Annotated in this window: 117 protein-coding genes, 1 other RNA gene and 1 riboswitch (2 of these 119 only partly in view); of the genes, 54 read left to right on the top strand and 64 right to left on the bottom strand. The window is 69.7% G+C overall.

What is annotated here, in order from left to right:
- From cls to BLT25_RS19140, 4 genes are all read left to right on the top strand, one after another.
- A protein-coding gene (gene cls, locus BLT25_RS19155) for a cardiolipin synthase (protein WP_256328681.1) crosses the window boundary here: on the top strand, positions 1 to 756 show its 3' portion. Its footprint begins 717 nt before the window's first position; the window shows 756 of its 1,473 coding nt (coding positions 718-1,473); its start codon lies beyond the left edge, outside the window; its stop codon occupies positions 754 to 756.
- Between the two features lie 71 nt (positions 757 to 827).
- Entirely contained in the window at positions 828 to 2,090 is a 1,263-nt protein-coding gene (locus BLT25_RS19150; protein WP_091049243.1) for a hypothetical protein, read from the top strand.
- A 42-nt stretch (positions 2,091 to 2,132) separates the two neighbouring features.
- Positions 2,133 to 2,612, top strand: a complete 480-nt coding sequence (locus BLT25_RS19145) for a thioredoxin family protein (RefSeq protein ID WP_091049240.1) — start codon at positions 2,133 to 2,135, stop codon at positions 2,610 to 2,612.
- The gene (locus BLT25_RS19140) at positions 2,609 to 3,325 is read left to right on the top strand and encodes a cytochrome c biogenesis CcdA family protein (RefSeq protein WP_091049238.1); all 717 of its coding nucleotides are present in this window, start codon (positions 2,609 to 2,611) and stop codon (positions 3,323 to 3,325) included. Before BLT25_RS19145 ends, BLT25_RS19140 begins: the two co-directional genes overlap by 4 nt.
- On the opposite strand, the gene BLT25_RS19135 is transcribed toward BLT25_RS19140, so the two are convergent.
- The 6 genes from BLT25_RS19135 to BLT25_RS19110 form a co-directional block, all read right to left on the bottom strand.
- On the bottom strand, positions 3,309 to 4,097 hold the full coding sequence (locus BLT25_RS19135) for a 2-phosphosulfolactate phosphatase (RefSeq protein WP_091049236.1): 789 nt from the start codon (positions 4,095 to 4,097) through the stop codon (positions 3,309 to 3,311). The two genes, BLT25_RS19140 and BLT25_RS19135, sit on opposite strands and share 17 nt — an antisense overlap.
- A gap of 171 nt (positions 4,098 to 4,268) precedes the next feature.
- A complete protein-coding gene (gene rdgB / locus BLT25_RS19130; RefSeq protein ID WP_091049233.1) occupies positions 4,269 to 4,883 on the bottom strand; it encodes an RdgB/HAM1 family non-canonical purine NTP pyrophosphatase in 615 nt (204 codons plus the stop codon).
- Positions 4,873 to 5,580: a ribonuclease PH gene (rph, locus tag BLT25_RS19125; protein WP_008358602.1), complete on the bottom strand. Its 708-nt coding sequence runs from the start codon at positions 5,578 to 5,580 to the stop codon at positions 4,873 to 4,875. The genes rdgB and rph overlap by 11 nt, the downstream gene beginning before the upstream one ends.
- A gap of 9 nt (positions 5,581 to 5,589) precedes the next feature.
- Complete coding sequence (locus tag BLT25_RS19120) at positions 5,590 to 6,366, bottom strand: SGNH/GDSL hydrolase family protein (protein WP_091049231.1); 777 nt, start codon at positions 6,364 to 6,366, stop codon at positions 5,590 to 5,592.
- A gap of 73 nt (positions 6,367 to 6,439) precedes the next feature.
- Positions 6,440 to 7,276 (bottom strand): hypothetical protein, encoded by an 837-nt coding sequence (locus BLT25_RS19115; protein WP_091049228.1) that lies wholly within the window; start codon positions 7,274 to 7,276, stop codon positions 6,440 to 6,442.
- Positions 7,273 to 8,202, bottom strand: a complete 930-nt coding sequence (locus BLT25_RS19110) for an ABC transporter ATP-binding protein (RefSeq protein ID WP_176884058.1) — start codon at positions 8,200 to 8,202, stop codon at positions 7,273 to 7,275. Before BLT25_RS19110 ends, BLT25_RS19115 begins: the two co-directional genes overlap by 4 nt.
- A gap of 133 nt (positions 8,203 to 8,335) precedes the next feature.
- On the opposite strand from BLT25_RS19110, the gene BLT25_RS19105 reads away from it, so the two are divergent.
- On the top strand, positions 8,336 to 9,496 hold the full coding sequence (locus tag BLT25_RS19105; protein WP_256328680.1) for a sensor histidine kinase: 1,161 nt from the start codon (positions 8,336 to 8,338) through the stop codon (positions 9,494 to 9,496).
- Positions 9,493 to 10,179 (top strand): response regulator, encoded by a 687-nt coding sequence (locus tag BLT25_RS19100; RefSeq protein WP_091050057.1) that lies wholly within the window; start codon positions 9,493 to 9,495, stop codon positions 10,177 to 10,179. The genes BLT25_RS19105 and BLT25_RS19100 overlap by 4 nt, the downstream gene beginning before the upstream one ends.
- A 24-nt stretch (positions 10,180 to 10,203) precedes the next feature.
- Here the strand turns inward: BLT25_RS19100 and BLT25_RS19095 are convergent, their stop codons facing one another.
- Positions 10,204 to 10,974, bottom strand: coding sequence for an MBL fold metallo-hydrolase (locus BLT25_RS19095; protein ID WP_256328679.1), 771 nt, complete (start codon positions 10,972 to 10,974; stop codon positions 10,204 to 10,206).
- Entirely contained in the window at positions 10,971 to 11,828 is an 858-nt protein-coding gene (gene murI / locus BLT25_RS19090; RefSeq protein WP_091049222.1) for a glutamate racemase, read from the bottom strand. Before murI ends, BLT25_RS19095 begins: the two co-directional genes overlap by 4 nt.
- A gap of 118 nt (positions 11,829 to 11,946) precedes the next feature.
- Between murI and BLT25_RS19085 the strand changes: the two genes are divergently transcribed.
- The 4 genes from BLT25_RS19085 to BLT25_RS19070 all read left to right on the top strand — a co-directional run bounded on the left by BLT25_RS19085 (position 11,947) and on the right by BLT25_RS19070 (position 15,657).
- Positions 11,947 to 12,945, top strand: coding sequence for an alkaline phosphatase family protein (locus BLT25_RS19085; protein WP_091049219.1), 999 nt, complete (start codon positions 11,947 to 11,949; stop codon positions 12,943 to 12,945).
- Between the two features lie 42 nt (positions 12,946 to 12,987).
- Positions 12,988 to 14,007, top strand: coding sequence for an alkaline phosphatase family protein (locus BLT25_RS19080; protein ID WP_176884053.1), 1,020 nt, complete (start codon positions 12,988 to 12,990; stop codon positions 14,005 to 14,007).
- Positions 14,008 to 14,082: 75 nt separating this feature from the next.
- The gene (locus tag BLT25_RS19075) at positions 14,083 to 15,300 is read left to right on the top strand and encodes an FAD-dependent oxidoreductase (protein ID WP_218131418.1); all 1,218 of its coding nucleotides are present in this window, start codon (positions 14,083 to 14,085) and stop codon (positions 15,298 to 15,300) included.
- Between the two features lie 60 nt (positions 15,301 to 15,360).
- Positions 15,361 to 15,657: a hypothetical protein gene (locus BLT25_RS19070; RefSeq protein WP_091049215.1), complete on the top strand. Its 297-nt coding sequence runs from the start codon at positions 15,361 to 15,363 to the stop codon at positions 15,655 to 15,657.
- A gap of 26 nt (positions 15,658 to 15,683) precedes the next feature.
- On the opposite strand, the gene BLT25_RS19065 is transcribed toward BLT25_RS19070, so the two are convergent.
- Positions 15,684 to 16,631, bottom strand: coding sequence for a PLP-dependent cysteine synthase family protein (locus BLT25_RS19065; RefSeq protein WP_091049212.1), 948 nt, complete (start codon positions 16,629 to 16,631; stop codon positions 15,684 to 15,686).
- 90 nt (positions 16,632 to 16,721) lie between these two features.
- Between BLT25_RS19065 and BLT25_RS30490 the strand changes: the two genes are divergently transcribed.
- The 5 genes from BLT25_RS30490 (at position 16,722) to BLT25_RS19045 (ending at position 20,336) form a co-directional block, all read left to right on the top strand.
- Positions 16,722 to 17,168, top strand: coding sequence for an ATP-binding cassette domain-containing protein (locus BLT25_RS30490; protein ID WP_256328678.1), 447 nt, complete (start codon positions 16,722 to 16,724; stop codon positions 17,166 to 17,168).
- Complete coding sequence (locus BLT25_RS30485) at positions 17,072 to 17,665, top strand: AAA family ATPase (protein WP_256328711.1); 594 nt, start codon at positions 17,072 to 17,074, stop codon at positions 17,663 to 17,665. Before BLT25_RS30490 ends, BLT25_RS30485 begins: the two co-directional genes overlap by 97 nt.
- Entirely contained in the window at positions 17,662 to 18,405 is a 744-nt protein-coding gene (locus BLT25_RS19055; protein ID WP_091049210.1) for an ABC transporter permease, read from the top strand. The genes BLT25_RS30485 and BLT25_RS19055 overlap by 4 nt, the downstream gene beginning before the upstream one ends.
- Before the next feature lie 13 nt (positions 18,406 to 18,418).
- Entirely contained in the window at positions 18,419 to 19,633 is a 1,215-nt protein-coding gene (locus BLT25_RS19050; RefSeq protein WP_091049207.1) for a sensor histidine kinase, read from the top strand.
- A 79-nt stretch (positions 19,634 to 19,712) separates the two neighbouring features.
- The gene (locus BLT25_RS19045) at positions 19,713 to 20,336 is read left to right on the top strand and encodes a response regulator (protein ID WP_091049205.1); all 624 of its coding nucleotides are present in this window, start codon (positions 19,713 to 19,715) and stop codon (positions 20,334 to 20,336) included.
- 218 nt (positions 20,337 to 20,554) lie between these two features.
- Here BLT25_RS19045 and BLT25_RS19040 read toward each other — a convergent pair whose 3' ends face one another.
- From BLT25_RS19040 to BLT25_RS19030, 3 genes are all read right to left on the bottom strand, one after another.
- Complete coding sequence (locus tag BLT25_RS19040) at positions 20,555 to 20,830, bottom strand: MoaD family protein (protein ID WP_008358635.1); 276 nt, start codon at positions 20,828 to 20,830, stop codon at positions 20,555 to 20,557.
- A gap of 32 nt (positions 20,831 to 20,862) precedes the next feature.
- The gene (locus BLT25_RS19035) at positions 20,863 to 21,291 is read right to left on the bottom strand and encodes a M67 family metallopeptidase (RefSeq protein WP_091049202.1); all 429 of its coding nucleotides are present in this window, start codon (positions 21,289 to 21,291) and stop codon (positions 20,863 to 20,865) included.
- 82 nt (positions 21,292 to 21,373) lie between these two features.
- Positions 21,374 to 23,206, bottom strand: a complete 1,833-nt coding sequence (locus tag BLT25_RS19030) for an ABC transporter ATP-binding protein (protein ID WP_091049199.1) — start codon at positions 23,204 to 23,206, stop codon at positions 21,374 to 21,376.
- Between the two features lie 73 nt (positions 23,207 to 23,279).
- Here BLT25_RS19030 and BLT25_RS19025 point away from each other — a divergent pair, with 73 nt between their 5' ends.
- Positions 23,280 to 23,702 carry a MarR family winged helix-turn-helix transcriptional regulator gene (locus BLT25_RS19025; protein WP_091049196.1) on the top strand — a complete coding sequence of 141 codons (423 nt, stop codon included), beginning with the start codon at positions 23,280 to 23,282 and terminating at the stop codon, positions 23,700 to 23,702.
- Positions 23,703 to 23,712: 10 nt separating this feature from the next.
- On the opposite strand, the gene BLT25_RS19020 is transcribed toward BLT25_RS19025, so the two are convergent.
- Together BLT25_RS19020 and clpS are read right to left on the bottom strand one after the other, a co-directional pair.
- A complete protein-coding gene (locus BLT25_RS19020) occupies positions 23,713 to 24,303 on the bottom strand; it encodes a DUF2017 domain-containing protein (RefSeq protein WP_091049194.1) in 591 nt (196 codons plus the stop codon).
- The gene (gene clpS, locus BLT25_RS19015) at positions 24,303 to 24,596 is read right to left on the bottom strand and encodes an ATP-dependent Clp protease adapter ClpS (RefSeq protein WP_091049192.1); all 294 of its coding nucleotides are present in this window, start codon (positions 24,594 to 24,596) and stop codon (positions 24,303 to 24,305) included. The genes BLT25_RS19020 and clpS overlap by 1 nt, the downstream gene beginning before the upstream one ends.
- Positions 24,597 to 24,705: 109 nt before the next feature.
- Between clpS and BLT25_RS19010 the strand changes: the two genes are divergently transcribed.
- Genes BLT25_RS19010 through BLT25_RS19000 form a run of 3 tightly spaced genes read left to right on the top strand, consistent with a single transcriptional unit; the run spans position 24,706 to position 27,907 of the window.
- A complete protein-coding gene (locus BLT25_RS19010; protein WP_091049190.1) occupies positions 24,706 to 26,010 on the top strand; it encodes a nicotinate phosphoribosyltransferase in 1,305 nt (434 codons plus the stop codon).
- 21 nt (positions 26,011 to 26,031) lie between these two features.
- Entirely contained in the window at positions 26,032 to 26,607 is a 576-nt protein-coding gene (locus tag BLT25_RS19005) for a nicotinamidase (protein WP_091049187.1), read from the top strand.
- 55 nt (positions 26,608 to 26,662) lie between these two features.
- Positions 26,663 to 27,907 (top strand): MFS transporter, encoded by a 1,245-nt coding sequence (locus BLT25_RS19000; protein ID WP_091049185.1) that lies wholly within the window; start codon positions 26,663 to 26,665, stop codon positions 27,905 to 27,907.
- A gap of 10 nt (positions 27,908 to 27,917) precedes the next feature.
- Here BLT25_RS19000 and BLT25_RS18995 read toward each other — a convergent pair whose 3' ends face one another.
- Positions 27,918 to 28,520, bottom strand: a complete 603-nt coding sequence (locus BLT25_RS18995) for a TetR/AcrR family transcriptional regulator (RefSeq protein WP_091049183.1) — start codon at positions 28,518 to 28,520, stop codon at positions 27,918 to 27,920.
- A gap of 59 nt (positions 28,521 to 28,579) precedes the next feature.
- On the opposite strand from BLT25_RS18995, the gene BLT25_RS18990 reads away from it, so the two are divergent.
- Together BLT25_RS18990 and BLT25_RS18985 are read left to right on the top strand one after the other, a co-directional pair.
- Entirely contained in the window at positions 28,580 to 29,518 is a 939-nt protein-coding gene (locus BLT25_RS18990; RefSeq protein ID WP_091049180.1) for a patatin-like phospholipase family protein, read from the top strand.
- Positions 29,515 to 31,011, top strand: coding sequence for a flavin-containing monooxygenase (locus BLT25_RS18985; protein WP_091049178.1), 1,497 nt, complete (start codon positions 29,515 to 29,517; stop codon positions 31,009 to 31,011). The genes BLT25_RS18990 and BLT25_RS18985 overlap by 4 nt, the downstream gene beginning before the upstream one ends.
- Before the next feature lie 22 nt (positions 31,012 to 31,033).
- On the opposite strand, the gene BLT25_RS18980 is transcribed toward BLT25_RS18985, so the two are convergent.
- A complete protein-coding gene (locus BLT25_RS18980) occupies positions 31,034 to 31,573 on the bottom strand; it encodes a DUF1697 domain-containing protein (protein ID WP_091049175.1) in 540 nt (179 codons plus the stop codon).
- A gap of 58 nt (positions 31,574 to 31,631) precedes the next feature.
- Here BLT25_RS18980 and BLT25_RS18975 point away from each other — a divergent pair, with 58 nt between their 5' ends.
- Positions 31,632 to 32,075, top strand: coding sequence for a MarR family winged helix-turn-helix transcriptional regulator (locus tag BLT25_RS18975; protein ID WP_091049174.1), 444 nt, complete (start codon positions 31,632 to 31,634; stop codon positions 32,073 to 32,075).
- Positions 32,076 to 32,077: 2 nt separating this feature from the next.
- Here the strand turns inward: BLT25_RS18975 and BLT25_RS18970 are convergent, their stop codons facing one another.
- The 5 genes from BLT25_RS18970 to BLT25_RS18950 all read right to left on the bottom strand — a co-directional run bounded on the left by BLT25_RS18970 (position 32,078) and on the right by BLT25_RS18950 (position 36,169).
- Positions 32,078 to 32,812: a copper homeostasis protein CutC gene (locus BLT25_RS18970; protein ID WP_091049171.1), complete on the bottom strand. Its 735-nt coding sequence runs from the start codon at positions 32,810 to 32,812 to the stop codon at positions 32,078 to 32,080.
- A gap of 28 nt (positions 32,813 to 32,840) precedes the next feature.
- Positions 32,841 to 34,622, bottom strand: coding sequence for a DEAD/DEAH box helicase (locus tag BLT25_RS18965; RefSeq protein WP_091049170.1), 1,782 nt, complete (start codon positions 34,620 to 34,622; stop codon positions 32,841 to 32,843).
- The gene (locus BLT25_RS18960) at positions 34,619 to 34,897 is read right to left on the bottom strand and encodes a DUF3039 domain-containing protein (protein WP_091049166.1); all 279 of its coding nucleotides are present in this window, start codon (positions 34,895 to 34,897) and stop codon (positions 34,619 to 34,621) included. Before BLT25_RS18960 ends, BLT25_RS18965 begins: the two co-directional genes overlap by 4 nt.
- A gap of 21 nt (positions 34,898 to 34,918) precedes the next feature.
- Positions 34,919 to 35,485, bottom strand: a complete 567-nt coding sequence (locus tag BLT25_RS18955; RefSeq protein WP_091049163.1) for a YqgE/AlgH family protein — start codon at positions 35,483 to 35,485, stop codon at positions 34,919 to 34,921.
- Between the two features lie 153 nt (positions 35,486 to 35,638).
- On the bottom strand, positions 35,639 to 36,169 hold the full coding sequence (locus BLT25_RS18950; RefSeq protein ID WP_091049160.1) for a hypothetical protein: 531 nt from the start codon (positions 36,167 to 36,169) through the stop codon (positions 35,639 to 35,641).
- A gap of 125 nt (positions 36,170 to 36,294) precedes the next feature.
- Between BLT25_RS18950 and BLT25_RS18945 the strand changes: the two genes are divergently transcribed.
- Positions 36,295 to 36,984, top strand: coding sequence for a TetR/AcrR family transcriptional regulator (locus BLT25_RS18945; protein WP_256328676.1), 690 nt, complete (start codon positions 36,295 to 36,297; stop codon positions 36,982 to 36,984).
- A 9-nt stretch (positions 36,985 to 36,993) separates the two neighbouring features.
- Here the strand turns inward: BLT25_RS18945 and BLT25_RS18940 are convergent, their stop codons facing one another.
- From BLT25_RS18940 to ftsE, 14 genes are all read right to left on the bottom strand, one after another.
- Positions 36,994 to 38,034 carry a DUF3048 domain-containing protein gene (locus tag BLT25_RS18940; protein WP_176884051.1) on the bottom strand — a complete coding sequence of 347 codons (1,041 nt, stop codon included), beginning with the start codon at positions 38,032 to 38,034 and terminating at the stop codon, positions 36,994 to 36,996.
- 98 nt (positions 38,035 to 38,132) lie between these two features.
- The gene (locus BLT25_RS18935; protein WP_091049154.1) at positions 38,133 to 38,900 is read right to left on the bottom strand and encodes an SDR family NAD(P)-dependent oxidoreductase; all 768 of its coding nucleotides are present in this window, start codon (positions 38,898 to 38,900) and stop codon (positions 38,133 to 38,135) included.
- Positions 38,901 to 39,007: 107 nt separating this feature from the next.
- Positions 39,008 to 40,177, bottom strand: a complete 1,170-nt coding sequence (locus BLT25_RS18930; protein WP_091049152.1) for a glycerophosphodiester phosphodiesterase — start codon at positions 40,175 to 40,177, stop codon at positions 39,008 to 39,010.
- Between the two features lie 76 nt (positions 40,178 to 40,253).
- Complete coding sequence (locus BLT25_RS18925) at positions 40,254 to 41,165, bottom strand: glycerophosphodiester phosphodiesterase (RefSeq protein WP_091049150.1); 912 nt, start codon at positions 41,163 to 41,165, stop codon at positions 40,254 to 40,256.
- 229 nt (positions 41,166 to 41,394) lie between these two features.
- Positions 41,395 to 41,772 (bottom strand): hypothetical protein, encoded by a 378-nt coding sequence (locus BLT25_RS18920; RefSeq protein ID WP_143033792.1) that lies wholly within the window; start codon positions 41,770 to 41,772, stop codon positions 41,395 to 41,397.
- Positions 41,773 to 41,984: 212 nt separating this feature from the next.
- On the bottom strand, positions 41,985 to 42,392 hold the full coding sequence (locus tag BLT25_RS18915) for an HIT family protein (RefSeq protein WP_091049145.1): 408 nt from the start codon (positions 42,390 to 42,392) through the stop codon (positions 41,985 to 41,987).
- The gene (locus tag BLT25_RS18910; protein WP_091049143.1) at positions 42,389 to 43,216 is read right to left on the bottom strand and encodes a hypothetical protein; all 828 of its coding nucleotides are present in this window, start codon (positions 43,214 to 43,216) and stop codon (positions 42,389 to 42,391) included. The genes BLT25_RS18915 and BLT25_RS18910 overlap by 4 nt, the downstream gene beginning before the upstream one ends.
- Positions 43,217 to 43,253: 37 nt before the next feature.
- Entirely contained in the window at positions 43,254 to 44,135 is an 882-nt protein-coding gene (locus BLT25_RS18905; RefSeq protein WP_176884048.1) for a phenylalanine 4-monooxygenase, read from the bottom strand.
- 508 nt (positions 44,136 to 44,643) lie between these two features.
- Positions 44,644 to 45,015, bottom strand: a transfer-messenger RNA (tmRNA) gene (ssrA, locus tag BLT25_RS18900).
- A 73-nt stretch (positions 45,016 to 45,088) separates the two neighbouring features.
- Entirely contained in the window at positions 45,089 to 45,568 is a 480-nt protein-coding gene (gene smpB / locus BLT25_RS18895; RefSeq protein WP_091049138.1) for an SsrA-binding protein SmpB, read from the bottom strand.
- 53 nt (positions 45,569 to 45,621) lie between these two features.
- Positions 45,622 to 46,893 carry a M23 family metallopeptidase gene (locus BLT25_RS18890; protein ID WP_091049136.1) on the bottom strand — a complete coding sequence of 424 codons (1,272 nt, stop codon included), beginning with the start codon at positions 46,891 to 46,893 and terminating at the stop codon, positions 45,622 to 45,624.
- 103 nt (positions 46,894 to 46,996) lie between these two features.
- Entirely contained in the window at positions 46,997 to 48,262 is a 1,266-nt protein-coding gene (locus BLT25_RS18885) for a murein hydrolase activator EnvC family protein (RefSeq protein WP_091049133.1), read from the bottom strand.
- Between the two features lie 24 nt (positions 48,263 to 48,286).
- Positions 48,287 to 49,195: a permease-like cell division protein FtsX gene (gene ftsX / locus BLT25_RS18880; RefSeq protein WP_091049131.1), complete on the bottom strand. Its 909-nt coding sequence runs from the start codon at positions 49,193 to 49,195 to the stop codon at positions 48,287 to 48,289.
- A 61-nt stretch (positions 49,196 to 49,256) separates the two neighbouring features.
- Entirely contained in the window at positions 49,257 to 49,946 is a 690-nt protein-coding gene (gene ftsE, locus BLT25_RS18875; RefSeq protein ID WP_008358693.1) for a cell division ATP-binding protein FtsE, read from the bottom strand.
- A gap of 74 nt (positions 49,947 to 50,020) precedes the next feature.
- Here ftsE and BLT25_RS18870 point away from each other — a divergent pair, with 74 nt between their 5' ends.
- Entirely contained in the window at positions 50,021 to 50,638 is a 618-nt protein-coding gene (locus BLT25_RS18870) for a hypothetical protein (RefSeq protein ID WP_091049129.1), read from the top strand.
- A 67-nt stretch (positions 50,639 to 50,705) separates the two neighbouring features.
- Here the strand turns inward: BLT25_RS18870 and BLT25_RS18865 are convergent, their stop codons facing one another.
- The 7 genes from BLT25_RS18865 to BLT25_RS18835 all read right to left on the bottom strand — a co-directional run bounded on the left by BLT25_RS18865 (position 50,706) and on the right by BLT25_RS18835 (position 56,966).
- The gene (locus tag BLT25_RS18865) at positions 50,706 to 51,491 is read right to left on the bottom strand and encodes an alpha/beta fold hydrolase (RefSeq protein ID WP_176884046.1); all 786 of its coding nucleotides are present in this window, start codon (positions 51,489 to 51,491) and stop codon (positions 50,706 to 50,708) included.
- 4 nt (positions 51,492 to 51,495) lie between these two features.
- Positions 51,496 to 52,614, bottom strand: a complete 1,119-nt coding sequence (prfB, locus tag BLT25_RS18860; protein ID WP_091049124.1) for a peptide chain release factor 2 — start codon at positions 52,612 to 52,614, stop codon at positions 51,496 to 51,498.
- Positions 52,615 to 52,768: 154 nt separating this feature from the next.
- Entirely contained in the window at positions 52,769 to 53,572 is an 804-nt protein-coding gene (locus tag BLT25_RS18855) for a C40 family peptidase (protein WP_176884044.1), read from the bottom strand.
- Positions 53,573 to 53,577: 5 nt separating this feature from the next.
- A riboswitch (cyclic di-AMP (ydaO/yuaA leader) is annotated at positions 53,578 to 53,750 on the bottom strand.
- A 213-nt stretch (positions 53,751 to 53,963) separates the two neighbouring features.
- Positions 53,964 to 54,644, bottom strand: coding sequence for a response regulator transcription factor (locus BLT25_RS18850; protein WP_176884042.1), 681 nt, complete (start codon positions 54,642 to 54,644; stop codon positions 53,964 to 53,966).
- A gap of 14 nt (positions 54,645 to 54,658) precedes the next feature.
- Complete coding sequence (ligD, locus tag BLT25_RS18845; RefSeq protein ID WP_091049120.1) at positions 54,659 to 55,576, bottom strand: non-homologous end-joining DNA ligase; 918 nt, start codon at positions 55,574 to 55,576, stop codon at positions 54,659 to 54,661.
- Complete coding sequence (locus BLT25_RS18840) at positions 55,576 to 56,544, bottom strand: ATP-dependent DNA ligase (RefSeq protein ID WP_091049117.1); 969 nt, start codon at positions 56,542 to 56,544, stop codon at positions 55,576 to 55,578. Before BLT25_RS18840 ends, ligD begins: the two co-directional genes overlap by 1 nt.
- A gap of 53 nt (positions 56,545 to 56,597) precedes the next feature.
- Positions 56,598 to 56,966, bottom strand: a complete 369-nt coding sequence (locus tag BLT25_RS18835) for a hypothetical protein (protein ID WP_091049115.1) — start codon at positions 56,964 to 56,966, stop codon at positions 56,598 to 56,600.
- Between the two features lie 222 nt (positions 56,967 to 57,188).
- Between BLT25_RS18835 and BLT25_RS18830 the strand changes: the two genes are divergently transcribed.
- From BLT25_RS18830 to kynA, 7 genes are all read left to right on the top strand, one after another.
- Entirely contained in the window at positions 57,189 to 58,031 is an 843-nt protein-coding gene (locus tag BLT25_RS18830) for a non-homologous end joining protein Ku (RefSeq protein WP_091049112.1), read from the top strand.
- Between the two features lie 111 nt (positions 58,032 to 58,142).
- Entirely contained in the window at positions 58,143 to 58,502 is a 360-nt protein-coding gene (locus tag BLT25_RS18825) for a YciI family protein (protein WP_091049109.1), read from the top strand.
- The gene (locus BLT25_RS18820; protein ID WP_091049106.1) at positions 58,499 to 59,773 is read left to right on the top strand and encodes an RNA polymerase sigma factor; all 1,275 of its coding nucleotides are present in this window, start codon (positions 58,499 to 58,501) and stop codon (positions 59,771 to 59,773) included. The genes BLT25_RS18825 and BLT25_RS18820 overlap by 4 nt, the downstream gene beginning before the upstream one ends.
- 30 nt (positions 59,774 to 59,803) lie before the next feature.
- Positions 59,804 to 60,619 (top strand): alpha/beta fold hydrolase, encoded by an 816-nt coding sequence (locus tag BLT25_RS18815; RefSeq protein ID WP_091049103.1) that lies wholly within the window; start codon positions 59,804 to 59,806, stop codon positions 60,617 to 60,619.
- Positions 60,620 to 60,778: 159 nt separating this feature from the next.
- A complete protein-coding gene (gene kynB, locus BLT25_RS18810; protein ID WP_091049101.1) occupies positions 60,779 to 61,426 on the top strand; it encodes an arylformamidase in 648 nt (215 codons plus the stop codon).
- Positions 61,423 to 62,691 (top strand): kynureninase, encoded by a 1,269-nt coding sequence (gene kynU, locus BLT25_RS18805; RefSeq protein WP_091049099.1) that lies wholly within the window; start codon positions 61,423 to 61,425, stop codon positions 62,689 to 62,691. Before kynB ends, kynU begins: the two co-directional genes overlap by 4 nt.
- Positions 62,688 to 63,488, top strand: a complete 801-nt coding sequence (gene kynA / locus BLT25_RS18800; protein WP_091049096.1) for a tryptophan 2,3-dioxygenase — start codon at positions 62,688 to 62,690, stop codon at positions 63,486 to 63,488. Before kynU ends, kynA begins: the two co-directional genes overlap by 4 nt.
- A gap of 105 nt (positions 63,489 to 63,593) precedes the next feature.
- On the opposite strand, the gene BLT25_RS18795 is transcribed toward kynA, so the two are convergent.
- The 3 genes from BLT25_RS18795 to BLT25_RS18785 form a co-directional block, all read right to left on the bottom strand.
- On the bottom strand, positions 63,594 to 64,514 hold the full coding sequence (locus BLT25_RS18795; protein ID WP_091049094.1) for a methylenetetrahydrofolate reductase: 921 nt from the start codon (positions 64,512 to 64,514) through the stop codon (positions 63,594 to 63,596).
- Between the two features lie 68 nt (positions 64,515 to 64,582).
- Complete coding sequence (locus BLT25_RS18790) at positions 64,583 to 65,485, bottom strand: HpcH/HpaI aldolase/citrate lyase family protein (protein WP_218131417.1); 903 nt, start codon at positions 65,483 to 65,485, stop codon at positions 64,583 to 64,585.
- 118 nt (positions 65,486 to 65,603) lie between these two features.
- Positions 65,604 to 66,179: an ArsR/SmtB family transcription factor gene (locus tag BLT25_RS18785; RefSeq protein WP_091049091.1), complete on the bottom strand. Its 576-nt coding sequence runs from the start codon at positions 66,177 to 66,179 to the stop codon at positions 65,604 to 65,606.
- An 82-nt stretch (positions 66,180 to 66,261) separates the two neighbouring features.
- Between BLT25_RS18785 and BLT25_RS18780 the strand changes: the two genes are divergently transcribed.
- On the top strand, positions 66,262 to 67,563 hold the full coding sequence (locus tag BLT25_RS18780) for an MFS transporter (protein WP_091049088.1): 1,302 nt from the start codon (positions 66,262 to 66,264) through the stop codon (positions 67,561 to 67,563).
- A gap of 56 nt (positions 67,564 to 67,619) precedes the next feature.
- Positions 67,620 to 69,671 carry an MSCRAMM family protein gene (locus tag BLT25_RS18775; protein WP_091049086.1) on the top strand — a complete coding sequence of 684 codons (2,052 nt, stop codon included), beginning with the start codon at positions 67,620 to 67,622 and terminating at the stop codon, positions 69,669 to 69,671.
- Here the strand turns inward: BLT25_RS18775 and BLT25_RS18770 are convergent.
- Positions 69,631 to 73,581 (bottom strand): NAD-glutamate dehydrogenase, encoded by a 3,951-nt coding sequence (locus BLT25_RS18770; RefSeq protein WP_256328675.1) that lies wholly within the window; start codon positions 73,579 to 73,581, stop codon positions 69,631 to 69,633. The two genes, BLT25_RS18775 and BLT25_RS18770, sit on opposite strands and share 41 nt — an antisense overlap.
- A gap of 185 nt (positions 73,582 to 73,766) precedes the next feature.
- On the opposite strand from BLT25_RS18770, the gene BLT25_RS18765 reads away from it, so the two are divergent.
- From BLT25_RS18765 to BLT25_RS18755, 3 genes are all read left to right on the top strand, one after another.
- Positions 73,767 to 74,249 (top strand): DUF2505 domain-containing protein, encoded by a 483-nt coding sequence (locus BLT25_RS18765; protein ID WP_091049081.1) that lies wholly within the window; start codon positions 73,767 to 73,769, stop codon positions 74,247 to 74,249.
- A gap of 42 nt (positions 74,250 to 74,291) precedes the next feature.
- Positions 74,292 to 74,768: a DUF2505 domain-containing protein gene (locus tag BLT25_RS18760; RefSeq protein ID WP_091049078.1), complete on the top strand. Its 477-nt coding sequence runs from the start codon at positions 74,292 to 74,294 to the stop codon at positions 74,766 to 74,768.
- A gap of 125 nt (positions 74,769 to 74,893) precedes the next feature.
- A complete protein-coding gene (locus BLT25_RS18755) occupies positions 74,894 to 76,492 on the top strand; it encodes a lysyl oxidase family protein (protein ID WP_091049075.1) in 1,599 nt (532 codons plus the stop codon).
- 1 nt (position 76,493) lies between these two features.
- On the opposite strand, the gene BLT25_RS18750 is transcribed toward BLT25_RS18755, so the two are convergent.
- Both BLT25_RS18750 and BLT25_RS18745 read right to left on the bottom strand, forming a co-directional pair.
- The gene (locus tag BLT25_RS18750; protein WP_091049074.1) at positions 76,494 to 76,838 is read right to left on the bottom strand and encodes a DUF6912 family protein; all 345 of its coding nucleotides are present in this window, start codon (positions 76,836 to 76,838) and stop codon (positions 76,494 to 76,496) included.
- A 14-nt stretch (positions 76,839 to 76,852) separates the two neighbouring features.
- Entirely contained in the window at positions 76,853 to 78,280 is a 1,428-nt protein-coding gene (locus tag BLT25_RS18745) for a wax ester/triacylglycerol synthase family O-acyltransferase (protein ID WP_091049071.1), read from the bottom strand.
- Positions 78,281 to 78,386: 106 nt separating this feature from the next.
- On the opposite strand from BLT25_RS18745, the gene BLT25_RS18740 reads away from it, so the two are divergent.
- The 3 genes from BLT25_RS18740 to BLT25_RS18730 all read left to right on the top strand — a co-directional run bounded on the left by BLT25_RS18740 (position 78,387) and on the right by BLT25_RS18730 (position 80,483).
- Positions 78,387 to 78,761 (top strand): hypothetical protein, encoded by a 375-nt coding sequence (locus BLT25_RS18740; protein ID WP_091049068.1) that lies wholly within the window; start codon positions 78,387 to 78,389, stop codon positions 78,759 to 78,761.
- The gene (locus BLT25_RS18735; RefSeq protein ID WP_256328674.1) at positions 78,758 to 80,101 is read left to right on the top strand and encodes a hypothetical protein; all 1,344 of its coding nucleotides are present in this window, start codon (positions 78,758 to 78,760) and stop codon (positions 80,099 to 80,101) included. Before BLT25_RS18740 ends, BLT25_RS18735 begins: the two co-directional genes overlap by 4 nt.
- A gap of 121 nt (positions 80,102 to 80,222) precedes the next feature.
- Positions 80,223 to 80,483 carry a helix-turn-helix domain-containing protein gene (locus BLT25_RS18730; protein WP_091049065.1) on the top strand — a complete coding sequence of 87 codons (261 nt, stop codon included), beginning with the start codon at positions 80,223 to 80,225 and terminating at the stop codon, positions 80,481 to 80,483.
- Positions 80,484 to 80,583: 100 nt separating this feature from the next.
- Here the strand turns inward: BLT25_RS18730 and BLT25_RS18725 are convergent, their stop codons facing one another.
- The 3 genes from BLT25_RS18725 to sigE all read right to left on the bottom strand — a co-directional run bounded on the left by BLT25_RS18725 (position 80,584) and on the right by sigE (position 83,106).
- Positions 80,584 to 81,975 (bottom strand): S1C family serine protease, encoded by a 1,392-nt coding sequence (locus BLT25_RS18725; protein ID WP_176884040.1) that lies wholly within the window; start codon positions 81,973 to 81,975, stop codon positions 80,584 to 80,586.
- A gap of 70 nt (positions 81,976 to 82,045) precedes the next feature.
- Positions 82,046 to 82,513: an anti-sigma factor gene (locus BLT25_RS18720; protein WP_091049060.1), complete on the bottom strand. Its 468-nt coding sequence runs from the start codon at positions 82,511 to 82,513 to the stop codon at positions 82,046 to 82,048.
- The gene (gene sigE / locus BLT25_RS18715) at positions 82,510 to 83,106 is read right to left on the bottom strand and encodes an RNA polymerase sigma factor SigE (RefSeq protein ID WP_218131415.1); all 597 of its coding nucleotides are present in this window, start codon (positions 83,104 to 83,106) and stop codon (positions 82,510 to 82,512) included. Before sigE ends, BLT25_RS18720 begins: the two co-directional genes overlap by 4 nt.
- 178 nt (positions 83,107 to 83,284) lie before the next feature.
- On the opposite strand from sigE, the gene BLT25_RS18710 reads away from it, so the two are divergent.
- Positions 83,285 to 83,920, top strand: coding sequence for an O-methyltransferase (locus BLT25_RS18710; RefSeq protein ID WP_091049056.1), 636 nt, complete (start codon positions 83,285 to 83,287; stop codon positions 83,918 to 83,920).
- 90 nt (positions 83,921 to 84,010) lie between these two features.
- On the opposite strand, the gene BLT25_RS18705 is transcribed toward BLT25_RS18710, so the two are convergent.
- The 6 genes from BLT25_RS18705 to dapE form a co-directional block, all read right to left on the bottom strand.
- Positions 84,011 to 85,549, bottom strand: a complete 1,539-nt coding sequence (locus tag BLT25_RS18705; RefSeq protein ID WP_091049054.1) for a leucyl aminopeptidase — start codon at positions 85,547 to 85,549, stop codon at positions 84,011 to 84,013.
- Positions 85,550 to 85,723 (bottom strand): DUF3117 domain-containing protein, encoded by a 174-nt coding sequence (locus BLT25_RS18700; RefSeq protein WP_008358749.1) that lies wholly within the window; start codon positions 85,721 to 85,723, stop codon positions 85,550 to 85,552.
- Positions 85,724 to 85,869: 146 nt separating this feature from the next.
- The gene (locus tag BLT25_RS18695) at positions 85,870 to 87,666 is read right to left on the bottom strand and encodes a hypothetical protein (RefSeq protein WP_091049051.1); all 1,797 of its coding nucleotides are present in this window, start codon (positions 87,664 to 87,666) and stop codon (positions 85,870 to 85,872) included.
- A 15-nt stretch (positions 87,667 to 87,681) separates the two neighbouring features.
- Positions 87,682 to 88,032, bottom strand: coding sequence for a DivIVA domain-containing protein (locus BLT25_RS18690; RefSeq protein WP_256328673.1), 351 nt, complete (start codon positions 88,030 to 88,032; stop codon positions 87,682 to 87,684).
- The gene (locus BLT25_RS18685) at positions 88,025 to 88,744 is read right to left on the bottom strand and encodes an LOG family protein (protein ID WP_091049046.1); all 720 of its coding nucleotides are present in this window, start codon (positions 88,742 to 88,744) and stop codon (positions 88,025 to 88,027) included. Before BLT25_RS18685 ends, BLT25_RS18690 begins: the two co-directional genes overlap by 8 nt.
- On the bottom strand, positions 88,741 to 89,826 hold the full coding sequence (gene dapE, locus BLT25_RS18680) for a succinyl-diaminopimelate desuccinylase (protein WP_091049044.1): 1,086 nt from the start codon (positions 89,824 to 89,826) through the stop codon (positions 88,741 to 88,743). The genes BLT25_RS18685 and dapE overlap by 4 nt, the downstream gene beginning before the upstream one ends.
- Positions 89,827 to 89,929: 103 nt before the next feature.
- Between dapE and BLT25_RS18675 the strand changes: the two genes are divergently transcribed.
- From BLT25_RS18675 to BLT25_RS18655, 5 genes are all read left to right on the top strand, one after another.
- On the top strand, positions 89,930 to 90,991 hold the full coding sequence (locus BLT25_RS18675) for a homoserine O-acetyltransferase MetX (protein WP_091050041.1): 1,062 nt from the start codon (positions 89,930 to 89,932) through the stop codon (positions 90,989 to 90,991).
- Positions 90,988 to 92,280: an O-acetylhomoserine aminocarboxypropyltransferase/cysteine synthase family protein gene (locus BLT25_RS18670; RefSeq protein ID WP_091049041.1), complete on the top strand. Its 1,293-nt coding sequence runs from the start codon at positions 90,988 to 90,990 to the stop codon at positions 92,278 to 92,280. Before BLT25_RS18675 ends, BLT25_RS18670 begins: the two co-directional genes overlap by 4 nt.
- Entirely contained in the window at positions 92,280 to 92,774 is a 495-nt protein-coding gene (locus BLT25_RS18665) for a CoA-binding protein (RefSeq protein WP_091049038.1), read from the top strand. Before BLT25_RS18670 ends, BLT25_RS18665 begins: the two co-directional genes overlap by 1 nt.
- Before the next feature lie 62 nt (positions 92,775 to 92,836).
- On the top strand, positions 92,837 to 93,391 hold the full coding sequence (locus tag BLT25_RS18660; protein ID WP_091049037.1) for an OsmC family protein: 555 nt from the start codon (positions 92,837 to 92,839) through the stop codon (positions 93,389 to 93,391).
- Positions 93,388 to 94,641 (top strand): NAD(P)-binding domain-containing protein, encoded by a 1,254-nt coding sequence (locus BLT25_RS18655; RefSeq protein ID WP_091049034.1) that lies wholly within the window; start codon positions 93,388 to 93,390, stop codon positions 94,639 to 94,641. The genes BLT25_RS18660 and BLT25_RS18655 overlap by 4 nt, the downstream gene beginning before the upstream one ends.
- A 160-nt stretch (positions 94,642 to 94,801) precedes the next feature.
- On the opposite strand, the gene BLT25_RS18650 is transcribed toward BLT25_RS18655, so the two are convergent.
- A complete protein-coding gene (locus BLT25_RS18650; RefSeq protein WP_256328672.1) occupies positions 94,802 to 95,563 on the bottom strand; it encodes a TetR/AcrR family transcriptional regulator in 762 nt (253 codons plus the stop codon).
- A 108-nt stretch (positions 95,564 to 95,671) separates the two neighbouring features.
- Here BLT25_RS18650 and BLT25_RS18645 point away from each other — a divergent pair, with 108 nt between their 5' ends.
- Genes BLT25_RS18645 through BLT25_RS18635 form a run of 3 tightly spaced genes read left to right on the top strand, consistent with a single transcriptional unit; the run spans position 95,672 to position 97,892 of the window.
- Positions 95,672 to 96,154, top strand: a complete 483-nt coding sequence (locus BLT25_RS18645) for a nitroreductase/quinone reductase family protein (RefSeq protein WP_091049031.1) — start codon at positions 95,672 to 95,674, stop codon at positions 96,152 to 96,154.
- Entirely contained in the window at positions 96,151 to 97,107 is a 957-nt protein-coding gene (locus BLT25_RS18640) for an ATP-binding cassette domain-containing protein (RefSeq protein ID WP_091049028.1), read from the top strand. The genes BLT25_RS18645 and BLT25_RS18640 overlap by 4 nt, the downstream gene beginning before the upstream one ends.
- Positions 97,104 to 97,892, top strand: coding sequence for an ABC transporter permease (locus tag BLT25_RS18635; RefSeq protein WP_091049027.1), 789 nt, complete (start codon positions 97,104 to 97,106; stop codon positions 97,890 to 97,892). Before BLT25_RS18640 ends, BLT25_RS18635 begins: the two co-directional genes overlap by 4 nt.
- Positions 97,893 to 97,954: 62 nt before the next feature.
- Here BLT25_RS18635 and BLT25_RS18630 read toward each other — a convergent pair whose 3' ends face one another.
- On the bottom strand, positions 97,955 to 98,431 hold the full coding sequence (locus BLT25_RS18630; RefSeq protein ID WP_091049024.1) for an aromatic ring-opening dioxygenase LigA: 477 nt from the start codon (positions 98,429 to 98,431) through the stop codon (positions 97,955 to 97,957).
- Between the two features lie 173 nt (positions 98,432 to 98,604).
- Here BLT25_RS18630 and BLT25_RS18625 point away from each other — a divergent pair, with 173 nt between their 5' ends.
- Entirely contained in the window at positions 98,605 to 99,081 is a 477-nt protein-coding gene (locus BLT25_RS18625; protein WP_091049023.1) for a DUF6069 family protein, read from the top strand.
- A 14-nt stretch (positions 99,082 to 99,095) separates the two neighbouring features.
- On the opposite strand, the gene BLT25_RS18620 is transcribed toward BLT25_RS18625, so the two are convergent.
- The 4 genes from BLT25_RS18620 to BLT25_RS18605 all read right to left on the bottom strand — a co-directional run bounded on the left by BLT25_RS18620 (position 99,096) and on the right by BLT25_RS18605 (position 104,920).
- Positions 99,096 to 99,776: a class I SAM-dependent methyltransferase gene (locus BLT25_RS18620; RefSeq protein ID WP_218131414.1), complete on the bottom strand. Its 681-nt coding sequence runs from the start codon at positions 99,774 to 99,776 to the stop codon at positions 99,096 to 99,098.
- A gap of 65 nt (positions 99,777 to 99,841) precedes the next feature.
- Positions 99,842 to 100,882, bottom strand: a complete 1,041-nt coding sequence (locus BLT25_RS18615) for a hypothetical protein (RefSeq protein ID WP_176884038.1) — start codon at positions 100,880 to 100,882, stop codon at positions 99,842 to 99,844.
- A gap of 116 nt (positions 100,883 to 100,998) precedes the next feature.
- Positions 100,999 to 104,229 carry an isoleucine--tRNA ligase gene (ileS, locus tag BLT25_RS18610; protein ID WP_091049018.1) on the bottom strand — a complete coding sequence of 1,077 codons (3,231 nt, stop codon included), beginning with the start codon at positions 104,227 to 104,229 and terminating at the stop codon, positions 100,999 to 101,001.
- Between the two features lie 244 nt (positions 104,230 to 104,473).
- On the bottom strand, positions 104,474 to 104,920 hold the full coding sequence (locus tag BLT25_RS18605; protein WP_091049014.1) for a GNAT family N-acetyltransferase: 447 nt from the start codon (positions 104,918 to 104,920) through the stop codon (positions 104,474 to 104,476).
- A gap of 37 nt (positions 104,921 to 104,957) precedes the next feature.
- Here BLT25_RS18605 and BLT25_RS18600 point away from each other — a divergent pair, with 37 nt between their 5' ends.
- The 4 genes from BLT25_RS18600 to BLT25_RS18585 all read left to right on the top strand — a co-directional run bounded on the left by BLT25_RS18600 (position 104,958) and on the right by BLT25_RS18585 (position 108,829).
- Positions 104,958 to 105,728 carry an enoyl-CoA hydratase/isomerase family protein gene (locus BLT25_RS18600; protein ID WP_091049011.1) on the top strand — a complete coding sequence of 257 codons (771 nt, stop codon included), beginning with the start codon at positions 104,958 to 104,960 and terminating at the stop codon, positions 105,726 to 105,728.
- Between the two features lie 54 nt (positions 105,729 to 105,782).
- The gene (locus tag BLT25_RS18595) at positions 105,783 to 106,358 is read left to right on the top strand and encodes a DinB family protein (RefSeq protein ID WP_091049009.1); all 576 of its coding nucleotides are present in this window, start codon (positions 105,783 to 105,785) and stop codon (positions 106,356 to 106,358) included.
- An 87-nt stretch (positions 106,359 to 106,445) separates the two neighbouring features.
- Positions 106,446 to 108,632 (top strand): carbon starvation CstA family protein, encoded by a 2,187-nt coding sequence (locus BLT25_RS18590; protein WP_176884036.1) that lies wholly within the window; start codon positions 106,446 to 106,448, stop codon positions 108,630 to 108,632.
- Positions 108,632 to 108,829 carry a YbdD/YjiX family protein gene (locus BLT25_RS18585; RefSeq protein WP_091049006.1) on the top strand — a complete coding sequence of 66 codons (198 nt, stop codon included), beginning with the start codon at positions 108,632 to 108,634 and terminating at the stop codon, positions 108,827 to 108,829. Before BLT25_RS18590 ends, BLT25_RS18585 begins: the two co-directional genes overlap by 1 nt.
- 13 nt (positions 108,830 to 108,842) lie before the next feature.
- On the opposite strand, the gene BLT25_RS18580 is transcribed toward BLT25_RS18585, so the two are convergent.
- A complete protein-coding gene (locus BLT25_RS18580; RefSeq protein ID WP_091049004.1) occupies positions 108,843 to 109,133 on the bottom strand; it encodes a hypothetical protein in 291 nt (96 codons plus the stop codon).
- A gap of 68 nt (positions 109,134 to 109,201) precedes the next feature.
- On the opposite strand from BLT25_RS18580, the gene dapD reads away from it, so the two are divergent.
- Positions 109,202 to 109,206 carry the 5' portion of a 2,3,4,5-tetrahydropyridine-2,6-dicarboxylate N-succinyltransferase gene (dapD, locus tag BLT25_RS18575; protein WP_091049002.1) on the top strand. 925 nt of this gene lie beyond the right edge of the window, so the window shows 5 of its 930 coding nt (coding positions 1-5); it begins with the start codon at positions 109,202 to 109,204; the stop codon falls past the right edge of the window.

Raw genomic sequence — 109,206 nt, 5'->3', positions numbered from 1 at the left:
AACCTCATCGAGCCCGGCTACAACAAGCCGAAGAACCACAAGGCGGGCCGCGAGTGGGTCGAGCTGACCGCTCTGATCGAAGGTCCGCTGGTCTCGGCGCTCAACGTCATGTTCGCCAGCGACTGGGACACCGAGACCGGCGAGCTGCTCAGATCCGAGCTCGCCGTCTCCGCGTCGGTGGCGACGGCCGGCTCGCGGGTCGGCGACGTCACCGGCCAGATCGTGCCGAGCGGGCCCGGCATCGACGCCGAGAACAACCTGCGCGCCTTCACCTCGCTGATCTACGCGGCCAAGGAGCGGATCTCGATCACCAGCCCCTACTTCGTGCCCGACGAGTCGCTCCTCTACGCCGTCACGACCGCCGCCCAGCGCGGCGTCGCGGTGGAGCTTTTCGTCAGCGAGGGCAAGGACCAGTTCATGGTCTACCACGCCCAGCGCTCCTACTACGAGGCGCTGCTCCGGGCCGGGGTCCGGATCTACCTCTACCCCAAGCCCGCGGTCCTGCACGCCAAGCACTTCAGCATCGATGACGAGGTCGCCGTGCTCGGCTCGAGCAACATGGACATGCGTTCCTTCGCCCTCAACTACGAGGTCTCGCTGATGCTCTTCGACGGCGACCCGGTCACCCAGATGCGGAAGGTCGAGGACAGCTACCGGGCCATGTCGCGAGAGCTGCTGCTCGAGGAGTGGCTCGCCCGGCCGAAGGTCGCGGCGTACGTCGACAACGTGCTGCGCCTCACCGCCGCCCTCCAGTGAGCCCGAGGAGCACGGCGACTCCCGCGAAGAATTCGGCGGCGGGTTCGGCGGCGGCTCCCTAGACTCCCGCCGTGGACCTTCGAGCACGCGCTGCGACGCTCGCGGTCCTGGCCTTCCTGGGCTTCGTCGCCGCCGGCTGCGCGGATCTTCCCGGGAGCGCCGGGCCTTCCCCAGCACCGTCGCATCCTCCGTACGACCCCACCCCGGCCGACTTCGAGGCGGTCGAGGACCTGCTCGCCGAGCGCGCGACGGCGGCCCTGCAGGGCGACGAGGCGGCCTTCCTCGCCACCGTCGACCCCCGCGACGACAAGCTCGTCGACCAGCAGCAGACGATCTTCACCAACCTCCAGCAGCTTCCGCTGAAGTCGCTCGCCTACCGGGTGAAGACCCTCGACCGCACCCCGGACGAGGTCCGCAACGACGGGGCCCTCTTCGCTCCGCAGGTCACCGAGGTGGCCCAGCTCGAGGAGGCCCACCGGGCACCGGTCGCCAACGCGACGGACATGACCTTCGTACGCCACGACGGTGGCTGGGTGATCGGACGGGACCGCGCCGCACCCGAAGACAGGTACAGCCGGCCGTGGTTCGGCGGGCCGGTCTCGGTCGCGACCGGACGGTCGGTCGTCGTGGTCACCGAGCGCGACGGGCCGACCGTTGCCGCCGAACTGTTGGACCGGGTCGACACCGCCCGCGCCGACATCAAGGCGGCCCTCGCCTCCGTCTGGACCGGCGAGAAGAACGAGACGCCGCTGCTCGTCGACGCGACGTACAACGGCCAGCCACCCGCGGACAGCTTCAGCGACGACAACGGCGCCGCCGCGGTGACCTACTGGGTCGACGCGATCGGGCCCATGTCAGGTTTCGCCGGAGCCGTCGTCAAGGACAACCCGGTCGCGAACAACCGGCTGGCCACCGACGAACACACGCTTCGTCACGAGCTGACCCATGTCTACGGCCCGGCGGTGGTGCCGACCTGGGTGAGCGAGGGACTCGCCGAGTATCTCGCGGGCTGCAAGGCCAACATCTGTGGCGAGGACGAGCAGCGCGACGTCCTGTTGGAGCACGAGCGAGCCATTCCGTACGACGTCGAGTGGGGCGATGAAGGGTCGATCGACTATGCCATCTCCCATGCGGCGGTCTCGTGGCTGATCGACGAGAACGGTGGCCTCGAGAAGTTCATCGCGTTCTGCAACGACTTCTATCTCCACCTGCCGAGCAACTCCGGGGACCTTCACGACGGCACCGGCAAGGCTCTGAAGGCGTCGTACGGCCTCTCCGAGAAGCAGCTGATCAACGGCACCTGGTCGTGGCTCGAGGATCTTCCTGTGAACTGACCCGAACCCATCCTTCACCGAAAGTGCTCCGAACCCAGACACGTGAACTCTCGAATCATCGCCGCACTCGCGCTGCTCTGCCTCGTCGTTGCCGGATGTGGCAGCGCTGGCACGGACGCCGCCGACACCGCAGCCCCGCCGGACTCCTCGATGTCTGCGAGCGTGTCGGCGAGCAGCGCGGCCGAGACGCCCATGGACGAATCCGCCTGCGCAGGCCGCTACGTCGACTACTCCGAGACGGCCGTCGCCGAGGAGTGCTACACCGACACGATCCTCTTCTTCCACGCATCGTGGTGCCCGGAGTGCCGTGCGTTCGAGAAGGCGATCGAGAACGGGACCGTGCCGAAGAAGGCCCAGATCCTGAAGGTCGACTACGACTCGGCCACGGACCTGCGGAAGAAGTACGAGGTGACCATCCAGTCCACCTTCGTACGCGTCGATACGACCGGCGAGCGGGTCAAACTGTGGTCGGGCTACGGCCAGGACAAATCGGTCGACGCCATCCTCGAGAACACCCGGTGACCCTGCTGCTCGCGTCGTTCCTCGCCGGCGCGCTCTCGGTGCTCGCCCCGTGCGTGGTGGCGTTCGTGCCGGCCGTGTTCTCCCGCGGGACCGGCGAGCGCCGGCCGTGGGTGGCGGTGGCCGCGCTCGGCGTCTCCGTCATCGTGTTCAGCGTCGTGCTCAAGTCCACGACCCTGCTGATCGACGTCCCACCACGGTTCTGGAGCCTCGTCTCCGGCTTCATCGTGGCACTCTTCGGCGTCGTTATGATCTGGCCACGGCTGTGGGACGCGGTGGCCTTCCGCCTCGGGCTCGGATCGCGCGCCCAGGAGCGTCTGGCCCGGGCGAGCACCCGTCGCGGGATCGGCGGCGACATCCTCCTGGGCGCGAGCATGGGTCCGGTCTTCAGCGCCTGCAGCCCGACGTACGCCCTGATCGTGGCAGTCATCCTGCCCGCCGAGCCGCTGCGCGGGCTCGGCTACCTGCTCGCGTACGTCGCGGGCCTGACGCTCCTGCTGGCCGCAGTCATGGCGGGCGGACGGGCGCTGATCGCCCGGCTCAGGTGGGCGATCGACCCCGAGGGCGCGTTCCACAAGGTGCTCGGCGTCGTCCTCGTGCTCATCGGCGTCGCGATCGCGACCGGGCTCGACAAGACCCTGCTCACCCTGCTCGTGGAGCAGGGGCTCTTCGACTGGCAGATCGGTCTGGAGGGCCGGCTCAGCGCGGATCGGTGAGCCCGTCCGTGGCCGCCCGGAACGACCGGCCGCAAAGGAGCGGCACCACCGACGAGCCGTCCATCTCGGAGGCGACCTCGACGTCGTCGGCGTAGCCCTTCGCGGTCAGCTCCCGGCCACCGGCGCAGGCGTGGAGCGCATCCGGGAGATCGGCCGCGCGGAAGGCGTCGCGTGCCATCGCGGCCTCGGGTGAGAGATCGCCCGCGAAGCCGGCGCAGTCGAGAGCGGCCAGGACCGCCCCGGCACCCCAGAGGTCCTCGACCGCGGGGCGGAGCGTGCCGTCCGGCCACCGCTCCCCCGACGCGATGAAGGCGACGCTCGCACCCTCGGCGCAGCGAGGAGCCAGCCACTCGGCGACCGCGGCGCGGTTGCGGAGCGACGCGCCGAGGACCGTGGCGCCGCCGTCAGCGAGCAGGGTGCTGATCGTCGAGCCGTTGGGTGAGGGCAGCACGAGACGACGGACTCCCTCGGCCCGGTGCAGCGACGCGGGCGAGAGCGAGGGCCGGCCCGGGACCGCGTCCTGACGTTGCACCGCGAGAACGGCGCCGTGCTCACGTGCGTACGCCTCCGCGCGGTCGTCCCGCCACCGGAACGGGAGCACCTCGATCCCGCGCTCGACCGCGACCGTCAGCGTCGTGGTGAACGAGAGCACGTCCACCACGACGGCGATGTCCACCGGCCCGACCGCCTTCGCGCCCACCGGCCCCCACTCGAGCCGGACTCGATAGGCGTGCTGCCGGTGCTGCTGGTCGAAGTCGGGCTGACAGTTCACGAGCCGTGAGTGTAGAAGTCAGCCAGACGTTGGATGGCTTCCGCCTTGGTCATCGCCCGTACCTCCGCCTCGGGGATACGCGCCTCCTGGATCAGGACCCGGAGCACTCCCATCGGGATCGCCTCGCGCGGCTCCGGCACCTGGCTGCGCGAGGGGAGAGCCCGCGGCGGCTCAGGCCAGCAGCTTGGCCATCTGCGGCGCGATCTCGCGCAGGGCGCGACCGCGGTGGGAGATGGCGTCCTTCTCCTCGATCGACAGCTCCGCAGACGTACGTCCGTCCTCGGTGTCGACCGCGACGAACAGGACGTCGTAGCCGAACCCGCCGTCACCGCGGACCTCGCGGATGATCCGGCCGTCCATGCGGCCCTCGACCACGATCTCGCCACCGTCCCAGACAAAGGCGATCGCACAGGCGAAGTGGGCGCCGCGGCGCTCGTCGGGGACGTCGGAGAGCTGAGCCAGGAGAAGCTCGTTGTTGCGCTGGTCCGACTTGGGCGGGCCACCCCAGCGTGCCGAGAGCACCCCGGGCATACCGTTGAGCGCGTCGACGCAGAGCCCCGAGTCGTCGGCGACGGTCGGCAGGCCGGTGGCCTTGAACCCGGCCCTGGCCTTGATCAGCGCATTGCCCTCGAAGTCAGGCGCGTCCTCCACCGGCTCGTCGTAGTGGGCGACGTCGTCGAGGCCGACGACCGAGACCCCGGGCACCAGCGGCGAGAGGATCCGGAACATCTCCTCCAGCTTCTTGGCGTTGCGCGAGGCGACGTGGACCTTCGGCTCAGCCGGCAAGTGCGGCCTCCTGCAGCTTGGTCAGGTCGGCGCAGCCCTTCTCGCCCAGCGCCAGCAGGGCGTCGAGCTCGGCGCGATCGAAGGCGACGCCCTCGGCGGTGCCCTGGACCTCGACGAACTTGCCCTCGCCGGTCATCACGATGTTCATGTCGGTCTCGGCGCGCACGTCCTCCTCGTAGGGGAGGTCGAGGCGCGGCACACCGTCGATGATCCCGACCGAGATCGCCGCGACGGAGCCGGTCAGCGCCTTGGAGACACCCAGCGAGGCGACCGCGTCGGCCAGCGCGACGTAGGCGCCGGTGATGGCAGCCGTGCGGGTGCCGCCGTCGGCCTGCAGTACGTCGCAGTCGATGTTGATGGTGTTCTCGCCGAGCGCCTTGTAGTCGATGACGGCGCGCAGCGAGCGCCCGACCAGTCGGGAGATCTCGTGCGTACGTCCGCCGATCTTGCCCTTCACCGACTCGCGGGAGGAGCGCTCGTGGGTGGAGGCGGGGAGCATGGCGTACTCCGCCGTCACCCAGCCCAGTCCGGAGCCCTTGCGCCAGCGCGGCACGCCCTCGGAGGCCGAGGCGGCGCACAGGACCCGGGTCTTGCCGAACTCGATGAGGACGGAACCGGCCGCGTGGTCGAGCCAGTTGCGGGTGATCTTGATGGGGCGCAGCTCGTCGTCGGCGCGCCCGTCAGCTCGTGTGGTCACGAGACCACCCTATGCAACCGGCGTCCGCTCCGGTCGAGCCGGTCGCGCCCAGGCCCGGCGCACCACCCAGGGCACCAGATCCCGCGCCCGCCGCCCCATCCACGGCACTCCCTCGCCGGCCATCCAGGCCAGGTCCTGCCGCCAGGTGGTCGGCAACCCGCCGGCCGGCTCCAGCGAAGGAGGCTCGAAGGTGAGGCCGTACGTCACCAGCTGCTCGCCGAGCTCGCGGGCGAGCCGGCGGTGGCCGAGCTCGGACGGATGCAGCCGGTCGGTGGACCAGTACATCCGCTCGTAGACGTCCGGAACGGCCCCGAAGTCGATCCGCAGCCCGCCGTAGGTCTTGTACGCCTCGTCCCACACCGCGTTGAGGTCGCCCGTACGCCGCTGCAGCGACCTCCGCATCCACCCCGGCAGCGGCCACAGCAGCGAGTGGTCGTGGAAGCGCGGCGTCATCAGCAGCGCACCCTCGCCGGAGAGCGCCTCCGCGCACGTCATCACGTCCTGGCGCAGCCGTACCGGATCCCAGCCGGAGCGCATCAGGTCGTTGAGACCGACGATCAGCGAGGCCAGATCCGGCCGGTGCGCGACCGCGTCGGCCAACTGGCTCTCCACGACGACGGCAGCGGTGCCGCCGATGCTCGCGGTGTTGCAGAACGAGACGTCGTACGTCGTTCCCAGAGCCTCGGCGAGGAGCCGGGCCCATCCTCGCCATCCTGTCGGGACAGGGTCGCCGAGGCCAACGGTGGCGCTGTCGCCCAGCGCCGCATAACGCAGGTAGTTGCCCACGGCTCACAACGGTGACGGGGGTGGGTGCCGAAGCACCCACCCCCGCGTGTCGTGTCGCGAACAGTCCGATGAACTACTTCAGCTCGGACTTGAGGACCCGCATCGTGCCGAGCACCAGCGGCAGCCCGACCCACAGCGCTATCGAGGTGGCCAGTCGGGCGATCCCGAGCGCTCCGTCCTCGACGGCGACTCCGGCCGCCTGCATCTCGTTGCCGGCGATGAAGGGCATCATCGCGACCTGCATCGAGATCCACGGGAAGACGTCCTGCGCCCAGTCGAAGATGAAGTAGAGGGCGCTGAAGACGGACGCCTCCAGGATCAGCGTGTAGCCGTAGTAGATGACCAGGGCGGCCGGGGTGTTGAGCAGCAGCATCGCGAACCCGAAGCCCATGAGCAGGTAGAGGATCTGCGTCGCCAGGGTCCAAGCGAGCGCCTCACCGGTCACGTTCCAGCTCGGGTCCGATCCAGCGATCGCCGCTCCCGCCACCGTCCCGATCGCACCGATGCCGACCGCGATGGCCATGGTCACGATGCCGAGGACGAAGACCGCGAGGAGCTTCGCGAAGACGACCTTGAGCCGGCTGGGCTCGAGGGTGAAGGTGACCATGTGGGTGCGCTGGCCCCACTCCTGGGTCACGATCATGATCGCCAGCACCGGCACCAGGAGCGAGACCGGGAACGAGAGGGCGCTCATCCAGGTCGATGCGTCCAGCGCGGACATGTCGGACAGCGCCGTGACGAGCAGGATGATGCCCGCGACCAGGGCGATGAGGCCACCGGTGATCATCAGCATGACCCGGCCGGCGCGCGTGTCGGTCATCTTGCGCCACTCGACCATCACCAGGCGCCCGAACGGCACCTTGGTGGCCGTGGGCAGCGGGGTCGACGGCGCTACGGATACGGCGCTCATGCGGAGGCTCCTTCGGGGTGGGCCGGCGCGATGGCCTCGCGCTGGGTCTCGGCGGTGAGCTGCAGGAAGATGTCCTCGAGCCCGGCGCCGCCGTCACGCAGGTCGGTGAGCACGACGCTCGCCTCCAGGGCCGCCTTGCCGACCTCGGCCGGTGCGGCGGAGACGCGCATGCCGGTGCCGATCGGCTCGACGCTGTAGCCCTTGGCCTTGAGCGCGACGGTGAGCGCCTCGTTGTCCAGCGCGGTGACCAGCGACTGGCCGACGGTGCCCTGGCTGGAGAGGATCTCGTCCTTGGTGCCCTCGGCCACGATGCGGCCGTTGCCGATGAGGATCAGCTCGTCGGCGATCTGCTCGACCTCGTGCAGCAGGTGGGAGGAGAGCAGGACGGTGCCGCCGCGGTCGGCGTACTCCTTCAGCAGGCCACGCATCCAGCGGATACCGGCCGGGTCGAGGCCGTTGGCCGGCTCGTCCAGGATCAGCACCTTGGGGTCACCGATCAGCGCGTGCGCGATGCCGAGGCGCTGCTTCATGCCCAGGGAGTAGTTCTTGATCCGGCGCTTGGCCTCCGACGGCGTCAGCGAGACCAGCTCGAGCATCTCGTCGACGCGCGACGTGGGCAGGCCCATCGTCATCGCGGCGAGCGTGAGCACCTCGCGGCCGGTGCGGCCGTCGTGCTGGGCGCTGGCGTCGAGCAGGACGCCGACGTGGCGGCCGGGATTGGGGAGGTCGGCATAGAGGCTGCCGTTGATCGTTGCCCGACCCTTGGTGGGGTTGGTCAGTCCGACCATGATGCGCATGGAGGTCGACTTGCCCGCGCCGTTCGGGCCGAGGAAGCCGGTGACTTTGCCGGCCTCGGCGGTGAACGACACGTCGTCGACCGCGGTGAAGGTCCCATAGACCCTCGTCAGTCCTTCGACTTTGATCATGGCGTACATCCTGCCGTGCCTCCGGCGCAGACTGCATCGGACATACGGATGACCCTCAACCCGACGAAAGTATGGGGCCGGGCGCGACCGCGGGATCCTGTGTCCCCGACCTCGGTTGACTAGCGTGTACGCCGTGCAGCAACCGTCGCCTGAGGCCTATCAGCCACGCCTGAGTCTGTGGGGGCACGTGTGGCGGTATCTCCTCGCGCTGGGGATCAGCGCCGTCGGCCTGGTCTCCAGCACCGACGGCTGGCCGGAATGGCGCTTCGCACTCGATCTCGGCCTCGGCGTCCTCTCCATGGTCCTGGTCTTCTGGCGCCGCCGCTGGCCGGTGGCGATCGCCACCTTCACCACGGTCGCCGGGGCGTTCTCGATCCTGTCCGCCGGAGCGTCCACCCTTGCACTGGTCTCCCTGGCGACCCGGCGCCGTTGGCGCGAGATCATCCCGATCTCCCTGCTCAACTTCGCCGCGGGCATGTTCTGGTTCGCGGTGATGGAGACCACCACCGCGGAGGAGATCCCGGGCATCCCGTTGTGGGGATTCAACCTCGGCGCCAACGTGGTGATCGTCGCCGCGATGGTCGCCTGGGGCATGTACATCGGCTCGCGACGCGAGCTGATCGCCACGCTCCGGCTCCGCGCCGAGACCGCCGAGGCCGAGCAGGCGCTGCGCGTCTCCCAGGCCCGCGAGACCGAGCGCCGGCGGATCGCCCGCGAGATGCACGACGTGCTCGCCCACCGCATCTCCCACATCTCCATGCAGGCCGGCGCGCTCGCCTACCGCGAGGACCTCTCCGCCGACCAGGTCCGGGGCGAGGTCGGCACCATCCGCGACGGCGCCCACCGGGCGCTCGACGACCTGCGGACCGTCCTCGGCGTGCTGCGCGGCAACGGTGAGGATCCCGAGACCGCGCCCCAGCCGACGTACGCCGACCTCGGTCGCCTCGTCGAGGAGGCCCGCACTGGCGGCATGAACATCACCTTCGAGGACGACGTCGAGGGCTCGCCGCCTGAGGCGGTCGGGCGGTCGATCTACCGGGTCGTGCAGGAGGGCATCACCAACGCGCGCAAGCATGCGCCGGGGGCGGCCCTGCAGGTGTCCTTGCAGGGCTCGGAGGAGCACGGGATCGACCTGTTGCTGCGCAACCGGCTCGGCTTCGACTCCAACACACCCGGCGCCGGGCTGGGCCTGATCGGGCTCACCGAGCGCGTCGATCTCGCGGGCGGACGGCTCGCGCACCGAACGGAAAAGGATGTCTTCATTCTCGAAGCATGGCTACCGTGGGGCCAGTGAGCAGCCCAGGGACCAGCCCAGAGACTCCGGTCAAGATCAAGGTGGGGATCGTCGACGACGACCCGCTGGTACGTTCGGCCCTCGGGCTGATGCTCGGCGGTCAGGCCGACATCGAGGTCGTCGGCGAGGCGACCGACGGCCAGGAGGCGCTCGCTCTGGTGCGTACCTCCGCGCCTGACGTGGTGCTGATGGACATCCGGATGCCCCGGATCAACGGCCTCGAGGCCACCCGGCGGGTGCTCACCGAGTCCCCGTCGCCGAGGGTCATCGTGCTGACCACGTTCGGTGCCGACGAGTACGTCGTGGACGCTCTCGCCGCCGGCGCCGACGGGTTCCTGCTCAAGGACACGCCGCCGCCCGAGATCGTTGCGGCGATCCGCGCGGTCGCCTCGGGCGAGCCGATCCTCTCCCCCAAGGCCACCCGCACCCTGATCACCCGGCTCCGCGCCGAGCCGACCGGCGAGCGCGCCGCTGCCGCCGGCCGCCGGCTCGAGGAGCTCACCGAGCGCGAGCACGAGGTCGCTCTCGCCGTCGGTCGCGGGCTGAGCAACGCCGAGATCGCCAAGGAGCTCTACCTCTCGATCCCCACCGTCAAGGCGCACGTGTCTCGCCTCTTCGACAAGCTCGGCGCCACCAACCGGGTTCAGATCGCGATCACCGTCCACGACGCCGGGCTGGTCTGAGCGCTCCCCCGCTGGTCGAGCGACTCAGACCGTGTAGACAGCTCCTGTCGCCGCCAGCTCGGTCGGCCCGTCGTACGCCGAGCGCGCTTCGCGGAGGGCGTCGGCGGAGTCGTGCCAGGGCGGGACGTGGGTGACGACGAGCTTCTTCACATGGGCCTTGGTGGCGTACTCGCCCGCGTGGACGCCGGTGATGTGCACCCCGGGCGGGTTCTCGACGCCGTCGCGGAAGGCGGCCTCGCAGACGAACAGGTCGGCGTCGGTGGCGATGTCGAGCAGCGCCTCGGTCTCGGCGGTGTCGCCGCTGTAGGCGATGACCTTGCCGTGGGCCTCGATCCGGAGCCCGTACGCATCGACCGGGTGCTCCACGGCCGTCGGAATGATCCGGAAGGGACCGAGATGGATCGGCCCGGTGTAGGTCGAGAACGCGAACTCCTCGCGCATCCCGGGGCGCTTGGGCAGGTCGTAGGCCTTCGCCAGGCGCCGGCCGGTGCCCTTGGGGCCGTAGACGGGGATCGGCGGCTGCGGGCCGGTCGGGTGCCACTTGCGGAGCACGTAGTAGGAGGTCATGTCGACGCAGTGGTCGGCGTGCAGGTGCGAGAGCAGGACCGCGTCGATCAGCAGCGGGTCGATGTAGCGCTGCAGGACCCCGAGCGCGCCGTTGCCCATGTCGAGGACGATCCGCCACGTACGTCCGGCATCGTCGTCGGCCTCGACGAGATAGCAGGAGGCGGGGCTGTCGGGCCCCGGATAGGAGCCGGAACATCCGATGACGGTCAGCCGCATCCCGGAGGTCATCCCATCCCCCCGGCGAACTGCTGGGCGGCGGCGAGCTCCGGGCCGAGGAAGCGGGCGCCGATCGCCTTGAACTCGGCGGGGTTGCCGGTGGTCAGGAACGTGTACGTCGGCTCCCCACCCTCGCGCATCAGGTCGTGCTCGGCCAGGACGCGGTAGACGTCCTTCGCCGACTCCTCGGCACTGCTGACCAGCGTCACGTTGTCGCCCATCACATAGGAGATCACACCAGTCAGGAGCGGGTAGTGGGTGCACCCGAGGATCAGCGTGTCGACCCCGGCACTGGTCAGCGGGTCCAGATACTCGTGCGCGGCGGCCAGGAGATCGTCGCCGCCGGTGATGCCGGCCTCGACGAACGGGACGAACTGCGGGCACGCCCGGGTGTGCAGCTCCACGTGCGGTGCGGCGGCGAAGGCGTCGTCGTAGGCCATCGACTCGGCCGTCGCACGGGTGCAGATGACCCCGATACGGCCGGTGCGCGACGCCGCGACGGCGCGGCGGGTCGCCGGCAGGATGACCTCGACGACGGGCAGCGGCCGGTAGCGCTCCCGGGCGTCGCGCAGCATCGCGGCCGAGGCCGAGTTGCACGCGATGACCAGCGCCTTCACACCCTGCGCGACGAGATGGTCGAGGCACTCCAAGGCGTACTCGCGCACCTCGGCGATCGGCTTGGGGCCGTAGGGGGCGCGGGCGGTGTCGCCGACGTACAGGATCGACTCGTGGGCGAGCTGGTCGATCACCGAGCGCGCCACGGTGAGACCACCGAAGCCCGAGTCGAAGATCCCGATCGGGGCGTCGCGATCGGGCTGGGCTGAACCCAGGGGCGAGGTCGAACCCAGCGGCGAGACGGACTGCACGATCGTCAAGGCTAGGCCCAAACACCGCCACTTCGCAGTGCTGGGGGTCACTCGAGACATACCCGAGATCCATCTCACGTTCATGAGCAGCGCACGAAACTGTTGTTAACGTCCGGTTATGACGATTTCTCGACGGTCGCTGGTGCTGGTGGTCATGATCGCCCTGCTGGGCGTCACGTTCGCGGTCGTCGAGCTGCCCGGGCGGCCCGCGCAGGCGGCGACGGCGAAGCGGGTGCTGGCGATCTCCGTCGACGGCCTGAGCGTGACCGCGATCGACAGGCTGGGTCCCAAGAGGCTGCCCAACATCTACCGGCTGATGCGTGGCGGCGCCTCGACCCGCGAGGCCCGCAGCGAGTACGAGCAGAACGTCACCCTGCCCAACCACACCTCGATGGTCACCAGCCGCCGGATCACCCGGGCCACCCACGGCCACGGGGTCACCTGGAACACCGACCGGTCGTGGATGACGGTGCAGAAGGCCGCCGGACACCCGGTCTCGTCGGTCTTCAGCCAGGTCGAGCGGACCGGCCGGAGCAGCGCCCTGTTCGCCTCGAAGTCGAAGTTCGGCCTCTTCGACCGCTCCTGGCCCTCGATCGACCGGTTCGTGGTCGACGGCGACGCCGACCTGGCCGCCCGGGCCGCCCGCGACCTGGCGAGCAAGAAGCGCGCCTTCACCTTCGTCCACCTCGGCTCCCCCGACCACTACGGCCACCGCGACGGCGGGATGAGCGCGGCCTACCGCGCCTCGGTGATCCGCACCGACGCCCGCATCGGTCGGCTGCTGAAGGCGATCGACTCCTCGACGACGCTGAAGCGGTCGACGTACGTCGTCCTCACCGCCGACCACGGCTTCAAGGCCGGGGCGAAGGACCACAGCGCGCACGTCTACGCCAACTACCGGATCCCGTTCGTCGTGTGGGGCCCCGGGGTCGCCCGCGGTGCCTCGCTCTATCGCCTCAACCCTGACTTCCGGGCGCCGGGGACGAGCCGGCCGACGTACGCCGGGAAGCAGCCGATCCGCAACGGCGACCTCGGCAACCTGGCCCTCGACCTGCTCGGCCTGGGTCCCATCCCCGGCAGCACGTTGAACTCAACTCAGTCACTAGACATTCGCTGAGCGTTCGCCCGGGGCGCCATCGGGTTCACTTAGGGTGTGCCGGTGCGTCGCCTCTTCCCTCTCCTCTCCGTCGGGATCTTCCTCGTCGTCGTGCTCGTCGTGGCCCTCACCGCGCTCCCGGACCGGGACGGCGAAGGCAGCAGGCGCGCGGAGCGTACGGCCACCCAGGTCGACCGGAAGGTGCTCGCGATCTCGATCGACGGGCTCAACCCGGATGCGTTGACGACGCTGGGGCCGGGGAGGACGCCCAACATCCACCGGCTGATCGACGAGGGCGCCTCGACGCTCAACGCCCGCACCGCCTACGAGAAGAACATCACCCTGCCCAACCACACCGGCATGGTCACCAGCGACCCGATCGACGCCGACGAGGGCGGCCACGGCGTCACCTGGAACGTCGGCGACCCGACCAGGTCCATCGCGAAGGACGAGGACTCGGTGTTCACCGTCGCCCACGAGGCCGGGCTCAGCACCGGGGTGTTCGTGACGAAGCAGAAGTTCGAGCTGTGGCAGCGGACCTGGGAGGACGACATCGACCTCTATGTGCCGATCGACGACCACGCCGAGCTGGTGCCGGAGGCGGTGAAGGACCTCGCCGACGAGCAGCGGGACCTCACCTTCGTACATCTGTCCCTGCCCGACGTCGCCGGTCACGAGTTCGGCGGGATGTCGCCGGAGTATCTGGATGCCGTCGAGGAGTCCGACGCCCAGGTCGGCGAGTTCCTCGACGTCGTCGACGCCGATCCCGGGTTGGCGAAGGAGCTCGACGTCATCCTCACCGCCGACCACGGCTTCAAGCCGGGCATCACCAACCACTCCGAGAAGGTCTACGAGAACTACCGGATCCCGTTCATCGTCTGGGGGCCGGACGCCGGCGCCGGCACGGACCTCTACGAGCTCAACGCCGATGACTACCGCGACCCCGGCAAGGGGCGCCCCGACTACGAAGGCCCTCGGCCCGTACGCAACGCCGACCTCGGCAACCTGGCCCTGGATCTCCTCGGCCTCGGACCCATCGGGACCAGCGACATCGGCAAGGACCAGACGCTCGACGTCAAATGACGTTTGCCTTAACCGTCCACGAGCACACACGCCCCTGAGGTACGTTTCGAACGTAACCTCCCCAAGGAGCGTGCGATGTCAGTCACCCGGATGGCTCGGGCAGCTTTACGCAGGGATCGTCGTACCCGACGGGTCACGATCATCGGCGCCGGCATCGGTGGCCTGACTCTCGCCATCGAGCTGCGCCGCCGGGGTGTCGAGGTCGAGGTGTACGAGGCCGCGACCGATCCGCGCCCGACCGGCGACGCCGTGCTGCTACCGGCCAACGCGACCAGGCTCCTGGAGCGCATCGGACTCGAGCCGCGCCTCGGCGAGGCGGCGGCGACCGTGAACGGCTGGGTCTGGCGCGACGGCCACACCGGCGCCACGATCGGCCGGGTGCTCTCCGCCGCGGAGTACGCCAACCGCGCCGGGGCGCCCTGCTACGGCATCGGTCACGCCGACCTGCACGCGCTTCTGAGCGAGACGTTCGGCACCGAAGGGCTCCACCTCGGCCACCGTCTGGTCGAGCTCACCGACTCCGACGACGGCCCCGTGACCTTGGAGTTCGCCTGCGGCGAGTCGGTCGAGGCCGACCTGGTCATCGGCGCCGACGGCGCCGGATCGATGCTGCGTGAGCACGTCGTCGGCTACGACGACGCCCAGTTCTCCGGCTGCATCGCCTGGCGAGGGATCGTCCCGCGCTCGCAGCTCACCCTGCTCCCCGATCCTGGCCGGGTGCAGGTGTGGACAGGTGCCGACCGTCACCTGATGCATCATCCGGTCGGCGACGGTGACCACGCGTTCCTGCTGGTCAAGCGGCAGCTCGGGCCCTGGGCAGCGGACTCGTGGTCCTGGCCGGCCGACCCGGACGAGCACGTCCATGCGTACACCGGCTGGCATCCAGCCGTGGTCCAGATGATCTCCGCGGCACCGTGCTCGGAGCACTGGGGCCTCTTCCACCGTCCGCCCCTGGCCACCTGGTCGCGCGGCCGGGTCACGTTGCTCGGCGATGCCGCTCACCTGATGGTTCCCCACCACGGCCAGGGTGCCGCCCAGGCGATCGAGGACGCGGTCGTCCTCGCCGACTGCCTCGCCACCGACGACGACACGGACCGTGCCCGCACGACCTACGAGGTACGCCGCCGCGACCGCACCCGCCGGATCCAGATCGCCTCGCTGGCCGCCGCCGACGTCCTCCACCTCCCCGAAGGTCCCCGCGCGCAGGCCCGCAACAAGCGTCTCGGGTCAGGCGATGCCTACGACCGTCATCTCGCCTGGATCCACGACCACGACGTGGCCGAGGTCCCGTAACCTCCGCGACCGCTGCCGCGTTGCCTAAGCGTGAGAGCCTTCCTCGGACGAAAAGGCTTCATGGCGCTCAGCATCTGGATGATGTATGCGGCAGCCGTCGCTGTCGCGTTGGCCCAGCTCGGCTCCGCCCCCGCCGACCGCCCGCTCGCTCCTGGCAGCCCCGCCGCGCTCATCCAGAAGCACGACTGCTGGAGCGCCGAGGCCCCGCGCGACATGACCGGCAGACTCCCCGCCCACGCCATCGTCGCCACCGGCCCCGCCCCGCGCTACGTCGACGCCAACCTCACCGGCAAGGCCCTCGACCAGGTCTTCACCGGCGAGGACCACGGCCTCGTCGTCTACGCCTTCTGCCGCTGACGCCCGCCGCCGGTGGTCGGGGCGGGTCAGGCCCAGAGCTGGCCCTCGAGGCCTTCCTCGGCCTCGTCGATGGTGCCTTCGTACGCCCCGGTGGAGAGGTACTTCCAGCCACCGTCGGCCACGACGAAGGCGATGTCGGCCTTCTCGCCGGCCTTGAGGGACTTGGCGGCCTGGGCGAGGGCGGCGTGGAGGATGGCGCCGGTGGAGATGCCGGCGAAGATGCCTTCCAACTCCAACAGCTCACGGACCCGGCGGACCGCGTCGCGCGGACCCACCGAGAAGCGGGCGTCGATGAGGGAGGCATCGTAGAGCTCGGGGACGAAGCCCTCGTCGAGGTTGCGCAGGCCGTAGACGAGCTCGCCGTAGCGAGGTTCGGCGGCGACGATGCGTACCTCCGGCTTGGCGGAGCGGAAGTAGCGGCCGACGCCCATCAGCGTCCCGGTCGTGCCGAGCCCGGCGACGAAGTGGGTGATCGCGGGGAGGTCGGCGAGGAGCTCGGGGCCGGTGCCCTCCTCGTGCGCGAGGGCGTTGGAGGCGTTGCCGTACTGGTAGAGCATCACCCAGTCGGGGTGCTCGGCGGCGAGGCGCTTGGCGACGCGGACGGCCTCGTTGGAGCCGCCGGCGGCGGGCGAGGAGACGATCTCGGCGCCCCACATCCGCAGCAGCTGGCGCCGCTCCTCGGAGGTGTTCTCGGGCATCACGCACACGATCCGGTAGCCCTTGAGCTTGGCCGCCATGGCCAGCGAGATCCCGGTGTTGCCGGAGGTCGGCTCCAGGATCGTGCAGCCCGGGCGGAGCCTGCCGTCCTTCTCGGCCTCCTCGACCATGCGAAGAGCCGGGCGGTCCTTGATCGAGCCGGTGGGGTTCCGGTCCTCGAGCTTGGCCCACAGACGTACGTCGGGAGAGGGCGAGAGGCGGGGAAGCCCCACCAACGGGGTGCCCCCGACCGACGCCAGCAGGTTGTCGTAGCGCATGGGGTCCATCGTCGCATCAACCGATCGACTGATGCCCACTCGCGCCGATCGCCCGATCCGTGAGATCGCGTCACCGACCAGGCTGAAGGTATGCATCAGGAGCGAGAACCAGCGGTCGTCGTGGACGGCCTGCGCAAGACCTATGGCGAGAAGGTGGCGGTCGACGAGATCAGCCTTCGCGTCGAGACCGGCGAGATCTTCGGCATCCTCGGGCCCAACGGGGCGGGCAAGAGCACGACGGTCGAGTCGATCGCCGGTCTGCGGGTGGGCGACAAGGGCCGGATCCGGGTCCACGGGATCGACCCGTGGACCGACCGCGCCGCAGTGACGGAGGTGCTCGGCGTACAGCTCCAGGAGGCGAAGCTGCAGCGCGGATCACCGTCCAGGAAGCCCTGGAGCTGTGGAGCGCCATCCACCCCGACCCCGAGCCGTGGGCGCCGCTGGCCGAGCGGCTCGGTCTCGGGGCCAATCTGCGGCAGCGGTTCGAGAACCTCTCCGGCGGACAGCAGCAGCGGCTCTCGATCGCGCTTGCGCTGATCGGCCGGCCGCGGGTCGTCGTGCTCGACGAGCTCACCACCGGCCTGGACCCACGGGCGCGTCGCGAGGTGTGGGACCTGGTGCGCGACGTACGCGACCGGGGTGTGACCGTCCTGCTGGTCACCCACTCGATGGAGGAGGCGCAGACCCTCTGCGACCGGATCGCCATCGTCGACGCCGGCCGGATCCGGGCGCTGGACACCCCGGCGGGGCTCATCGACTCCGCCTCCGCGGCCACGATCACCACCTTCGAGACCTCGGTCGCGATCGACCTGGCTGCCCTGCGCGAGCTCGACGGCGTCACCGCCGCGCGCAGCGAGAACGGCACCGTCACCGTCGAAGGCGCCGAAGGAGTCGCGCTCGCGGTCGTCGAGGCGCTGCGTACGCAGGGCGTGGCCCCGCAGCGGCTCCGGGTCGCCGCCGGGAGCCTCGACGCCGCCTACCTCGACCTCACCGACACCTCGCCCGAGACCGACGCCATGGAGGCACTCCGATGACCAGCCCGACCGTCGCCGTGATCCGTACGGAGTCCCGGCTCTTCGCCCGCGAGCGGCTCTCGCTCTTCTGGATCGTCCTGTTCCCGAGCCTGCTGCTGGGGGTGCTCGGGCTCATCCCGAGCTTCCGGGAGAGCAGCACCGACCTCGGCGGCCGGAGCCTGATCGACATCTACGTCCCGGTCACCGTGCTGCTCTCGATGATCATGGCGGCGATCATGACGATGCCGCCGACGCTGACCGGCTACCGCGAGAGCGGGGTCCTGCGGCGACTCGGGACCACGCCGGCCCGCCCCGCCTCGATCCTGCTCGGCCAGGTGCTGGTGCACGCCGTCGCGGTCGCGGCCTCCTCGGTGATCGTGATCGTGTTCGGCCGGGTGGCGTTCGGGACCCCGCTCCCGGAGTCGATCGTCGGATACGTCGTCGCGTACGTCCTGGCGCTGGCCGTCTCGCTCGGGATCGGAGCCGCGATCACCGCGGTCTCCCCCAACGCGAAGACCGGGCAGGTGGTGGGGATGGTGGTCTTCTTCCCGTCGATGTTCACCGCGGGGGTCTACTTCCCGGTCGAGGCCCTCGGCGGCACCGCTCGCGACATCATCTCGTTCACGCCCTACGGCGCGGCCTCCAACGCGCTCAACGACGCCGCCGGCGGCGCCTTCCCGCACCTGGTGGATCTGGCGGTGATGGGCGGCTGGGCGGTCGGGCTGTACCTGATTGCCGTGCGCGCCTTCCGCTGGGAATGAGAAGGTCCTTCCTGTGACGTCGGCCGTCGAGCGCGAGCAGCGCTGGGAGCGCAACCTCAAGGTGCTGCCGTTCGTGCTGCTCACGCTCGCCACGGCGATCTGCGTCGCGACCTTCCCCGAGGTCGGGCCCCAGTCGCGCGGCGCGCGCGTGATCTTCGGGATCCTCGTGGCGGCGACCGCGGTGTGGACGTGGCGATGGATGTACGTCTACGGCCGCCCCCATCCGGTCGGCTACATCGGCCGCACGGCGCTGACCGCGGTGCTGACCGCGATGCACCCGCTGTTCTGCATCTTCGGCTGGATCGGGTTCCTGGACGCCTTCGACTCCTTCCGCGGTCGATGGCGATGGGTGGCGATGGCGGCAACCGCAGCGATCATGGCGATGGGTCAGACGGGTGGTCCGCCGCCGTACGACAACCCATGGCAGAGCCTGCTGCTGCCGCTGCTGTTCGTGCTCAACTTCGGTCTGGCCTCCCTGATGGGCCGCTACAGCGAGCACCTCGACGCCGTCAGCCGGGAGCGCGCCGCGACGATCGGGCGGCTGGAGGAGGCACTCGCCGAGAACGCCCGGCTCCAGGAGGAGCTCCTCGCCCAGTCGCGCTCGGCCGGTGTCCGCGACGAGCGCGAGCGTCTCGCCCGCGAGATCCACGACACCATCGCCCAGTCCCTGGCCGGGGTCGTGGCCCAGCTCCAGGCCGCCGAGGGCTCCGCGGACGCCCAGGACGTACGCCGCCGGGTGGCCCGGGCCACCGAGATGGCCCGCACTGCGCTGGTCGAGGCCCGGCGCTCCGTGCAGGACCTGAGCCCCGCCGAGCTGGCCGAGGCAGGACTCGCCGATGCGCTGGCGGCGCTGGTCGCGGCCTGGCGCGACGACCACGGGGCCGAGGCTTCGTTCGTCGTCGTCGGCGATGCCGTCGCCCTGCACTCCGAGGTCGAGGCGACCCTGTTGCGGATCGCCCAGGAGGCCCTCGCCAACGTCGCCAAGCACGCCTGTGCGCAACGGGTCGGCGTCACGCTCACCTTCGACGCGGCCGAGGTCATCCTCGACGTACGCGACGACGGCTCCGGCTTCGACCCCACCGCTCCGGTCCGCGGCAGCTCCTTCGGCCTGGGCGTCATGCGCGACCGCGCCCGGCGCCTGACCGGCAGCTTCACCGTCGAGTCCGCCCCCGGCGACGGCACCGCCGTCTCCGCGCGCATCCCCGCCCTCCCCCGAGGACCCGCCTGATGCCGAGACGTCACTTACGGAGATCGAGACGTCAGTTGTGCAGATCGAGACGTCAGTTCCGACGAACCGAGGAGGCCGCATGATCCGGATCGTGGTCGCCGACGACCATCCAGTCGTACGCGACGGAGTGGCCGGAGCGCTGCAGACCGAGTCGGACTTCGACGTCGTCGGCCAGGCCGGCGACGGGGCCCAGGCGCTCGCTCTGGTGGATTCACTGGCGCCGGACGTACTCGTCCTCGACCTGCGGATGCCCGGCACGGGCGGGGTCGAGGTGATCGAGCGGCTCCGCGCACAGGAGTCCGGGGTCGGCGTACTCGTGCTGACCACCTTCGACACCGACTCCGACGTCGTCGCGGCCATCGAAGCCGGAGCCACGGGCTATCTCCTCAAGGACGCACCGACCGCCGACCTGGTCGCGGCGGTCCGCGCGACCGCGGCGGGCGAGACCGTCCTCTCCCCCGCGGTCGCGACCCGGCTCGCCTCGAGGCTGCGATCCCCCGGCCCGACGGCGCAGCTCAGCCCCCGCGAGCGCGAGGTGCTCACCCTGGTCGCCCGCGGCACCACCAACCGCGCGATCGCGGCGTCGCTCTTCGTCAGCGAGGCGACGGTCAAGACCCACCTGGGCCACATCTTCGACAAGCTCGGGGTCACAGACAGAGCAGCCGCGGTCGCACGAGCGTACGACCGCGGCATTCTGGGCTGAACAACTGCCGGATGCTGACCCAGATAACTCGGTCTGGGGTCACTTCCCTCGCGGAACTCCGCGAAGGGAGTGCGCGCCGACCGAGGTAACTCGGTGGGCGCTCGCCGGCCCGCCCCGGGATGCTGACCGAGATAACTCGGCGAACGGGCGCTTCCCTCGCGGAACTCCACGAAGCAAGTGAGTGTTCACCGAGTTACCTCGGTGAACATCCGCACAGCTCAGCAGCCGCCGGCGACGGCGGGGAGGACGACGACCTGGTCGCCGTCCTTGAGCTCGGCGTCGAGGCCGCCGATGAAGCGTACGTCCTCGTCGTTGATGTAGACGTTGACGAAGCGGCGCAGGTCGCCGTTGTCGATGAGGCGCTCCTTGATGCCGGAGTGGTTCGCCTCGAGGTCGTCGATGAGCGCGCTCAGGGTCTTGCCCTCGGCGCTGACTGCCTTCTCACCGGCGGTGTAGGTGCGGAGGATGGTCGGGATCTTGACCTCGATGGCCATGGGTTCGTTCTCCTAGATGTAGGTGGTGCGCGTCACGACAACGTCGCGACGATGCTGATTTCTTCCTCGGTGACGTTGCCGTCGACGATCCGGTAGGACCGGAACTCGACCGGGCCGGCATCCGGCCCGTGCTCGCGGGTGCTGACCAGCACGTAGTGAGCGTTCGGCTCCATCGCGAGGCCGATGTCGGTGCGCGAGGGGTAGGCCTCCGTCGCCGTGTGGGAGTGGTAGACCACCACCGGCTCCTCGTCGTTGGCGTCCATCTCCTTGTAGAGCTGGAGCAGATCGGTCGAGTCGAACTCGTAGAAGGTCGGCGAGCCGGCGGCGTTGATCATCTCGATGAACCGCTCGGGCCGATCCGAGCCCTCAGGCCCGGCGACGATCCCGCACGCCTCGTCGGGATGGTCGCGCTTCGCGTGGGCGACGATCGCGTCGTACGTCGCCTGGTCGATGGTCAGCACAGGATCAGCCTAGGCGGACCCGAACCTGATCCTGAACGTGACCGGCCCTCGGACTCCGGCCTACCACCGCCCGCCGACCGTGCTAGGCGGCCGCGGTCAGGCCGCCGCGTACGAGGTCGGCGTAGGCACCGCCCCGAAGCAGCAGCTCCTCGTGGGTGCCGACCTCGATGACCCGGCCGTGGTCGAGCACCGCGATCTGGTCGGCGTCGCGGACGGTGGAGAGGCGGTGGGCGATGGTGATCGTCGTACGCCCCTCGGCCAGGCGGTCCAGGGCCGCCTGGACCTCGCGCTCGGTGGTGTTGTCGAGCGCGGAGGTGGCCTCGTCGAGCACGAGCACGCGCGGGTCGCGCAGCAGCGTGCGAGCGATCGCCAGCCGCTGCTGCTCACCGCCGGAGAAACGGTGGCCGCGGGAGCCGACGAGCGTGTCGTAACCGTCGGGGAGCCCGACGATCAGGTCGTGGATCCGGGCTGCGCGAGCAGCTTCCTCGATCTCGGCGTCGCTCGCGTCGGGGCGCGCGTGGCGCAGGTTGTCGCGAACGCTCGCGTGGAGCAGGTAGGTCTCCTGGGTGACCATGCCGACGTTGGCGGCCAGGTCGGCGAGGGTCAGGTCGCGCAGGTCGACCCCGTCGAGCAGCACCCGGCCGGTGGTCGGGTCGTGCAGTCGCGCGACCATCCCCGCCAGCGTCGACTTGCCCGATCCGGTGGCCCCGACCAGGGCCAGCGAGCCGCCCGCGGGCACCCGCAGCGAGATCTGTTCGAGGACGGGCTGATCGCCGTCGTAGGAGAACCCGACGTCGTCGAGGACGACCTCGCCGCGAGCCCCGCCCAGCGGCACCGGGGAGACCGGGTCGTCGATCTCGACCGGCAGGTCGAGGTACTCGAAGATCCGCGAGAAGAGCGCCAGCGAGGAGGTGACGTCGACCCCGACGTTGAGCAGCCCCATCAGCGGCCGGAAGAGCGAGCCCTGCAGCGATACGAAGGCGACCAGCGTCCCGATGGTCAACGCACCGGAGGTCGCCGGGAAACCCGCGGCGAGGTAGAGCGCGGCCGGCACCACGGCGAAGACCACCTGCATGGTCGCCATCCGCCACCTCCCGGCGAGCTGGCTGCGTACCTCCAGACCGACGAGGTCGTGGGAGGTCTGCTCGAAACGGGAGGCCAGGGCCGGCGCGGCACCGAGGGTCTTGGTCAGCAGGATGCCGCTGACCGAGAGCCCCTCCTCGACCTGCACGTGCAGGTCGGCCATCTTCGCCTGACGCTGCGTCGTGACCGCGTAGCGCATCTGTGCCACCTTGCGGGTGGTCCACACCGCCGGCGGCAGCACCACCAGCGAGATCAGCGCGAGCCGCCAGTTGAGCGCCATCATCGCGACCACGGTGCCGGCCACGACCGTGACGTTGGCCGCGATCGAGGTCGCGGTGGAGGTGACCACCGACTGCATCGAGCCGATGTCGTTGACCATCCGCGACTGCACCTCGCCACCCCGCGTGCGGGTGAAGAAGTCGAGCGACTGGCGCTGCAGGTGCCCGAAGAGGTCGGTACGCAGCCGGTGCATGACCCGCTGGCCGATCTCGGTCGAGATGAGCGTCTGAGCCACCCCGAGGGCTGCGGAGGCGATGGCGACGAGCACCATCGCGGCGACGCAGAGCAGGAGCAGCGTGGTGTCGCCCTCGGGCAGGGCGGTGTCGATGACGTGCTTGACCAGGAACGGCTGGGCCAGCCCGATCACCGAGCTGACCACGATCAGCGCCACGACGAGAAGCAGGCGCCCGCGGTAGGGCGCGAAGAGCCGCGCGATCCGCCGCAGCGAGACCGGCTGGGCCTCGAGCTGGGCGCGGTCGGCGCGCTTGGAGCGGGGATCACGGCCGGAGCGGCCGGACTCACCGGAAGACTTGTACGGGTGCGGGTCACTCATCCGAACACCTCGATCCTATTTACTGAGGTTGACTCACAATGAGGCTAACGCACGATGGGTTAGGGTTATTCCTGTGGACGAGACCGCCGACCTGCTGATGGCGGCAGCACGCACCCTTCGCCGCCGCTTCGGCGAGGCGACCGCCCGTTGGGGGATCACCCCCTCGCAGAGCCGAGCCCTGCGGATCGTGCTCGCCGCCGACGAGCCGATACGGCTCTCGGCCCTCGCCGAGCGACTCCGCATCGTCCCGAGGTCGGCCACCGAGGTCGTCGACGGCCTCGAGGGCCACGGCCTGGTCGCACGCCGGCCCGATCCGGCCGACCGCCGGGCGGTCTGCGTGGTCGCGACCGAGGAGGGCGTACGCCTGGGACGGCTGATCGAGGATGCCCGTCAGCAGGCCGCCGACGAGCTCCTGCGGCCCCTGCCGGAGGAGGACCGGGCGACGCTCACTCGCATCCTGGTCACCCTGCTGGACGGTCGTACGGCCGGACGCTAGGGCGCGTCGGTCAGGACGCCGCCCACAGCGCCTCGACCATGGTCTCCTGCAGGATCCCGACCCACTGGTAGATCCCGTAGACCTGGCCGGCGGGGTCGTCGTCGGGCAGCGAGTCCCAGAAGTCCTCGTCGCCCTCCTCGACCCCGAGGCGGGTCGCGAGCGCGAGCCGGATGTCGGTGAAGGAGCGCATCCACGCCTCGGCGTCGGGGATCGGGAGCTCGACGTCGATGACCAGCCCGTCCTCGTCGAGCTCGGGCGGGAGCCCGGCCTCCTCGAGGGAGTCGATGATCGTGGATGCGGCCCGCGCCTTGCCGTCGCGCAGCCCGCCCTCGGTGAACCGCCGAAACTCCCCGGCGGCCTCCTCGTCGTTGCCGTAGGCGGAGGGGAAGAGCCGCTTCAGCACCGGGTCCTCGGGCTCGGTCGTCGGTCCCGAGAAGTCGAGCAGCGCCTCGAGGGGGTCATCGCTCTCGGCCGGGGCGGCGACCTCGTTGCGCAACAGCTCGACGAGCTGCGAGGCCAGCGAACGGAGCAGGTCGGCCTCGAACCCGGAGAAGGTCGCGATGATCTGCTTGCTGCGGCGGTGGTAGCTGAACCCGCCCATCAATCCTGCTTCTCCAGGGTCGCCCACAGCCCGTATTCGTGCATCGCCTGAACGTCGCGCTCCATCTCCTCGCGACTGCCCGCGGAGACCGCCGACTTGCCGTCGTTGTGCACCTCCATCATCAGCTTCTCCGACTTCTTCTTGGAGTAGCCGAAGTACTTCTGGAAGACGAAGGTGACGTACGACATCAGGTTGACCGGGTCGTTCCAGACGATGGTCACCCACGGGGTCGCGGGCGCTACGAGGTCGTCGACCTCGGGCTCGTCGAGCTCCACGGGGCTTGGCGCGCTCATGTCGCCGCCTCCGTAGCGCAGGCGCAAGAGTACGGACCCGGCGACATGAGGACCTTGATGGTCGCTCGCTTGCGCTCGCTCATGCGGTCCATCGTGCCACGATGTGCCCGTGGACTCGACAGCGGACTCGACCGCGCTCCTGACAGATCACTACGAGCTGACCATGCTCCAGGCCGCCCTGAAGGCGGGCACCGCGGAGCGCCGTGCCGTCTTCGAGCTGTTCCCCCGGCGCCTGGCCGGCGGGCGGCGCTACGGCGTGGTGGCCGGCGTCGGCCGGGCGCTCGACGCCCTCGAAGCCTTCCACTTCGACTCCGAGCAGCTGGCGATCCTGGAGGGCGTCGTCGACGGCCCGACCCTGGAGTGGTTGGCCGGTTACCGCTTCACCGGCGACATCTGGGGGTACGCCGAGGGCGAGACCTTCTTCCCGCAGTCGCCCCTGCTCGTGGTGGAGGCCAGCTTCGCCGAGGCGGTCGTCCTGGAGACGGTGCTCCTCTCGATCTACAACCACGACTCGGCCATCGCCACCGCGGCCTCCCGGATGACGATGGCGGCCGGTGAGCGCCCGTGTATCGAGATGGGCTCGCGTCGCACCCACGAGGCGGCCGCGATCGCCGCCGCCCGAGCGGCCTACGTCGCCGGCTTCACCGCCACCTCCAACCTCGCCGCCCGCGCCCGCTTCGGCGTGCCCACGACCGGCACCTCCGCACACGCCTTCACCCTCCTGCACGACACCGAGGAGCAGGCCTTCCAGGCCCAGGTCGCCTCCCTCGGACGGGGCACCACGCTGCTGGTGGACACCTACGACATCGCCGAGGCGGTGGCCAAGGCCGTCGAGATCGCCGGTCCCGAGCTCGGTGCGGTGCGGATCGACTCCGGTGACCTGGGGCTCCTCGCCCATGACGTACGCCGCCAGCTGGACGACCTCGGCGCGACCGAGACGAAGATCATCGTCACCAGCGACCTGGACGAGTACGCCATCGCCGGCCTCGCGGCCGCCCCGGTCGACGGCTACGGCGTCGGTACCCAGCTGGTCACCGGCTCCGGCCACCCGACCGCCGGGTTCGTGTACAAGCTGGTCGCCCGCGAGGGCGCCTCCGGCGACCTGGAGCCGGTCGCCAAGAAGAGCGCCTCCAAGGCGTCGATCGGCGGCCGGAAGTACGCCCTGCGCCGCCGCAACCGCAAGGCCACAGGAATAGACACGGCGGACGCCGAGGTGATCGGCATCGGCACCGCACCCGAGGGCGACGGCAACGACCGTCCGCTCCTGACCCAGCTGGTCCACAAGGGCGAGGTCGTAGGCCGCGAGCCCCTCGACGCCGCGCGCGACCGCCACCGGGCCTCGGTCGCCGAGCTCCCGGTCATCGCCCACTCGCTCCTGAAGGGCGACCCCGCGATCCCCACGCTCTTCCAGTAGAGCCGGTCTAGGCTGACGACCATGACGCGTGCACTGATCGTGGTCGACGTACAGAACGACTTCTGCGAGGGCGGGTCCCTGCCGGTCGACGGCGGGGCCCGGGTGGCCTACGACATCGGTCAGCTGCTGCGGGAGCGGGCGGCGAGCAAGGAGCCGGAGCAGACGTACGGGCTGGTCGTGGCGACCAAGGACCACCACATCGACCCGGGCGACCACTTCGGCAACCCACCGGACTACGTCGACTCCTGGCCGGCGCACTGCATCGTCGGCACCGACGGCGAGGCCTTCCACCCCAACCTCGACCCGGTCACCTTCGACGAGATCTTCCGCAAGGGTGAGTACGCAGCCGCCTACTCCGGCTTCGAGGGCGCGGCCACCGGCGGCGCCACCCTGATCGACTGGCTCCGGGCCCACGGTGTGGAGGAGGTCGACGTGTGCGGGCTGGCGACCGACTACTGCGTACGTGCCACCGCGCTCGACGCCCGAGCCGCCGGTCTCCGCACCACGCTGCTCGCCGACCTGGCCGCCGGCGTGGCTCCGGCGAGCACCTCGGCCGCCATCGAGGAGATGCGCTCGGCCGGTGTAACGGTCTCGTGACAGAATTGGGAATTTTCGGCAGATAGAAATAACCCGACGGTCTATTCTCTCTCGAATGGCTCGGATCTCGGCGACAGCCCCACTTCACGAACCCCACTTCCGCTGGTTCTTCGCTTCTCGATCGATCAATCTGGTGGGCAACTTCATGGCGCCCGTCGCCCTGGCCTTCGCGGTCATGGAGGTCAGTGACGCGCCGATCGCGATCGGCGCCGTCCTTGCCGCCCGCACCATCCCGATGATCATCTTCATGCTCATCGGCGGCGTGCTCGCCGACCGGATGGGCCGAGCCCGGATCCTGTTCGCCTCCAACCTGGTCTCGGGGCTGAGCCAGGCTGTCGTGGCCGTCCTCGTCATCACCGGTGTCGCCGAGCTGTGGCACCTGATCGCACTCTCCGCGCTCAACGGCATCGTCTCCGCCGCCGGCCTGCCCGCCCAGCAGGGGATCATCCCGCTCGTGGTGCCTCGCACCATGCTGCAGGAAGCCAACGTGCTGTTGTCGCTGACCCGGGCGGTCGTCGCGGTCGCCGGTCCCGGCACCGCCGGCCTGCTCGTCCTCACCGTCGGCGCGGGCTGGGCGCTCGCGCTCGACGCCGCCACCTGGATCATCGCGGCGCTGCTGTTGCTGCCGGTCAAGCTCAGCGGCGCGGTCGGCAAGGCCTCACTCATCGGCGATCTGCGCACGGGGTGGGACTACTTCCGCTCGACGAGCTGGCTGTGGCTCTGCGTCGGCGCCGCGACCATGCTCAACGCGCTCTACGAGGGCGGGCTGCTCACGCTCGGCCCGCAGCGGGCCGAGGGCTCGGCGCTGGGCGCCGGCGGCTGGGGCCTGATCCTGACCTTCCAGGGGATCGGCGTGCTCGCCGCGACCCTCGTACTGATGAAGGTCCGGCTCGAACGGCCGCTGTTCTACGGCATGATCGGCATGGCCCTGTTCGGGCTGCCGATCGCCGCTCTCGGCTTCTCCACCGAGCTCGCCGTACTCCTCCCCGCAGCCGCCCTCTCCGGTGCCGGGATCCAGGTCTTCAGCCTCGGCTGGCAGCTGTCGATGCAGGAGAACGTCCCCGCCGATCTGCTCTCCCGAGCGTCTTCCTACGACCAGCTCGGCACCTACATCGCCATCCCCGTCGGACAGCTGGCCATGGGGCCGCTGGCCGCTGCGTACGGGATCGAGAACATGCTCGCGATCGCCGGCATCGCCTACGTGGTGATCTCCCTCGCCACGCTGCTGAGCCCCGCCGTACGCCACCTGAACCGGGTCTCCTTCCCGGCCCCGGAGCGCAACGGCGCCCCGGCCCACTAGGTCTCGCGCACTACGACGCAGGCGTCGCGCTCTCCAGGAGCGACCGCAGCAGGTCGACCAGGCTGGTGACCGAGAGATCGGGGTCGAACGCACGCTGGACGCCGAGCCCGATGCCGAGGGAGAGCAGCTGGACAGCGGCGTCCTCGGCCGGTGAGGCGAGGCTCAGGCCGAGGTCGGCGGCCTGCTGCTCGATGAGCCCGGCGATGGCCGCGGTGAGCTCACGGCGCCGGCCGGCGAGCTGCTGACTCACCCCCGGGACGCGGCGGGTGCTGGTCGCGAACTCGACCTCGAGCGCGGTCCAGCCGACGTCGCCGATGTTGGCCTCGGCCCACGCCGCGAAGGCGTCGATCCGGCCCTCGACGGTGTCGACGCCGCTGACGGCGTCGGCCAGGGACTCTGCCCGCTCCCGGTGGATCACGTCGAGCACGGCGAGACCGAGCTCGTGCTTGGTGGAGAAGTTCGAGTAGACCGCGCCCTTCGAGAAGCCCGCCGTGGTGGCGACCTTGTCGAGCGAGGTCACGTTGTAGCCGTCCGAGATGAACAGCCGGTGCGCGGTCGCGACGAGCCGCTCGCGCGTCTGCGCGTGCGACTCCTTGCGCGTGATCCGGCCCACGGGCCAGATCTTACCAGTTCGGGCTACCGCCGGTATTCAAATACCGTTAGTATCCGAATATGGCTCGACGACGCGCACTCGCCATCGGCTGCGGCGGCACTCTCGGCTTCGCCTGGACGGCCGTGGCCCTCCGCGTCCTGGAGGAAGCGCTGGACTGGGACGTCCGCACGGCCGATGTCCTCGTCGGCACCTCCGCGGGCTCGGAGATCGTCGCGGCCCTCGGGTCCGGCCGTACGCCGCAGCACCTCCTCGACGCGCTCGACGAGGCACCGGGCGCCGACCCGGTCCTGGCGGCCCACGTCGCCGTCCATCCCGGCGCGGCGCCACCGGTGCCGGCACCCTCGCTGCCCGCGCTCGGTCTGGTACGTCCCGGCCTCTCCCGCCGCTCGCCCTACAGCGCACTGGCCGGCCTGCTCCCCCGCGGCCGCGGCGACGCCACCTGGCTGCGGGCGTACGGCGACGCGCTGGCCGGACCCGACGGCTGGGTCGACCACCCCGCGACCTGGCTGGTCGCGGCGGACGCGGCCACCGGCACCCGGGTGGCGTTCGGCTCCGCGGACGCCCCCTCGGCCACCCTGGGCGCGGCGAGCGCGGCTTCCTGGGCGATCCCCGGCTGGTTCCCGCCGGTCGAGATCGCGGGCCGCCGCTACGTAGACGGCGGTGCGGTCTCCTCCGTCTCGGCCGACCTCCTCCTCGGCCAGGCGGTCGACGAGGTCGTCGTGGTCGCCCCGATGACCACCGAGGGCGGGGTTCCCGCCCGTGGCCTCGACCGGATCGAGCGCCTGCTGCGCTCCCAGATGACCGCCGTGCTCGACCGCGAGGTCGCGCGGCTCCGGGACGCCGGCATCCGCGTCGTCCGGGTCGAGCCCGGGCCTGCGGAGCTGGCCGCGATGGGCCCCAACTTCATGGATCTCGGCCGCCGCGAGGCCACCCTCGCCGCAGCCCGCCGACACCTCCCCGGCCGCGTCGCGGCCGCACTCGAAGGAGCAATCGCATGAGCAACCATCATGAGGTCGTCGTCATCGGCGCCGGCATCTCCGGCATCGCGGCCGCGATCAAGCTGCGCGAGGCGGGCGTCGAGGACGTCGTCATCCTCGAGAAGGCCGACACCTACGGTGGCACCTGGCGGGCCAACACCTATCCGGGGTGCGCCTGCGACGTACCGTCCAACCTCTACTCGTTCTCGTTCGCGCCCAACAGCGACTGGTCGCGGGTCTACGGCAACCAGCCGGAGATCCTCGCCTACATCGACGGCGTGGCCCGGGAGCGCGGCCTCGAGGACATCACCCGGTTCGGGGTCGAGGTCCGAGGCGCGGCCTGGGAGGCGGAGAGCGCGACGTGGCTGCTCGACACGAGCGACGGCGAGGTCACCACGCGCTTCCTCGTCGCGGCCGCCGGCCCCTGGAACGAGCCGAAGATCCCGGACCTGCCCGGCCTTGCCGACTTCCCCGGCGAGGTCTGGCACTCGGCCCGGTGGAACCACGACCTCGACCTCGATGGCAAGCGGGTGGCCGTGATCGGCACCGGGGCGTCGGCGGTCCAGTTCGTACCCGAGGTCCAGAAGCAGGTCGCCGGCCTGCACCTCTTCCAGCGCACCGCCCACTGGGTGCTGCCCAAGGTCGACCATCCGGTGCCGGACGCGGAGAAGTGGGTCAAGCACAACGTGCCCTTCTTCGAGAAGGCGCTCGGTGCGGTCGAGTACGCCGCCATGGAGGCCGTCGGCATCGCCTTCCGTCGCCCGCAGCCACTGATGCGGGGCCTGCAGCAGGTCGGCCGCGCCTATCTGCGCGCCGCGGTCCGGGACAGGGAGCTACGGGCGAAGCTGACGCCCGACTACCTGCTCGGCTGCAAGCGGATCCTGTTCTCGAACAGCTACCTCCAGTCGCTGACGAAGCCCAACGTCGAGGTGCACGCCACCGGCGTCGAGCGGGTCGAGGGCGCGCGCGTGATCGGCTCCGACGGAAGCGCGGCGGAGGTCGACGCGATCATCCTCGGCACCGGCTTCCACATCCTCGACATGCCGGTCGCCGACCTGATCCGTGGCTCCGACGGCCGCACGCTCGCAGAGCACTGGGCCGGCTCCCCCGAGGCCTACCAGGGCACCTCGGTCACCGGCTTCCCGAACGCGTTCGTGGTGCTCGGCCCGAGTCTCGGCACCGGTCACGGCTCTGCCTTCGCCGTCGCCGAGTCACAGGTGGCGATGATCACCGAGGCCATCACGACCGCCCGCGCCCAGGGCTGGGCGAATCTCGACGTCAGTCCGCGGGCCCAGGCCGCGTACGTCGAGGACGTACAGGCCGCACTCGCCGGCACCGCCTACAGCGGCGCGTCCTGCCACAGCTACTTCATCGACGCCAACGGCCGCAACAGCTTCTCCTGGCCGCGGTCCACCGGCGAGCTGGTCCGCCGGATCAGCCGCTTCGACCCGGCTGACTTCGAGATCACTCGCCATTCGGTGGTCGAGCCTGCCGCGACCGAGGTTCCCGCCTGATCGCATCGAGGCGCAGTAGGCCTCATGCCCACTTGTCGGCGAGCGTGCGGATCACGTTGATGTTGCGGTTGGTGCTGATGGCGATGTGGCGCTCGACCACGGCGTTGGTGATCTTCGTCTGCTGGAAGCTCTCGGTGAGCAGGTGCACGGCGCGGCCGATGACGTAGACCCGCTCGCCCTCCCCCGCCCGGGCGACCAGCGCGTCCCGGGAGCCAGAGTCGGTGAGCTCCTTGCACAGGAAGACGAACTGCTTGCCCTCGTGCCCCATCCCCACCGCGGCGGCGTCGTTGGCGATCACCTTCAGCTCGGCAGGCGTCACGCAGATCGTCGGCACCTCGAAGAAGCGGTCGGCCGCGAAGGCCTCCTCCAAGATCGCCTCCATCTCGGCCCGGTCGCCGACCGGGTGGTCGAAACGTACGTTGCCCGTGTTGATGTAGGTCTCGACATCGGTCCCGCCCGCCCTCACCACGGCGGCGGAGATCGCCTGTTTCGGGAATTTCCGGTTCGCGCCGAGGTTGATGGCGCGCAGGAACGCGATCCAGGTGTGCCGTTCCGTAGTCATTCTCAGATAGTCTCCACCCGTTCACCGCGCCGCAACCCCCAACTCTGGATTCCGATCGATGCCTTCACAGCAGCTGCTTCCCTCGGAAGCGACACTGGACCTCTCCAGCGACCTCGTCGTCTACGCGGCGCGCCTCATGCGGCTGGTCCGCCGAGAGCTCGACCTTCCGGCCAGCGTCCGGGTCCTCACGATCCTCGACGCCATCGGCCCGCTCGGCATCACCGACCTGGCCCGCGCCGACGGCTGCTCGCAGCCGACGATGTCGGCCCAGATCGCCCAGCTGGTGGAGACCGGCCTGGTCAGCAAGGAGCCCAACCCCGCCGACGCCCGCGCGAGCCTGGTGACGCTGACCGACGCCGGCCGCGCCGACCTCGCCGACGTACGCGAGCGCATCTCCCACCTCATCGCCGAGCGGCTGGAGTCGCGTCACCGCACCCAGGCCGATCTGGAGAGCGCCGTGGCGGTGCTGCGCGACCTCGTCGAGGGCGACTCCCCCGCCTAGGTTCACCCTGCCAACGCCGCTGCCGCGGCGGCGACCACATCAGGATCGGTCACCCAGTGACCACCGTCGTCGGCGACTCCCAGCGCCACCCGGCCGCTGGTGAGGACCCGTCGCTTGGCGGAGAGATGTACGCCCTCGACACCGAGCGCCGCGAGCGCTCTGATCGCCTCGACGCTCACGCCCCCTCCGGCAAGTACGTCAGGTCCGCCGACCGCGACCATCTCGGCGATCGTCGCGGCACCCGCGGCGGCGGCCGGCGCGCCTCCCGAGGTCAGCACCCGGTCGACCACGCCGTCCAGTGCCCGGATCGCCGCGACCGGGTCCGCGCTGAGGTCGATCGCCCGGTGGAACGTCACCGTCGCCCCGTACGCAGCGGCAGCGTCCGCCAACTCCCGGACCAGCTCCAGGTCGGGCTCCCCGTGCGGAGTGAGCGCGCCGATCACGATCCCGTCGGCTCCTGCCTCCAGCACCGTCTCGGCCTCGCGGCCCAGAAGGAAGCGCTCCTCGGCGGAGTAGCCGAACCCGCCCGGCCGAGGCCGGACGAGCACATGCACGCCCTGCCAGCCGTCACCGGCGTCGACGCCGCCGACCTCGTCGAGGACTCCCTCGACCAGCCCCTGCGACGGGGTCACCCCACCGACCTCGAGGGCGGAGCAGAGCTCGACCCGGGTCGCTCCGGCCGCACGCGCGACGAGCGCGCCAGCCACCGACGTCACGGCGATCTCGAGCGCTGTCATCGTCTCTCCCACCCGCGACAGTGTGCCCTCAGGCCGAGCCCTTTGCGGCCCAGTCGCGCAGGGTGTCGATGCGGGCCTTGAGCTGATCGGCGTTGGCGACCGCGGCCGGCGGGCCACCGCACTCCTTGCGGAGCCGGTTGTGGGTGACGCCGTGGGGCGCCTTGGTGCGGTGGTGCCAGGCGGCGACCAGCCCGTTGAGCTCACGGCGGAGCACGGCGAGCTGCTCGTGGGCGGCGACCGCGGCGACCGGCTCGTCGGCGGCTACCGGGGCGGAGGCGGACTTCTGCTTGCGCGCCCGGTCGCTCTGCCGCTGCTGAAGGACGGTGCGCATCTGGTCGGCGTCGAGCAGCCCCGGGATGCCGAGGAAGTCCATCTCCTCCTCCGAGCCGACGTGCACCTCCCCGGAGTGGCCGAACTCGCCACCGTCGAAGAGCACCCGGTCGAAGCGCGCCTCCGACCCCATGGCCTCCCAGGCTCCCAGCTCCTCCTCGGAGGCGCCCTCCTCGGCGTTGGCCGCGGCCATCAGCGCATCCTCGGCGGCGAAGATGTCGTCCTCGCTGGTGACCTTCTTGCCGAGCACGTGGTCGCGCTGCAGCTCCAGCTCGGAGGCGAAGCCCAACAGGTTGGGGACCGAGGGCAGGAAGACGGAGGCGGTCTCGCCCCGCGTACGAGCACGTACGAAGCGCCCCACCGCCTGCGCGAAGAAGAGCGGCGTCGAGGTGGTGGTCGCGTAGACCCCGACCGCGAGCCGGGGCACATCGACGCCCTCGGAGACCATCCGGACCGCGACCATCCAGCGGTCCTCGGACTCGGAGAACTTGGCGATCTTCTTCGAGCCGGCCTTCTCGTCCGAGAGCACCACGGTGGCACTCTGCCCCGTGATCTCGCGCAGCGTCTTGGCGTAGGAGCGCGCCGAGTCCTGGTCGGTCGCGATGACCAGGCCGCCCGCGTCCGGGACGTGGCGCCGCACCTCGGTCAGGCGCTTGTCGGCTGCTGCCAGCACCGACGGGATCCACGATCCGGCCGGGTCGAGCGCGGTCCGCAGCGCCTGCGAGGTCAGGTCCTTGGTCAGCGGCTCGCCGAGGTGGGCGGCGATCTCGTCGCCGGCCCGGGTGCGCCACTGCATCTGTCCCGAGTAGGCCATGAACAGCACCGGCCGGACGACGTGGTCGCGCAGCGCCTCGGCGTAGCCGTAGGTGTAGTCGGCCGCCGAGCGCGGGATGCCGTCCTCGCCCGGTGCGTAGGTGACGAACGGGATCGGGTTGGTGTCGGAGCGGAACGGCGTGCCGGTCAGCGCCAGCCGGCGCGCAGCCGGCTCGAAGGCCTCCCGGACGCCCTCGCCCCACGAGAGCGCGTCGCCGGCGTGGTGGACCTCGTCGAGGATCACCAGCGTCTTGAACCGCTCGGTGCGGATCCGCATCGCGAGCGGGTTGACCGCGACACCCGCGTACGTCACCGCGATCCCGACGTAGTCGGCCGAGGTCTTGCCCTGGCCCGCCGAGTATGTCGGGTCGATCGGGATCCCTGCCCTCGCGGCCGCCTCGGCCCACTGGACCTTGAGGTGCTCGGTGGGCGCGACGATGGTGATCCGGTCGACCAGGCGCCGCCCGAGGAGCTCGGCGGCGACGGTCAGCGCGAAGGTCGTCTTCCCGGCGCCGGGAGTAGCGACGGCGAGGTAGTCACGGGGCTGTTCGGACAGATACTTGGACAGCGCCTCCTGCTGCCAAGCACGCAGCTTGGGCGCAGTGCCCCACGCGGCCTTGTTGGGCCACGCGGGTGTGAGGGCGCCGGGAAGCTCGGCGCTACTCACTCGTCGTCGCCCTCGCCACCGCCTGGCGGCATCCCCTCGAAGATCTCCTTGCAGTCGGGGCAGACCGGGAACTTGGACCCGTCGCGGCTCGGCACCCACACCTTGCCGCACAGCGCGACCACGGGCGTGCCCATGACCATCGCCTCGGTCAGCTTGTCCTTCTCCACGTAGTGGGAGTAGCGGTCGTGGTCACCCTCCTCGGTGGGGACATCCTGCTCGCGGATGTCCTCCCGTTCCTTGACGGCTTCTTTCGTGCCGAATCCCAGGATGCCCATGCCGCCCAGTCTACTGGTCCTCTAGTTGAGTTCCGGATCGGGCGGTCGCGTGGCGTGGAAGGCCAGCTCACCGGGCTGACGACGGAGCACCGCTGCCCACATCGAGCTCACGTCGTCGAGGAAGGAGTCGTACGGCTCGCTGTCGACGACGTACCAGGACCCCTCCTCCACCTCGCCCTGGAGCTGGGCGGCGCCCCAGCCCGCGTATCCGGCGAAGATGCGCAGCCGCGCCAAGGTGCCGTCGACCAGCTCGACGGGCGTGTCGAGGTCGAGCAGCCCGAGGCGCCCGACGACGGGCCTGAAGCCCAGAGGTGGGTCGTCGGAGTCGACCAGGAGCGCGACCGCGATCGCGGCGTCCTTGCTCACCGGGCCGCCCTGGAAGAGGACGTCGGGATCGGCGACGGAGGTCGCCCACGGGTGCAGCACCTCGGCGACCGGCACGGGCGAGGGACGGTTCAGCACCACGCCCAGCGCACCGTCGTCGTTGACCTCGATCAAGAGCACGACGGTGTCGACGAAGTTGGGGTCGCGAAGCTCCGGGGTGGCTACCAGCAGCCGCCCGGCGCGTACGTCCTTCTGCTCCGTCATGACGCCATGATCGCATCACCTGGGTCACGTCAGCCGCAACAAGAAACCAACAAAGCCCGCCGATCGGATCGAGACGGGAAAAGGACCCGGGGCCGGCACTTAGGGAGGTGCGGAGGGAGTCCGCGGAGGGAGCGCACCGGCACCCGGGCCTGGTCAGGCTGCCGAGCGGACCGCTCGGAGCATGTCGACGAGGCCGGCGAAGGGCCCACGCTCGGCGACCTCGACTGCCGGTACGTACTCGGCACGGGCACGCGCCTCGATCATCGAGCCGAGACGGACGCACTCGGCGTCGGCGAACGCGCCGCGGCCGGCCATGACCGCGAGGGTCAGGTGCTCCTTGGCCTGCGACTTGGCCAGCGCGGTGGCCATCGCGTCGTCGACGGGCAGGGCGTGGTAGCGGTCGAGGACCGTGCGGATGCCGGGCAGGTCGTCGGCGGCGCCGTGCCAGGCCCGGACGACGGCGTCCTCGAGGTCCATCGGCTGGGTGGCGAGCTCGGACTCGATGCGGCCGGACAGGCGGGTGTGCCAGCGCAGCTGCAGGGCGGCGAGCAGGTCGAGCTCGTCAGTGAAGGTCTCGGTGACGCCGGGGAGATCCATGGGCAGCAGGCCGTCGCGACGCTCGTCGATGACGGCGACCACGCCGCGGAGGATCTCTCCGCGCTTGTGATGGCTGGTCCAGCTCATTTGTCGGCTCCTTGCGGAAGGTGAGCACTCACATACTGTGAGTACGTACCTATAGTACGGGACATACCGACAGTATGGCCAACACCTGGGACGGTGATTCCGGACACGGCCGTTAGAGTGGACGGGTGGCAAAGTCGTCCGTGAGCAAGCTCGTCCCCAAGGTTCCTCCGCTTCCGTCGGTGCCGGGGATGTCACGGAGGCAGCAGTTCTCCGCCTCGACCAAGAAGACGCTTGTCGAGGTCGCCGAGAGGCTCTTCACCGAGCACGGCTACGCGAGCACCTCACTGGACGCCATCGTGGCCGGGGCCGAGGTCACCAAGGGCGCGCTCTACCACCACTTCAGCGGCAAGCAGGCGCTCTACGAGGTCGTCTTCGAGAAGGTCGAGGCCGCCACCGCGCAGAGCATCGACGCCGCCATGCGCGAGTCGAAGGACCCCTGGGAGCAGGCCCGGGCCGGGCTGCGTACGTTCCTGGAGGCCGTCCAGCAGCCCACCTACCGCCGCATCGTCGTGCAGGAGGGGCCTGCGGTCCTGGGCTACCAGCGCTACCGCGAGCAGGAGGAGCGCTCCACGTTCACCGTCGTCGAGGACATCGTCGCCGCCGTCCTGCGGGCCGGCGACCGGAACGTCGACGACGAGATGGTCGCGACCTTCGCCCGGCTCTTCTTCGGGGCGATGTCGGCGGCCGGCGAGTCCGTCACCGAGGCCAGCGACCCCGAGGACGCGGCCGAGCGCATCGAGCTGGCCGTGACCTACCTGCTGACCGGGGTGCAGACCCTGGCCAAGCAGGGCGTCAAGGTCGAGGACATGCGCTGAGCCGTCCGGCTACTTGACGGTGACGCCGCCGGGCTCGACCTGGCCGTTGCCCTCCGGGATCAGGTCCAGCCAGACCTTGCCCGGCGGGATCTCGATCGCGGCACCGCTGGCGTCGCTGAACGTCACCGCACCCTTCTCGCCCTTCTTCACCCAGGTCGCCTCGACGATCTGGCCGGCGCGCATGATCCACGCCTTGCCCCGGCCGGTGAAGTGGGAGACCGGGACGATCGCGCCGCCCGGGTCCTTGTAGGGGGCGATGGTGGTCTTGGTCTGCGCGACCACGACGGTGTCGGCGAGGAACTGGCCGCTCTTGGACATGTAGTTGTTCTGCAGGCGGTACTTGCCGCCCCTGAAGACCCAGTTGTCCGTGCGCGCCGGGGAGAACTTCACGTCCACGGCCTTGGCGGGCTTGCCGCCGGCCAGCGTGGTGGTCGCGTCGCCCCAGGGCATGAAGTCACCGGGCCGCTTGGCCTTGCCGTCCTTCGCGGCGGCCTTGCCGGCCTTGGCGACCTTGCCGACCACGCTGTGCAGGAAGTCGTGGGGCTTGCTGGTGTCGCGTACGACGTAGGGGGTCTCCATGTCGATCCAGGAGATGTTGTGCTTCTTCAGCTGCGCGAACGTGTAGGGAGCCGCGCCGCTGGTCATGATCTTGGCGCCGATCGGCGCGGCGATCCCGGCGTCGGTGGCCCGCATCGAGCGGACCGGCCCCGCCTCCTTCGGAAGCTGGGAGTAGTACGCGACGGCCAACCGGGTCACGCCACCCTCGACCAGCTCCTGGACGACCATGTCGGCCTTGGCGAGACCGTACTGCGGGTCGCTGGCCGAGGTGTTGTCGATCTTGACGATGTAGGCGGGGTGCTTGCGCGCAGCGGTCTGCCCCTCGGGGAGCTCGACGCCCGTCAGCGGCTCGTGGTCGGGCTCAGCGGGCGCGGACGGCGACGGCTTCGCGTCCGTCGGCTCCTCCGTGGAGCCACAGCCGGTCAGGACCAGACCCGCGGCGGCCAGCGTCGCCGCTGCTCGCAGGAGGAACCCCGGGCGGGACGTACGCATCATCGATCTCCATCTGCATCGGCTCAATACCAAGACGAGTGGTAGACGGTAATCGTTGCGCCCAACGAGGCCGCGCCCGGGGTTCTTCCTCGAAGGACTCAGGCGACCGTGGCGCCGCCGTCGACATAGAGGGTCTGGCCGGTGATGTAGGAGGACTCGTCGCTGGCCAGGAAGGCGGCAGCGGCGGCGATGTCGGCGGGCTCGCCGACGCGCTTGACCGGGTTGGCGTCGGCCGAGAGCCTGCGGAACTCGTCGACGTCGAGCCCGAGGCGGGCCGCGGTCTGGTCGGTCATCTCGGTGGCGATGAACCCCGGCGCGATCGCGTTCACGTTGACGCCGAACGGGCCCAGCTCGAGCGCGAGGGTGCGGGTGAAGCCCTGCACGCCGGCCTTGGCCGCGGAGTAGTTGGCCTGACCGCGGTTGCCGGTCGCCGAGGTGGAGGAGACGTTGATGATCTTGCCGTACTTCTGCTTCACGAAGACGCTCTGCGCGGCCTTCGACATCAGGAAGTGGCCCTTGAGGTGGACGTTCATGACCAGGTCCCAGTCGTCCTCGGTCATCTTGAAGAGCAGGTTGTCGCGGGTGATGCCGGCGTTGTTCATCAAGATGTGCAGGCCGCCGAGCTCCTCGACGACGCGGGCGACCGCGGCCTCGGTGTCCTCGGCCTTGGCGACGTTGGCGCCGATGCCGACCGACTTGGCGCCCTCGGCCAGCGGAAGCTTGGCGGCGGCCTCAGCGGCGGCCGCCTCGTCGAGGTCGATGATCGCGACCGAGGCACCCTCCTCGGCGAAACGCGTGGCGACTCCGAAACCGATCCCTCGCGCTGCCCCGGTGATGACTGCGACGCGTCCGTCGAAACGACCCATGACTCAAACTCCTTTGGTTGTGACCGGGCCCACGAACACGTGCGGCCCCCGCCGACAATAGCGAGGGCCGTACGTCATGTCGCGAGGTGTCTACTGATTGGTAGGTTCTACCGATTCGCCAGCCAGGCGTCGCGCGCGGCGACGCCCAGGTCGGGGTGGTCGGTGAAGAACGCGTCGACACCGGCGTCGAGGTAGGCGCCGACCTCGCAGGCGAGGTCACCGATCGCGATCGGGTCGGTGCCCTTGCGGCACTCGACCGGGAGGTTCTTGTTCTCGGCGCGCATGGTCCAGATGACGGTCGGCAGCCCGACGCGTTCGGCCCGGCGGCCGAGGTCGGTGGGCTCGCCGAGCGTGTTGTCGGCGTTGCGCGGGATGAAGTAGTACTTGTAGGGCGCCACCTGGTCGGCGTACTTCTTGATGCTGCGCAGGCCCTTGTCGGTGACCAGGTAGTCGTTGGTCACGCCGGTCCCGGCAACCACCTGGTCGTAGGGAGCACCGCCGAAGTCGACCAGCTGCACCAGCTTGGTGTCGACCATGCGGTTGAGGTCCTTGAGGTTGCTGACCTCGAAGGACTGGATGACCGCGGCGGCGCGCTTGCCGCCGAGGCCGTGGCGCTTGAGGCTCTTCGCGAGCGGTTCCTCCAGGGAGAGACCGATGGAGTCGAAGTACGTCGGGTGCTTGGTCTCCGGGGCGACACCGATGGTGCGGCCGGTCTCGGCCTCCTTCCTCTCGACCAGCCTGAGGACCTCCTCGAAGGTCGGGACCTGGAAGAGGCCGTCGTAGGCGGTGTTCGCCGGGCGGTCGCCCGGGATCCGCTCCTTGGCGCGCAGCGTCTTCAGCTCGGCGAGGGTGAAGTCCTCGGTGAACCAGCCGGTCAGCGCTTTGCCGTCGATGGTCTTGGTGGTCTTCCGGCCCGCGAACTCGGGGTGGGCGGCGACGTCGGTCGTGCCGGAGATCTCGTTCTCGTGGCGGGCGACGAGCACTCCGTCCTTGGTCGAGACCACGTCGGGCTCGATGAAGTCGGCGCCCTGCTTGATCGCCAGGTCGTACGCCGCCAGGGTGTGCTCGGGACGGTAGCCCGAGGCACCGCGGTGTCCGAAGACGAGCGGGTCGGCGTGCTTGTGCTTGGCCGCCTCGGCCGCCTTGGCCGCCTGGGCGGAGGTCGTGGTGGTGGCCGTCGCGGAGTCGGGGTGCGAGACCAGAACGGTCCCGGCGGCGAGCGCCGCGGCGGCGGCCAGCGCGAGAGTACGCATACATGTGGGGTTCAGCGTGGTCATGCCCCGATCCCACCGGCCCCGAGAGTCTCCGGGGCCGGTGTGCGGTGAACGTGGCGTGACGATCTGCCGAAGCGCCTCAGGCGGCATCAGCCAAGTCTAGGGAAAAGGTGCGCCGCCCACCGATGACTTCGCGCAGCACGTCCGGGTTGTTGGTGATGATGCCGTCGACACCGCGGTCCAGCACCGCGCCCATGGTCTCCGCGTCGTCGACCGTCCAGGAGTGGATGTGCATGCCGAGCGCGTGCACCCGGGCGACGTAGCCGGCGTCGAAGGAGCCGAAGTGCGGGTTGATCTGGTCGGCCCAGGTGAAGCTGTCCAGGTCGGCGTAGGCCGGGGTACCGAGCAGGCCGACCGGCATCTCGGGCTGGACGCGCTTGTAGGTCTTCATCGAGTCGAAGTCGAAGCTCTGCACCCCGAGCCTCCCGGCACGGACCGCGGAGCGTACGTAGCCGGGAAACGAGTCGAACTCGGCCGCGACCTGCTTCTCGATGCCCGGGTAGAGCTCGGGCGACTTCAGCTCCATCAGGATCCCGGACCGCGTCGGCCGCACCAGCCGGACCATCTCCTTCAGCGTCGGCACCTTCTCGCCGGCGTACTCCCGGCTGAACCACGAGCCTGCGTCCAGCGTCCTGATCTCGGCGAGGGTGAAGTCTCGGACGTTCCACGGCGAGCGGCCGGGGAAGCGCTGCTCGACGTCGGTGGTGCGCGCCAAGGTGGTGTCGTGCATCAGCACGAGCTCGCCGTCCTCGGTGGCCTGCACGTCCGACTCGATCCAGTCGGCTCGCTGCTCGATGCCGAGGGCGAAGGCGGCGAGGGTGTTCTCCGGGGCGTACGCGCTCGCGCCGCGGTGGGCGGTGATCGTGATGTTCTTGGCCCGGTGGGCCTCGACGGCGTTGACCGCCACCGGAACGATCATCGTGCCTGCGGCCAGCGCCACGCCGGCCAGTGCAGAGGTGAAGGTCTTGGACGCGACGGACGACAGCGACATTGCGCACTCCCGAGATCAGTGGATGACGACTGACCTCGAGTGAATCGACCTCCGCCGACATCACCCCGACCCCTCGATGGCCGAAGCCGTACGCCTCGGTGAACTCGGTTCGGTGCCCGCCGCTCGGCATCGACCTCGCCGCCCGCTATGACGGAGGGTCCGACCTTGTGAATGCTTCACAAGGTCGGACCCTCCGTCATAGCGGGTGATCTCAGCGGCGGCCCACCAGTCACTGCATGTAGCGCGCGATCGGATGGGTCCAGTCTGCAGTGCAGTAGTAGGTCTGCAGGGCGTACCCGCGGCCGATGTCCAGATCCGCGGCCAACTGGCTGAGTCGCCGGTCGTCGTAGGAGGTCTTCCCCTCGTCCTCGATCGGCCGCCAGAACACCTGGAGATGCCCGTCCGCCGTATGGTCGTCCGCTTCGATCCCGAGCGTCGGACACCACATCATCTGAGGCAGGTCGACGCCGGGCGGGTGCGGAAGGGACGGAGCATCGCGCAGATACACCTGGACACCCGCGATGAGCGGGAGCGGGTCCGGGCCGTCCTGGTCGAGTGCATGGTCGCCGGGACACAGCGGCCAAGGCTCATCGGCAGGCCACAGCATCGGCCCGCCGACCGAGCTCTCGAGCACAGTCGGGCCGCCGGGGCGCGGATGCAGCCTGGCCGCATCTCAAGCCAGCCCAACGATCCGGGGATCGATGTCCGCGAACGCCACCGGACGCGGGTTGGTGGTCAGCCCAGGCACGTCGATCTCCTCCGATGGTCGGGCACGGGTCGCGGCGCGCGATCGTCCCACAACCTCACCGCCCACACCAGTCAGCCAAGGACCGCGCGCAACCGGTCGGCGTACTCCTTCTGCTCACCCTCGCCGTACTTGTGGCGGGGCCAGAAGAAGCCCTTGAGGCCGTCGCCGCGGGTGCGGGGGACGACGTGCAGGTGCAGGTGGGGGACGGACTGGCTGACCACGTTGTTGACCGCCACGAAGCTGCCCTGGGCACCGAGCCCGTCCACGACCGCGGCGGCCAGGTGCTGGGCGTTCACGACGAAGCGTCCGTGCAGGTCAGGAGGGAGATCGAGCAGGGTATCCAGATGCTGCCTGGGCACCATCAGGATGTGGCCCTTCTGCACCGGGCGATGGTCGAGGAAGGCCAGGAAGCCCTCGTCCTCGAAGACCACCTCCGCCGCCACGTCGCCGGCGACGACGTCACAAAAGACGCAGTTCACGACTCATCTCCCCACGACAGCGTCGCGATCACGAGGTCGACGGTCGGCAGCGCCAGGTCGGCGAGGTCGGGGTGTGGGAACGAGTAGATCAGCCGCGACTCGTAGAGCCGGTCGGGCGAGGCCACCCACCGCTCCCCCACCGTCGTGGTCTCGGCCTGCAGCGGGTGCCGCACCATGCCGAACGGAGCCGGCCGGCTCAGCGCGACCGCCAGCCCGGCCGGGCGCCGTCCGACTCGCTGCATCCAGTAGGCCAGGAACGCCGCGTTCTGCTGGGCGGCCGCGTCCTTGGCGGCAGCCATCCACCGTGTCCAGTCGGGCTGCTCGACCCTGGACCGCTGCACCTTCGGAAGGACCTTGGCGGCCAGGTCGGCGAGCTGGTAGTCGCGTACGTCCTCGTCGGACATGTCGACGACGTACCACTCCTGCGCCTTCGGCAGCCGCAGGTCGACGTGCGGCTTGGGGCCGAGCGTCTTGAGCACGTCCTTGATGCCCGCCCGGTACCGGTTCGGCCCGGCCGGGTCGAAGGTGACGTACGCGATCTCCTCGATGTTGGCGGTGAGGAACTCACGCAGCGCGTCGGCGTTGCGCAGCTGCGCGCGCCGGCGGGTGTCCTCGGCGAGGAAGGTCTCCAGCGCCTCCTGGGAGGAGAAGAGCATCGCCTCGTACGGTGGCCGGTTGCCGCGATCCCCGGGAAAGACCCTGATCCGGGCCTCGTCGAGCTGGGGAACGACAACCTGCCCCGTACGCAGCGCGGCTCCGACCGCGTCGGCGTCGGCGGCGGCGAGCGCCACCTCCAGCGCGCGGTTGCGGTAGCCGTCGTCCATCTTCCGAGGCTAACGCCTCGGACCGGGCCGAATCGGCCTAGACGGCGCCGAGACGCTGTGGCGTGTCGTCGTCGCAGGTCGCGAAGAAGTTTCCGACCTCGTCGACCATGTGGCTGAACGACTCCGCGGCGAAGAGCACCGGCTGGTAGTGGGTGATGTCGTAGTCGACCGTCGCCATCTGGGCGAAGTCGATCGGCCGCACCTCGACCTCGTGCATCTCCTCGATCTCGCCGTAGGAGGAGAGCAGCCCGGCACCGTAAGCCTTGATGTCACCGTCCTCGTGGAGCACGCCGAACTCGATCGTGAACCAGAAGACGTCGGCCACGACCTGGAGCGCCTCCCTGGTCTCGACGCGACGCGCGGCGGCGCCGGCGAGGCGCTTGACCTCGGCGACCTGAGGGTCGGCGAGGAGGTTCCCGTGGCCGATCACCTCGTGGATGATGTCGGGCTCAGGGGTGTAGAGCGGCACGGCGTGGTGACGCAGATACTGCGTCGAGTGGAACTGCCCGTCGGCCAGGCTCCCGTAGAACTCCTCCAGCGGGACGATCCCTGCGGCCGGGACGTACTCGAACCCGGTCAGCGGCTTCAGGCCGGCGCTGACCTCGTCGAGCTGTGGCACCCGGTCCTGCGGGAGGTTGAGGGCCTCCACGGCCGCGATGAAGTTGCGGCAGGCGTACTTCGCGTGCAGCGGTGCGATCTCGCGGCACACCGTGCGCCAGATCTCGTTCTCCGTCTCGGTGTAGTCGATCCGGGGCACCGTCTCCCCCGGCTTCCAACCCAGCGCCGCGGCAGCGATCTCGCTCCGACGTGCCCGGTAGTCCTGGTCTGCGAACCCGGGGTGGTTGTCCCCCAGATGCACCTCGACCTGCCCATCCTCGCCCACGGTGACGGGTGAGTAGAGCTGTCCTTCCTCGAACATCCTTACCTCCATGTGACGTACGCCTCACAACCCTATCGCGCACGCAAGAGAAGTCATCTCGCGAGGGAGATGAACAACAGGAAGTCTTCCGTCCTCGGTCAGCTGATGCCGTTACCGGGTCTCGTGAGCAACCACCGTGCATTTTCCCGCCATGGCGGGAAACTGGGGGCTGCCCCTCGCTCCCAACGCGTCACTTCCCCGCCATGGCGGGAACCTGCCTCGGCACCCGCCGCCAGCGATACGGACCCAAGGGAGCGAGACCACCGCATCCCCCTAGGAGCCTCAGTCACACCCAGCATGACCAGCCCTCCTAGGGGTGCGCGCGACATCCCCCGCGCCGCACAGGCACCAGCCACGTACGCCTATTCCCCACCAGGACGCGGCACACACCAGCGGCGAACACGGACAAAGGGGTGCGGGTGGCGAAGCCCCCGCCTCCGCGCGAAGCGCGGACAAATGACGAGAGCGACGTGGCTCGCGTTTCCGCGAGCACACGTCGCCCTCGATCGAGTGGAGCTGCGGGGAATCGAACCCCGGTCCTCGAGCGCCGTGCCAGGTCTTCTCCGGGTGCAGTCTGTGGGTGGCGTTCTCTCATCCCCGGGGCTCGACGCAGACACGTCCCCGACAGGCTCAGCCGACTAGATGTCCCTCATGCCCCGTCGGCATGTGCATGAGGTGGAGTCTTCTAGATGACGCCTGGGTCCGAGCCGAAGACGGATACTCGGTCAGACGCTTCGATCACCGCGTCAGGCGGCGAGAGCGAAGGAACTGCGCTTAGCGTTGGCAGTTATTGGTTTCCAGCGATCGTTTACGAGATGACGCTGGCTCCTCGACCCGCTTCCCCTGGGAGCAACGTCCCAAGTCGAAACCGATCAGCCCCTTTTGAATTGTCAATGCCCGTGGTGCAGGCAGTAAGAGAACACTACAGCCCCAGGCGGGCATTCCCCACTCGGTTATCCGGTCATGCCCTTGAGCTTGCGACCGACCTCGACCTCGGCCTCCCGCTTGGCCGTACGCTCGGCGATGGTGTTGCGCTTGTCCCACGACTTCTTGCCCTTGGCGACGCCGATCTCGACCTTGGCGCGACCGTTGAGGAAGTAGAGGGCGAGGGGGACGACGGTGAGGCCCTTCTCGGAGACCTTGCGCTCGATCTTGTCGATCTCGGCGCGGTGCAGGAGCAGCTTGCGCTTGCGGCGGGCGGCGTGGTTGGTCCAGGTGCCGTTGAGGTATTCGGGGATGTGGATCCCGTGGATCCAGGCCTCGCCACGGTCGATGTCGACGAAGCCGTCGACCAGGGAGGCGCGACCCTCACGCAGCGACTTCACCTCGGTGCCCTGCAGGACCATGCCGGCCTCGTAGGTGTCCTCGATGTGGTAGTCGTGTCGCGCCTTCTTGTTCTGCGCGATCATCTTGCGCCCCTGCTCCTTCGCCATTCCACCATTCTCTCAGGCGCACGGTCATGACCGCGAAACGTTTAGCGCCCGAGTCACAGACCCAGCAGAGGCATCGGGTCGATGATCTCGCCGTCCTTCAGGATCATGAAGTGCAGATGGCACCCGGTGGACCAGCCGGTGGTGCCGGCGAGCCCGATGACGTCGCCACGTGCGACGGTGTCGTCGACCTCGCTGCGGTAGGCCGAGAGGTGGTTGTAGATGGCCGTGTAGGAGTGCCCGTTGATCTTGCCCAGGAAGAGGTGCAGACGGTTCCCGTACGCGTCGTTCCACTCCTGCGCGATGACCGTGCCCGACTCGGCGGCCAGCAGCGGCGTGCCACAGGGGGCGTGCAGGTCGACGCCGTCGTGCAGCTTGTACTCACCCGTGGTCGGGTGGGTCCGCATCCCGTAGGGCGAGGTCACGTAGGAGTCGGCGACCGGCATCTCCAGCATGCCGACGAGCGTGTCGACGGTCCGGTTCTGGGCGCCCTCGGCGAGCGCGGCGATCTTCTCCTCGATCGCCGCGTCCTGCTTCTCCAGCTCGGCGAGGACCTTGCGGTCCTCCTCCGCCAGGGCGGCAGCCTTCTTCTTCGCGGCGGCGGTCCGGGTCACGAGCGCGGCGATCTCGTCGCGGGCCTCGGTCGCACGGGCCCGGAGACGCTTGACCTCCGCGACCTTCTGGGCGGCGGTCCGCTCGGTCGCCGCGACGGCGGCGGTGGCCCTGCGCTGGCCGCGCTCGCGACGGGCGACCAGCCGCTCCCCGGCCTCGAGCCGCTCCAGGGTGCTGGCCTTCGAGGAGGTCACCGCGTCGGTGTAGTTGCGCCGTCGCATGAGCTCCTCCAGCGTCGCTCCCTCGAGCAGCGCCGAGAACTCCTCCAGCCGTGGGTCACCGACGGCGGTGAACTCCTCCAGGATCGTGTCGCGCAGGTCCTCTCGCGACTCGGTCGCCCGCTTCCGGGCGGTCCGGAGATCCGTACGCGCCGCCTCGAGCACCGCCCGCTGCCGCTCCAGGGACGCCTCGGCACGTCGGTGCGCGCGGGCGGCGGCCCGCAGGCGTACGTCGGTCTTCTCGAGCCGATTCCGGGCGCCGGCCAGCTTCTTCTGGGCGGTGGCGAGGGTGGCGGTGGCTCGCTGCAGGGCGTCGCTGGAGTGCTCGACGGCGTTCTCGGCCGCCTCCTTCTCCTTCTCGATCTGCTCCTGCTGGTCCTCGAGCGAGTCGTCGGCTCGGGCGAGCGGGGTGATCAGGGTCCCGGCGAGCACGCAGCCGATGAGCAGCGCGAGGAAGGGACGGCTCAGACGGGTGGCGCCGAGTCGCGCGGGGTGCAACGGATTGCCTCCGGTGGCAGTGGGGGATGACCGGACGAGCAGGAGACGATACCCCCACGGGCTCCCGCGTCAACCCGGCAGGGCGACTCGACCGACGCCGAGATCAGCCCAGCAGCGGTGCCGGGTCGACCGGAGTGCCGTCACGCAGGATCGTGAAGTGCAGGTGGCAGCCCGTGGACCAGCCGGTGGTCCCGGCGTACGCCACGGTCTCACCGCGCCCGACGGATCCCGAGGTCCTCGCGTAGCTCGAGATGTGGTTGTAGACGGCGGTGTAGGAGTGCCCGTTGACCTTGCCGAGATAGAGGTGCAGGCGGTTTCCCCACACGCTGGAGTACGAGGTCGAGATGATCTGCCCCGAGTCGACCGCGAGCAGCGGGCGGCCACAGGGCGCGTGGAAGTCGGTGCCGTTGTGCAGCGAGACGTAGCCGTAGATCGGGTGCTTGCGGATGCCGTAGGGCGAGGTGACGTAGGTGTCGGTCACCGGCGGCCCGAAGAGCCCGCCGACCGAGCCGACGTTGCGGTCGGTGCCGGAGCCTGCCGAGGCGAGCGACCGGATCTTCGTACGCAGCGCCGACTCCTGGGCCTCGAGCTCGCGCAGCTCGGCGGCGTCCGCGGCCCTGGCCGACTCGGCCGACCGCTTCGCGGTGGCTGCCTGGGCGGCCAGCGTGGACATCTCGGCGTGGGCGGCGGCGGCCTGGTCGCGGAGCGAGTCGACCTCGGCGACCAGCTCCCGGGCCTTCTTCTCCTTGGCGGCGATCGCGTCGGTCGCCTCCTGCACCTCGCCCTCGCGGACGACGAGCATCGTCTCGGTCGCCTCCATCCGCTGGAGGGTGGCGTCCTGGCCCGCGGAGGCCGCGTCGACGTACGTCTGCTGGCGCATCAGGTCCTCGAGGGAGCCTCCGGAGAGCAGGGCCGCCGCCTGGGCGAGCCGCGGGTCTCCCCCGGTGAACCGGGTCAGGATCGCGTCGCGCATCTCCTCGCGCTGCGCCTTCACCTCGGCCTTGCCCGCGGCGAGCTCCCGCTTCGCCTCGGCGAGCAGCAGCTTCTGCTCGGCGAGCTCGGCCTCGAGCTCGGCGTGGGCCGCCTGCGCCTCGGCGAGCCTGGTGTTGAGCTCGTCGAGACGGGTCTGGGCCTGGTCGAGTCTCTTCTGCGCCGCGGCGTACGCCGCCGACGCCTTGCGCAGGCCGGCGCTGGAGTGCTCCAGATCCTCGGCCGCGGCCTTCTGGTCCTGCTGGACCTCACGCTGCTCCTGCTCGAGGCGGTCCTTCTCGTCGGCGGAGGAGGGAAGGGTGGGCGAGAGCAGCACGGCAGCCACCACGGCGCAGCTGAGCGCAGCGGCAAGCGAACCGGCACGGGGGAAGACGTGCACGGCTCTGACGGTAGGGGATCCGGGTCAGACCTTGATGTATTTGCGGGTGAGCAGGAGTGTCGGGACGAGCGTGAGCAGGATGCCGAGGATCGCGACGATCGCGAAGGAGCTGAAGAACTCCTCCCAGCCGACCCACTGGGTCACCGCGGTCGAGGAGAGCCGCTGCTCGACGCCGAAGTACATCACCGCGGCCAGCGCGATCCCGGACAGCCCGATCCCGACCAGGGCCACCACGAGCGACTCCAGGAGGAACGGCAGCGCGATGTAGAGGGTCGAGGCACCCACCAGTCGCATGATCCCGATCTCACGACGGCGGGCGAAGGCCGCCAGCCGAATGGTGTTGGCGACCAGCAGCAGCGCCGCGATCACCAGCACGATCGCGCCGACCAGTGCCGCGCTCTGCAGCCCGTCGACGGCGGCGAGGATGGGCCCGGTGACCTCGTGGACGTCGCCGACGTGGTCGATGCCGTCCAGGCCGGCGACCGCCTCGATGATCTCGGCGGAGTGGTGCGGGTCGGTCATCGTGACCCAGTAGGACTCCCACATGTCGCTGGACTTCACCACCGGGTCGGGACCGCTGACGCCTTCGACGTCGAGAGCCTGCAGCCGCTCGTAGGCCTGCTCCTGGCTCTCCTCCTCGATCTTGTCGACGTACCTGTTGTCGTCGAGGGCGTCGGTGATGACCTTCTTCTGGCTGTCGTCGACGGCCCCGGCGCACTGCGGGTTGCGGTCGTTGGCGCCGTTGCACATGTAGAAGGTGATCTGCAGCTCGTCGCCCCAGACCTCCTCGGTCAGCTGGGCCTGCTCACGCAGCAGCAGGCCGACGCCGGCGAGGGTGAGCGAGACGAGCAGGGTCAGGGCCACCGCGACGTGCATCGACAGGTTGCGGCGTAGCCCCTGGCGAAGCTCGGTGAATACATAGCGCAGCTGCATGGCGGGTCGAGGAACCTTTTCTGGGTTGTAGAACCTGGTCGAAGGTGAGGGGGTCCGGGGCTCAGAACTGAGCGCCGTAGCCGCCCTGGACCTGGTCGCGTACGAGGTGGCCGTGCTCGAGCTCGATGACGCGCTTGCGCATCTGGTCGACCATCTGGACGTCGTGGGTCGCCATCACGATCGTGGTGCCGGACCGGTTGATCCGGTCGAGCAGGCGCATGATGCCGACGGTGTTGCCGGGGTCGAGGTTACCGGTCGGCTCGTCGGCGATCAGGATCATCGGCCGGTTGATGAACGCGCGGGCGACGGCCACCCGCTGCTGCTCACCGCCGGAGAGCTCGTCGGGCATCCGGTCGCCCTTGCCGTCGAGACCGACCAGCTCGAGCGTCTCCGGGACGCGCTCCCGGATCTCGCGGTTGGAGTGACCGGTGACCTGCATCGCGAACGCGACGTTCTCGGCGACGTTCTTGTTGGCCAGGAGGCGGAAGTCCTGGAAGATCGTGCCGACCTGGCGGCGCAGCCGCGGCACCTTCCAGCCGGCGAGCCGGTTGATCTCCTTGCCGGCGACGTAGACCCGGCCGGTGGTCGGGCGCTGCTCACGCAGCATCAGCTTGAGCGCCGTCGACTTCCCCGAGCCCGATTGGCCCACGAGGAAGACGAACTCCCCCTTCTGGATGTCGATCGAAAGGCTGTTGAGGGCGGGTCGCGCCTGCCCTGGGTAGGCCTTGCTGACCTTCTCGAAGCGGATCACCGCACCGAGGGTAGTGCAACGGTGGTGGGCTCAGCACTTCGGCTCGGAGATACCTGCCCCTGTACTCTGACGGCGTGCGCTCTGCAGTCCGGATCCTCATCGGTGCCGTAGTCCTCACCGCGGTCGCGGTCGGGGTCGGCGTACTCACCCTGAAAGACGACGAGCCCGAGGTCGCCGAGGTGAAGGGCGATCTCAGCACCGCGGACACCACCACGATGCAGGTACGCCGCGGCGCGTTCTGCGACCGCGTCCCGGCCGAGGACGCGACCGAGGCCCTCGGCGGCACTGCCGCCGAGAAGAAGGCCTACGGCGACGGCGACCAGACCGCCATCTCGGGCGAGGTCAACGACGTCTCCCAGGAGTACGGCTGCATCTGGACCGGGCCGGAGGGCTCGGCCACCTCGGCCCGGGCCTGGGTCTTCGCCCCGCCGGTCACCCTGGACTGGGCCACACAGATGACCAAGAGCGTGCCCAAGGGCTGCAAGGCCGCGTCGACCCCTGCGTACGGGAAACCGTCGGTCGCCCTCACCTGCACCGACGCGAAGAAGCAGACGAAGGTGGTCTACAGCGGCCTCTTCGGCGATGCCTGGCTCTCCTGCGAGCTCACCGGCAAGGCCGGTGAGGCGCCCGCGACGGTCCAGAAGCGCGCCTCCCGCTGGTGCCTGGTGACCGCCACCGCAGCCTCCGCCTGAGAAGCATTTGCATCAGCCCAAAGTCGAGTGCTTTAATCGACTTAGTCGCTCGGGTCGGGTAGGCACCTCACCGGGCGGCGCGCGCCGCCGCGGGCACTGAGTCAGAGCAGAGCCGGTCGGCGAGAGCGGGTGGGGTCCTTAGGGATGGGGATCCCACCCGCGACGCGAGCCAGGCCAGGACGGTGTCGGCGAACTCGGCGGGCTGGTTGCGATGCACGAAGTGACCGACGTCGAAATGGACGAGGTCTGCCGCAGGGATCCGCTGGGCGACCTTCTCCAGGTCCGACTGCGGGATGTGGCTGTTGCCGCCACCGGCCACGATCAGGGTCGGCATCGGCAGCAGCTCGAGCTGCTCCCACATCCACGCGTCGTACATCGTCGCCTCGACCAGCAGGGACGCGATGCACTCCCAGTCGTGGGGCATCGGCCTGGCTGCGCGCCCGGGCGACCTGCGCTCGCGCGGCGCGGGTGGCACCACGTCCTCGATGATCAGCCGGGAGACCAGGTCGGGGCGGTGCATCGCGACCAGGAGGGCGACGTTGCCGCCGGTCGAGTGCCCGACGACCACGGCGCCCGAGATCCCGAGCGCGTCCATCGCCGCGATGACGTCGTCAGCGATGAGCCGGTGGGAGTACTCCGCGGCCCAGTCCGAGTCCCCGTGCCCACGCATGTCGAAGGCATGCACCCGGTGATCGACCGCGAACGGCGGCACCACACCCTGCCACCTCTTCGCACTGCCTCCGAGCTCGTGCAACAGCACCATCGGCACCCCGTCCTCGGGGCCGTAGGCGTCATAGACGTACGCCGCCCCGCGGCCCGGGAGTGGAAGCCTGGTGCGCGTCAGCGCAACCATCAGGTCAGTTCTGTTCGGCCTTCTCGGCGCCACGGCGCCACCGGATGCCGGCCTCGAGGAACCCGTCGATGTCGCCATCGAAGACCGCCTGCGGGTTGCCGACCTCGAAGGTCGTACGCAGGTCCTTGACGATCTGGTAGGGGTTGAGGACGTAGTTGCGCATCTGGTCGCCCCAGGAGGCGGCGACGTCGCCCTTGAGCTCCTTGAGGTGCGCCTCCTCCTCGGCCTTCTTCAGCGCGAGCAGCTTGGCCTTGAGGACGATCATGGCGGCGGCCTTGTTCTGCAGCTGCGACTTCTCGTTCTGGCAGGAGACCACGGTGCCGGTGGGGATGTGGGTCAGCCGGACCGCCGAGTCGGTGGTGTTGACCGACTGGCCACCGGGGCCCGAGGAACGGTAGACGTCGACCTTGATGTCGTTCTCGTCGAGCTCGATCTCGTCGGTCTGCTCCAGCACGGGCACGACCTCGACCGCGGCGAAGGAGGTCTGGCGGCGACCCTGGTTGTCGAACGGGCTGATCCGCACCAGGCGGTGGGTGCCGGCCTCGACCGAGAGAGTGCCGTAGGCGTAGGGAGCGTGGATCGCGAAGGTGGCGGACTTGATCCCGGCCTCCTCGGCGTAGGAGGTGTCGAAGACCTCCACCGGGTATTTGTTGCGCTCGGCCCAGCGGACGTACATCCGCATCAGCATCTCGGCGAAGTCCGCGGCGTCGACGCCACCGGCGCCGGAGCGGATCGTGACCAGGGCCTCGCGGGCGTCGTACTCCCCCGAGAGCAGGGTGCGGATCTCCAGGCTCTCGACAGCCTTCTTCACCCGGCCCAGCTCGGCCTCGGACTCGGCGAGCGAGTCGGCGTCGCCCTCCTCCTGGGCCATCTCGACCATCAGGCCGAGGTCTTCGATGCGGGTGTTGAGCTCGGTGAACTTGTTGAGCTCGCCCTGCAGCAGGGAGAGACGGCCGGTGACGCGGGTGGCGTTGTCCTGATCGTCCCAGAGGTCGGGCGCGGCGACCTGCTCGCCGAGGTCGGCGATCTCCTTGCGCATCGCGTCCAGGTCCAGCACCTGGCCGATGGTCTGCATCGTTGCCTGGAGCTGCTTGATCTCGGTGTCGAATTCGGGGCCTGCCACGTCTTACAGGTTACTTGACGCGTGGTGCTGCACCGATTCGCCGGCCCCACATATGCGCTCGCCCTCCGGCATGGGGAACCGGAGGGCGAGCGCCAGGGGGATGTGTGGGGGTGTGCCCGCCGAAACGGGCCCCGAGACGGGGAGGGGGAAGGGGTCAGGCCTGGTGGGTCGAGCCGGCGAACCAGCCGTCCCAGGCAGCCTCCTCGCGAACGCTGGCGCCCGGCTTGGGGGCGTGCAGCATGATCGCCTGGCCGTTCTCCCAGCGCAGGAAGATACCCACGTGGTAGACGGGGCTGCCCCAGAACATCAGGTCGCCGCGCTGGATCTGGTCGTTCGGGACCGTCGGCAGCGAAGCGGCCTGGTCCCGCGAGACCCGGGGAAGCTCGATGCCGGCGGCGCTGAAGGCGTACTGCGTCAGGCCGGAGCAGTCGAACGAGCTCGGACCGGTGGCACCCCAGACGTACGGGTCGCCGATCTGCTCGCTGGCGACGCTGATCGCCCGATCGATCTTGCCCTGCCGGCTGGCGGCGTAGGCCTTCGCCTCAGCCTCGGCCTTCTTCTTCGCCTCGGCGGCCTTCTTGGCGGCGATCGCTGCCTTGCGCTTCGCCTCGGCGGCCTTGCGGGCGGCCTCGGCCTTGCGCTCCTGCACCTCGACAGCCCTCTCGAGCTGCTTGATGTCGGTGAGCATCGCCGTGGGGGTGGCCGAGGCCTCCAGGGTCGGAGCCTCCACCACCTTGGCCGGCTCGACGGTGGTGGTCTCGTGGGAGACCGGGGCGGCGTTGGCGGCGGGCACCGCCACCAGGGCACCGGCGGCGATGCCGCTGGCGAGGGTGACACGACCGACGAACTTGCCGTGGGCTCTGAGGGATCCTGCGATCGTCCGGGCGATCGAGACGTTCGGCGACCGGAACGGCCGGGGCGCGCCTCGATGGGCAGGATGAGATACGGACTTGGACATGCGTGAGTTCCTTCCCACGCCTGCGAGGTGAGCTGTCGGGTTCGGGCTAGAAGGTTGCCCGGCCATCCTGCGATGGCTTCACCCCAAGCGACCGTCCGAGTTAGTCGCGTGGAACTTGGGTCCCCCGCTCCTGTCCCATACGTACTGCTGAGTGTGAGGGTAAAGGGGGTTCAGTAGTCGGGGCCGGCGTCCGGAGGGACAGGATTCGGCGTGTACCGGGGCCGGTCGTGCGTTGTGCACAGCCCAACCAAGGTGACATGCCAACCAAGCCGGATCAAAGCCCGAACGGCCGAATCTCGAGCACAACTCCCGTATTCACGCGTGACTTTGCCGTCGTTTGTGAAACATCTCACGCACTGAACACGCGTGTGACGCCGTGTCGAACTTGCGTTTACTCCGCTGCTTCGAGCCGGAAACCGACGCCGCGGACCGCGACGACCTTCTCCTGCACACCGGCCGCCTCGAGCTTCTGACGCAGGCGCCCGACGGTGACGTCGAGCGTCTTGGTCGAGCCGTACCAGTTCTCGTCCCAGACCTCGGCCATCAGCCGGTCGCGGGAGACGACCTTGTCGCGGGAGGCGGCCAGGACGGCCAGGAGCGCGAACTCCTTGCCGGTCAGGGTCACCTCACGCTCACCGGCGTAGACCCGGTGGGCAGCCACGTCGATGCGCAGGGCGTCGTCGTCGGCGCCGGGCTCGACCGGACCCGAGCGGCGCAGGAGGGCGCGGACCCGCGCCTGGAGGACGGCCAGCGCGAACGGCTTGGCCAGGTAGTCGTCGGCACCGGCGTCGAGACCGACGACCAGGTCGATCTCGGCGTCGCGGGCGGTCAGGATCATGATCCCGCCCTCGTAGCCGTTGTCGCGCGCGGCCTTGCAGACCTCGAGCCCGTCCATGTCCGGGAGGCCCAGGTCGAGCAGCACCAGCTCGGCGTCGTACGGAGGCGCCAGCAGCTCCAGCGCCTTCTTGCCGGAGTCGACCCAGGTGACGTCATAACCCTCACGCTGGAGCGTGCGCACCAGGGGAGCAGCGATGTCCTCTTGGTCTTCTACGACAAGCACGGAGTTCGACATGAAGAGAACAATAGTTACAGCCCCGTAGGGCTTGTGAAGAGATCCCCCCTTTCAGATAAGCGCGTGATCACATTGTTAGGTCCGAGCTGGTCGATACCGAGCGGATCCTCGGCCCCCTCCGTGACCTCGTGCCAGGTCACCGGGGCCGCGACCGTGGGGATCTCCTTGCCCCGCAGCGAGTAGGGACAGATCGTCGTCTTCGATCCCGAGTTCTGCGACCAGTCCAGGAAAACCTTGCCTGACCTGCGACTCTTGGTCATCGTCGCGGTCACCTTGCTCGGGTGGGCCTTCTGAAGGTCCTCGGCGATCTCCTTGGCCAGCGCCGTGGCGACCTCCGGTTCGACGGGTTCCGGCAGGGCGGCGTACAGGTGCAGACCCTTGCTCCCGCTGAGCACCGGCGTCGCGGCGAGGTCACGGGCACCCAGCGCCTCGCGCACCAGCAGCGCCACCTCGCAGCACTCCTGCAGGCCGGCGGGCTCGCCCGGGTCGAGGTCGATCACGATCCGGTTCGCACCGGCCGGGGTGCCGTCCTCGGCCACCGTCCACTGATGGACGTGCAGCTCCAGCGCGGAGAGGTTCGCGGCCCAGGTGAGTGCGGCGAGGCTGTCCAGGATCGGAAAGGTGAGTGTTCCCTCCTTGTGGTCCGCGGTTCGAGAGCCTGTGGTCGGCACGGTGACGGTGCGTACCCAGCTGGGCGTGCCGGCCGGTGCGTTCTTTTCGAAGAACGACATGTCGCCGATGCCGTGCGGCCAGCGGATCCTCGTCACGGCGCGGTCCTGGAGCTGCGAGAGCAGCGCCGGCGCGACCTGGGCGTAGTAGTTGAGCACCTCGCCCTTCGTCATGCCCGTGCGCGGATAGAGCACCTTGCTGAGGCTGGTCAGGGTCAGCACCCGGCCGTCGACCTCGACGCGTACCTCTTCTCGTTCGACCATCACAGATCCTCCGGCTCGATGTCCTCGCGAATGCCGATGAAGCTCGGCTGCCGCAGCCGGCCCTTGTAGCTCGCCGCCGCGACGGCGCTGCCGTGGGTCTCCACCTCGACGACGAGGAGCGGCTCGACCCAGTGGGTTCCCTTGGCGTCCACGGCCGGCACTCCCCCGTCAGGGTCGACATCGGGCCCGGCAAACGGGCTTCGTCCGGTCTCGCGGAGCAGCCCCCCGAGTCGCTGCGCCCGCTTGCCGGTGATGCCGCTGCCGACTCGCCCCCGGTAGATCAGCCCGTCGGGTGTCGGCTGACCGACGAGCACTGCGCCCAGACGCTCGGTCCCACCCTCGGTGCCCACCTCCGGCCGCCAGCCGCCGACCACGAGCGAGGCCCGGTAGCGATGGGGCAGCTTCACCCACTCCTTGCTCCGCTCACCGGGCCGGTAGCGACTGGTGCGCCGCTTCGAGACGATCCCCTCCAGCCCCTGGTCGCGGGTGACGTCGTGGAGCATCCGGCCGTCGTCGTACGTCGGAGGCACCTGCCAGCTCGCCAGCTCACCGCTCTCGTGGAGACCCTCCAGGATCTGGCGCCGTTCGGTCCACGGCTTCTCGATGAGCACCTGTCCGTCGAGACGGAGAAGGTCGAAGACCATGTACGTCGCCGGGATCCGTTCCGCGAACCGCGCCGCCCGGCGGACGTCGCGGTTGTGCATCCGGTCCATCAGCACCCGGAAGTCGGGCAGGCCGGCGTCGTTGAGCGCGATCACCTCGCCGTCGACGACGATGTCGCGGGTCGGCCCGGTCGCGATCTCGGGCCAGGCGGGGGTGGCGTCGTTGCCGTTGCGCGTGGCGAGCCGGGTCTGCGTACGTCCTTGCTCCGATTCTCCGACGAGTCGGATGCCGTCCCACTTGACCTCGTGGACCCACTCCTCCCCCGGCGGAACGTGGGTGCCAGGGGTGGCGAGCATGGGGCGCATGCGTCCATCTTGCCTCCACCGAGGCGTTGTGCCGGGCAGATCCGGCTCGCTCCTCACGGCCAGTCGACGTCCACCCTGCACGCCTTCCGGGCATGCGGCAGGGTCAGCACCGCACCGTACTCCCACCCTTCGGTGGTCAGCTCGAGACGTACCTGATCGTCACCCGATCCTCTGGCCAGAACGGCTTCCATTCGGCTGGGCACGTACTCATCGCCCTCGATGAGTCCCTCCGACTCGACCCGCCACCGGTCCGACCAGGGCTCGAGGTCCTTCATCACCTGCTGCTCCACGGCCGGGTCGACCGAGTACACCCTCGGAGCGATCTCCCAGGAGATCGCGACCGCGATCCCGACCATCATGGCGACGAAGGCGAGGAGCGACCCGATACCGATGAGCCAGATGGTCCGAGCACGGAGCTCCATGGACGGTCTCCTTCTACAAGCCGACGCTGAACGCGAGAGAGGCGAGATTCGCACACATGTGCCGAAATGACGGCCCTTATCGGGAATCGACAGGTCAGATTCAGACATGTGCACGGTTCATGCAGATCGGCGTCACGGGTCTGTCGCGGGCGAATGGGGTACCGGTATCGGAGAATCCGACAGATACTGGGGACGTTGTTGCCGTTGCGGAGGGAGTTCAGCATGCGGGCGATCTGGAAGGGCGCGGTGTCGTTCGGGCTGGTCAGCGTGCCTGTGAAGCTCTATTCGGCGACGGAGTCCCACGACGTCTCCTTCCGTCAGGTGCACCAGTCCGACGGTGGCCGGATCCGCTATCAGCGGATCTGCTCGATCGACGGCGAGGAGGTGCCCTACTCCGAGATCGCGAAGGGCTATGAGACCGAGGACGGCGAGATGGTCGTGCTCACCGACGACGACTTCGCCAACCTGCCGACGACATCCTCGCGCGAGATCGCGGTGGAGAAGTTCGTGCCGAGCGACCAGATCGACCCGATGCTCTTCGAGAAGAGCTACTACCTGGAGCCGGAGAACACCGGGGTCAAGCCCTACGCGCTGCTGCGCCAGGCGCTGCTCGATGCCGACCGGGTGGCGCTGGTGACCGTCGCGCTGCGGCAGCGCACCACGGTCGCGGCGCTGCGGGTGCGGCCGACCGACAACGGTGACGTGATCGTGCTGCAGACGATGATGTGGCCCGACGAGATCCGGGTGCCCGACTTCAAGGTCGAGGCCGGCGAGATCAAGGACTCCGAGATCAAGATGGCCAACATGCTCGTCGAGACGCTCGCGGGCGACTTCCATCCCGAGGAGTTCTCCGACGACTACGCCGATGCCGTCGAGGAGATGGTGAAGGCCAAGATCGAGGGCGGCGAGGTCGAGCGGACCCCCACCTCCACCAAGACCTCGGGCGAGGTCGTCGACCTGCTCGCAGCCCTGCAGCGCTCGGTCGCCGCGGCCAAGAAGTCGCGCGGCGAGGAGGTCCCCGAGGAGGCCGAGGAGAAGAAGACCAAGAAGTCGAAGGCGTCCTAGGGCGACACGTACCGAAATCTCTGGTGCAGGCGTGTCGAAAGCGGCAGGCTCTCCTCGACGCGTAGGCGACGACGCGCAACGGACGCGACGCCGACACGCAAGGAGACGCAGATGCGCTACATGATGTTCGTGAAGATGGCCCCCGAGGCCGGGCCGCCGCCGGCCGCGCTGATCGAGGCGGTGGAGGCCGAGATCAAGCAGCAGTACGCCGACGGCATCCTGCTCGATGCCGACGGGCTCGGTCCCGCGGTGGAGATCCGGCTGACCGCCGGAGAGGTGACCCACGTGGACGGGCCTTTCGCGGAGGCCAAGGAGGTCGCCGGTGGGTTCTCGCTCTTCGAGGTCCGCTCGACCGACGAGGCCATCGAGCTCGGCCGCCGGATGATCCAGCTCCACGAGGAGCTCTGGCCGGGGCAGGACGTGGCGGTGGAGATGCGGCCGCTGTTCGGTCCGCCGACCCCTGCTGAATGAGCTCTCCCACCGAGGACGCGATCGTCGCGGTCTGGCGCAACGAGTCCGTACGCCTTCTCGCCGGCCTGGCGCGGATGACGCACGACCTCGACCTGGCCGAGGACCTCGCCCAGGATGCCCTCGTCGCGGCCCTGGAGCAGTGGCCGCACGAGGGCATCCCTCGCAACCCCGGCGCCTGGTTGATGTCGATCGCGAAGCGGCGCGCGATCGACGGGTTCCGCCGTGACGACGTGCTGCGCCGCAAGGTCGCCCTGCTGGGCCACGAACTGGAGGAGGGTGAGATGCCTGACCTGGCTGCCGCGGTCGATCACATCGAGGACGATGTGCTGCGGCTGATGTTCCTCTCCTGCCATCCGGTGCTGGCTCCCGACTCCCGCACCGTGCTGACGCTGCGGCTGGTGGGCGGTCTGACGACCGCCGAGATCGCCCGGGCCTACTTCGCCAAGGAGTCGGCCGTCGGCCAGCGGATCTCACGGGCGAAGCGCACCCTGGCGGAGGTCGGGGCCTCGTTCGAGCTGCCGGTGGGTGCGGAGCGGGCGGCTCGTCTGCGCGATGTGATGCAGACGATCTACCTGGTCTTCAACGAGGGCTACGCGGCGACGTCGGGACCGTCGTGGACCCGGCCCGAGCTGTGCCTGGAGGGGATGCGGCTGGCCCGCATGCTGGCCGCGCACGCCCCGGGCGATCCCGACGCGCAGGCGCTGCAGGGGCTGCTGGAGATCCAGGGGTCGCGGCTCGCGGCACGGGCCGACGCCGAGGGTCACCCGGTGCTGCTCGAGGACCAGGACCGGACCCGCTGGGACCAACTGCTGCTGCGGCGCGGCCTGGCCGCGGTCGACCGGGCGACAGCGCTCGCCTCCGCCGGCACCCCCGGCGGGAGCTATCTGGTGCAGGCGATGATCGCCGCGTGCCACGGCCGCGCCCGGCGGGCCGAGGAGACCGACTGGGCCGAGATCGCGCGCCTCTACGACATGCTCGCGACCGGCGTCCCGGGTCCCGTCATCGAGGTCAACCGGGCGGTGGCGCACGGGCGTGCCTTCGGTCCCGAGGCCGGGCTGGCCATCCTGGCGGCACTCCCCGAGGGAGCCCTTCCTGGGTCGCATCTGCCTGCCGGCGTACGTGGTGACCTGCTGCACCGCGCCGGGCGGCACCTCGAGGCCGCGGCGGCGTTCGACGAGGCGGCCTCGTTGACCACCAACGTCGGGGAACAGGAGCTTCTCGAGAGACGTGCGGCCGCGTGTCGAAGCGACGAGGTCTCGTCCGACGGGTAAGTATCAACCGGATCTTTCGAGGAGTGAACCATGACCACAACCACCACCTCCGCCGACGGCACCACGATCGCCTACGACGTCGTCGGCACCGGCCCGGCGCTCGTCCTGGTCGACGGGGCCATGTGCTACCGCGGCTTCGGGCCGTCGAAGGAGCTGGCCGACGCGTTCTCGGACCGGTTCACCGTCTACCGCTACGACCGTCGCGGCCGCGGCGACAGCAACATCGCCAAGCCGGCGGCCGCGGGCACCATGGAGGCGGTCGAGCAGGAGGTCGCCGACCTGGGCGCGGTGATCGAGGCGGCCGGCGGGCACGCCCAACTGCTGGGCCTGAGCTCCGGCGCGTTCCTCGCTCTGGAGGCCGCGCGGGCCGGGCTGCCGATCGACAAGATCGTCGCCTACGAGGCGCCGCTCATCCTCGACGACACCCACCGCCCCAACGACGCCGACCTGGCGCAGCAGGTCGAGGCCCTGGTGGAGAAGGGCAAGCGGGCCGCCGCGGTCGAGCGGTTCATGCGCGTGGTCGGCATGCCGCTGGTCGCGGTCAAGATCATGCGTCTCACCCCGGCTTTCAAGAAGCTCACCCCGATCGCCCACACGCTCGTCTACGACCTGGGCATGTGCGTGCCGTTCCAGCAGGGTCTGCCCCTGCCGGGCGGCTACTTCAAGAACGTGTCGGTGCCCGTGCTGTCGGTGGCGGGCAGCAAGAGCCCGACCTACATGACCAATGCCCAGCAGGCCATCGCCAAGGCCGTTCCCGAGGGCCGCTACGTCGTCCTCGACGGGCAGGACCACATGGTCAAGGCGTCGGCGTTGGCCCCGGTGGCGGCGGAGTTCTTCACCGCCTGAAGCGCCGAGTCGGCTCGTCCTCACCAACTCCCGCGCCGAGTCGGCTCGTCATGACGAGCCGACTCGGCGGGATGATCGGTCACGATGCGCCGACTCGGCGGGATGATCGGTCACGACTCGCCGAGTCGACGGAAAATCGGGTCGTCTAGGCTGCGGAACATGGCGCAACTGTGGGACATCTCACCACCCGTTCACGTCGACTCGCCGGTCTTTCCCGGCGACCACGCGACCGAGGTCGACTGGACGTTCCGGATCGGCCCCGGGTGCCCGGTCAACGTCGCCGAGATCTCGGTCTCGGCGCATGTCGGCGCACACGCGGACGCCCCGCTGCACTTCACCGACGGCGGCACGTCGGCCGGGGAGATGCCGCTGGAGCCGTTCCTCGGTCCGTGCCGTGTGGTCGACGTGTCGGGGGTGCGTCCGCTGGTCACCGTCGACGACATCGGCGACATCGACCTCACCGACCTTCCGTCGCGCGTGCTGTTCCGGACGTACGCCTCCCAGCCGACGACCTGGGACGACTCGTTCTGTGCGCTGGACCCCGCGCTGATCGACCTGCTCGCCGCCCACGGGGTGCGGCTGGTCGGCACCGACGCGGCCAGCCTGGATCCGTCCTCCTCCAAGGATCTGCCAGCCCACTTCGCGACCCATCGTCATGACGTACGCATCCTGGAGAACCTGCTGCTCGACGAAGTGCCCGCGGGCGACTACGAGCTGATCGCGCTCCCCCTCAAGCTCACCACCGCCGACGCCGCGCCCGTGCGGGCCGTGCTCAGGGCGATCACCACCCAGGAAGGTGCCGAATGAACCGCGACGACGCTGTCGCACTCGATCAGGCCGACCCGCTCGCTCCGCTGCGGGACCTCTTCGACCTGCCCGAGAAGACGATCTACCTCGACGGCAACTCGCTCGGCGCGCTCCCCCGCGCCACCGCCGGACGGGTGGCCGAGGTGGTCACCCAGGAGTGGGGTCAGGGGCTGATCGAGTCCTGGAACACCGCCTCCTGGATCACCCTCCCCCAGCGCGTCGGCGACAAGATCGCCCGGCTCGTCGGCGCAGGTGACGGCGAGGTCGTGGTCGCCGACTCGACCTCCCTCAACGTCTACAAGGTGCTCGCCTCGGCGCTCTCGATCGCGGCCGTCGACTCACCCGAGCGCCGGGTCGTGGTCAGCGAGCGCAGCAACTTCCCGACCGACCTCTACATCGCCTCCTCGCTGTGCCGCGAGCGTGGCTACGAGCTGGTGCTGGTCGACTCGCCCGACGAGATCGAGGGGCTGCTCGACCGGACCGCGGTGCTGATGCTGACCGAGGTCAACTACCGCACCGGCTACCTGCACTCGATGGCCTCGGTGACAGCAGCCGCCCACGAGCACGGTGTGCTCGCGGTCTGGGACCTGTGCCACTCGGCCGGCGCGGTGCCGGTCGACCTCCGTGGCGCCGATGCCGACTTCGCGATCGGCTGCGGCTACAAGTTCCTCAACGGCGGCCCCGGCTCGCCCGCCTTCCTGTGGGTCAACCCCCGCCACGTCGACCGCTTCGAGCAGCCGCTGTCGGGCTGGATGGGCCACGCGGCACCCTTCGAGATGTCGCCGGGCTACCGGCCCGCGGAGGGGGTCTCGCGCTACCTGTCCGGCACCCCCGCCGTCATCGGCATCTCCGCCCTGGAGTGCGGGGTCGACACGCTGCTGGCCGCCGAGGCGTACGGCGGTCTCGAGGCGCTCCGGGAGAAGTCGCTGGCTCTGACCCGGCTCTTCGCCGACCTCGTCGCCTCTCGGCTTCCCGGCTTCACGATCGAGTCCCCGCTGGACGACGCGCAGCGCGGCAGCCAGCTCTCGCTGAGCATCGGCGAAGGTGCGTACGCGATCGTGCAGGCGCTCATCGAGCGCGGAGTGGTCGGCGACTTCCGAGCCGGGCCCAAGGATTCAACACAGCCCGACATCCTGCGCTTCGGCGTCACCCCGCTCTACACCCGCTACGTCGACGTCTGGGATGCCGTCGACCACCTGGTCTCGGTGATGGACAACGACGAATGGCGCGACGAGCGCTTCTGGACCCGAGGAGCAGTCACATGAGCAGCACGCAGGACCTTCCGATGGACTACTCCGACTACCTCCACCTGCCGGAGGTGCTCGGCGCGCAGCACCCGCTCTCGGGCGACCACAACGAGATGCTCTTCATCGTGCAGCACCAGGCGATGGAGCTGTGGATGAAGCTCGCGCTGCACGAGCTGACCGAGGCGCAGCGACTCCTCGCCGAGGACGCGGTACGCCCGGCGTTCAAGGGGCTGGCCCGGGTCTCAAGGATCATGGAGCAGCTCGTGCACGCCTGGGACGTCCTCTCGACGCTGACCCCGACCGAGTACGACAAGTTCCGCCCCTACCTGGCCACCGGCTCGGGCTTCCAGTCGTGGCAGTACCGCTGCATCGAGTTCGCGCTCGGCAACAAGGCCGCCTACACGCTCCGCGTGCACGAGGGACGGCCGCACGAGCAGGACGTGCTGGCGGCGTACGGTCGGCCCTCGCTCTACGACGAGTCGCTACGACTGCTGGCCCGGCGCGGCTTCGACATCCCGGCCGACCATCTCGACAGGGACTGGAAGCACGAGTACGCCGCCTCCGACGCCGTCGAGGCGGCCTGGGGCGAGGTCTACCGCGACCCGGAGAAGCACTGGGACCTCTACGAGCTCGGCGAGGAGCTCACCGACCTGGAGACCGCCTTCCGGGTCTGGCGGTTCCGGCACGTGACCACCGTCGAGCGGATCATCGGGTTCAAGGTCGGCACCGGCGGGACCAGCGGTGTCTCCTACCTGCGCAAGCAGCTCGACATCATCCTGTTCCCGGAGCTGTGGGGGATGCGTACGGGGCTGTAGCGGTCCCTTCGTCAAGGTATGCAGGTCAAGGAACACATCCCTCGCGGAGTTCCGCACGGGATGTGTTCCTTCGTCTGCATACCTTGATGGAGGAACACGCCGACCTCAGCGCGCGAGCTTCCCCCGGAGCCGCTCGGCGAGACGTACGGACGCCTCGATCTCGACCTTGCGGATCGAGACCGACTCGATGTTGATGCCGAACGGCACCCCGAGCTGGCGGCAGAAGGACATCAGCTCGATGGCCGTCGCCTCGGCCTGCTCGAGCGAGGCGTCGAGGGTGTCGGTGGCGTGGCGCAGCTCGTTCTCGATCCAGCGCGGTACGTCGACGCCGAGCCAGCGGAGGAACTCGAGGGTCTTCATCGAGCCGCACACGGAGAAGGTGAACACGATCGGGACCGGCGCCAGGCCGCGGGTCTCGCACTCGTAGCGGTAGTCGGAGACGAGGTTCTTGGCGGCGTTGACGTCGTAGACGACCTGGGTGACGAAGTAGGAGCAGCCGGCCTCCTGCTTGGCGATCAGCCGCAGGTGCTCGTCGCCTTTGGCCGTGTGGCGCTCGGGGATCGCGACAGCGCCTAGGAGCAGCTCGGGGTTGGTCTGGTTCCGGATCTCCTGGGCGCGGCGCAGGCTGGTGGCGACGCGCTTCTCACCCGAGGAGGCACCGACGAAGACCGAGAGCGCCTTGGCCGGGTCCTGGGTCTTGACCCAGTCGCGCAGCGTCGGCTCGTCGTACTTGCCGGTGGCCCGGTAGACGACGGCCGGCACGTCGAGACCGGCGAGGTTGCGCTCGAGGAAGTCGGCGGGGTCGAGGGTGCGTACGAACGGGAACGGCCGCTCCTCGGGGTTGCGGTCGGACTCGTCGTCGATGTCGTAGAGGATCAGCCCGTCGACATCGAGGGGCCGGATCCGCTCGAGCGTGATCTCCGCGATCTGCTGCACCCGCTCGGGCGCCGTCGTCACTCTCGGCGGGGTGACGGCGAAAAGCAGAATCTCACCGGCCCGGTCATTGATGCGCTGCTGCAGATCCACGGCCTCAACGCTAGCCGAGTACGTGGGGACCCGGCGCGTGCGTCCAATCACACGCCGGGTCGGCGTCGTCAGTAGACGCTGGGCCCCGAGACCGGGTCGCCGTATGTGTCCGGCTTGATCTTGAACAGCTCGGCACGACGCTTGATCGTCTCGGCACGAGCCAGGCGCGGCTTGTCGCTGCCGTCGCGGATCACGCGGCCGCCCTCCTCGAACTTGTGCAGGAAGTCGTAGGCCCAGGTCACGTCCGACGGGGACGGGCTGAACGACTCGTTGATCACCGCGGGCTGCTCGAGGTCGAGGCAGAGCTTGCCGGTCATGCCCATCGAGACGCCGTCGGCGCCCTGCTCGCGGAGCAGCGGGTGGCTGCTGCCGACCGTCGGGCCGTCGATGGGGCCGGGCAGGTTGCCGATCCGCGAGCCGAGGACGAGCTTGGTCCGCGGGTAGGCCATGGCGAGCGGGTCGTTCTCCGCACCCGTGTCGCGGCGGTAGTCACCGGAGCCGAAGGCGAGCCGGTAGGCGCCCCGGGCGCGCGCGATCGTCGCGGCGTCCTCGATCCCGAGCGCCGACTCGAGCAGCGGGATCACCGGGGTCGAGCCGCCGAGCCGCTGGAAGGTGTCGGTCACCTGGTCGGGCGACTCGGTCTTCGCGAGCATCACCCCGGCGAGCGTCTCGATCCCGGCCAGCGCCGCGAGGTCCTCGCTCCAGTCCTCGGTGGTCCAGTCGTTGATGCGTACCCACGCCCGGCCGCCGCCCTTGAGCCAGCTGGTCACGTTCTCGCGCGCCTGCGACTTGAGCGAGGTGTCGATCGCGTCCTCCATGTCGAGGATGATCTGGTCGGCTCGGCTCAGCTGGGCGTCGTCGAAGATCTCGGTACGCATCGCGGAGACCAGCAGCCATGACCTGGCGTTGTGCCCCTCGACTCGGTTGGCTTCGCGCACCTCGCGCTTCTCGGCGATCTGGCTCGTGCTCATCGTTCGTCTATCTCCCTACTGGCGTCCTGGGCTGGGCGCGATTTGGACGGTAAACCAACGCGCGGGTGACTCGCGAGTAGGGAGCCTGCGGGCCGAGGGTGTTGAGACGTAACCCACATCAGACCGGATCATGCTCGCCGGCCAGGTCCGGCATCGGCTGGATGAGCTGGTAGACGGAGTAGAGATCCAGGTCGTCGTCGGACCGACGTCCGGCGTCTCGGTAGCGGGCGACGACCTCGTTCAGGTCTCGCCGCAGCTGGTCGGCATCGTCCTTGGTCAGCCGCAGTGACGTCTCGGAGACGATCCGCTTGGCTGGATCCTCGCCCTCCCCGGGAAGCTGAAACGCCTGGTCGACCAGGTGATGGCCCCAGGCGACGGAGCTGCGCTGGAACACCGTGTAGGCGGCCTCGCCACCGGGCTGTTCGACGATCTCCCTGGGATTGAGGGTGATGTCGTCGTCGACGAGCTTCCAGACGCGGTCGCGCTTGTCGCGGCCCGCATCCGGGGCGACCTCGACCAAGCCGTACTTGGCCAGCTGTCGCAGGTGGAAGCTCGCCTGGTTGGCGGGGATGCCCGTGCGCTTCGCGATGTCCGCGGCCCGCAGGGAGCCGGCTGCCGACAGCTCGTGCAGCACGCGGTTGCGCGTCGGATGGGCGATCGCCCGCAGGATCCGCGGATCGTCGTACGTGGCCATGACCCCACCCTAGCCGAATCCCGCACGACTTAGTGCGCAAGAACTATTGCGCAATATATGTTGCGCACTCTACGGTGCGGGTATGCCCTCCTACCGTGAGCTCGCCCGCAACCACGACTTCACCGCTCTCTGGATCGGCGCCACCGTCGCCGAGCTCGGGACCCGGGTGAGCCTCTTCGCGATGCCCCTGGTCGCCTACGCGATGACCGGATCGGCGTTCTGGGCGGCCACGGCGGAGGCCGCCCATCTCGTCGGCATGGTCGGCATGCTGCTGCCCGCCGGGGTGATCGCCGACCGGCGCAACCGGCTGCGGATCATGCGGCTCGCCCACGGGTCAGGAGCGGTGCTGTACGCCTCGCTCGCGCTCGCCGGGCTGCTCGGGTCGCTCACCCTCCCCCACCTGCTCCTTGTCGCCCTGCTCACCGGAGTGCTCAACGGGCTCTTCGTCCCCGCCGAGAACTCGGCGATCAGATCGGTGGTCAGAGCCGAGGACCTACCCACGGCGCTCTCCCAGCAGCAGGCGCGTCAGCACATCGCGGGCCTGCTCGGCGGGCCGCTGGGCGGCGTACTCCTCGGGTTCTCCCGATGGGCACCGTTCGCCGGGAACGCGATCGCGTACGCCGCCGGCTGGCTGCTGCTCGCCCGGGTCCGCGCCGACCTCTCGGCGCCCGCGATCGACGAGCAGGGCTCTCGGGGCAAGCCGCTGGCCGACCTGCTCGCGGGGCTGAGCTACAGCTGGCGACAGCCGTTCCTGCGTACGCTGCTCTTCTTCAGTCCCGCCGCCAACCTGGCCATCAACGCCCTCTTCTTCCTCGCCCTGTTGCGGCTGGTCGAGGCCGGGTTCCCGGCGTGGCAGATCGGGCTGGCGGAGGCGGCGATCGGCGGCTGCGGCATCCTCGGGGCCATCGCCGCGCCCTGGCTGATCGACCGCCTGCCGACCGGCCGGCTGACGATCCTCGTCGCCTGGAGCTTCGTGCCGCTCTCGATCCCGCTGGCCTTCTGGACGCATCCCGCGGTCATGGCCCTGGCCGCGTCGGTGGGGCTCTTCCTGAACCCGGCGGGCAACGCCGGGATCGCCGCCTACCGGATGGCGACCACGCCGCAGGAGCTGATCGGCCGGGTCCAGGCGGCCGCGCAGTTCGTGGCGATGCTCTCGATCCCGCTCGCGCCCGCCCTGGCCGGGGCACTGCTCGCCGTCACCGATGGCGCCACCGCCGTGCTGGTGGTGACGGCGATGACCGCCGCAGCGGCCCTGATCCCGACCCTCGCTCGGTCGGTCCGGTCGATCCCGCGTCCCGCGAGCTGGCAGCACCACCACGCGAACGAGGACAACCCTCACCACACCAGCGATTCAGAGCACAAAAGCGGGATGTTGCTCGGATAGTCTTCCTGAGTCCCCCAACGCAATGTTTGCTGCTCGGAAGCAAAGGATCCCCTCCCATGTTGACTAGGGCCTGCTTGGCGTTGGCACTCCTGGCCGGAGCGTTCGTCATGGTGCTGTCCCCCGGACCGGCTCACGCCATGACCGACTCGTGGTCCGAGTGGGCGCCCGTCTCCGGGACGTCGAACGACTACTCCACGACGATGACCCAGCGGTCGGCGGGCTTCCCGGCGGCCCAGATGGCCAGCGACTCGCGGGCCAACGTCGCCCTCCCCAGCGGCGCCAGCACGTTCCTCGACGCCACGACGCCGCCGGGTGCCAAGTACGGCTCGAGCCGAGGGTCGGCCTACATCAACCTGCGTCCGAAGGCCGACACCCCGAGCGGCGCCTCGACCACCACGTACGCCTTCGAGAACCCGACGCCCGACACCGGCTGGGCGTTCGTGCTCGGCGACATCGACTCCGACCAGGTCCAGGTCCAGGCGACCGACGAGAGCGGCGCAGACGTTCCGGCCGCGGAGATCTCCTCGTGGTTCCAGGGCTCGTTCAACTATGCCGGCGGCGCCGACCAGCCCACCTGGAACCCGGCCACCTCGACGCTGACCGGCAACCCCACCGCCACCGACACCAACGGCGCCACCGGCTGGTTCGAGCCCGACATCCGGCTGACCAGCCTGACCTTCGTCTTCACCCGTCGCGCCGGCTTCCCGGTCTACCAGACCTGGTTCGTCAGCCGCGCGCGGCCGATCGGCGGCACCGTCGCCGACGTGTCGACCTCCGGATCGTGCCCGGTCGAGGGCTCGGTACTCACCCTCGTCTCGCCGTCCGGCGAGACGCTGGCGACCACGAGCCCGGCCCCCGACGGCAGCTACTCCTTCGGCGAGTTCGCGACCCAGGACGGCTACACCGTCCGGCTGAGCCACCCCGACGGCTGCGTGACGGTCGGGCAGACCGAGGCGGCCGTCAGCAACCGCGGCAACGACGAGGATCCCCCCTCGCGGGCCGACTTCGAGGTCCGCCAGGTGATCCCGCACGTGATCAGCGGCACCGTACGCGACGACGCGGGTGCGCCGGTGCCGGGCGCGACCGTGACCCTCACCCGGCCCGACGGGTCCACCGCGACCACGACGACCGAGGCGGACGGCAGCTACCTCTTCGACGACAACACGGTCGGTACGGGCTACTCGGTGACCCTCACGGTCCCCGACGGCTACACCCCGGGCCCCGACGGCACGACCCGCACCGACATCACCGTCATCGACAGCCCGGTCACCGACCAGGACTTCGTGGTGAACCAGCTGGCCAGCGTCTCCGGCACCGTGACCGGCGGCGGCAAGGGTCTCGGCGGCGTCCAGGTGCGCCTGATCCCCACCGATGGCGGGGACCCGATCACGACCGTCACCGACGGTGACGGCAACTACCTGCTCGACGGGGTGCCGCCGGGCGACTACACCGCCGAGATCGACGCACCTGAGGGCTACACGGGCGCCACGACGCGACCCGTGACCGTGGCCACGGGCGACGTGACCGGGGTCGACTTCGACCTCACCCGCCCCGGCGCGATCGGCGGGCGGGTCACCGACGCCTCGAGCGGCGACCCGGTCGCCGGTGTCACCGTCACCATCGAGGGTCCCGACGGTCCGGTCAACGCCACCACCGACGCGGCGGGCGGCTACTTCGTCGAAGGCCTCCCGCCGGGCGACTACACCGTCACCGTCACAGCTCCCGAGGGAACGCAGGTCGTGGGCGAGACGTCGCGTACGGTCACGATCACCTCGGCCGGCGAGATCGAGGGCGGCCAGGACTTCCGGATCGACGAGGTCGCCTCGCCGAGCCCGACCCCGGACCCGACCCCGACGCCGACCCCGGACCCGACGCCAACCCCCGATCCGACTCCGGCGCCGGAACCCACCGACGTGCCGACCCCGGGCGGAGACGAGAATCCGCCGGCGGCCCCGAACCCGGGACCGCCGACGGATATCTCACCTCAGAGCTCGCTGCCCGATACCGGCGGCCCGACGTGGGTGTTCGCCGCGCTCGGCATCTCGCTCCTGCTCGCCGGCACGGTGCTCACCGTGACAGCGCGTCGCGCGTCCCGAATGCGAGGTTGACCTCCTCGTTGACCACCGACGTCGCCCAGATCTCCCACCGCAGCGGGTGATCCAGGATGGCCTCGGGGAACCGCTCGCGGATCGCGGTCGGGAAGTACGCCACCAGGCGCTTCGTCATCTCGGGATCCGCGGCGGGGTCGGGGACTCCCTCGGCGACCAGCTCGCGCCGGCGCTCGATCTTGGTCCAGGCGAGCACGACGGCGAGCTCGGGGGCGGTGAGCCCCTCCCCCGCCTCCAGGCGACGCGCGACCTCGGTCGCGGAGGGCAGGCCCTCCACGTCGCGGTCGAGCAGCCCGGCCGTGACCCACTCCGCGATCTGAGCCTCGTGAGCCTCCAGGAGCTGCGGGGCCGAGGCCACCGCGCGGGTCAGGGTCACGTTGTGGGCCTCGTTGTCGGCCAGCACCAGCGCGGCGACCTCGTCGGTCATCTCCTCGAGGAGCTCGTCACGCGCGGCCAGCGTCAGCGAGCCCGCACGTACCTCTCGTTCCAGCAGGATCTTGAGGTTGACCTCGTGGTCGGAGGTGTCGACACCGGCGGAGTTGTCGATCGCGTCGGTGTTGATCAGCCCACCCTTGCGGGCGAACTCGACGCGGCCGGCCTGGGTGATCCCCAGGTTGCCGCCCTCACCGACGACCCGCACCCGCAGCTCGGCGGCGTCCACCCGGACCCCGTCGTTGGCGTGGTCACCGGCGTCGGCGTCGGTCTCGCCGGACGCCTTGACGTACGTCCCGATCCCGCCGTTCCACAGCAGGTCGACCGGGGCGCGCAGGATCGCGCTGATCAGCTCCTGGGGAGTGAGCCGCTTGACGTCGGTCGCCAGACCGAGCGCCTGCCGCACCTCGGGGCTGATCGGCACCCACTTCAGCTGCCGCGACCACACGCCGCCGCCCGCCGAGATCAGTGAGGCGTCGTAGGACTCCCAGGTCGACCGGGGCATCTCGAAGAGCCGCTTGCGCTCCTGGAATCCCACCGTCGCGTCGGGCGTGGGGTCGATGAAGACGTGCCGGTGGTCGAAGGCGGCCACGAGCCGGATGCGGTCCGAGCGCAGCATGCCGTTGCCGAAGACGTCACCGGACATGTCCCCGACGCCGACCGCGGTGATCTCGTCGGTCTGCGGGTCGATGCCGAGTCGCTTGAAGTGGTGCTGCACCGAGACCCAGGCGCCACGCGAGGTGATGCCCATGGCCTTGTGGTCATAGCCCGCCGAGCCGCCGGAGGCGAACGCGTCGCCGAGCCAGAAGTCGTACTCCGCCGCGACCGAGTTGGCCAGGTCGGAGAACGTCGCGGTGCCCTTGTCGGCGGCGACGACGAGGTAGGAGTCGTCACCGTCGTGGCGCACGACGTCGGCCGGCGGCACGATCTCGCCGTCCACCCGGTTGTCGGTGACGTCGAGGAGACCACGCAGGAACGTGACGTAGGCGTCCGGACCGGCCACGCCCTTGGGGACGAAGCCGCCCTTCGCGCCGCCCGGCACGATCACGGTGTTCTTGACCTGCTGCGCCTTCGCCAGCCCCAGCACCTCGGTGCGGAAGTCGTCGCGCCGGTCGCTCCATCGCAACCCGCCACGGGCCACGGCGTCGAAGCGCAGGTGCACGCCCTCGACGTCGGGCGAGTAGACGAAGATCTCGTACGCCGGTCGCGGCAGCGGCAGGTCGGGCAGCTGCTGCGGGTCGAACTTGAAGGCGAGATAGCCCCGATTGCGGTAGTAGTTCGTCCGCGTCGTCGCCTGGATCGTGGTGACGTAGCTGCGCAGGATCCGGTCCTGGTCCAGGCTCGCCACGTCGTCGAGGGCCTCGATGATCGCCTCGGCCCGCTTGGCCTCGTCACGCGCGGTGAGCGAGGGGTCGAAACGGGTCTCGAACAGCTCCACGATCTGCCGGGCGATGCCCGGGTTGGTGCACAGCGCGTTGCCGATCGAGAAGAACGAGTTCGGGGTGCCGGCCTGGCGCAGGTAGCGGCCGTAGGCACGCAGCATGGAGACCTGACCGTGGTCGAGACCGGCAAGCACCAGCGCGTTCAGCCCGTCGATCTCGCTGCGACCGGACCACGCCTGGTGCAGGGCGGCGACCAGCTGGGTGGGCGCGCCGACCGGGGTGCCGGCGTAGGCGAGGCCGAAGTCGTAGATGAACCACTCCTCCGAGCCCGAGGTGCCGACGCCCTCGATGTCGTAGGGCCGCTCGTCGGTGACCTCGAAGCCGAACGAGGACAGGATCGGGAGCATCAGGGACAGCGAGAGCGGTCCGCCGGTGCGGTAGATCTTGATCCGGAACCCGCCGGCACTCTCCGGGTCCTTGTAGAAGGAGAAGTCGACCGCCTCGCCCTGGTGCGAGAGCATCTCGAGCCGGGTCAGGTCGGCGGCGCCGGTGTCGGCGTCGAAGTCCTCCTTGTAGGCCTCCGGGAAGGCGTCGAGCACGTGCGAGAGCCGCGCCGCGCCGTCCTCGCCGGCGTGGGCGATGACCGCGCTGACGAGGTCGTCGCGCCAGCTCCGCGCGGCCTTGCGCAGCCGCGACTCGAGGCTGTCGACCAGCCCCGGGGTGTCCAGGGCCTTCCCCAGCGACTCGGTGGTGCCATGGACCACGAAGTGCACCCGGGCGGTGGTCGACTCGCTGATGCGTACGGTGAACTCCAGGTCGGTGCCACCGAGGACGTCGAGCAGCACCTTCGAGAACCGCTCGCGGACCGTCGTGTTGTAGCGGTCACGCGGCAGCGAGACGAGCACCGAGACGTAGCGGCCGTACGTGTCGGGCCGGACGGCCACCCTCAGGATGCGACGCTCGATGGCTCCCAGCGCGGCCTCGGCGAGGTCCATCAGCTCCTCGGTGGAGGCGTGGAAGAGCTCCTCGCGCGGGTAGGACTCCATCGCGTCGAGCATCGCCTTGCCGGTGTGGCTGCGGGCGTCGTAGCCGGTGTGGTCGAGGACCGCGGCGACCTTGCCGCGTACGACCGGGATCCGGGTCACCGACTGCCGGGCCGCCTTCGTGGTGAAGAGGCCGAGGAAACGGTGCTCGCCGATCACCTCGCCGGCGCCGTTGAAGATCTTGATGCCGACGTGGTCGAGGTAGGCGGGCTCACCGACGGTCGAGCGGGAGTTGGCCTTGGCCAGGACGAGCATGACCTTGTCGCGCGCGTGGGCGGCGACCTTGGGCGGCATCTTGCCGTGGTCGGCGGCCTGCGGCGGGTCGGCACGCAGGATGCCCAGGCCGGTGCCGGAGCGACCGCGCAGGTAGTCGCCGTCGAGGCGATACTCGCGGTAGCCGGTCAGCAGGAAGTGGTCCTCTGCCAGCCAGGCCAGCAGCTCGGCGGCCTCGGCGGCCTCCTCGCGCGGCACGCTGTTGGGCGGGGTGTAGCGCAGGCCGGCCGCGATCTCCGCCAGGCGGCGGTGCAGTCTCGGCTCGTCCTCGACGACCTCGCGTACGTCCTCGAGGACTCCCTCGAGACCCGAGACGATCTCCTTGGCCGCGTCGGGAGCGAGGCGGTCGATCTCGATGTGCATCCAGGACTCGCGGATGTCGCCTTCGTTCACCCCCTCGAGCGCACCGGTCACGTCACGGGCGACGTCGATGACGGGGTGGACGACGAGATGTACGTCGAGGCCACGACGGTAGAGCTCGGTCTTGACCGAGTCCACGAGGTAGGGCATGTCGTCGACGACGATCTCGACGACGCTGCGGCCTCCGGCGGACCAACCGTCTGCGGCGGTGGTCGGGGTGAGGATGCGCACGGCGGCGGTGCCCTGCGGTCGGTTCGCTGCCAGTGCCAGGTGCGATCCCACCGCGCCCGCGAGGTCGGTCTCGCTGCGGCCGGTGAGCTCCTCGGGGGCTACATGGCGGAAGTAGGTGGTGCTCGGCAGGCGGAACTGCTGGACGTTCTGCAGAGCTTGGACAGGTTTGATATGCGTCTCCGTTGACACATCTGTCACGGTATCCCGCGGCGACACCGAGTAGGCGGCTGGATCCGAAGGAATCGCCGATGTGAGTCATAGGCTCACCGACCACCTGCCGGCCCAGGGGTAAAGAGCATACTCACAGAATGTGTCGGTTCTCTCGGTCGCTCCGCTGGTGACTCTGGCGGATCTAGGCGTCATGATGTGTGGTTATGAGCAAAAACGTGTCGATCGACCTCGCCTACGACGCGCCGATCGCAGCCGTCTCCGGGATGCTCGCCGACGCGGCGTTCCGCGAGCAGGTCTGCGACGCCCAGCACGCGCTGTCCAAGAGCGTTGCGATCACCGGGTCGACGGTGAGCATCCGCTACGCCCAGGCGGTCACCGGGGTGCCCGGGTTCGCGAAGAAGTTCGTCGGCGACACCATCGAGGTGCACCAGGACGAGATCTGGTCGGCCGACTTCACCTCCGGCGACCTCAAGCTCACCCTGCCGGGCAAGCCGGGCTCGCTCTCCGGCATCGCGCGGCTGGCCGAGAACGGCACGAAGACCACCGAGACGGTCACCCTGACCGCTACCGTGAATGTGCCCCTGATCAGCGGAAAGCTCGAGGATCTGATCCTCTCGATCTTCAAGAGGGCGCTCGAGAAGGAGCATGAGGTAGGCACCCGCTGGCTCGCTGTCCGAGCCTCCTGATCCACCGTCCCAACCCGCAGAAGAGCCCCAAAGGATTCGGCAATGACGACGACCCTTCAGTACGAGCTCGTCTACGACGCCCGCATGGGCGAGGTGTCCGCGATGCTCGCTGATCCGGGCTTCCGCGAGCGGGTCGCCGACGCCCAGGGAGCGCTCCGTCGCCGGGTGACCATCGGCGGTGCCCCGCGGGAGGTCCGGATCGACCGGGTGCAGTCGACCGTCGGCGTACCCTCCTTCGCGAAGCGCATCGTCTCCGGCGATGTCACCGTCCGTCAGAGCGAGGTCTGGTCCTCCGACACGGTCGCCGTCGTCGACATCACCGTCCCCGGCGGCCTGGCCACCCTGCGCGGCAACATCTCGCTGTCCGAGTCCGACGGACGCACCACCGAGAGCGTGCGACTGAACATCAAGGTGCCCGTGCCGCTGGTCGGCGCCAAGCTCGAGGAGTACGTCGAGGAGCTGATGCTCAAGGCCTTCGACCTCGAGCAGGCGGTCGGCGCGGCGTACCTCTCGCGATGAATTCTCCTCGGTCCGATGCAACCGGATCGAAAAGTTAACCGTCCCCATATGTGGCCGGCAATAAATTGCCGGTACTCGGGCCTCGGATCAGGAGGGATTCGGGCCACTCACTAGGGGGCATCTCGATGGTCAAACCTCGTACTCGCACGCGGCAGCTGGTCTCGGCCGGCATCGGGCTGGTGGCAGCCGCGCTCGTGGTCACGACGACGGTGACGGCGAACTCCGGTCCCGCGAGCGGCAGCACCGGCAAGGGCGCACTGAAGCTCGTGGCCGCCTCGGACACCGTCGAGGTCGAGGCCTGGGGCGGGGAGGCGTTCGTCCAGCCGTCGGTCTGGCTGGCCGCCTATGACGCGGCCTTCGAGTTCCGCGCGACCCAGTCGTCCTACGACAAGCCGGTCAAGCTGACCAAGACCGTCATCCGGGGCAAGAAGCGCACCACCACGACCGCGCCGGCCTCGATCGTCGACAGCATGAAAGGCTTCAAGAACGGCCTGCGGGTCACCCTGAAGAACAAGTCCGGCAAGGTGATCCTCGACGAGAGGCGCCCGCTCTGCCCCGGCGGCTACGACCGGCAGCGGGTGCAGACCGACGGCGCCACCGGCCCGGTCTACCCCGAGTTCTGCGGCGGCAACTGGTTCACCAAGGGGATCCTGTACGGGATCGAGCGCGGCATGGCGGTCCCGACCGTCTCCGACCTCGGCTTCCAGACCAAGGGCGAGACCGAGCTCATCATGACGATGAGCATCGACAAGCCGGTCGCCGACTTCCTCGGGCTGTCGAAGTCCAACCGCACCGCCAAGCAGAACCTGGTCATCGTCGACCAGTGCCCCGACGGCAACTGCGAAGGCGAAGGCGAGGAAGGCGTCGGCATGGGCGCCATGGCGGCCGACGGAGCCCACGGAGCCCACGACCAAGGCGCCCGCACCGTGGTGCCGCGAGAGAGGCTGGAAGGCGGCGAGAACGGCCGCGGCCGGCTCCCGCTGGGCGGCGCCCGCGGCGAGATCAAGCCGGGCAAGCCCAAGAAGGACACCCTGCCCGACCTCATCTCGCTGCCCGCGTGGCAGATCTCGACCGAGGTCGACGAGGGTGGCACCGACCGCCTCAACTTCGCCGCCAACGAGTGGAACGCCGGCCCCGGACCGATGATCGTGGAGGGCTTCCGCCGTGGCACCGCACCGGTGATGGACGCCTACCAGATGTTCTATCGCGACGGTGAGCAGGTCGGGGTCAAGAGGACCGGCACCATGGAGTTCCACGAGGCTCCCGAGCACAACCACTGGCACTTCCTCGACTTCGCCAAGTACGAGCTGGTCGACGCCAAGGACAAGGTCGTCTCGACCAGCGGCAAGCAGTCCTGGTGCCTGGCGCCCACCGACCCTGTGGACCTGACAGTGCCGGGCGCGACGCTGCGACCGGGTCAGACCGGCCTGGAGTCGGCCTGTGGCGCCAAGTCCGCGCTCTGGCTGCGGGAGAGCATGCCGACGGGCTGGGGCGACACCTACGACCAGTCCCAGACCCAGGCATTCGACCTGCGCAAGGTCAAGAACGGCACCTACCGGATCAAGGTCACCGTCAACCCCGACGGCAACCTCTACGAGCGGACCCGGTCCAACAACGTCAGCTACCGCACCGTCACCATCGGCGGCAAGGCCGGCGCCCGTACCGTCAAGGTCCCGCCCTACCAGGGCGTCGACACCGAGACGTGGTGGAACGAGGAGGAGTGAGCTAGCCGATCAGGTCGGGGATCTCCTGGGTCGCGAACCAACCCAGGTCCTCGTCGGGGTCCGCGTCGGCCGGGCGATCAGCCAGGTCGGCGTGGACCGCGGCGACGAGCTTGAGCGGAACCACCTGGTCGCCCAGCGCCGCAGGGGCCTCGACGACGATCACGACCCGCCGTCCGGGGCCGGCCAGGAGCGCCGCCGAGTCGTCGGCGGCGCTCATCAGCGCGGCGTACTCGGCCTCTTCGCTGTCGTCGGGGGAGGCATAGCCGTCGGCGGTGCCGGGCAGCTCGCCCTTGGCGTACCAGTCAGCGAGGAGCGCGAGCGTGGCGGGTACGTAGATGCGGGTCACGGTGGGATTCTGCCTCACTCGCCGGAGTTCTTGACCACGCGCAGGCCTCGGGGCGCCCGGAACCGCCGCCCCGAGACGGTGTCACGCAGCTCGTCGAGGGCCTCGCTGATGCATTGCCCGACCAGCGACGCATCGGGCACCAGGTCGCGGTCGGCGGTGATCGCGAAGAAGACCTGGCCGTCGTAGGAGGTCACCCCGATCGCGAGAGTGTGCCCCTCGGCCAGCGGGTGGATCGGGTAGGAGGCCACCAGCCGGGAGCCGGCCGCATAGCGCGGCTCCTGCGGGCCGGGCACGTTGCAGACCGAGAGCAGGTAGTCGTGCTCGCTCTCGGCGGCCACCCGCGAGCCGACCACGTGGAAGGTCGCCGGGGCGAAGCCGCTGATCCCGGCCAGCCGCTGCGCACTGACCGTGCGGGCGTTGGCGTTGTGCTGCTCGAAGGAGTAGGACACCTGGTGGAGCCGGACCACAGGCGACGGCTCCGCGACCGGGAGCACCACGAAGTGTGGCGCCACCGCGGAGCCGAGCTGGGTCGGGTCGAGCTCCTCGTCGATCACCGAGACCGGCACCAGCGCCGGCACCTGACGTACGCCCGCCAGGGACTGCTGCCGGGTCATCAGCCAGGCGCGCAGACCGCCGGTGACCGCAGCCAGGATGACGTCGTTGACGGTGCCGCCGTGGGTGTCCCGGATGCGGCGGAAGTCGGCCAGGTCGGCCTCGAGCGTGACCACGAGCCGCTGCTGGGACAGCGTCCCGTTGAGCGGCGTCGGCCGCTCCGGAGCCCGGCGGGTGAGCACCCGGGCGATGCCGGCACCCGCGTTCTGGACGTCCCTGGCCACACCGGTGACCCGGCCCAGGGCGAAGCCGCCCAGGCTGCGCGCCGTGCCGGTCAGGCCGCTGACCGAGGTGACCGCGTCGAAGACCGCGCCCGCGACCAGGCGCGCGCTCGACTGCGCCTCAGGCGGTTTCCACAGGTCCGGCACGACCGGCCCGACCTCGGGCTTGTCGTCGAGCAGCAGCTGGACCAGGTCGACGGTCTCGGCGCCGTCCACCAGCGCCTGATGGGTCTTGGTCACGAGCGCGACCCGGTCGCCTGCCAGCCCCTCGATGACGTACAGCTCCCACAGCGGCCGGGAGCGGTCCAGGGGCCGGGAGACGATCCGTCCGGCGAGGTCGAGGAGCTGATCCATCGAGCCCGGGCGGGGCAGCGCGGAGCGGCGTACGTGGTAGGTGAGGTCGAAACGGTCGTCGTCGGCCCAGACGGGGTAGGCGATGCGGCCGGGCACGACCCGGACCCGTTGGCGGTAGCGGGGCACGAAGGCGAGCCGGTCCTCGACGTGCTCGAGGAAGGCGCCGTAGTCGAAGCCCTCGGCCTTCGGTTCGATGAGCTCGATGCTCGCCACCTGATGCGGGACGGAGAGCGTCTCCCCGTCCAGAAAGCCCACTTCCCGTGCCCTCAGCCTGTCGCTCATGCCCTCTCAGCCCCCTCTTTGGTTCATGTGCGATTGTGGCAGAAGCCAGCTTGAACTTAGCCCACGAAACGGGGGAGTAATGCGCCTCACGGCCCGGATCATCGCGGTCGTGGCAGCAATCTGCGGGATCGCGTCCATAGCGACAGCCTGCGGAAACAACGTCGCCACCGAGCCCAGCAACGACAGCGACCCGGTGGTCGTCGAGATCAACTTCTCCGGTGACTCGGTCGACCCGCACGGGACCCAGATCGACGTACCCGTCGGCCATGCTGTCGAGCTCGACGTGACCGCCGACGCGGCCGGCGAGATCCACGTGCACTCCGACCCCGAGCAGTCCGCCGCCTACGGCGTGGGCACCACACGGATCAGCCTGGGCGCGTTCGAGATCCCCGGTCAGTACGAGGTCGAGTCACACACTCTCGGCAAGACCATCGTCACCCTCGAGGTGCAGTGAACCTTTCCTCGGGGATCCTCACCCACGGGGTGGGTGGTCGACAGGACCTCCCACTACCGCTCGAGTACGTCATCGCGGGCGCGGTCCTCGCCCTCCTCGTCTCCTTCGGGCTGCTGGTGCTGACCACCAAGCGCGCCGCCGAGGGCCAGGTCGTGGGCGTACGAAACCCACGCGGCTGGCCATTGCCGCGTCTCGGGCGTGTCGTCGACTCCCCCGCCTGGACCGCACTGTGGCGCGTGGTCGGGCTGCTGATCTTCGCCTACTTCGTGCTGGTCGCCTTCGCCGGCTCCGACAACGCCAACAACCCCATCTTCGGGATGACGTACGTCTGGCTGTGGGTCGGCCTCGTCCCGTTCTCCCTCCTCTTCGGACGGGTCTGGAGGGCGATCAGCCCGGCCCGCACGATCGTGGCCGGACTGACGTGGCTGCGCGGTGCCGGCGATCCGCCGCTGCGCCTGCCCGAGCGTCTCGGCTACTGGCCGGCGGCGTTCGCGCTGCTCGCCTTCGCCTGGCTCGAGCTGGTCTACCCGGAGAACAACTACCTCGGCCCCGTACGTCTCTGGCTGGCCGTCTACCTGGCCGTGATGATCCTCGGCGGTGTGCTCTTCGGGGAGGAGTTCCTGGAGCGCTGCGACCCGTTCGAGGTCTACTCGTCGCTGACCGCCCGCCTGTCGGTGTGGGGACGCACGCCGGCCGGCAACCTGGTCCTGCGGACCCCGCTCGGCAACCTGGACACCCTGCGGCCGACCCCGGGCCTGGTCGCGGTCGTCTCGGTCCTCTTCGGCACCATCGTCTACGACTCCTACCGGGAGTCGCCGCCATGGCTCCAGTTCGTGCAGAACCCGGAGATCTCCGGCAACACCGCCTACCTGATCAGCAACGTCGCACTGATCGCGTTCCCGCTGCTCGTGGCCGGGTTCTACTGCGCCGGCACGATGCTGACCGGCGTCGGCGACGTGCCGCGCCGGGCCCTGCCCGGTGAGCTGGCGCCGTCGCTGGTGCCGATCATCGTCGGCTACGTCGTGGCCCACTACCTCAGCTACTTCTGGGAGAGCGGGCTGGCAACGCTGCGCAACGCCTCGGATCCGTTCGGAAACGGAAGCGACTGGTTCGGAACCGCGGACATGCCGGTCTCCTACTTCTTCGCCTTCCACGCCACGCTGCTGGCCGTCATCAAGGTGGCCGCGGTGATCACCGGACACGTGCTGGGAGTCTGGTCGGCACACATCCGCGCGCTCCAGGTGCTTCCGCCCCAGCACCTGGTGACCGGGCAGATCCCGCTTCTGCTCACGATGGTCGGCTTCACTGTCGGTGGGTTGTATCTGCTGTTCGCCGCATAGCGCCTCTGCTTCTCGGTTCACCCACCACGCATCCACAAAGCAGCGCAACAGTACCTAATGCGGACTAACAGGTTGGCGCGATGGTTTACGGCCGCTTGCAGAGTCTGGGAGACTGATACTTATGTCTGGTACCCCCCGCTTCCTGACTCTTGCCGACGTCGCCGAGGTGCTCAACACCTCGAGCGCACAGGTCTATGCCCTTGTCCGCCGTGGTGAGCTCCCCGCTATCAAGATCGGCGGTCGCGGCCAGTGGCGCGTTGAGTCCAGCGTCCTCGAGAAGTTCATCGATGACATGTACTCGCAGACCAAGGCCTTCGTGGCCGACCACCCGTTCGTCGAGGCCGAGGCCCCCGCGCCCGCGGCCACGCCGGACGCTTCTTGAGTCAAAGCACCCTCAACCCCCACAACTAAACCTTCCCCACAACAACGCGAAGAGCTGCCAGGCATGGTGCCGAGCAGCTCTTCGCGTCTTTTCTGGCCGGTCAGGCGAGGTTCTCGGTCTGCGCCTCCAGCTTGATCTTGAGCTCGTGACGGGCGCCGTTGCGCATCACCGTGAACTCGATCGTCTCCCCCGGCTGGTGAGCACGGATGGCGACGATCATGCCGATCCCGTCGGTCACGGTGACATCTCCCACCTTGGTGACCCGGTCGCCGTCCTTGAGCCCACCGGCGGCAGCCGGCGAGCCGGCTTCGACCACCGAGATCAGCGCTCCGTTGTGGTCGGCGGCCTGCACGTCGACGGAGGCCCCCACGATCGGGTAGGTCGCCTTGCCGGTCTTCAGGATCTGCGCGGCGGTCACCTTGACCTGGTCGATCGGGATCGCGAAGCCGACGCCGATGCTGCCGCTCTCTCCGCCCTCTCCCCCACCAGCGGTCGCGATGGCCGAGTTGACCCCGATGACCTGGCCGACGAGATTGACCAGCGGACCACCGGAGTTGCCGGGGTTGATCGCCGCGTCGGTCTGGACGGCGTTGATGTAGGAGGTGTCGTCCTCGGTCTGCCCGGTGCTCACCGGGCGCTGGAGCGCACTGACGATGCCCGAGGTCACCGTGGAGCTGAGCCCCAGCGGCGACCCGATGGCGACGACGCCCTCACCGATCCTCAGCCGGGACGTGCTACCGAGCGAGGCCGGCTCGAGCTCCTTGACCTCGGGAACGTCGAGGACGGCCAGGTCGTAGACGGCGCTGCGGCCGACCACGTCGGCCTTGTAGCGGCGACCCTTGTGGTCGACCACCTCGATGCTGCCCTTGGCCTTGGCCGCGTCGGCGACCACGTGGTTGTTGGTCACCACGTGGCCGTTCCGGTCGAAGACGAAGCCGGAGCCGGTCGCGGCGTCCTCGACGCCCTGGTACTCGGCGAAGATCTGGACCGTCGAGGGCAGCAGCGTCGCGGCCACCTTCACGATGCTGGCGTCGTCGCCCTCCAAGGGCGCGTCGGTCTCGATCGAGCCCGGGTCGAGCCCACCACCGGCCAGGCTGGACATGTCGTCCTGGTCCTCGAGCACGCCGCCCGCATAACCTCCCAGCACGCCGAGCAGGAACGCGACGGCAGCGGCGAGCGCCCAGATCGGGCCGGGGACGCGGCGTCGCGGCGAGGAGTCGGTCCGGGGTGAGGGCGGTGGCGCAGGCGGGGCGTCGAACCCTGGCAGCGATCCACCCGGCGGTGGCGGCACCATGGGCGGCAGCGGAGCGGTGTCGGCTGCCGGAACCGACGCGGCGGCGGGTGCGGGCATGCCCGGCAACGGCACCTCGGCCGTGTCCCGCTCGTCGTCGACAAGGTCATCAGGGGACGGCTGCCCGGCCGGGGGCACGTCGGACGGTGGTGCCCAACGGGAGATCGGCCGAGACTGGTCGTCTTGTGGTTCCTGCGTCACGACACCCATTCTTCCCACTCGCCCCAACAATCGGCAGCCCGGGTCTCGTGTCGCGTCGCCGGGGCGACGCTCAGCGGCGTACGTGGGCGACGACAGGAGCGCCCGGGGTGCCCGGTACCTGGGTGACCGCGGTGATCGGGAGATTCCTGGGGACCGGCGCGTCGGCCGGCGCGGCAGCGAAGGTGAACATGCCGAAGACGGCGGCGCTGACGGCACCGCCACCGGCGGCGACCATCACCAACGTACGCCGCATCGACCGGGGGTCGGAGTAGGCCTCGTCGAGGTCGTCGGCCGGCCACACCGAGGCGGCCAGGGCGCCGCCGCGGAGCGAGCCCTTCAGGTCGGCAGGCGCGGTGACTCCGGGATCGACGCTGAGGCCGGCGAGGCGTCGCTTGAGCCAGCCCTCACGCTCCACGGCGCGGCGGCAGGCGCAGCACTGGTGCACGTGCGCCCAGGCGCGCTCCTCCTCCACTGCGGGGAGCTGTCCGTCGAGAAGGGCGCTGGTGCGCGCGCCGAGGTGGTTGCCCAGAAGACTCATGAAGCCCCGCCCCACAACACCTTGGGCCCGGAGTGGCGCAGTCGTCCGCCGCGCGGGGCGCGGTGGGCGAGGGCGTCACGGAGCATCGCCCGGCCGCGGTGGATTCGCGAGCGGACGGTGCCGAGCTTGGCACCGAGGATCTCGGAGATCTCCTCATAGGAGAGCCCCTCCACGTCACAGAGCACGACCGCGGCCCGGAAGTCGGGTGGCAGCGTGGCCAGCGCGCGCTCGATGTCGTCGTCGAAGCGCTGGTCGGTGTAGGCCACGTCCGGCGTCGGGCCGCTGCTCGTCAAGCGCGAGGCGCGCTCGTCGGAGAGGGCATCGAAGCGGATCCGCTGCTTACGACGGGCCTGGTCGAGGAAGAGGTTGGTGGTGATCCGGTGCAGCCAGCCCTCGAAGGTGCCGGGGCTGTAGGTGTCGAGAGAGCGGAATACGCGCACGAAGACCTCTTGGGTGAGGTCCTCCGCGTCGTGGCGGTTGCCGGTGAGACGGTAAGCGAGCCGGTAGACCCGGTCGGAGTGCTTCTCCACGATCTCGTCCCACGTCGGAACACCCGGCTCTACGGTCGGGGTCTGCGTGGGCTCCGCGGTCATGGTGCTCCTGTCGTCTGTCTCGCTGATCGCTGACATCTCCTACGTTAGATCGCCTGGGACCGGAAGGGCTGAGAGTTGCCTGTGAGGCTCCTATTTTTCCTCTTCCCGTGCTCTTCCAACGCACAAGGTGGATCAGGCGTTCCCGCACCGTTGCGCGAAACAGGTTAGGTTTTACGGTGTGACCAGCCCTGTTTCGACCGCAAGTTGGACCTACGCCGACGAGTTCGTCGCGGAGGACGACCTCCTCGCAGCCGCCCGATCCCGGGCCGAGGAGGTCGGAGTCGCGCCGATCGGACCGGGCGGCGGTGCCACGCTGCGCTTCCTCGCCGCAGTGCTCGACGCCAAGAACGTCGTCGAGGTCGGCACCGGCACCGGCGTCTCAGGTCTGTGGCTGCTGCGCGGCATGCGACCCGACGGGGTCCTGACCACCGTCGACATCGAGACCGAGCACCAGCGGCTGGCCCGGCAGAGCTTCACCGAGGCCGGCTTCGGCCAGCGGCAGGCCCGGTGCATCGCCGGCGCCGCCCTGGACGTACTCCCCCGCCTCACGGACGACCACTACGACCTGGTGTTCGTGGACGGCGACAAGACCGAATACTCCGCCTACCTCAAGGAAGCGCTGCGTCTGCTCCGTCCCGGCGGCGTCGTCGCCTTCGACAACGCGCTGTGGCACGACCGCGTGGCTGACCCGTCCGTACGCGACGAGGAGACCGCGACCATCCGCGAGCTCAACCAGCAGGTCGCCGACAACGATGGCCTGATCCCGCTGCTGCTCCCGGTGGGCGACGGCCTGCTGCTCGCCCGAAAGATATAGCCGAAGCGTCACCCACGTCGGCCGAAGCGTCACCCACGTCGGCCGAAGCGGCACCGCAGTGCCATCTCGGCCGACGTACGTGACGTCTCGTCAGGAGGGGACGGCGGCGAGCGGGTCCGGGCTCGCCAGCCAGCTGAGGAGGACCCGGGCACCGAAACCGGTAGGGCCGGGAGTGAGCTCGTGGACGTCGGCGTACGCGTCACCGCAGGCGACGTCGATGTGGGCCCACGGGGTGCCACCGGTGAAGTGATGCAGGAACAGCGCGGCGGTGATGGCGCCGGGCCCACCGGGGGCGTTGTCGGCGTCGGCGACCTTCGAGGAGAGCTTGTCCTCGTAGTCGGCGACCAACGGCATCCGCCACAGCGTCTCGCCGGAGACCTCCGACGCCTCGGCCAGCCGCGTGGCCAGCGCGTCGTCGTCGGCGAAGTAGCCGGCCATCGTCTGCCCGAGCGCCACCCGCATCGCACCGGTGAGGGTGGCGATGTCGACCAAAGCGGCCGGCTTGAGCTTGTCCACGGCGTACGCCATCGCGTCGGCCAGCACGAGCCTGCCCTCCGCGTCGGTGTTGGTGACCTCGGAGGTGCGGCCACCGTAGTGGGTGACCACGTCGCCGGGACGCATCGCCGATCCCGAGATGGAGTTCTCGGCCGCGGCGATGAGTCCGATGACCTTGACCGGGCAGCCGATCTCGGCCAGCGCCGCCATCACGGCGAGCACCACCGCGCCGCCGGTCATGTCCCGCTTCATGTTGAGCATGCCGTCGCTGGGCTTGATGTTGAGCCCACCGGTGTCGAAGGTGATGCCCTTGCCGACCAGCACCACCGTCGGCGTCTTCCTCGACGAGCTCAGCCGTCCGGCCTTGCGGGGGCTGTAGTCGAGCCGGATCAGCCTCGGCGGAGTCACCGAGCCCTGGCCGACCGCGACGATGCCTCCGAAGCCGTCCTTCTCGAGCTCGTCCTCGTCCCAGACCGTGATCTGCAGGCCCTTCTCGGCCGCGAGCGCTTCGGCCTGCTCGGCCAGCCAGACCGGGTTCTTCAAGTTGCTCGGGACCGAGGAGAAGAACCGCGCGCGCCAGCTGGCGCGCGCGATCGCCTGAGCCCGGTCCAACGCTGCCGCCTGGTCGTCGCCGAGATCGGCCAGGGTGATCGTCTCCACCGGTTTCCACGGCGCGCCCTCGGAGCGCCAGTGGAAGAGGAAGGACCCCAGCGTCGCGCCGGCCACGAACGGCTCCAACCCGACCTCCGGGTCGACCGCCGGAATGGTCGTGACCACCTCGGACCGGTCCCGCACGGCGCGAGCCAGCGCGGCCCCCGCCCTGCGGAAGTCGTCTCGACGCTGCGCGCCGACACCGATCAGGAGGATCTGTCGCAGGGTGCCGGAGCCGGTGACGGCGTACGTCGTCACCTCACCGGCACTGCCGGTGGCACCTTCGAACTCGAGATGACCCAGCAGATCGTGCTGGTCGCCGAGGTCGGCGGCCCCGGGACCGATGGTCAACACATCGTCGCCCGGAATGACCGGCAGCGCGATGATCTCGGCATCGAGGCTCTCCGGGCCGAGCGGGTTGAGCATGAAGGTGGGCGGCCCGACCTGCGACGGCAGAGCCGGTGACGGCAGCGTTGTGGTCATCTACGCGTTCAGCCCAAGACCTTTGATCTCTTCGCCGAGCGCGGCGGCCTCTTCGGCATTCAGTTCGACGACCAACCGGCCACCACCTTCGAGCGGGACGCGCATCACGATGCCCCGACCTTCCTTGGTGACCTCCAGCGGACCGTCTCCCGTCCGCGGCTTCATCGCCGCCATGCGGCACCTTCTTCCGTGTCTCGCGTGTCGGCGCTCACCTGCCGGATGGCCTCGGAGCGCGCATTGCACGTCCATTATCCCTCATCAGGTCCGCAGACCTGACGGCAAGGTGGGAGTTTCGGCGGGTTGACCTGCCTTCGAACCTGTCAGATGACCGATGTTCCGTAGGCCCAGGTCAGCCAGATCGCCAGGATCACCAGCGTGACGTGCACCACGATAGCCGCACCGGAGGACTCGTAGAACGCTCCGCCGCGGTCTCGACGATCGCCTCCGACGGACCGGTCATAGGCATCGTCGTAGCGCTCGTCGTAGTGCTCGTCGTAGCGCTGGTCGTAGCGCTCCTCATAGCCGCGGTCGTAGGCATCGTCGTGGTCGTAGCCCTGCGCGTACGCCTGGTCGTAGCCCGCATAGGCAGGCTCGTCGCGATGTCCGGAGGTCGTCGAAGGGTAGCCCTGCTCCCGCTGACGTCGACGTGGCTGGGCCTCGGGCGTGGGCGGGGTCTGGGCCGGGGGCTCGGCCCGTTCCCGGTCGCGGTCCCGCGGGCCGTAGGACTCGAAGGAGTAGGGGTCGTACGTCTCGGGCTGCTGCCCCGGACGGCGGCCTGACGGCCGGCCCGGCGCCTGCGGCGCAGGCGTGGGCGCGGGCTGGGGTGCCGGTCGGGAGTCGGGCCGGGGCGCCGGGCGTGGCGCGCGCGGCGGGCTCGACTGCTGCTGGCCCGGCTGGTCGGAGTAGCTGCTGTCGCGCCGGTAGCGACGGTCGGCGAACTCGTCGCGGCTGTCGTTGCGGCGGTCGTCGTAGCGATCGTCGTAGCCACGCGAGCGGCGCTGCGGCGGCTCCTGACGGCGGCCCCACGGGTCCTGGCCGCCGCGGCCAGGCTCGCCCTGACCCGGCTGGGGCTCGGGCGCGGGACGCGGTGCCGGACGCTGAGGAGCCGGACGCTGGGGGTCCGGACGCTGAGGAGCCGGACGCTCGCGCATCGGCTGCTCCGGGGCTCGCCGCTCCGGTGCGGGTCGCGCGGGCGCCGGGCGGTCCTGCCGCGGCCGGGCAGGAGCCTCCGGGGCCGGGGGCTGGGGCACGGGCTGGTGACGTACGGGCTGCTGGGGAGCCGGCGGCTGCGGTGCGGCCGCCCGCCGCGGAGACCGCTGCGGGGAGGGCTGCGGCGACGGCTGGGTTTGCGGCGCCGGCGGGGGCGGTGTCTGCCGCCCGGCCACGCGGCGACCGATCTGCCCGTCCCGCGTCGGCGCAGGAGCCGGAGCCGGGGCCGGAGCAGGCGCCGGAGCAGGGGGCGGAGCAGGCGAGGGGTCACGGTCGACCGGCGCCATCACGGCGGTCTCGTCGACGCCCGATGCCGCTCGCCGGGGCTCGGGCCGGCGAGGCGCCGGGCGTCCCTGCTGAGCGACGGGTTGGGCGACGGGTTGGGCGACGGATTGAGCGACGGCCGGGGCGATGGGTTGAGGAACAGGCTGCTGAGCCGGTCGGCGTGGGTCCGCGTAGCCCGCCCGCCCGTCGGGCTCGGCATAGTCGTCGTAGCCGGCCTCGTCGTAACCGCTCTCGTCGTAGCCGTAGCCGTCCTCTGCGTACTCCTCGTCGTAGCCGTCGTAGCCGTCGTCGTAGTCGTTGCCGTAGCCGTAGTCGTCGTGGCCGGCAGCCCCGGCGCGGTTCTCCTTGAGCCGACGCAGCAGCAGGTAGATGCCGGCGATCGCGGCGAGCCAGATCCCGAAGAGACCGATCACACCCGGGACGTCACCGCCGAGGAAGAACGAGGACGGCGAGACGAGGAAGAGGACCCAGACCAGAAGGCCGGCGGCACCGGCGTACAGGTGGATCTTGGGTGGTAGACCCGGCTCCCGCGGCTGCAGGAGATGGGGCTTGAGGTAGGTGAGCGCAACGATCACCGCGACCAGGGCGGTCACGGCGTAGACGAGTACGGCGGCGAAGCTCACGGCAGCGATTCTGTCCTAGACGTCGGGCGAGCCCGAATCGGGCTCGGGCGTTGGTGATGTGAGTCCCCCGACTCCGACCTCGGCATCGGCATCGCCGGCCGCGGTCGACTCACGCCATTCTGCCTCCTCGGCAAGGCGGGCGATCAGAGCGTCCACCTCGTCCATCCGGTAGCCACGGATGGCCACCGAGAAACGTACGTGACGCAGGTCTGCCGCCTCCAGGACGCGGTCGCGGGGCACCAGAGCATCGGGCTGGTCGCCGTACTCCTCTCCCATCGGCGCGCCCGTCCCGGCGGCTACGAGGGCGACTCCTCCGAGAGCCAGCACGATGAGTGCCGCGAAGATCCAACCCATCGCCTCAGTCACGCGCCTTCAACATCAGCTCGACCGCCTCGTCCACGTCGTCGGTGAGGGTGATCATGTCCAGGTCGCTCTGCTTGATCCGGCCGTCGGCCAGCATGGTCTCGCGCATCCAGTCGAGCAGGCCCTGCCAGTGCTCCACGCCCATCAGCACGATCGGGAACTGGGTGATCTTCTTGGTCTGGGAGAGCGTCATCGCCTCGAAGAGCTCGTCCATGGTGCCGAGTCCGCCGGGCATGACGACGTAGCCCTGGGAGTACTTCACGAACATCATCTTCCGCACGAAGAAGTAGCGGAAGTTCAGCCCGAAGCTGACGTAGTCGTTGAGCCTGGCCTCGAAGGGCAGCTCGATGCCGAGGCCGATCGACTCGCCACCGGCCTCGAGAGCACCCTTGTTGGCCGCCTCCATCGTGCCCGGACCACCGCCGGTGATCACCACGAAACCGGCCTCGGCCAGACCCCGGCCGATCGCCTCGGCCTGGGCGTAGGTCGGGTGGTCCTTGGGCGTGCGCGCCGATCCGAAGACGCTGATCGCCGGGCCGATCTCGGAGAGGTCGTTGAACCCCTCGACGAACTCGGCCTGGATCTTCATGACCCGCCACGGGTCGGTGTGGACCCAGTCGCCGTGGCCGGAGCTGTCCAGCAGTCGCTGGTCGGTGGTGCTGCCGGCGGGGCGCCCCTTGGTGGGGCGTGGGCCGGAGCCGCTGCGTCGGGTCATGCGGTCAACCAATCACGAAGGGCCTGCTCGCAGGTGGTGATCTCGGAGATCCGCACGTGCTCGTCGGCCTTGTGGGCGAACATCGGGTCACCTGGACCATAGTTGACCGCCGGTATGCCGAGGACCGTGAACCGCGCCACATCGGTCCAGCCGAACTTGGGTCCGACCTCGCCACCGACGGCGGCGACGAAGTCCTTCGCGGCCGGACGGTCCAGGCCCGGGAGCGCACCCGGGGCCGAGTCGGTCAGGGTGACGTCGTAGCCCTGGAAGAAGTCGGTCACGAACGCCAGCGCCTCCTCCTCGCTCCGGTCCGGCGCGAAGCGGTAGTTGACCGTCACGACGCATTCGTCGGGGATCACGTTGCCCGCCACTCCGCCCTTGACGAAGACCGCGTTCAGACCCTCGTGATACTCCAGCCCGTCGATGACCGGCTTGCGTGGGACGTACGCCTCCAGGCGGCGCAGCACCTCGCCGGCCTTGTGGATGGCGTTGACACCGCGCCAGGCGCGGGCGCTGTGGGAGCGCTCGCCGGTGGTGCGTACCTCGACCCGAAGGGTGCCCTGGCAGCCTGCCTCGACACCGGCGTTCGAGGGCTCCATCAGGATCGCGAAGTCCCCGGCTAGGAGGTCGGGCTCGCTGGCCGCGAGCTTGCCGAGGCCGTTGTGGACGGCCTCGATCTCCTCGGCGTCGTAGAAGACGTACGTCACGTCGCGGTTGGGCGTCAGGAGGGTGGCGGCGAGCTTGAGGATGACCGCGTCACCGGACTTCATGTCGCACGCGCCCAGGCCGTGCAGGATGCCCGTGGCCTCGTCCAGTCGGCTCGGGAAGTTGCCGTTGACCGGCACCGTGTCGAGGTGGCCGGCGATGACCACGCGCTCGGGAAGACCGAGGTCGGTGCGCGCCACGATCGAGTTGCCCCGCCGCTCGACGACGAGGTGGTCGTACGCAGTCAGCGCTCTCTCCACGGCGTCGGCCAGCTCGAGCTCATCGAGGCTCACCGAGTTGATGTCCATCAGCTGCCGGGTCAGCGTCACCACGTCGGTCGTCAGGTCGATCTCGGAAGTCTCAGGACTGGTCGTCACAGGCGCTAGTCAACCAGCCCTTCATGAGACTCCGCCCGGGGACCTCGACTCGCACGCTAAATTCTCTAGTTAGCAACTCGACTTAATGGAGAGAGGGGTGTCGATGACCGCCGTGCGCCGTGCCCGTCTCTTCGACGAGCCCAGCCCGTTGCCGCTCGCCGGCGGCGGCACAATCGCACCGGTCGACGTCGCCTACGCCACCTACGGCGAGCTGGCGCCCGCCCGGGACAACGTCGTCTTCGTCGCCCACGCCCTCACCGGCGACGCCGAGGCGGCGACGTGGTGGCCGACGATGGTGGGGCCCGGGCGGCCGGTCGACACGGACCGGTTCTTCGTGGTCTGCGCCAACCTCCTCGGCGGTTGCCGGGGCACCACCGGGCCGTCATCGACCGATCCGACCACCGGCCGCGCCTGGGGCCTCTCGTTCCCTCAGATCGGCGTCGCGGACCTGGTCACCGTCCACCGCCGGCTGCTGGTCCACCTCGGCATCGAGAGGCTCTACGCCGCCGTCGGCGGATCGCTCGGCGGCATGCAGGTCCTGCAGTGGGCCGCCGACGCGCCCGGCCAGATCGAGCGGGCGGTCCTGGTGGCCGCCTCCGCCCGGCTGAGCGCCCAGAACATCGCGCTCTCGAACGTCGCCCGGCAGGCGATCCTGCGCGACCCCGACTTCCGCGGCGGGCGCTATCCGGACCACGGCGTCGTCCCCGCGAACGGGCTCGCGGTGGCGCGGATGCTCGGCCATGTCACCTACGTCTCCGAGCCGGGGCTGGAGGCGAAGTTCGGCCGTTCCCGGCGCGACGGTTCGGCGCCGGGGTTCGGTATCGACTTCGAGATCGAGAGCTATCTCGACCACCAGGCGAGCTCGTTCGTCGACCGCTTCGACGCGCTCTCCTACCTCTACCTCTCCCGCCTCCTCGACTACTTCGACCCGTTCGCCGTGCCGGGCTTCGCGGCGGCGATCAGGGACACCCGGTTCCAGGTCATCTCATTCGACTCCGACTGGCGCTTCGCCACGTCCCACTCGGCCCTGATCGAGGAGGAGCTGCGCCGCGCCGGCGTCGACGTCGAGCGGCACGAGATCGCCTCGACCTGGGGCCACGACTCGTTCCTGCTCGACCCGCCCGGCTATCTCGACCTCGTCCGAACCTTCCTAGGAGCTTCATGACAGACCATGCCTACGGCTTCAACACCCGTGCGATCCACGCCGGCAACATCCCCGATGCCGCCCAAGGTGCCCGGGCGCTGCCGATCTACCAGACGGCGTCGTTCGTCTTCGACGACACCGCCGATGCGGCGGCGCGCTTCGCGCTGCAGAAGTACGGCAACATCTACACCCGCGTCGGCAACCCGACCGTGGCCGCGTTCGAGGAACGGCTCGCCTCGCTAGAGGGCGGGATCGGGGCGGTCGCCACCGCGTCGGGCCTCTCCGCGGAGTTCGTCACCTTCGCGTCCCTCGCCGGCGCCGGCGACCACATCGTCGCCTCGGCCCAGCTCTACGGCGGCTCGGTCACCCAGCTCGACGTCACCCTGCGCCGCTTCGGGGTGTCGACCACCTTCGTGTCCTCCTCCGACCCCGAGGCGTACGCAGCCGCCATCCGCCCCGAGACCAAGCTGGTCTTCGCCGAGACCGTCGCCAACCCGTCCGGCGACATCGCCGACCTGGAGGGGCTGGCCGACGTCGCGCACGCGCACGGGGTGCCGTTCGTGGTCGACTCGACGATCCCGACGCCGTACCTGTCGCGGCCGATCGAGTGGGGCGCCGACATCGTGGTGCACTCGGCGACCAAGTTCCTCGGCGGCCACGGGACCACGCTCGGCGGGGTCGTCGTCGAGTCGGGCCGCTTCACCTACTCCCCCGAACGCTTCCCGCTCTTCCACGAGCCGGTCGAGCACTACGGCGGCCTGTCGTGGTGGGGCAACTTCGGCGAGTACGCCTTCCTCACCCGCCTCCGCGCCGAGCACCTGCGCAACGTCGGCGCGACCCTGTCGCCTCAGTCGGCGTGGCAGCTCGCCCTCGGCGTCGAGACCCTGGCCCTGCGGGTCCAGCGGCACGTGGAGAACGCGCAGGTGGTGGCCGAATGGCTTGCCGCCGACCCTCGGGTCGAGCACGTCCGCTGGGCCGGGCTGCCCTCGCACCCGCACCATGCGCGGGCACAGAAGTATCTACCCCAGGGGCCCGGCAGCGTCTTCTCCTTCGACGTCCGGGGCGGTCGCGCCGCCGGCGAGCGGTTCATCGAGTCCGTCGAGCTCGCCAGCCATCTGGCCAACATCGGCGACGCCAAGACCCTGGTGATCCACCCGGCGTCCACCACCCACCGCCAGCTCAGCGAGTCGCGGCTGGTCGAGGCCGGGGTCTCCCCCGGCCTGGTGCGGATCAGCGTCGGCATCGAGGACGCCGATGACATCATCCACGACCTCGACCAGGCGCTGACCGCCGCGACGAAGGAGATCTGATGGCCGTTCCACGGATTCCCCACGAGCCGACCGCACGCGAGCGGCAAGGGCTGCTCCGGGCGGCGAGGTCGATCGCGATCGTCGGCTTCTCCCCCAACACCGCTCGGTCGAGCTACTACGTCGCCACCTACCTCACCCAGGACACCGACTACCGGCTCTACTTCATCAACCCGAACGCCGCGGGCCGCGAAGTTCTCGGACACACCGTCCACGCCTCGTTGGGCGATCTCCCGGAGACCCCCGACATCGTCGACGTCTTCCGCAGGGCCAGCGACCTGCCCGCGGTCGTCGAGGAGGTCGTCGGGCTCGGCTCCCCGGCGGTCTGGCTCCAGCTGGGGCTGACCAACGACGAGGCGGCGGCCACGGCACGCGCGGCCGGAGCGACGGTCGTCCAGAACCGCTGCCTCAAGATCGAGCACGCCCGGTTCCACGGCGGCCTGCACCTGGCCGGGTTCGACACCGGCGTGATCTCGGCACGCAAGACACAACGCTGATCTATTTAGTTGACTAAGTTACTGGGCTATAACTGGTTCATCACCTACCTCAGGAGACTCAGATGACCGAAACCACCGTCGACAACGGCGTCAACGTCGAGGCCCTCCTCGGCGCGCGGGCCGCACTGCAGGAGACCCCGGAGGCCGCCAGGTTCACCTGGCGCGCCACCAACACCTGGGTCAAGGGCACCCACTCCAAGAGCAAGGTCGAGGGCTTCTTCGGCCTCGGCGAGGAGCAGGAGACCCAGCGCTCCTTCGAGTCCGACGGCGACCACCCGCCCCAGTTCGCCGCCGACAACCAGGGCCCCACGCCGGTCGAGACCGTCCTGGTCGCGCTCGGCGGCTGCTTGACCGCGGGCGTCGCCGCCGTCGCCCAGCAGCGCGGCATCCAGCTCAACTCCGTCACCGCGACCATCGAGGGCGACCACGACATCCGCGGCATCCTGGGTGCCGACGCGGACGTACGCAACGGCTTCACCGGCGTACGCGTGAACTACTCGATCGACGCCGACGCCTCCCCCGAGGACGTGGAGGCGCTGGTCGCGCAGTCGCAGAAGCGCTCGGCCGTCTTCGACATCCTCACCAACCCGACCGCGGTCAGCGTCTCGGTCTCATGAGCAACGGTGTCCCGTCTCGCCGCACCACCGTTGCGGTGATCGGGGCGGGGCACAGTGGCCTCGCAGTGAGCCACCGGCTCAGCGCCGAGGGGATCGACCATGTCGTCCTCGAGCGCGGGCAGGTCGCTCACTCGTGGCGCACCCAGCGCTGGGACTCGCTCCGCCTGCTGACCCCGGGCTGGATGAACCGGCTGCCCGGGCTCGCCGACCCGCTGCTCGGCCCTGCCGAGGCCGACGAGTTCCTCACCGCCGCCCAGGTCGCCTCGCTGGTCACCGGCTATGCCGACCTGATCGCGGCTCCGGTGCACGACAACGTCGAGGTCCACCGCATCTCCCCCGGCCCGAGCGGCTTCCTGGTCGAGACCTCCACCGGTCCGTGGTCGGCGGAGCAGGTCGTGCTCGCCACCGGATCCGTACGCGGCGTCCTGCCCGCCCTCGCCGCCGAGCTCCCACCCGGACTGCCCTCGGTGCACGCCATCGACTACCGGCGCCCCTCGCAGCTCCCGCCCGGCGGCGTACTGGTCGTCGGGGCGGCCGCCAGTGGCGTACAGATCGCGGCGGAGCTGCAGGCCTCCGGACGGCCGGTGACCCTGGCCGTCGGTGAGCACGTCCGGGTGCCGCGCCGTTACCGCGGGCGAGACATCTTCGCCTGGATCGAGGAGGCCGGCATCCTCGAGGAGCGTTGGGACGAGCTCGACGACATCACCCGCGCCCGGCGGCTCTCCTCCTTCCAGCTCGTCGGCGGCACCACCACGCTCGACCTCAACACGCTGCAGGACGCGGGGGTCCGCATCGTCGGCAAGCTCGCCGGTCTGCGCGACGGTTCCGCGCTCTTCTCGGGCTCACTGACGAATATGGCGGCTCTCGCCGACCTCAAGGCCAACCGGCTGCTGGCCGGCATCGACCAGGCCGTCGGCGGCTCCGGCGAGCGGCTCGAGCCGACCCGCATACCCGAACCGCTGCTGTCGCTCTCGCTGACCTCCGGCGAGATCGGCTCCATCGTCTGGGCGACCGGTATCAAGCCCGACCACCGCTTCCTCGACGCCGACGTCTTCGACCACAAGGGCGCGATCCGTCACGACGGCGGCATCACCGACCTGCCCGGCCTCTACGTCACCGGACTCCCGGTCCTGCGGCGCCGGCGCTCGACCTACATCGACGGCGCCCGCGACGACTCCGCCGACCTGGTCTCCCATCTCGCCGAGTCGGCTCGTCCTCACCGAAACCGACGCCGAGTCGGCTCGTTCTGACCCAAACCGACGCCGAGTCGGCTCGTTCTGACCCAAACCGACGCCGAGTCGGCTCGTTCTGACCCAAACCGACACCGAGTCGGCTCGTCACAACGAGCCGACTCGGCGGGCTCGACGGTCACAACGAGCCGACTCGGCAGAACTGGTCGCGCGGCTCCGGCTAGCGGCCCACGTGCGCGAGGACGCCGTCGATGATCCTGGCCAGGCCGTAGTCGAGCTCGCGCGCGGGGTCGGTGGCCGCCTGGTAGGCCTCGCCGGCGGCGGTGCCGACCCGGTTGGCCAGCGGATAGTGGCTGCCCGCCATGACCTCGCTCAGCGTGTCGTAGTTGGCCTCCCACCACTCCGCCTCGGTCATCTTGGTGACCTGCTCGGCGCGGCGCTTCATGAGCTCGCTGCGCGCGATGTTGCCCGCGAAACCGATCAGTACGGCGACGGTCTGGTCCATCTCCAGGTCCGAGAGCCCGAGACCGTCGACCGCCTGCAGCTGCCACTCGTAGCGGTCGCTCATGTTGGGCCCGAGCCAGGGGCGTACGTCCTGCACCTCGAGCAGCCACGGATGGGCCCGGAGCTCGTCGTGGGTGAGGTTGGCGACCAGCTCGAGGCGCTTGCGCGGGTCCGCGGGCAGCTCCGGCAGCTCGGCGCGGCCGGTCACCTGGTCGGCCATGAGCACGAGCAGCGCGTCCCGGTTGGGCACGTAGGAGTAGAGCGTCATCGCCCCCAGACCGAAGCGCTGGGCGATCGCGCGCATCGTCACGGCGGCCAGGCCCTCGGCGTCGGCGAGGTCGATCGCGGCATCCACGATCTCGTCGACACTCACCTTCTGCTTCGGCCCCCGCTTCGACCTCGGCTCCTCGCGCACTCCGCCCCGATGGCGCCACAGCAGGCGAAGGGAGGGGTCCGACTGGTCTGGCTGGTCCGGCACGTCGCCCATCGTAACCTCATCCGAAATAATTTCGTACGTCGTACGGAACAAATGCTACAGTCACTCCGTTGAGATCTTCGTACAGCGTACGGAATTGGAGGAACGTAGATGCCGAACGATGCGAACTCGCCGCTCTCCGCGGCGGCAGCGAAGCCGGTGCCGCCGCGCTGGCTCAAGCCGATGAACAAGGTCTTCATGACCCTGTCGAAGACCGGGCTCGGGATGAAGGAGCTGCCGGTGCTCACCGTGCAGGGCCGCACGAGCGGCAAGCCCCGCAGCACCCCGCTCTCCGTGCTGGACCTGAACGGCGGGCGCTACCTGCTCGAAGGCTTCCCGGGTGCCGACTGGGCCCGCAACGTACGTGCCGCCTCCGGCCGCGCAACCCTCCGGATCGGGAGGAGCACGGAGGATGTGCGCCTCGTGGAGGTGGAGGGGGACGAGGCACTGACGGTGCTCCGGCTCTGGCCCGACCGGATGGCCGACGGGGCCAAGATCATGCTCGACGCCGGGGTGGTCACGGACCTGACGCCAGAGGCGTTCGAGGCGGTCGCCGGCCGCTGCGGCGTGTTCCGGATCGAGGTGGCGCGATGAGTCCGCTCTCCGCCCGCGGTGTGCGCAAGCGCTACCGCGACACCCAGGCGCTCGACGGCCTGGACCTCGAGGTCGGCGCCGGCACCGTGCACGCCCTGCTGGGGCCCAACGGTGCCGGCAAGTCGACCGCGGTGAACGTCTTCGCGACCCTGACCCGGCCCGACGCCGGCGAGGTGCGCGTCGGCGGCCACGATGTCGTACGCCACCCCGCCCGGGTCCGCTCCACGATCGGCCTGGTCGGGCAGAGCGCCGCGCTCGACGAGGCCCTCCACGGCCGCGAGAACCTGGTCATGTTCGGCCGCCTGCACGGCCTCTCGAAGGCCGATGCCGTACGCCGCGCCGGCGACCTCCTCGACGCCTTCGGCCTCACCGACGCCGGCGACCGGAAGGTCTCGGGCTACTCCGGCGGGATGCGCCGCCGGCTCGACATCGCCGCCGGCCTGGTCACCCGGCCGCGGATCCTCTTCCTCGACGAGCCGACCACCGGGCTGGACCCGCGCGGCCGCCACGAGGTGTGGGAGATGGTGCGGCAGGTGGTCGCCGACGGGACGACGGTGCTGCTGACCACGCAGTACCTGGACGAGGCCGACCAGCTGGCCGGCATGGTCACCGTGCTCGGCGCGGGCCGGGTGATCGCCGAGGGCACGCCGTCGGCGCTCAAGAGCGACTTGGGCGGCGACCGGGTGATCATCACCGCGACCGGGCCCGACGACCTCGCCCGGATCGCCGGCGTCCTCGGCTCCGCCGCCGTCGTCGACCCCGACCGGCTCGAGGTCACCGTCGAGGCCGGTGCGGCGGGTGGCGGTGCCGCGGTCGTCGAGGTCGTACGCAGCCTCGACTCCGCCGGCATCACGGTCGACGACGTGCTGCTGCGCAGGCCGACCCTGGACGAGGTGTTCCTCCACCTGACCGCCCCCGAGACCGAGCACCACCACGAAGGAGCCGCCCGATGACCGCCCTCACCTCGACCCTGCGACAGACCTGGGTGATCACGCTCCGCGACCTCAAGCACTGGCAGCGCGAGCCGTGGGGCCCGGTGTTCGGGATCCTGTTCGCGATCATGATGCTGCTGATCTTCGGCTACCTGTTCGGCGGCGCGATCGAGATGCCGGGCGGCGGGTCGTACCTGCCCTATCTGCTGCCCGGAGTGCTCGCGCTGACGATGATGTTCGGCATCGACGGCACCATGGCCGTGGTCACCGAGGACACCAAGCGCGGCGTCACCAACCGGTTCCGGTCCCTGCCGATGAGCGGTCTCGCGGTGCCGCTGGGGCGGGCCATCGCCGACCTGGGCAACTCAGCGGTCCAGCTGGGTGTCCTGATGCTCGGCGGGCTGCTGATCGGGTGGCGGATCGAAGGCACCTTCCTCGAGGCGGCGGCCGCGGTCGGGCTCCTGCTCTGGCTGCGCCTGGCGATGCTGTGGTTGGGCATCTTCCTCGGGCTGACCCTGCGGATGGAGGGTGCACTGACGATGGTGCAGGTGCTGGTGTGGCCGCTGGGGTTCTGCTCGAGCCTGTTCGTCTCGCCCGAGACCATGCCCGGCTGGCTCGGCTTCATCGCCGCCTGGAACCCGGTCTCGGCGACCGCCACGGCCTGTCGCGACCTCTTCGGCAACCCGACCGGGATCACCTCCGGCGTGCTCGCCGACCACGCGACGCTCCTGGCCCTGGCCTGGCCGGCGGTCCTGCTGGCGATCTTCGTACCGCTCTCCGTCCGCGCGTTCCGGCGCCTGGGCTGAGAACGGAGGAACGGGCCCTGGAAGGCGATGCCTTCCCGGGCCCGTCGATGAGTGGGTGGGGGTCAAGCGGTGGCCGGTTCGAGACCGTCGGTCTCGTCCGTGGCCTTCTCCTTCGCCGGTGCGAGGGCCCGGGTCAGCGACCCGAGAGCGAAGGCGACGAAGAGCAGCACGACGCCGAGGCCTGCGACCAGCGCCGAGAGACCGAAGGCGGTGACCGCGGTCAGCAGGGAGGCGCGTACGAACGAGGACTCCGCCGCGACCGGGCGGATCGGGTCCTCCTGGTCGAGCTCGGCGTACGTCTTGCCCTTGGTGATCCCCAGGGCGTGCTTCTCGACGGTGGCCGCCTGGACGTAGGCCGAGAACGGGCCGTCGACGATGTCTCCGGCGAGGAAGGAGGCATCGTCGGCGACGGTGATCTCCTGCGCCTTCAGCTGGGTGTGCGCCAGGTAGTAGGTGGCGGCGCCACTGGCGATGAACAGGAGGCCGAACAGCCCGATCAGGGGGCTCAGCAGCTTCGCGATCCGAGGTTTGCGGGTCATGCCGACAAAGGCTCACCGGCCTTACCTTGGATGGGAAGCCCTGGAGGGTGTGATCTTCGTCGTGCGGAAACTTTTTTCGCGGGAGCTGTCGGATCGGTGTCGAGCCGTTCGTGGAGTGAGTGAGAAGCGGCCGTACGAGCCGCGACACACCACCACCAGCGAGAGGCACCATCATGAGCACCAGCACCAGCACCTACACCCAGGCCACGACCACCTCCCGCGGCCAGTTCGCTGCGCGGATGCCGGTCTGGTTCGTCAGCGTCGCCGCCGTCCTTGCCGGCGCCCTGGTCACCGGCGTCTACGAGTTCTTCGCCCGCGCGGTCGGCGTACCGTTCAACGTCGCACTCCCGGGCACCGGCGTCGATCCCGCCGCGATCCCCGCGACCGGGCTCGCCTGGGCCGTCGCCGAGCTCGGCCTGATCGGCATCATCACCGCCGTGTGCCTGGCCCGCTTCGCCAAGCGTCCGCGCTCGACCTGGAAGCGCACCGCCTGGACCCTGACGGCGCTCTCCTTGGTGCCGAGCCTGATCGCCGTCACCGACTCCTACGCCACCAACATCATGCTGGTGATCTCCCACCTCGTCGCCGCGGTCGTGATCGTTCCCGTCATCGCCGCCCGGCTGGCCGAGCGGAACCCGCGCCGCGCCTGAGGTGTCGGCGAACGTCAGCCCGGTGATCGGCGAGCGATGATCAGCTCGCCGACACCGGGCATCGGCGTCGTCTCGACGATGAACCCGGCGTCGGCCAGGTCGGCGAACAGCGCCGGCCTGGGGTGGGTGCGGTAGTACATGACGAACTTCGGCCGCCACACCGCGTTGCGCACCCGCATCACCAGGTCGAAGCCGGTGAGCAGCCAGTAGGCCGGGTGGGTCGGTCCCGGCGCCCGGCTGACCGGCAGCGCGAACACCCCACCCGGCCGCAGCGCCCGGTGGATGCCCTCGAAGAGCGCCGGCCGCTCCTCCGGCAGGAAGTGCCCCAACGCCCCGAAGGTCACCACCAGGTCGTACGCAGCCTCGAACGGCAACGCTCGAGCATCCGCCCGCACCAGGTCGGCGCCGGGGTGAGCGGCTCCAGCCTGCTCCAGCATCCCGGCACTGAAGTCAACCCCGGTCGGCGGCTCAGCGGTCGCCTCCTCGAGCAGCTCCAGCCCCGCCCCCGTGCCCGTGCACACATCGAGGCCCCGCTCGAACGGCCCGTGCTCGCGCAGCGCCGTGATCGTGGCGGCGAGCATCCAGTCCGGCGTCCGGAACGGCGTCGCGTCGAACTTCGGCGCCAGCAGGTCGTAGCCGTGCTCCACCGACGACAGCGCCTGGACCGCGAGCTCCTTGAGCGTAGGACCCTCCACGCCCTCAACGATAGGGGGCGCCTGCCCGCCGTGCCGTCGCTACTACGAAACCCTAGGAGGCTCAATCACGCCACACGTGACTCGGTCTCCTGGGGTTCCCGAACGACCAGGCAGTCGTCGCCACACGGCGCCGGAGTGCCTGCCCACCCGCGGGACGCCAGGACCCTCGCGATCCTCTGTGCGGTCCGGCACGGCGTGTCGAAGACCTGGTGCCAGCGAAGCCGCGCGGTGACCGTGCCCGTTGCGGCGAGGTCGTCGAGCACCCGGTCCGCGTCGCGAGCCTGAGTGCGCCACGTGTCATGCCCCAACGCCCCGTCGAGCTCCACGACGAGTCCGTACGCCGCGTACTCCACGTCTCGAAACTGGCTGCCCTCAGGAGTCGCCCGCACGGTCTGTCGTTCGGCCTGCGGCAGTCCATGGGCACGCTCGACCTTCCTGAGATAGCCGTGCTCGAGCACAGAGTTCGTGCCGGATTCGAGGTCGTCGAGGATCTTGGCGATCCACGCCCGACGACGCAGGGACGGGAAGCGACTCAGTGCTCCACGAAGTGAGCCGGGCGTGACATAGGTCCGGCCGGCAACGTCAGCGAGACTCGCGATTGCGTCGATCTCCGAACTGGCCTCATGCGCCATCAGCATCGCGTTGTCCTCGAGCCTCAAGCGAGGAGGGACGCCTCCGTAGGCGTGGGTCTCGAGGTTAGTGAGCCGGTGGATCACGATGCCGGGCTGGGGCATGACACGACGGGTCTGGTCGATGGCGACATGGACAGGGTCGGGGATCATCCCAGGCAGGAGCGGCTTCTCCACCCGTGGAGCCTCCACACTCGGACCACACACATAGGCGGACCCGGCATAGAGCACGGCGGCCCAGGCGCGCTGGTGCCAGGTGAGCGGACCGGTGTGGTCGACGTACACCCGCGGATGCACTCGCACGATCTCCTTGCGCCGCTGCATCCTGATCAGATCAGCGCGCGTCACACCGCCGGTCGCGAACTGCGCATGGCTGAGCACACCGTCCTGCTGGCGTCGCTGCGCCTCCATCAGCCGCGGCGCGTGCTCCTCGTCCCACGCCTGTCTCTGCTCGGCACCGGACCCCGAGATCTCCACGCACCAGTTATCGCACGCTTCGGACGTCTGCGCCTGCACGACAACTCCGACGCGAACGAACCCTAGGAGGGTGAGTCACGCCTGGCGTGACTCACCCTCCTAGGGTTCACAGATCCTCAGGCCTTGGCGACCGCGATGGTTGCCTTCTCGCCATCGCCCAGGTCGACCGGGTTGCCCTCGAGGGAGTCGACCACGTCGTACGTCGTGGCAAGGGTCTCGCGGGCGATGAGGTCGGCGTGGGTGGTGGCGGCCTCGCGGACCGTCGAGGAGCCGGCCACCGAGAGGGTGACGCGGTCCTCGACGTTGAGGCCGGAGTCCTTGCGGGCCTGCTGGACCGCGCGGATCAGGTCGCGGGCGAGGCCCTCGGCGGCGAGCTCGGGGGTGACGACCGTGTCCAGGACGATGAAGCCGGCGGGCAACATGGTGACTGCGATGTCGTCGGAGGCGGCACCGGCGACGGTCTCCAGGGTGTATTCACCCTCGACCAGTGCCAGGCCACCGGCAACGACCTCACCGGACTCGGAGACCGACCAGTCACCGGACTTGGAGCCCTTGATGGCCTTCTGGACGTCCTTGCCCAGGCGCGGACCGGCGGCGCGGGCGTTGACGGCGAGCTTCTGCTCGATGCCGTAGGTGCCGGCCTCCTCGGAGTCGGCGGGGAGCAGTCGGACCGACTTGACGTTGACCTCGTCGGCGACGATCTCCTCAAAACCCGCGATGTCGGCGCCGACCACGGTCAGGCCACCGAGCGGCAGGCGGTTGCGGAGCTTGCGTGCCTTGCGCAGGGCAGAGGTCGAGGAGCAGACGGCACGGACCGCGTCCATCCGGGCGACCAGGTCGTCATCGGCGGGCAGATCGGAGACGACCGGGTAGTCGGTCAGGTGCACCGAACGGCCGCCGGTCAGACCACGCCAGATCTCCTCGGTGGTCAGCGGCAGCAGCGGCGCGACCAGGCGGGTCACCGTCTCCAGCACCGTGTAGAGGGTGTCGAAGGCGGCCTTGTCCTCGTTCCAGAACCGCTCCCGGCTACGCCGGATGTACCAGTTCGTGAGCACGTCGATGAATCGCTGCGTCGCCTCGCACGCCTCGGCGACGTAGTAGCTGTCCATGGCCGTGGTCATCTCGGCGACGTAGTCGCGCAGCTTGGCCAGGACGTAGCGGTCCAGCGGGTCCGTGGACGCCGTCGAGCCGGTGGTCTCCAGGTCGGCCGCGTTGGCGTAGAGCTGGAAGAAGTACCAGCTGTTCCACAGCGGGATCATCACCTGGCGTACGGAGTCCCGGATGCCCTGCTCGGTGACGACCAGGTTGCCGCCGCGCAGGATCGGCGAGGACATCAGGAACCAGCGCATGGCGTCGGCGCCGTCGCGGTCGAAGACCTCGTTGACATCCGGGTAGTTGCGAAGCGACTTGGACATCTTCTGCCCGTCCGAGCCCAGCACGATGCCGTGGCTGATGCAGCTCGAGAACGCCGGGCGGTCGAAGAGCGCGGTCGCCAGGATGTGCAGGGTGTAGAACCAGCCGCGGGTCTGGCCGATGTACTCCACGATGAAGTCGCCCGGGAAGTGGTGCTCGAACCACTCCTCGTTCTCGAAAGGGACATGGTTCTGGGCGAACGACATCGAACCCGAGTCGAACCAGACGTCGAGTACGTCGGAGACCCGGCGCATCATCGACTTGCCGGTCGGGTCGTCCGGGTTGGGGCGGACCAGGTCGTCGATGTAGGGACGGTGCAGGTCCGGGTTGCCCTCGGCGTCCTTCGGGAGGGTGCCGAAGTCACGCTCCAGCTCGGCGAACGAGCCGTAGACGTCGAGGCGCGGGTAGGTCGGGTCGTCCGACTTCCACACCGGCACCGGCGAGCCCCAGAAGCGGTTGCGGGTGATCGACCAGTCGCGGGCGTTCTCCAGCCACTTGCCGAACTGGCCGTCCTGGATGTGCTCGGGCACCCAGCGGATCTGCTGGTTGAGCTCGAGCATCCGGTCCTTGATCTTGGTGACCTCGACGAACCAGCTCGAGACACCCTTGTAGATCAGCGGCTGCCTGCAGCGCCAGCAGTGCGGGTAGGAGTGGTTGTAGGACTCGCGGCGCAGCAGGATCGTGCCCGGCGAGACCGATCCCCCGGCCTCGCCACGGGTGACCGCCTTGAGGTGGTCCATGATCTGCAGGTTGGCGTCGAAGACGAGCATCCCGGCGTACTCGTTGACCGGCGCGGTGAACCTGCCGTCCTTGCCGACCGGCATCACCGCCTCGATGTTCTCCCGGTCGGTGACCTCCTTGTCGACCTCACCGAACGCACCGGCGGTGTGCACGACACCGGTGCCGTCCGTGGTCGTGACCGCGTCGTCGGCCGCCACCACGCGGAAGGCGTTCTCGCGCCCGGCGTAGTAGGAGAACGGCGGGGTGTAGGCGCGACCGAGCAGCTCGGCGCCCTTGTAGCGGCCCAGGACCGTCGCCTCGTCGGCGTCGGGGAAGAGCTCCTTCTTGTACGCCGCGAGCCGAGCCTCCGCGAGGACGTACTTGGCCACCTCGTCGGTGCCCGGGACCGGGCCCTCCACGACGACGTAGTCGATCTCGGAGCCGACCATGACGGCGAGGTTGGACGGCAGCGTCCACGGCGTGGTGGTCCAGATCAGGATGTGGGCGCCGTCGAGGACCTCGTCCTCACCGGTCGCCTCGAGCGCGTAGCCCACCGTGACCGCGGGGTCCTGGCGATCCTTGTAGACGTCGTCGTCCATCCGCAGCTCGTGGTTGGACAGCGGGGTCTCGTCCTGCCAGCAGTAGGGCAGGACGCGGAAGCCCTCGTAGACCAGGCCCTTGTCGTAGAGCGTCTTGAACGCCCAGATCACCGACTCCATGTAGTCGGGGTTGAGGGTCTTGTAGTCGTTGTCGAAGTCCACCCAGCGCGCCTGGCGGGTGACGTAGTCGCGCCACTCACCGGTGTACTTCAGCACCGAGGCGCGGCTGGCCGCGTTGAACTTGTCGATGCCCATCTCGACGATCTCGTCGGTGGTCTTGAGGCCGAGCTGGCGCATCGCCTCGAGCTCGGCGGGCAGGCCGTGGGTGTCCCACCCGAAACGCCGCTCGACGCGCTTGCCGCGCATCGTCTGGTAGCGCGGGACGATGTCCTTCACGTAGCCGGTCAGCAGGTGGCCGTAGTGCGGCAGGCCGTTGGCGAACGGCGGGCCGTCGTAGAAGACGAACTCGTTCTCGCCGTTCTGCCCGGCGTCGCGGTTGTCGATGCTCGCCTGGAACGTCCCGTCCTTCTTCCAGTAGTCGAGAATCTGCGTCTCGATCTCCGGGAATCGTGGGCTGGCCGGGACAGTGGCTGAGCTGACCTTGGGATAGGCCATCGGCGGCATCTCCTGCTGGGTGGTAGTGGGTTGTTGTCACCACAGGGACGATCTTGCGACCGCGGTACCACCCTGCTTACCCATGCCTGGGCCACTTCGTTTCGGCTGTGACGGGCCACTCCCGCCGGGTTCTACTGAGGCCCTGCCGAAGCTGGACCGGTTCTTCCCGGAGCTCGCCGCTGATAACGGCTCAAATGCTGGTAAGGAAAGAGTACGCCGCCCGACGCCCGCCGCGCGAACCCGATCACACCGCGCGCCACATCCGCACGTGCGGGCCGATCTCGGGGTCGTCCCACGGCTCACCGATCTCCTGGAAGCCGGCCCGCTCGTAGAACGGCACAGCCGGCGTACGCGCGTTGCACCAGACCAGCCCACCGCCCTCGGCTACGACATGGTCCAGCGCCGCCTGCAGCACCTCGGCTCCGACACCCCGCCCGCGCCACCCGTCCGCCGTCGCCATCCCCCGGATCCGCCACCCTCTCCCCGGGTGCTCGGCCAGATCAGGGCAGCTTTCGGGGAACAGCCCCACACACCCGATCAGGCTCCCGTCCACATCCAGCGCCGCGTACGTCGCGACCTCGGGACCGTCGTCCCCCGGAACCTTCGCCGCCTCCGGCGGCCCACCGTTGCGCAGCACCTTCGCCCGCAACGGATACGTCTCCTCGACCTCCACCCGACGCACCGTGATCACGCTGCGACCCTAGCCGCGCACCTGGCAGGATGCGCGCATGAGCCTGATTCGCTACGAGTACGCCGACGGTTGCGCGCGCATCACGATGACCAACTCGGACCGGGGCAACGTCTTCTCCCCCAAGGCGGGCGAGGAGCTGCTGGCCGCGATCCTGCGGGCGAAGGCGGACTCGGCGCGGGTGATCGTGCTCGCCGCGGAGGGGAAGTACTTCTCGGTCGGCGGCGACCTGGCCGGGTTCGCGGCCGCCGACGATCTCGGCCCCTACATCCTCGAGCTGGCCGAGGGCGCGAACCGGATGATCACCGAGCTGGTCCGCTGCGACGCGATCGTGGTCAGCGCCGTCCAGGGCACCGCCGCCGGGGTCGGCTTCCCGCTGGCCGCGGCCGCCGACATCGTCATAGCCGCCGACCGGGCGAAGTTCAGCCTCGCCTATGCGAAGGTCGGCCTCTCGGTCGACGGGGGCGGTTCGCTCCTCGTGCACACCCTGGGGCTGCACCGGGTGCTCCGGCTGACCCTGCTGGGCGACATGCTCTCCGCGACCGAGGCGCTCGAGGCCGGGCTGGTCGCCCGCGTCGTACCTGCCGACGACCTCGCCGCCACGGTCGACGAGGTCGTCGCGACCCTGCTCTCCGGCTCCCCCGAGGCGCTGGCCCGCACCAAGCACCTGATCCGCGACGTCGCCGACCCCAACCCCGAGTCCGCGCTGCGCCGCGAAGCGCAGTCCATCTCCGCGCTCGGCGGCTCGGCCTCGGGCCGCGAGGGCATCAACGCGTTCCTGGAGAAGCGGCCGCCCAGCTTCACCGCCTGAAATCGCTGGCTGAAATCGCTGGCCGAAAGGCGCTCGTTCCGCGAGGGTGGGCCCATGAGCAGCGAACAGCGGCAGGTGGGTTTCGGCGGCATCTGGCTCCCCGAGGGCGAGGATCCGCGCCACCAGGACGAGCAGGCCGTCGGCGAGCTGGCGACCTACCGCGACTACCTGCGCCACTACCGGCTCACCCTCGAGCTCAAGGGCCAGGACCTGACTCCGGAGCAGCTCGCCCGCCGAAGCGTGCCGCCGAGCACGATGAGCCTGCTCGGGCTGGTCAGGCACATGGCGAAGGTGGAGCACGGCTGGTTCCAGCGCGCCTTCCAGGGGCGGCTCGACGAGCCGCGGCCCTACTGGAGCGCCGATGCATCCGACGTCGACTTCGACGGCGTCGAGCCGACCCAGGCCTGCGTGGATGAGGCGTACGCAGCCTGGAAGGAGCAGATCGCGCGGGCCGACGCCTGGCTCGACACCCAGACCGACGAGTCGATGGGCGATGTCGTCGTCTACAACAGCGACGGCGAGACCTCCTCCGTGCGCGACATCCTGGTCCACATGGTCGAGGAGTACGCCCGCCACGCGGGTCACGCCGACCTGCTGCGCGAGGTCATCGACGGGCGTACCGGGCAGTAGCCCCTCCCCCGCTCCACAGGCGGTTTCCTGAGACTAGGCTGAGACAGCGGTCACAACGACCGTACCGCGCTGAATCAGAGGGAGACCATGTCGACGTCGACCGCCAACCCCACCAGCTCGGGCCCTGGGTCCGGGCCCAACGTGCCCCGTAGTTGGAGGGCCATCGCCATCTGGACCGCCGTCGCTGTCGTCGGCGCCGTCTGCTGGGCCGTGCTCGCCCTGTCCCGAGGCGAGGACGTCTCGGCGCTGTGGATCCTGTTCGCCGCGCTGGCCTCGTACGCGATCGCCTACCGGTACTACTCGAAGTTCATCGCCAACAAGGTGCTGAAGGTCGATGACACCCGGGCCACCCCGGCCGAGCGGCTGGAGAACGGGCAGGACTTCGACGTCACCGACCGGCGAGTGCTCTTCGGGCACCACTTCGCCGCGATCGCCGGCGCGGGCCCGCTGGTCGGCCCGGTGCTGGCCGCGCAGATGGGTTACCTGCCGGGCACGATCTGGATCATCGTCGGCGTGATCTTCGCCGGTGCCGTCCAGGACATGGTCGTGATGTTCTTCTCGATGCGCCGCGACGGCAAGAGCCTCGGTCAGATGGTGCGTGAGGAGATCGGCACCGTCGCCGGCGTGGCCGCGCTGATCGCCGTCTTCGCGATCATGATCATCATCTTGGCCGTGCTCGCGCTGGTCGTCGTCAATGCGCTCGCGGATTCGCCATGGGGTGTCTTCTCGATCGGCCTCACCATCCCGATTGCGCTCTTCATGGGCTTCTACCTGCGCTACCTGCGCCCCGGCCGCGTCAGCGAGGTGACCGTCATCGGGGTCGCGCTGCTGCTGCTGGCCATCATCGGTGGTGGCTACGTCGAAGAGATGGGCCTGGACGGCGCACTCACCCTCTCCCACGAGACCTTGGTGATCTGCCTGGTCGTCTACGGCTTCATCGCCTCGATCCTCCCGGTGTGGATGCTGCTCACCCCGCGTGACTACCTCTCCACCTTCATGAAGGTGGGCGTCATCGTGCTGCTGGCCGTCGGCCTGGTCCTCGCGGCCCCGACGCTGCAGAACGAGGCGGTCACCGACTTCGCCACCACCGGCGAGGGTCCGGTCTTCGCCGGCAAGCTGTTCCCGTTCGTCTTCATCACCATCGCCTGCGGCGCCCTCTCCGGCTTCCACGCGCTCATCGCCTCCGGCACCACGCCGAAGATGGTCGCCAAGGAGAGCCAGGTCCGGATGATCGGCTACGGCGGCATGCTGATGGAGTCGTTCGTGGCGATCTCGGCCCTCATCGCGGCCTCGGTCATCGACCAGGGCATCTACTTCTCGATGAACGCCGCCGCCGGCGCGACCGGCGGCACCCCGGAGACCGCGGCCGCCTTCGTCAACGGGCTCGGCTTCACGATCACCCCGGCCGACCTCGAGGCAGCCGCGGCCAGCGTGGAGGAGACGATCATCTCCCGCACCGGTGGCGCCCCGACCCTGGCATTCGGGATGTCGCTGATCTTCACCGAGGCGTTCGGAGGCGGCCTGGCCGCCTTCTGGTACCACTTCGCGATCATGTTCGAGGCGCTCTTCATCCTGACCGCCGTCGACGCCGGCACCCGGGTCGGCCGCTTCATGCTCCAGGACACGATCGGCAACGTCTGGAAGCGCTACGCCGACACCTCCTGGCGGCCGGCGGCCTGGTCGGCCTCCGCGCTGGTCGTACTGGCCTGGGGCTACATGCTCTGGATCGGCGTCGGTGACCCACTCGGCGGGATCAACCAGCTGTTCCCGCTCTTCGGCATCGCCAACCAGCTGCTCGCCGCGATCGCCCTGACCCTGGCCACGGTGCTGATGTTCAAGCACGGTCTGGCCAAGTACGCCTGGGTGCCTGGCATCCCGCTGATCTGGGACCTCATCGTCACCATGACGGCGAGCTGGGAGAAGGTGTTCAGCGACAACCCCGCGATCGGCTACTTCGCCCAGGCCTCGGCCGCGCGCGAGGCACGCGACGCCGGTGAGCTCTACGGGGTGGCGAAGACCCCCGCGGACGTCGACCAGATCATCTACAACTCGACCCAGAGCGGCATCCTGCAGGCAGCGTTCGCGCTGCTGGTGATCGTGATCGTCGCCGGTGCCGCGGTGACGGTGATCAAGGCGATCCGCGCCGGCGGGCTGCCGACCACCGAGATCGCGAAGGTCGAGTCGAAGATCGTCGCGCCCTCCGACTTCTTCGCCACCAAGGAGGAGAAGGAAGCCGTACGCGAGTGGGAGGCCTCCCAGAAGGCGTCGGTCTGATGAGTGTGCTCGCCGATCGTCTCTCCGACCGCTTCTCCGGCGCCTGGCGGCTGCTCCGCCAGGCGACCGGGGAGGCGAAGTGGGACGAGTACGTCGCCCGATGCGAGCGCGACGGCGCCGAGCCGATGAGCCGGCGTGCGTTCGAGCGGCACCGGGCCGACGAGAAGGAGCACAACCCGCAGGCCCGCTGCTGCTAGCGGCTCCGGCGCTCTAGCGGGGGCTGTCGTCGGCGAAGGCGGCGTCGAGCCAGGCGTACACCTGCGAGTCACCTCGGGTGACGAGCAGGACCACCTGCTTCTCGGCGTCGCTGACCGGTTGGGAGTTGATCCAGCTCCGGACGATGTCGGAGGCGGCACGGCGTACGACCTCGACGCCCTTGGCCATCGCCCACTCCGGCGCCGGATGACCCTTGCTGGTCGCCACACCGGGGATCTCCAGGGTCCAGGTGCCGTCCTCGGCCTGGATCAGGCGGGGCGTCGGCGGCGCGCTCTTCTTGCTCACCCCCTCATGTTCGCACGTCGAGACTGTCGATAAGGGACCACTCAGGCTCGGCCACTAGACTGCGCCCCGTGAC

Origin of the sequence: Nocardioides sp. YR527 (assembly GCF_900101045.1) — a bacterium.
In the GTDB taxonomy this organism is placed as follows: Bacteria; Actinomycetota; Actinomycetes; order Propionibacteriales; family Nocardioidaceae; genus Nocardioides.
Note: the sequence above shows the minus strand (reverse complement) of the source record. Positions and strands in the feature narration are given on the sequence as shown.

What these genes read in the sequence shown, in the direction of transcription:
- BLT25_RS19075 (WP_218131418.1), top strand. Translation starts at nt 14,083, where the DNA reads ATGTCAGTCACCCGGATGGCTCGGGCAGCTTTACGCAGGGATCGTCGT.
- BLT25_RS18970 (WP_091049171.1), bottom strand. Translation starts at nt 32,812, where the DNA reads ATGACAGCGCTCGAGATCGCCGTGACGTCGGTGGCTGGCGCGCTCGTC.
- BLT25_RS18925 (WP_091049150.1), bottom strand. Translation starts at nt 41,165, where the DNA reads ATGTCGCTGTCGTCCGTCGCGTCCAAGACCTTCACCTCTGCACTGGCC.
- BLT25_RS18825 (WP_091049109.1), top strand. Translation starts at nt 58,143, where the DNA reads ATGCGCTACATGATGTTCGTGAAGATGGCCCCCGAGGCCGGGCCGCCG.
- BLT25_RS18815 (WP_091049103.1), top strand. Translation starts at nt 59,804, where the DNA reads ATGACCACAACCACCACCTCCGCCGACGGCACCACGATCGCCTACGAC.
- BLT25_RS18790 (WP_218131417.1), bottom strand. Translation starts at nt 65,485, where the DNA reads ATGAGCACGAGCCAGATCGCCGAGAAGCGCGAGGTGCGCGAAGCCAAC.
- BLT25_RS18655 (WP_091049034.1), top strand. Translation starts at nt 93,388, where the DNA reads ATGAGCAACGGTGTCCCGTCTCGCCGCACCACCGTTGCGGTGATCGGG.
- kynA (WP_091049096.1), top strand. Translation starts at nt 62,688, where the DNA reads ATGAGCAGCACGCAGGACCTTCCGATGGACTACTCCGACTACCTCCAC.
- BLT25_RS18930 (WP_091049152.1), bottom strand. Translation starts at nt 40,177, where the DNA reads ATGACCACGCTGAACCCCACATGTATGCGTACTCTCGCGCTGGCCGCC.
- BLT25_RS18585 (WP_091049006.1), top strand. Translation starts at nt 108,632, where the DNA reads ATGAGTGTGCTCGCCGATCGTCTCTCCGACCGCTTCTCCGGCGCCTGG.
- BLT25_RS19020 (WP_091049194.1), bottom strand. Translation starts at nt 24,303, where the DNA reads ATGGGCGGGTTCAGCTACCACCGCCGCAGCAAGCAGATCATCGCGACC.
- BLT25_RS18830 (WP_091049112.1), top strand. Translation starts at nt 57,189, where the DNA reads ATGCGGGCGATCTGGAAGGGCGCGGTGTCGTTCGGGCTGGTCAGCGTG.
- BLT25_RS18850 (WP_176884042.1), bottom strand. Translation starts at nt 54,644, where the DNA reads ATGTCGAACTCCGTGCTTGTCGTAGAAGACCAAGAGGACATCGCTGCT.
- BLT25_RS18865 (WP_176884046.1), bottom strand. Translation starts at nt 51,491, where the DNA reads ATGGTTGCGCTGACGCGCACCAGGCTTCCACTCCCGGGCCGCGGGGCG.
- BLT25_RS18760 (WP_091049078.1), top strand. Translation starts at nt 74,292, where the DNA reads ATGACGACGACCCTTCAGTACGAGCTCGTCTACGACGCCCGCATGGGC.
- ileS (WP_091049018.1), bottom strand. Translation starts at nt 104,229, where the DNA reads ATGGCCTATCCCAAGGTCAGCTCAGCCACTGTCCCGGCCAGCCCACGA.
- BLT25_RS18935 (WP_091049154.1), bottom strand. Translation starts at nt 38,900, where the DNA reads ATGGGTCGTTTCGACGGACGCGTCGCAGTCATCACCGGGGCAGCGCGA.
- BLT25_RS19000 (WP_091049185.1), top strand. Translation starts at nt 26,663, where the DNA reads ATGGCTCGGATCTCGGCGACAGCCCCACTTCACGAACCCCACTTCCGC.
- BLT25_RS18740 (WP_091049068.1), top strand. Translation starts at nt 78,387, where the DNA reads ATGCGCCTCACGGCCCGGATCATCGCGGTCGTGGCAGCAATCTGCGGG.
- BLT25_RS19055 (WP_091049210.1), top strand. Translation starts at nt 17,662, where the DNA reads ATGACCAGCCCGACCGTCGCCGTGATCCGTACGGAGTCCCGGCTCTTC.
- BLT25_RS18775 (WP_091049086.1), top strand. Translation starts at nt 67,620, where the DNA reads ATGTTGACTAGGGCCTGCTTGGCGTTGGCACTCCTGGCCGGAGCGTTC.
- BLT25_RS19030 (WP_091049199.1), bottom strand. Translation starts at nt 23,206, where the DNA reads ATGAGTGACCCGCACCCGTACAAGTCTTCCGGTGAGTCCGGCCGCTCC.
- BLT25_RS18720 (WP_091049060.1), bottom strand. Translation starts at nt 82,513, where the DNA reads ATGAGTCTTCTGGGCAACCACCTCGGCGCGCGCACCAGCGCCCTTCTC.
- BLT25_RS18855 (WP_176884044.1), bottom strand. Translation starts at nt 53,572, where the DNA reads ATGTCCAAGTCCGTATCTCATCCTGCCCATCGAGGCGCGCCCCGGCCG.
- BLT25_RS18940 (WP_176884051.1), bottom strand. Translation starts at nt 38,034, where the DNA reads ATGCGTACGTCCCGCCCGGGGTTCCTCCTGCGAGCAGCGGCGACGCTG.
- kynU (WP_091049099.1), top strand. Translation starts at nt 61,423, where the DNA reads ATGAACCGCGACGACGCTGTCGCACTCGATCAGGCCGACCCGCTCGCT.
- BLT25_RS19065 (WP_091049212.1), bottom strand. Translation starts at nt 16,631, where the DNA reads ATGCGCTACGACAACCTGCTGGCGTCGGTCGGGGGCACCCCGTTGGTG.
- BLT25_RS18765 (WP_091049081.1), top strand. Translation starts at nt 73,767, where the DNA reads ATGAGCAAAAACGTGTCGATCGACCTCGCCTACGACGCGCCGATCGCA.
- BLT25_RS18990 (WP_091049180.1), top strand. Translation starts at nt 28,580, where the DNA reads ATGGCTCGACGACGCGCACTCGCCATCGGCTGCGGCGGCACTCTCGGC.
- BLT25_RS30490 (WP_256328678.1), top strand. Translation starts at nt 16,722, where the DNA reads ATGCATCAGGAGCGAGAACCAGCGGTCGTCGTGGACGGCCTGCGCAAG.
- BLT25_RS19045 (WP_091049205.1), top strand. Translation starts at nt 19,713, where the DNA reads ATGATCCGGATCGTGGTCGCCGACGACCATCCAGTCGTACGCGACGGA.
- BLT25_RS19095 (WP_256328679.1), bottom strand. Translation starts at nt 10,974, where the DNA reads ATGACCTCCGGGATGCGGCTGACCGTCATCGGATGTTCCGGCTCCTAT.
- clpS (WP_091049192.1), bottom strand. Translation starts at nt 24,596, where the DNA reads ATGAGCGCGCCAAGCCCCGTGGAGCTCGACGAGCCCGAGGTCGACGAC.
- BLT25_RS18590 (WP_176884036.1), top strand. Translation starts at nt 106,446, where the DNA reads ATGTCGACGTCGACCGCCAACCCCACCAGCTCGGGCCCTGGGTCCGGG.
- BLT25_RS18975 (WP_091049174.1), top strand. Translation starts at nt 31,632, where the DNA reads ATGCCTTCACAGCAGCTGCTTCCCTCGGAAGCGACACTGGACCTCTCC.
- BLT25_RS18730 (WP_091049065.1), top strand. Translation starts at nt 80,223, where the DNA reads ATGTCTGGTACCCCCCGCTTCCTGACTCTTGCCGACGTCGCCGAGGTG.
- BLT25_RS18685 (WP_091049046.1), bottom strand. Translation starts at nt 88,744, where the DNA reads ATGACCCGACGCAGCGGCTCCGGCCCACGCCCCACCAAGGGGCGCCCC.
- BLT25_RS19005 (WP_091049187.1), top strand. Translation starts at nt 26,032, where the DNA reads ATGACGCGTGCACTGATCGTGGTCGACGTACAGAACGACTTCTGCGAG.
- BLT25_RS18670 (WP_091049041.1), top strand. Translation starts at nt 90,988, where the DNA reads ATGACAGACCATGCCTACGGCTTCAACACCCGTGCGATCCACGCCGGC.
- BLT25_RS18705 (WP_091049054.1), bottom strand. Translation starts at nt 85,549, where the DNA reads ATGACCACAACGCTGCCGTCACCGGCTCTGCCGTCGCAGGTCGGGCCG.
- ligD (WP_091049120.1), bottom strand. Translation starts at nt 55,576, where the DNA reads ATGGTCGAACGAGAAGAGGTACGCGTCGAGGTCGACGGCCGGGTGCTG.
- BLT25_RS18755 (WP_091049075.1), top strand. Translation starts at nt 74,894, where the DNA reads ATGGTCAAACCTCGTACTCGCACGCGGCAGCTGGTCTCGGCCGGCATC.
- BLT25_RS18780 (WP_091049088.1), top strand. Translation starts at nt 66,262, where the DNA reads ATGCCCTCCTACCGTGAGCTCGCCCGCAACCACGACTTCACCGCTCTC.
- BLT25_RS18665 (WP_091049038.1), top strand. Translation starts at nt 92,280, where the DNA reads ATGGCCGTTCCACGGATTCCCCACGAGCCGACCGCACGCGAGCGGCAA.
- BLT25_RS18910 (WP_091049143.1), bottom strand. Translation starts at nt 43,216, where the DNA reads ATGGACGACGGCTACCGCAACCGCGCGCTGGAGGTGGCGCTCGCCGCC.
- smpB (WP_091049138.1), bottom strand. Translation starts at nt 45,568, where the DNA reads ATGGCGAAGGAGCAGGGGCGCAAGATGATCGCGCAGAACAAGAAGGCG.
- BLT25_RS18955 (WP_091049163.1), bottom strand. Translation starts at nt 35,485, where the DNA reads ATGACGGAGCAGAAGGACGTACGCGCCGGGCGGCTGCTGGTAGCCACC.
- BLT25_RS19085 (WP_091049219.1), top strand. Translation starts at nt 11,947, where the DNA reads ATGACGATTTCTCGACGGTCGCTGGTGCTGGTGGTCATGATCGCCCTG.
- ftsX (WP_091049131.1), bottom strand. Translation starts at nt 49,195, where the DNA reads ATGCAGCTGCGCTATGTATTCACCGAGCTTCGCCAGGGGCTACGCCGC.
- BLT25_RS18630 (WP_091049024.1), bottom strand. Translation starts at nt 98,431, where the DNA reads ATGACCCGCAAACCTCGGATCGCGAAGCTGCTGAGCCCCCTGATCGGG.
- BLT25_RS18840 (WP_091049117.1), bottom strand. Translation starts at nt 56,544, where the DNA reads ATGCGCCCCATGCTCGCCACCCCTGGCACCCACGTTCCGCCGGGGGAG.
- BLT25_RS19070 (WP_091049215.1), top strand. Translation starts at nt 15,361, where the DNA reads ATGGCGCTCAGCATCTGGATGATGTATGCGGCAGCCGTCGCTGTCGCG.
- BLT25_RS18660 (WP_091049037.1), top strand. Translation starts at nt 92,837, where the DNA reads ATGACCGAAACCACCGTCGACAACGGCGTCAACGTCGAGGCCCTCCTC.
- kynB (WP_091049101.1), top strand. Translation starts at nt 60,779, where the DNA reads ATGGCGCAACTGTGGGACATCTCACCACCCGTTCACGTCGACTCGCCG.
- BLT25_RS18950 (WP_091049160.1), bottom strand. Translation starts at nt 36,169, where the DNA reads ATGAGCTGGACCAGCCATCACAAGCGCGGAGAGATCCTCCGCGGCGTG.
- BLT25_RS18700 (WP_008358749.1), bottom strand. Translation starts at nt 85,723, where the DNA reads ATGGCGGCGATGAAGCCGCGGACGGGAGACGGTCCGCTGGAGGTCACC.
- BLT25_RS18645 (WP_091049031.1), top strand. Translation starts at nt 95,672, where the DNA reads ATGCCGAACGATGCGAACTCGCCGCTCTCCGCGGCGGCAGCGAAGCCG.
- BLT25_RS19040 (WP_008358635.1), bottom strand. Translation starts at nt 20,830, where the DNA reads ATGGCCATCGAGGTCAAGATCCCGACCATCCTCCGCACCTACACCGCC.
- BLT25_RS18905 (WP_176884048.1), bottom strand. Translation starts at nt 44,135, where the DNA reads ATGTTCGAGGAAGGACAGCTCTACTCACCCGTCACCGTGGGCGAGGAT.
- BLT25_RS18985 (WP_091049178.1), top strand. Translation starts at nt 29,515, where the DNA reads ATGAGCAACCATCATGAGGTCGTCGTCATCGGCGCCGGCATCTCCGGC.
- BLT25_RS18960 (WP_091049166.1), bottom strand. Translation starts at nt 34,897, where the DNA reads ATGGGCATCCTGGGATTCGGCACGAAAGAAGCCGTCAAGGAACGGGAG.
- BLT25_RS18600 (WP_091049011.1), top strand. Translation starts at nt 104,958, where the DNA reads ATGAGCCTGATTCGCTACGAGTACGCCGACGGTTGCGCGCGCATCACG.
- BLT25_RS18675 (WP_091050041.1), top strand. Translation starts at nt 89,930, where the DNA reads ATGACCGCCGTGCGCCGTGCCCGTCTCTTCGACGAGCCCAGCCCGTTG.
- BLT25_RS18785 (WP_091049091.1), bottom strand. Translation starts at nt 66,179, where the DNA reads ATGGCCACGTACGACGATCCGCGGATCCTGCGGGCGATCGCCCATCCG.
- BLT25_RS18635 (WP_091049027.1), top strand. Translation starts at nt 97,104, where the DNA reads ATGACCGCCCTCACCTCGACCCTGCGACAGACCTGGGTGATCACGCTC.
- sigE (WP_218131415.1), bottom strand. Translation starts at nt 83,106, where the DNA reads ATGACCGCGGAGCCCACGCAGACCCCGACCGTAGAGCCGGGTGTTCCG.
- BLT25_RS18625 (WP_091049023.1), top strand. Translation starts at nt 98,605, where the DNA reads ATGAGCACCAGCACCAGCACCTACACCCAGGCCACGACCACCTCCCGC.
- BLT25_RS18980 (WP_091049175.1), bottom strand. Translation starts at nt 31,573, where the DNA reads ATGACTACGGAACGGCACACCTGGATCGCGTTCCTGCGCGCCATCAAC.
- BLT25_RS18920 (WP_143033792.1), bottom strand. Translation starts at nt 41,772, where the DNA reads ATGCTGTGGCCTGCCGATGAGCCTTGGCCGCTGTGTCCCGGCGACCAT.
- BLT25_RS19115 (WP_091049228.1), bottom strand. Translation starts at nt 7,276, where the DNA reads ATGAGCGCCGTATCCGTAGCGCCGTCGACCCCGCTGCCCACGGCCACC.
- BLT25_RS18820 (WP_091049106.1), top strand. Translation starts at nt 58,499, where the DNA reads ATGAGCTCTCCCACCGAGGACGCGATCGTCGCGGTCTGGCGCAACGAG.
- BLT25_RS18835 (WP_091049115.1), bottom strand. Translation starts at nt 56,966, where the DNA reads ATGGAGCTCCGTGCTCGGACCATCTGGCTCATCGGTATCGGGTCGCTC.
- BLT25_RS18640 (WP_091049028.1), top strand. Translation starts at nt 96,151, where the DNA reads ATGAGTCCGCTCTCCGCCCGCGGTGTGCGCAAGCGCTACCGCGACACC.
- BLT25_RS19110 (WP_176884058.1), bottom strand. Translation starts at nt 8,202, where the DNA reads ATGATCAAAGTCGAAGGACTGACGAGGGTCTATGGGACCTTCACCGCG.
- BLT25_RS18595 (WP_091049009.1), top strand. Translation starts at nt 105,783, where the DNA reads ATGAGCAGCGAACAGCGGCAGGTGGGTTTCGGCGGCATCTGGCTCCCC.